Source organism: Stenotrophomonas sp. YJH_SMC_43 (assembly GCF_059372535.1).
The window spans coordinates 1-111,591 of record NZ_JCAFVQ010000004.1; the positions used below are offsets into that span (position 1 = coordinate 1).

Genomic DNA, 111,591 nt, shown 5'->3' on the forward strand with positions numbered 1-111,591 from the left:
AAACGTCTGCAAGATGGACAATCATCCTTCCTGCAGGCGCCTTCACAAGATACCTGCGCATACTTTCAAAGATCCGGGGAAGTGGCCTCAGCGCCGTTCCCGTGTGCTGCGAAGTTTCCTTCGTAGCGAGCCGCCCATTATGCCAGACTTTTTCAGTCCGTCAACACCTTCGTTCGATCATCTCGTTCGGCGGTGGTGGGCGCCCTGATGTCGCTGAAGCCCCTTGGTGGCGACCCCTGCGACGGGGGAGGAGAAGTATGTCCCTATTCCCATCATTTGTGAAGGGGGTGTGGCGATTTTTTTCAACGGATGTTGCATCCGTTCATGCATCGCGCTGCGGGAGGACCCCGTGAAGAGCAGCCGAGCGTGGCTATGCCGGGCGTCCTGCCCGGCCCCCTACGGGCCGTCGCAAGCGACGTTGGCAACGGCTCCTGCCGTTGCCTTCGGCTCTACAAGAGCATAAGGAAGGGCCGGCTGGCGCCGGCCCTTCCTTTGTCTCACGCGGCGACCAGGCGCACGCGGGCGAAGGTGCGCTTGCCGACCTGCAGCAGGCCTTCGAAGCCCGGCTGCAGCACCTGCTGGCCATCTTCCACCACTTCGCCGTCCACTTTCACCGCCCGCTCCTTGAGCTTGCGGTTGGCTTCGGAATTACTCGGGGTCAGCCCGGCCGCGGTCAGCAGTGCGGCGATACGCAGGCCTTCGGCCGGGATCGCCACGTCCTGCAGCGGCAGCTGGGTGATGTCGCCCTGCCCGGTCACCGCCGCTTCCCAGCCGGCAATGGCCTGCTCGGCCGCCGCAGCGTCGTGGAAGCGGGTCGCCAGCTCACGCGCCAGGCGCAGCTTGACCACGCGCGGGTTCAGGCCGCCAGTGGCCACCTGCTCGCGCAGCTGCACGGCTTCAGCCTGGCTGATGTCGAAGGACAACAGCTCGATCCAGCGCCACATCAGGGTGTCGTCCACCTTCATGGTCTTGGTGACGATGTCGATGGCCGGTTCGCTGATGCCAATGTAGTTGCCCAGCGACTTGGACATCTTGTTGACGCCGTCCAGGCCTTCCAGCAGCGGCATGGTCAGCACCACCTGCGGCTTCTGGCCGTGATGTTCCTGCAGGCCACGGCCCATCAGCAGGTTGAACTTCTGGTCGGTACCGCCCAGCTCGACGTCGGCCTCCAGGGCCACCGAGTCGTAGCCCTGCACCAGCGGGTACAGGAACTCGTGGATGGCGATGGACTGCTGGGCGGCGTAGCGCTTGGCGAAGTCATCGCGCTCGAGCATGCGCGCCACGGTGTGCTGGCCGGCCAGGCGGATCATGTCCGCCGCGCCCATCTTGCCGAACCACTCCGAGTTGAAGCGGACTTCGGTACGGCTGCGGTCCAGCACCTTGAACACCTGCTCCTCATAGGTACGGGCGTTGGCCAGCACATCCTCGCGGCTGAGCGGCTTGCGGGTCAGGCTCTTGCCGGACGGGTCGCCGATCATGCCGGTGAAGTCGCCGATCAGGAAAACGACCTGGTGGCCGAGGTCCTGGAACTGACGCATCTTGTTCAGCAGCACCGTATGGCCCAGGTGCAGGTCGGGCGCGGTGGGGTCGAAGCCGGCCTTGATCCGCAGCGGACGGCCTTCCTGCAGGCGCGCACGCAGATCCTCGAGCTTGAGGATCTCGTCGGCACCGCGGCCGATCAGGGCAAGGGCTTCTTCAATCGAGGACACGTGACTACTCCCGGCAACGCCGATTCTTGTGTGGGGTGTTAAAGCAAAGTTAACCCGATTGGCTTCACAAAAGCCAATGGGCACAAGGGTTTGACGCGGTTTTCTCAGGTGTCTATGGTAACCGGCGATCAGGCCCGCGCTCCCGGGCTGCCAGGAAAAAACCGCCGATGCACAATTCCGAACAAGGCCGCGCACGCAAGCAGCGCTTCCAGGAACGCCTCCACGTCCTGCACGACAACGCCCTGCATCGGAAGCTCAGGCAACATCTTCCCGCCGCCTTCAATGAGCGCTGGACCCGCCGCCATTGGATGCACGCCAGCCTGTTCGCGACCATCGGCGCCCTGGTGGCAACGATCGTCCCGGGCTTCTCGCACACCATCGACGCCCCCTTTGCCGACAGCCATACCAGCCTGGCATTGCCGTTGCCGCCGCTGACCATGGCCCGCCAGCAGCAGGTGCCCGGTGACAGCTGGCAGGTGCTGCGCGTGGAGCGCGGCCAGACCCTGAGCGATCTGTTCGACAAGGCGGGCATCCCGGCCACCACCCTGCACCGGGTGCTGGACCACCCCGGTGCACGCGAGGCGCTGACCAAGCTCCGCCCGGGCGCCGAGATCGCCTTCGACATGCCGCTGTCCGGTGACCTGCGCAGCATCCGTTTCGACCGCGATGCCGACAACCGGGTGGAACTGAGCCTGACCGGCGACGACATCAAGGAGAAGGTGACCCAGCGCGAGACCTCCACGCGCACCGTGGTCACCAGCGGCGAGATCACCAGTTCGCTGTATGCCGCGGCCCGACGCGCCGGGCTGTCGCCGTCGGCGATCGCGACGATGACCGACGACATCTTCAAGTACGACATCGACTTCTCGAAGGACCTGCAGCCGGGCGACCGCTTCAGCGTGGTGATGGATGAAACCTGGCGCGAAGGCGAGAAGGTGGACACCAGCAAGATCCTGGCGGCGACCTTCACCACCGGTGGCAAGACCTATTCCGGCTTCCGCTTCGACCGCAACGGCAAGTCCGAGTACTACGACATCAACGGCCGTTCGCTGAAGAAGAGCTTCATCCGCATGCCGATCCCCTTCGCACGCTTGAGCTCGACCTTTGGCGCGCGCAAGCACCCGGTGCTGGGCAAGATGCGCATGCACAAGGGCGTGGACTACGCTGCGCGCACCGGCACCCCGATCATGGCCGCCGGCGATGCCCGCGTGCAGTTCGCCGGCGTGCAGCGCGGCTACGGCAACGTGGTGATCCTCGACCACGGCCGCGGCCACACCACCCTGTACGGGCACATGTCGCGCTTTGCGAACATCAAGACCGGCCAGCGCGTGGCCCAGGGCACGGTGATCGGCTATGTCGGCTCGACCGGCCTGGCCACCGGCCCGCACCTGCACTACGAATTCCGCGTCAACGGCGAGCACCGCAACCCGCTGACCGTGACCATGCCGCCGCCGGAGCCGCTGAAGGGCGCCGAGCTGGTCGCCTTCCGCGCGCAGACCGCACCGGCGATGGCCCGCATCCAGGGCATGGAAAAGCTGATCTACGCCGATGCCAGCCCGGCACCGACCAGCCGCGACGAGGCCGCCCCCGAGGTGGCCAGCGCCAAGGACAAGCAGGCGACCGGCCGCAAGCGCGGCTGAACCCCTGCGTTGACGAAGAAGGACGCGGCAGCACAAGCTTGCCGCGTCCTTTTTTTATGCCCGCCATGAACACGACTGCCGACGCTGACGTCCCCCTGTACCTTGGCCTGATGTCGGGCACCAGCGCCGACGGCATCGATGCCGCGCTGGTGCAGTTCCCCGCTGGCGGAGGCTGCCGCTTCGTGCACGGGCTGACCGCCCGCTGGGAGCCTGTGCTGCGTGCGCGGCTGGTGGCGCTGGGCGAAGGCGGACCGCTGGACTCGCTGGAGGAGCTGGGCGAGCTGGACGCCCGGATCGCGATCAACTTCGCCGAAGCCGCCAATCAACTGCTGGCCGAGGCCGGCGTGGACCGCAGCCAGGTCCGCGCGATCGGCTCGCACGGCCAGACCGTGCGCCATCGCCCGCTGGCCAACCCCGCCTTCACCGTGCAGCTGGGCGATGGCAACCGCATCGCCGAGCTGACCGGGATCACCACGGTATCCGACTTCCGCCGCCGTGACGTGGCCGCCGGGGGCCATGGTGCGCCGCTGATGCCGGCCTTCCACCTGGGCATGCTGGGCGCCGCCGATGAGGACCGTGCGGTGCTGAACCTGGGCGGCATCGCCAACCTGACCCTGATCCCGCGCGAAGGCGCAGTGCGCGGCTTCGATACCGGCCCGGCCAACGCGCTGATGGATGCCTGGTGCCAGCGCCACACCGGCCGCACCTTCGATGCCGATGGTGCGTACGCTGCCAGTGGCGCGGTAGACGAGGGCCTGCTGGCCGGCTGGCGCTCGGACCCGTGGTTCGCGCTGCCACCGCCGAAGAGCACCGGCCGTGAGCAGTTCCACCTGGCCTGGGCCGAGGTGCACATGGGCGAAGGCCAATACGCTGCCGCCGATGTGCAGGCCACCCTGCTGGAGCTGACCGTGGCAACCGTGGCCGATGCGCTGCTGGCGCAGCAGCCGCAGACCCGGCGCCTGCTGGTCTGTGGTGGCGGCGTACGCAACCGGCAGCTGATGAAACGCCTGGCGGCGCGGCTGCCGGGGGTGCAGGTGGAATCCAGCGCAGTGCACGGGCTGGACCCGGAGTACGTGGAGGCCATGGGCTTTGCGTGGCTGGCGCAGCGGACGATGGACGGGCTGGCCGGCAACCTGCCGAGCGTGACCGGGGCCAAGGGGCCGCGGATCCTCGGGGCGATTCACCTGGCGTGAGGTGGCGTCATCCACGCATGGCGTGGATCTACCGGGCAGCCGAGCGTGGGCTCGGCTCTACAGCATTGCGGCGCGGCCGCTAATCGAAGCCCTGCCCTGCGGGCAAGGCCTGCAGGGCGGCGATGGCGTCGGAGAGCGCGTCCACTTCGGGATCACCGAAGCCGGAGCGGACCTCCAGTTCACTGCTGAACAGGCCCTGCTCCAGCAAAGCGGCGCAGGTCTGTTCGTGGGTCCAGCCGCGGGCGACCGCGACGCGTTTGATGCGTTCCAGCAGCAGCGGGTCCAGGTCCCGCAGCACAACGTCGGCCATGCTCGCTTCCCCGTTCGCAAGGCACCGCCCCCTCGGCGCGTCGGGGCGATGATCCCGCAGACCGGACGGGCAGGCAATCAGGTCGAGCTGGAGGCCTGGCGACGGCGCTGCTGCAGGATCAGCAGGGCGCAGAGGATCACCACCGGGATCGCCACCAGCGCGGTACCGACGAAGAACAGCGCGTAGCCTTCCAGCAGCGTCCGGCCCTGTGCGAGCGTCTGTACCGACCACCCCGAGAGCCCCTTGAGCGCCTTGCCGGGCATCGCGTAGAACGAACTCAGCAGCGCGTACTGGGTTGCGGTGTATCCGATGCTGGTCAGGCTGGACATATAGGCGATCAGCGCCGTACCGGCGAAACCGCTGGCGAAGTTGTCGATGGCCATGGCCACAGCAAAATGGGTCGTGTCTGGGCCCGAATAGGCCAGCCAGGCAAATGCCAGGTTGGAGGCCGGCCCCAGCACGGCACCCACCATCAGCGCCGCCAGCACCCCCCAGCGAACCGAGACCAGGCCCGCCGCAGCAATGCCGACGAAGGTCGCGACCAGGCCCACCGAGCCACGCACGGCGCCCACGGTGTCCTCGTCCAGGCCGAGATCGACATAGAAGGGGTTGGCCATCGGCCCCATGACGAAGTCGGCCATGCGATAGACGCTGATGGCCACCAGGATCAGGATCGCGCCGCTGCGATGCTCGCGGACGAAGGCGATGAACGGCCCCGCCACGGCGTCGAACAGGCCGCGCGGCGTCCACAGGGAGGTCGCCTGTGCCTGCACGGCAGCCACTTCCCGCGCGGGTTCACGGGCCATGACCACGGCTACCACGCCAAGCGCCATCAGCACGGCCATGATCTCGTAGGAGACCTGCCAGCCAACACGGGCCGCGATGATCAGGATCAGCGCATCGGTGACCAGCAAGGCAGTGCGGTAGCCCAATGCCGAGGATGAGGTCAGCAGGCCAAGCTGCTCGCTGTTGTCAGCACTTTCAATGCGCCAGGCATCGATGACGATGTCCTGGGTGGCCGAAGCAAACGCCACGATCACGGCCATTACGCCGAACACGACGATGTGCTGCCAGGCGATGCCCAGGAACTGGATCTGGCCGCCCTTGGGCTGGACCAGCGCCATGCCGACAAGGCCCACCACTACGACCAGCTGCGACAGCAGCATCCAGCCGCGGCGGCGGCCAAAACGACCGAACAGAGGCACGTCGGTCTTGTCGACGATCGGCGCCCACAGGAACTTCATGGTGTAGGCCAGCCCGACCCATGACAGGAAACCGATCGTGCTCAGCTCGATGCCTTCCTTGCGCATCCAGAAGCCGAGCGTGTTGCCCACCAGATAGATGGGCAGGCCCGAACTGAAACCGAGCAGCAGCATCGCCAGCACCTTGCGCTGGCTCAGGTTGGACAACACCTGCTGCCACGGTCGGCGCGGCTTGGCGGCCTCGGTCACAGGTCGTAGTCCACGGTGAACGGGGCGTGGTCGGAGAAGCGCTCGTCGCGGTAGATCGAACAGCTACGCAGTTTGTCGCGCAGGCCCGGAGTGATGAACTGGTAGTCGATACGCCAGCCGACGTTGTTCGCACGGGCGGCGCCGCGGTTGCTCCACCAGGTGTAATCCTCGCCGGTGGGGTTGAGCAGGCGGTAGGCATCGGCCCAGCCACGCCCGGCGGCGACATCGGTGGCCTGGCCGTGGTCGGCGCACAGGGCGTTGAGCCAGTCGCGCTCCTCCGGCAGGCAGCCGGAATTCTTCTGGTTGGACTTCCAGTTCTTGATGTCCAGCGCCGAACGCACGATGTTCCAGTCGCCGCACAGCACGTAGTCGCGGCCGCTGCGCGCCCACTCCTCCAGGATCGGCCGCAGCCATTCCATCACTTCGAACTTGAAGCCCTGGCGCAGGTCGCCCGAGCTGCCGGACGGGATGTAGAAGGAGACCACGCTGAGGTTGCCGTAGCGCGCCTCGATGTAGCGGCCTTCGTCGTCGAACGGCGCCCAGCCCAGCGAGGTGATGACCTGGTCCGGCTCGCGCTTGCTGTAGATCGCCACGCCGCTGTAGCCCTTCTTGGTGATGGCGTCGCGATAGAAGCAGTGGTGCCCGTCTGGACGGAACATCGGGTCGGTCAGCTGGTCTTCCTGGGCCTTGGTCTCCTGGATGCACAGGACGTCGGCGTCCTGGGCACGGAACCAGTCGAGGAAGCCCTTGGTCGCGGCGGAACGGATGCCATTGGCGTTGAAACTGATGATGCGCATGCAAGGGACCTACGACAGGAAACCGGGCAAGCATACCGGTTGCCCGCGGGGCTGCGCAGTCTGCCCGGCCAGGCCGCGACGCCCTTCACACGGGTCCGGACGAGCGCGAAACGCCCAGCTGGATTAGGATTTATGCTCCAAATGAAGATGAATCGAGTTTTGATGAGCGACCACCGCCACCGTTTCCTGCAGCTGGCCCTGACCGCCGACGCCCTGCGCTTCGGCCAGTTCACCCTCAAGTCCGGCCGGCTGAGCCCCTATTTCTTCAACGCCGGTCGTTTCGACTCCGGTTCGCTGCTGTCGCAGCTTGGCGCCTGCTACGCCGATGCCATCGATGCCACCGGAATCAAGTACGACGTGGTGTTCGGCCCGGCCTACAAGGGCATCCCGCTGGCCACCGCGATGGCCTGTGAGCTGGCCCAGCGTGGCCGCGACCTGCCGCTGTCGTTCAACCGCAAGGAAGCCAAGGACCATGGCGAAGGCGGCCAGCTGATCGGCGCCGACATGAATGGCAAGCGCGTGCTGATCGTCGACGACGTGATCACCGCCGGTACCGCGATCCGCGAAGCGCTGGGCATCATTCGCGCTGCCGGTGGCACCCCGGCCGGCATCGTGGTGGCGCTTGACCGCCAGGAGATCGCTTCGGAAACCGATCGCCGTTCGGCGGCGCAGTCGGTGGCCGAGGAGGCCGGCATTCCGGTGATCGCCGTGGCATCGCTGGCCGATCTGCTTGATTTCGCCTCCGGCAACCCGGAACTTGTGGGCTACCGGCAGCCGCTGGAAGCCTACCGGGCCCAGTACGGCGTCCGTTCGATCCGCTGACCGACCAGGGGAAAGGTCATGTCCCGAGTTCCTGCTGTTCTCTTTGCCGGCCTGCTGCTGGCCGTGCCGTTCACGCTGCCGGCGCAGTCGCGGGGTGGCGACAAGGTGGAGAAGAAGCTGTACTGCTGGAACGAGGGCAAGGAGCGGATCTGCAGTGATTCGCTGCCGGCCGATGCGGTCAACCATGCCCGCGAGGAATTCAATGCGAAAAGTGGCCTGCGCAATGCGCAGGTCCAGCGCGCGTTGACCGACGAAGAGCGTGCCGCCGCCAGCACGGTGGCCGCGCAGCAGCAGCTGGACCTGATGGCCGAGCAGACCCGCCAGCGCACCGAGCAGGCGATGCTGACCACCTATGGCAGCGAGGACGACCTGCGCCGGGTGTTCGCCGAGCGCCAGGAAGTGCTGGACAACAACCTGAAGACGGCCGAGTACAACGTCACCAGCCTGCGCGAGTCGCTGGTGGCCCTGCTGTCGGCCGCCGGTGATCGCGAACTGGCCGGCGCCAAGGTGGCCGACAAGCAGGCCGAGGCGATCCGCCAGCGGCACGTGCAGCTGCAGGCGCAGCAGCGCCTGCAGGCCGGGTTCCTGCAGCAGCAGCAGGCGTTGAAGGCCGAAATTGAAAGCACCCTGCAGCGCTATCGCGAGCTGAAGGGCGTGGCACCGGCTGCCCCGGCAGGCTGACGACGCTCCTGCCGCCGGGCATGGCCCGGCGCTACCCCTGGCCTGGTTACGGCCTGGCCCACGGAATTTATGCACTCTTTACGCGTCGGCCCGGTCCGGCGCGTAGTGCGTTTATGGGCGGCAGGACGACGATGACGACCTGAGGTGGAGGGGTTCCACCAGGACGCTATTGCAATGTCCCCCTGGCTGTCGTTGTTGTGTGGCGTGCTGGTGCTGGTCGCCGCCGCCTATCTTCTTTATGTCGTGCTGCGGCCCGAGTCGTTCTGAGCGGAGCCGGCCATGACTGAGATGCTTGTGATTATTGCCGCCAGCCTGCTGCTGGCGTGGCCGCTGGGCCTGTACCTGGCCCGCGTGATGCGGGGCACGCCGATGAAGGTCGACGTGCTGTTCCACTGGATCGAGAAGCCGCTGTACAGGGTGTTCGGCGTCGATCCATCGCGCTCGATGTCCTGGCGCGGCTACGTGCTGGCCTTCGTACTGAGCAACGTGGTGGTCGCGATACTGACCCAGGCGGTGTTCATGACCCAGGCCTGGCTGCCGCTGAATCCGGATCAGATCCCGAACATGCGCTGGGACACCGCGCTGCACACGATGATCTCGTTCCTGACCAACACCAACCAGCAGCACTATTCGGGCCAGGCGCAGCTGTCCTACCTCTCGCAGATGACCGGCATCACCGGCCTGCAGGTGGTGACGCCGATGATGGGCCTGGCGCTGGCGGTGGCGACACTGCGCGCGCTGTTCTCGCGTGCGCCGCAGGCTGCGGCCGCCACCGGTAGCGGCGATGACCGCCAGGTGGCGGTGGGCAACTACTACGTGGACGTGGTGCGCCTGTGCGTGCGCTTCCTGTTGCCGCTGTGCCTGGTGTGGACACTGGTGCTGACCAGCCAGGGCGTGCCGTCGACGATGGCCGGTGGGCCACAGGCCACGCCGATCGATGCCAGCGCCGGCATGGCCGGACAGAAGCTGCCGTTGGGCCCGGTGGCGGCAATGGTCGCGGCCAAGCAGCTGGGTGCCAACGGTGGCGGCTGGTACGGCCCGAACAGCAGCTTCCCGCTGGAGAACCCGACCCCGCTGTCGAACGCGCTGGAGATCGTCGGCATCCTGCTGGTGCCGATGGCGGTGATCTTCATGATCGGCGCGTTCACCGGCCGGCGCCGCTTCGGCGCCCTGGTGTTCAGTTGCATGCTGGGCATGTCGCTGCTGTCCACCGGCGCGATGATGTGGAGCGAAGGGCATAGCGCCAGCGCCGCCACGCCGTTGCTGATGGAAGGCAAAGAGGTGCGCTTCGGTGCCGACGGCACTGCGCTGTGGGCGGCGGTGACCACCCAGGTCTCGAACGGCTCGGTCAACGGCATGCACGATTCGCTGGCGCCGCTCAGTGGCGGCATCGCGATGGTCAACATGCTGGTCAGCGCGATCTGGGGCGGCATCGGTTGTGGCCTGCAGCAGTTCATCGTGTACCTGCTGCTGGGCGTGTTCCTGGCCGGGTTGATGACCGGGCGCACGCCGGAACTGTTCGGCCGCAAGCTGGAGACGCCACAGGTCCGCCTGTTGGCCCTGCTGGTGCTGCTGCAGCCGATCACCCTGCTGGTGTTCACCGCAATCACCCTGGCCGTACCCGGCCTGGCGGGCACGTCCAACCCTGGTTTCCATGGCATCAGCCAGGTCTTCTACGAATACGTCTCGGCCTATGCCAACAACGGTTCGGGCTTCGAAGGGCTGGGTGACGCCACGCTGTGGTGGAACCTGAGCTGCTCGCTGGTGCTGCTGCTGGGCCGCTTCCCACTGCTGATCATCCCGCTGGTGGTGGCCGCACAGCTGGCCGCCAAGCGCCAGGCGCCGGAGTCTGCCGGCAGCCTGCAGATCGAAACCCCGACCTTCGCCCTGACCCTGGTCTCGGTGATCGTCATCCTGACCGTGCTGCAGTTCATGCCGGCGCTGGTACTCGGCCCGATTGCCGACCACCTGAGCCTGGGACTGCACTAAGGACACCCCCATGAGTAGTCATGCAAGTTCAACCCGTAGTTCCCATGCGCCGCGCCCTGCCCTGCTCGATGGCGCCGGCCTGCGCCGTGCGCTGGTCGACGCAGTGCGCAAGCTGTCACCGATGCACCTGGTACGCAGCCCGGTGATGGCAGTGGTGATGGCCGGCACGATCGTCGCCGCCATCGTCACCCTGACCGGCAATGCGCCGCTGGGCTTCGGTCTGGCGGTGACCGCGATCCTGCTGGTGACCGTGTTGTTCGGCAACTTCGCCGAGGCGGTGGCCGAAGCGCGCGGCCGTGGCCAGGCCGCCTCGCTGCGCCGTGCCCGCCAGGATCTGGTGGCGCGCCGGCTGGCTGCGCCGCAGCCGGGCGCGGCCGAAACCCAGGTACCCGCCGCCGAACTGCGCCCGGGCGACCATGTGATCGTCAGTGCCGGTGAGCTGGTGCCGGCCGACGGCGAGATCGTGCAGGGCCTGGCCACCATCAACGAAGCGGCGGTGACCGGCGAATCGGCACCGGTGCTGCGCGAGGCTGGCACCGACCGTTCCGGTGTGATCGGCGGCACCAAGGTGCTGTCCGACCAGATCATCGTGCGGGTGACCGCCGAGCCGGGCCACAGCTTCCTGGACCGGATGATTGCCCTGGTGGAGGGTGCCAACCGCCAGAAGACCCCGAACGAGATCGCGCTGACCCTGCTGCTGGCGGCGATGACGCTGACCTTCCTGGTGGTGGTGGCGACGCTGCCTGCGATCGGCGCCTCCGTGGGCGTCAAGGTCGACCCGCTGTTGCTGATCGCGCTGCTGGTGTGCCTGATCCCGACCACCATCGGCGGGCTGCTGCCGGCCATCGGCATCGCCGGCATGAACCGTGCGCTGGCCGCCAATGTGCTGGCTAAGTCGGGCAAGGCGGTGGAGGTGGCCGGCGACGTCGACGTGCTGCTGCTGGACAAGACCGGCACCATCACCTACGGCGACCGCCAGGCCAGCCACTTCCATCCGTTGGCCGGTATCGATGCCAGCCAGCTGCGTGAAGCGGCGCTGCTGTCTTCGCTGGCCGACCCGACCCCGGAAGGCAAGTCGATCGTGCGCCTGGCGCGCGAACAGGGCTGCGCCACCGCCGAACCCGAGCATGCCGACTACCTGGCCTTCACTGCCCAGACCCGCATGTCCGGCGTGGACCTGGAACATGGGCGGCAGATCCGCAAGGGTGCCGCCGATGCGATCCGTGCCCACGTGCAGGTGCTGGGCGGCAACGTGCCGGCCGAGCTGGCCGGTCGTGTCGAGCAGGTCGCGCGCAACGGCGCCACCCCGCTGGTGGTGGCCGAGGGCCGCCACGTGCTGGGCGTGATCGAGCTGTCGGACGTGGTCAAGCACGGCATGCGCGAGAAGTTCGCGCAGCTGCGGGCGATGGGCATCCGCACGGTGATGATCACCGGTGACAACCCGCTGACCGCCGCCGCCATCGCTGCCGAGGCCGGTGTGGACGACTACATCGCCGAAGCGCGGCCGGAAGACAAGCTGGCGCGCATCCGCCAGGAGCAGGCCGGTGGCCGCCTGGTGGCGATGGTCGGCGACGGTACCAACGACGCCCCGGCGCTGGCCCAGGCCGACATCGGCCTGGCGATGAACTCCGGCACGCAGGCGGCGAAAGAGGCCGGCAACATGGTCGACCTGGATTCGGACCCGGCCAAGCTGCTGGCGGTAGTGGAAGTGGGCAAGCAGCAGCTGATCACCCGCGGCGCGCTGACCACCTTCTCGCTGGCCAACGACGTCTCCAAGTACTTCGCGATCCTGCCGGCACTGTTCGCCGCTGCCGTTCCGACCATGGCCGCACTGAACGTGATGCAGCTGTCGAGCCCGCGCAACGCCGTGCTGGCAGCGCTGATCTTCAACGCCCTGGTGATTCCCGCCCTGATTCCGCTCGCCCTGCGTGGCGTGCGCTTCCGCCCGGCCACCGCAACGGCGCTGCTGCGCCGGAACATGCTGGTGTACGGCCTCGGCGGCGTGCTGCTGCCGTTCGCGGCAATCAAGGCGATCGACCTCCTTCTTGTCCTGGTATTCGGCGCATGAACCGTACTGTTTCCACTTCGTCTTCCCTTCCCCGCGAACAGAAAGCCGAGGCCCGCGTGGCCAGCCTGCAGGATGGTGCAAGCTGGCGCCCGGCGATCGGCCTGGGCCTGGCCACGCTGCTGCTGGCCGGCGCGGTCTACGCCGGTATCGCCACCGGTTTCGCCGGCCTGGCCTACCCGACCCAGGCCGAGGGCAGCCTGCTGCGCGATGGCAACGGCCAGGTACGCGGCTCGGCATGGCTGTCGCAGCCGTTCACCGGTGACGGCTACTTCCAAGCGCGCCCGTCGGCCGCCAACTACGACCCGATGGCCGCGGCCGGTTCCAACATGGCGCGCAGCAACCCGGCACTGGCCGAGCGCGTGGCTGCCAGCACGGCTGCGGTAGCCGCACGCGAAGGTGTCGCGCCGGCGCAGGTGCCTGCGGATCTGGTCACCCAGTCCGCAGGCGGCCTGGATCCGCAGCTGTCGCCGGCAGCGGCGCAGCTGCAGGTGGCACGCGTAGCGCGTGCGCGAGGCCTGCCAGTGGAACGCGTACAAGCGCTGGTGCAGTCGCATACCGAAGGCCGCCAGTGGGGCCTGTTCGGCCAGCCGCGGGTGAACGTGGTGACGCTGAACTTCGCGCTGGACCACGCGGCCAAGGCGCCGTGATGCCGGCCTGCACCGGCTGCGCGCACAATGGCGGGCATGACAGCGGCACCCATGACTGATGCGCGTACCCGCCAGGCCGATGCCCTGGTCGAAGGCCTGCAACGCGAAGCCGGCGGCAAGCTGACCGTGTTCCTCGGCGCGGCGCCGGGCGTGGGCAAGACCTACACCATGCTGACCCGCGCGCAGGAACAGCTGCGCCGCGGCGTTGACCTGGTGGTCGGGCTGGTGGAAACCCACGGCCGCGCCGATACCCAGGCGCTGCTGGAGGGCCTGCCGCAGCTGTCGCTGAAAGCGGTGGCCTACCACGGCCACACCCTGCAGGAGATGGACCTGGATGCCGTGCTCGCGCGGCACCCAGCGCTGGTACTGGTGGATGAACTGGCCCATCGCAACGCGCCGGGCAGCCGCCATGAGCGCCGCTGGCAGGACGTGATGGAGCTGCTGGACGCCGGCATTGACGTCTGGACCACGGTCAACATCCAGCATCTGGAAAGCCTCAACGATGTGGTAATGCGCATCACCGGCGTACGCGTCAGCGAGACCGTGCCGGACGGTGTGCTCGACCGACTGCACGACATCGTGCTGGTGGACCTGCCGCCGCGCGAACTGATCGCGCGCCTGCAGCAGGGCAAGGTCTATGTGCCCGAACAGGCCGCACAGGCACTGCAGGCGTTCTTCTCACCGGCCAACCTGACCGCGCTGCGCGAACTGGCGATGCAGGAGGCCGCCGACCGCGTCGACAGCAGCCTGCGCGAAGCACGCGCCGCACGCGGCGAGAGCAACCTGCCGCTGCGTCGCGGCGTGCTGGTGGCCATTGATGGCGGCGGTCAGAGTGAATACCTGGTGCGCGTGGCGAGGCGCATCGCCGAGCGCCGCGACGCACCGTGGACGGTGGTGACCGTGCAGGGGCGACGCCAGGACGAGGCGACCCGGCGTGAGATCGATGCCGCCTTCGCGCTGGCACGGCGCCTGGGCGGCGACGCCGAACTGCTGCACGGATCGAGCATCGCCGATGCCCTGCTCGACCACGCCGCGCACAATGGCGTGTCGACCCTGGTGCTGGGCCGGACCCGCGAACGTCCACTGGCACGGATGTTCAACCGCACCCTGACCCAGCAGCTGATCCAGCGTGGCGCGCATTACGAGATCACCATCATCAGCACACCGCAGGCACGCGCACGCTCGCGCCGCGAGAGCCTGCTGCCGCCAATGCGCGGTATCAGTCATGAACCGGCACAAGCCCTGATCGCTACCGCGCTGGCCTGTGCGGTGGCGTGGCTGGCCGAACACTGGGTGGGCATGGCCGACCTGTCGATGGTGTTCATCGTCGCGGTGGTGCTGGTGGCGGCGCGCACCCGCGCCAGCGTGGCGGTGATGGCGGCGATCCTGTGCTTCCTGGCCTACAACTTCCTGTTCATCGCGCCACGCTTCACCTTCGCCATCGGCGCGCGCCAGGGCGTGATCACCGTGTTCCTGTTCCTGGCCGCCGCGCTGGTGGCCGGACGCCTGGCCTCGCGCCTGCGCATGCAGGTGATCGCGCTGCGTGCCGCCAACCGCCATGCGCGTGCGCGCCAGCAGTTGGGCCGCCAGCTGGCCAGTGCCGCCGGCAACGGAGAGGTGGCGCAGGCGGGTCGGCATGCACTGGAACAGGCCATGGACGTGCCGGCGTGGCTGCGGATCGGCGCCGATACCGCAACCGGTGGCCGCAGCCAGCCTGGCGATACCGATCTGGCCGCCGCCGACTGGGCGCTGCGCCACGGCCAGCCCAGCGGCCGCTTCACCGACACTCTGGCCGGCGCGCAATGGTGGTTCCTGCCGCTGCTGGATGGCGAAGACCGCGCGATCGGCGTGGCCGGCCTGTACCTGCCCGGCGCGCAGGCGCGCCTGCTGCCCGAGCAGCGGCAGCTGGCCGAAGCGATGGTGGATGACATCGCGCAGGCCGCGCTGCGCACGCGGCTGGTGGCCGAACTGGAACAGGCCCACGTCAGCAACGAGACCGAGCGATTGCGCTCGGCCCTGCTCTCTTCGGTATCGCACGATCTGCGCTCGCCGCTGGCGGCGATGATCGGTTCGGCCGACAGCCTGGCCAGCTACGGTACGGCGATGGATACAGCCGATCGCCGTGCCCTGCTGGACACCATCCTGGTCGAGGGCGAACGGCTGGACCGCTACATCCAGAACCTGCTGGACATGACCCGCCTCGGCCACGAAGGATTGAAGATCAACCGCGACTGGATCGGCGTGGACGAACTGATCGGCTCGGCGGCGCGGCGCCTGCAGCGCTACCAGCCCAAGGTACGGCTGGAGCTGGATATTCCCTCCACGCTGGCGCCGATCTGGGTGCACCCGGCGCTGGTCGAGCAGGCCGTGTTCAATGTGATGGAAAACGCGGCCAAGTTCTCGCCGCCCGATGCCGCCGTGCAGGTGCAGGCGCGCGAGCTGGACGGCCAGCTGCGCATCGACGTGATCGATGCCGGCCCCGGCATTCCCGATGACGAGCGTGCGCGCATCTTCGACATGTTCTACAGCGTCGAGCGCGGCGACCGCGGCCGCCACGGCACCGGCCTGGGCCTGACCATCTGCCAGGGCATGATCGGCGCGCATGGCGGCAGCGTGCAGGCGCTGCCCGGACGCGACGGTCGCGGTACCCTGATCCGCATCACCCTGCCCCTGCTCAAGCCAGCCTCCCACGATGAGCCCGACCCCGATTGATGCCAGCGTGCCGGCCGCGCGCGTGCTGGTGATCGATGATGAAACCCAGATCCGCCGGTTCCTGGATATCAGCCTGCGCGCGCAGGGCTACCAGGTACGGCAGGCCGCGACCGGCCAGGAAGGCCTGGAGATGGCCGCCAGCGAAGACATGGACCTGGTGATCCTGGACATCGGCCTGCCGGACATGGAAGGCCACGAGGTGCTGGAGCAGCTGCGGCAATGGAGCCAGGTGCCGGTGATCATGCTGACCGTTCGCGCCGGCGAAACCGAGAAGGTGCGGGCGCTGGACAACGGCGCCAACGACTACGTGACCAAACCCTTCGGTACCCAGGAGCTGATGGCGCGGGTACGGGCGCTGCTGCGCACGCGCAGCGTGCCCAGCGACGGCACCCCGCCGGTGTTCGACGATGGCCATCTGCATGTGGACCTGGTGCGCCGTGAAGTGGCACTCGATGGCGAGCCGGTGGCACTGACCCGCAAGGAATACGCGCTGCTGTCGCTGCTGCTGCGCAATGCCGGGCGCGTGGTGACCCAGCCGCAGATCCTGCAGGAGATCTGGGGGCCGACCCACCAGCACGACACCCATTACCTGCGCATCCTGGTCGGCAAGCTGCGGCACAAGCTGGGTGATTCGGCGCTGGATTCGCGCTACCTGTTCACCGAACCGGGCGTGGGGCTGCGGTTCAAGGGGTGAGGGTGTGTCGACCAAGGTCGACACCCACCAAAGCGAATTCGGTAGAACATCCACGCATGGCGTGGATCTACTGTGTCGACCAAGGTCGACACCTACCAACAGCTCCAGGACATTGTCAGGGGTGGGGCGGTGTCGGAGTGCGGGGTGTCAGCCGCATGGATGCGGCTGCCAAGCTTACAGGGACGTACTTGCTGCGTCCCCGCACTCCGACACCGCCCCGCCATCCCACGGATAGCCGGCCTTTGACGTTGACGTTGATTCGGCGGGTGCCGGGCGCAGCCCGGCCCCACCTCAGAACCCCAGTGGGGTCTCGCCCAGCACCGGTTGCAGCTGGCTGCGGAACAGCGCCTGGATGCGTTCCAGTGCCGCCTCGTCGTTGCCCTCGAAGCGCAGCACCAGCACCGGCGTCGTATTGGAGGCACGCACCAGGCCCCAGCCATCGGGGAAGTCCACACGCAGGCCGTCGATGGTCGACAGGCGGCCGCCCACATACGGGTTGTCCGGTGACTGCGCCGCCGCCACCAGCATCGCCACCAGCGCATGTGGCGTACCGTCGGCCACCGGCACCTTCAGTTCCGGCGTGGCCACCATCTCCGGCAGCTCTGCCAGTACCTCATCCGGGGTCTCCTCGCGCTGGGCCAGGATCTCCAGCAGGCGCGCCGCCGCATACAGGCCATCGTCGAAACCGAACCAGCGCTCCTTGAAGAAGAAGTGGCCGCTCATCTCGCCGGCCAGCTCGGCGTCGGTCTCGCGCATCTTCGCCTTCATCAGCGAATGCCCGGTCTTCCACATCAGCGGGCTGCCACCATTGCGCAGCACGTGGTCGGACAGCTTGCCGGTGCACTTCACGTCGTAGATCACCATCGCGCCGGGGTTGCGCATCAGCACATCGGCGGCAAACAGCATCAGCAGGCGGTCGGCATAGATGATCCTGCCTTCGCCGGTGACCACGCCCAGCCGGTCGCCATCGCCATCGAAGGCGACACCGAGGTCGGCGCCGAAGCGCTTGACCGTCTGCACCAGGTCTTCCAGGTTGGCCGGTTCGCTCGGGTCGGGATGATGGTTGGGGAAGGTACCGTCGACATCGCAGTACAGCGGAATGACTTCAGCACCGATCGCTTCCAGCAGCTGCGGTGCGAGCGCACCGGCGACGCCGTTGCCGGCATCGGCCACGACCTTCAACGGGCGGTCCAGCTGCACGTCGTCGGCGATGCGCTGGATGTAGTCGGCACTGACATCGCGCTGCTGGTAATCGCCCGGCTCGGCGGCCTGTACCAGGCGGCCTTCGATGATGCGCTGGTAGAGATCGGTGATGGCATCGCCGGACAGCGTCTCGCCGCCGATGACCACCTTGAAGCCGTTGTACTCGGGCGGGTTATGACTGCCGGTGACCGCCACGCAGGTGCCGGTGCGCAGATGGAAGGCGGCGTAGTACACGACCGGGGTCGGTGCCAGGCCGATGTCGATCACCGCGCAACCGGCGCGCCTCAGGCCCTCGGCCAACCCTGCGGCCAGTTCCGGGCCGGACAGGCGGCCGTCGCGGCCGATCACCACCTCGCGCAGGCCCTGCTCCAGTGCCACGGTACCGATGGCCTGGCCGATCAGCGCCGCCGTCTTCGGCGTCAGTTGGCTGCCCACCACGCCGCGGATGTCGTAGGCGCGGAAGATACCGGCCGCCAGTTCCTCGGCCGGAACCGGCGGCGGGGGCGGCGGTGCACTTTCAGTTGTGCTGGCCTCGGCCACCGGCGGCGGCGCCATCTGCAGGCTCTCGCTCAGGGTCGGGCCATGATCCGCTTCCGCCACGGCCGCGCGGCGCGGCAGCGGCAGCGTCTTGGGCAGGCGGCCGCGACCCACCACCAGCAGCACGGCGATGAACGCCAGCAGCAGCGCAACGATGGCGCTGGCCAGCGAACCCAGGCCCAGCGGACCGGGTTCGACATTGGGTACCGCGGCCACCAGCCGCAACGGCGTACCCGGAATTGGCCGCGCCAATGCTTCGGCACTTTCGGCCAGGCTGGCATCGCCCTGGGCGACGAGGTCATGCGCGCCCTGGCGCAGGCCAAGGAAACCGGCCGATGGCGCACTCACCTGGTCCAGCGGCGAGGTCAGTCGCAGCAACGGCTGGCGCACGTAGAGCACTGCCGGGCCCAGGCTGCCCAGCGGCACCGGTGCCGCCAGGCCAAGACGATTGCCACCCCCATCGCGGACCACGCGCAGGCTGGGGCCGGTCTCGGCCAATGCGGCTTCCAGCAGCGCCAACCGGGCATAGCCGAAGGTCGCCGGGTCGGCGTAGGCGTTGGCCAGATCGGCGGTCAGTACTTCGGCGTGCTCGACGCCGGTCCAGCTCTCGCGGACCGCGAGTGCCGCCGCAGCGGCATCGCCGGCCTGCAGCGCCTGCTGCACGCGCTCGTTCTTCAGCTGCTGCTGCAGCTGCTTCAGCTGGCCGGCAGCGGCCTCCTGCAGGCCTTGCACAGCCTGGTCACGCGCAGCTTCCAGCGCCTGGCCGTTGGCCTCCTGGCGCCATTGCTGCACCGCGCTCCATCCGAACCAGCCAGCCAGCAGGACCAGCAGCACCCCCAGTAGTGGCGCACTGCGTCCCAACGACCGTCCCCGCTGTCCTTCCCCGATGCCGCTCATCGATGTCCCCTGTCAACGCACCCCGGTATGGCCGAATCCACCCGTTCCCCGCACGCTGTCGGTGAAAGTATCCACCACCTGCAGGCTGACGCGGGCAATCGGCACGACCACCAGCTGCGCGATGCGATCGCCCGGCTCGATGGTGAAGGCCTCGCGGCCACGGTTCCAGACGCTGATCAGCAGCGGGCCCTGGTAATCGGCGTCGATCAGGCCGGTGCCGTTGCCGAGCACGATGCCGTGGCGGTGACCCAGCCCGGAACGCGGCAGGATCACCGCGCACAGGTGCGGATCGGCGATATGGATGGCCAGGCCGCTGGGCACCAGCGCGGTGTCGCCCGGCTGCAGGGTCAGCGCGGTATCCAGCGCCGCGCGCAGGTCCATGCCGGCGCTGGCTTCGGTGGCGTAGGCCGGCAGCGGCCAGCTGTCGCCGAAGCGCGGATCGAGCAGCTTGACCTGCAGCGGTTGGGAAGTGAAAGCCTGGGTCATGCCTGGAGTCTCCGCGCGATCAGCGCCAGCAGTTGTTCGGCCAGCTCGCGCTTGGAGGTGGCCGGGAATACCTGTTCACCGTCCTGCCAGAAGGCAGTGGCGGCGTTGTTGTCGCTCTCGAAACCGCCGCCGCTGATGCCGACCTGATTGGCGATCACCAGGTCCAGGCGCTTGTCGACCAGCTTGCCGCGTGCGTACTTCTCCACGTCGTGGGTTTCGGCGGCAAAGCCGACCACCAGCTTCAGCGACTGCGTCTGCGCGGCGACTTCGGCCAGGATGTCCGGCGTGCGCACCAGCTCGATCACCAGCGACTGGCTGTCGGCGGTCTTCTTCAGCTTCTGCGCAGCCACTTGGCGCGGAGTGTAGTCGGACACCGCGGCGGCACCGATATAGATGTCGGCCGGCAGCGACTTCAGCACGGCATCGCGCATCTGCGCGGCCGAGCGCACGTCCACGCGCTGCACGCCGGGCGGCGTCGGCAGCTGCACCGGGCCGCTGACCAGCACCACCTGGGCGCCCATCGTCGCGGCGGCCGCGGCCAGGGCAAAGCCCATCTTGCCGCTGCTGCGGTTGCCGACGTAGCGCACCGGATCGATGTCTTCATAGGTCGGGCCAGCGCTGATCAGCAGGCGCAGGCCCTGCAGCGCGCGGGTTTCCGGTGCGGCAGCCGCCGCCGTGGTACTGCCATTGGCGGCCAGCGCGGCGACGATGTCGCCGGGCTCGGCCAGACGACCGGGACCGGATTCGCCCTCGGCCAGCGGACCGTCGACCGGGCCGATCACCTGCGCGCCGCGCTGGCGCAGCAGGGCGATGTTCGCCTGGGTGGCCGGATGCAGCCACATGCGGTGGTTCATCGCCGGGCAGATCGTCAACGGCGCGGTGCTGGCCAGGCACAACGTGCTGACCAGGTCATCGGCATGGCCCTGCGCCAGCCGGGCCAGCAGATCGGCGGTCCCCGGGGCGACCACGATGCGGTCGGCCCAGCGGGCCAGTTCGATGTGACCCATGGCCTGTTCGGCGGCGCTGTCCCACAGCGTGGTGCGGGTCGGCTGCCCGGACAGGGCCTGGAAACTGAGCGGAGTGACGAACTGCTGGGCACCGGCGGTCATCGCCACCTGCACCTGGGCACCGGCGTCGCGCAGGCGCCGCACCAGTTCCAGCGCCTTGTACGCCGCGATCCCGCCTCCGACACACAACAGCAGTTTCTGACCTTCCAGCGCGCGCGCCGGCGCGGGGGAAGCGTTGGGGGAGTCAGCCACCTGGAATTCCTGTGCAAACGAGGGCGCTAGCTTACCCGATGGTCGGTAATGTCCCGGTGCAGGGCGCACATAGCGGGCGGCTATCAGCAGATGGAATCCGCCTGCGTTGACCCGGGATTCACCCGGTAACAGTTTCGGACCTTTCCTATACCCCTACGTCTCTGTGCTTTTGCAGAATCAGGCATTGGCTGCCGCCCGCCGTGGCCTGTTCGACCTTCGAGGAGCCTCGTGCATCCACGCATCATCATCGCCGACGACCATCCCGTGGTCCTGCATGGCATCCGTGTCGTGCTGCAGACCCACCTGATGGACATCGTCGGCAGTGCGCGTGACGGCGCCCAGCTGCTGGAGCTGGTGGACCAGCACGACTGCGATGCGGTGCTGACCGACCTCTCGATGCCGGGTGCCGGCCCGGACGGTCCGGAGCTGATCGACGCGCTGCGCATGCGCCGCCCTGGCCTGCCGGTGGTGGTGCTGACCGGCGCCCGTCATCCCGGCCTGCTGGACGGACTGCTGCGGGAGGGCATCAGTGGCCTGGTCGACAAGTGCGCCGATTTCGCCGAACTGCCCCAGGCGCTGAACGCCGCGATGGCGGGGCAGGTATTCGTCTCCCAGCAGCTGCGCCACCACCTGCAGGCACGCGACCTGCTGTTTCCGCGCGAGCCGGCGCCGCTGTCGGCACGCGAACAGGAAGTGCTGGAACTGCTGGCGGCCGGTCTCAATGTGAACCAGGTCGCCGAGCGCTGTGGGCGCAGCCCGAAGACCATCAGCCGGCAGAAGGCCGAAGCCAAGCGCAAGCTGGGCCTGCAGAACAACCAGGAACTGTTCGACTACCTGCAGACCCGGCGCGACTGAGGCATCGACCGACCCGGACCCGCGGCAAGCCCCGATGGGAGATGCCGCCGAAGCTGGCGATGATGCAGGCATGCCCATCCACGACTGGCCCGAACAGGAACGCCCCCGCGAGAAGCTGATCGCGCGCGGGCCCACGTCACTTTCCGACGCCGAACTGCTGGCCCTGTTTCTCGGCTCCGGGTTCGGTGGCCGCGATGCCGTGCAGACCGCGCGCGACCTGCTGCAGGCGCATGGCCCGTTACGGGTGCTGCTCGATCGCCCCGCGCGGGAGCTGGCGCGCCTGCCCGGTCTGGGTCCGGCGCGCAGCTGTACCCTGGTTGCTGGGCTGGAACTGGCCCACCGCTACCTGGCCGCCGAGCTGGAACACGGCGAAGCGGTCGGCAACAACCCGGCCGCGGTCGGACGCTATCTGCAGCACCGCCTGCGGGGGCAGGCACGGGAGATCTTCATGGCCCTGTTCCTGGACAATCGCCACCGCCTGATCGCCTGCGAGGAACTGTTCCACGGCACCATCAACGCCGCACCGGTCTACCCCCGCGAAGTGGTGCGGCGCGCCCTGCTGCACAACGCGGCGGCGGTGATCCTCAGCCACAACCACCCTTCCGGCGACCCGGAACCCTCCAGCGCCGATACCCGCATCACCGACGAACTGCAGCAGGCGCTGGCGATGGTGGACGTGCGCCTGCTGGACCACTTCGTGGTGGGCGAGGGCCGTCCCGTTTCATTTGCTGAACGGGGACTTCTGTCCACGCCCCAGCCGCGCCTGTTCGGCTGAGCACGGCCCCTTCAGGCGCCATCGGCCGCCCCCACAGGCATGTTCTGGTCAGCGTGGGCGCGGGTATCTGCGCTAAAATGGGCGATTCCGCCGCTCATTCTCACAGCAGGCCTCGTGAAAAATCTCCTCCGCGCCCTGATCAGCCAAGGCATCGAAGCCTTGCGCGCCAATGGCACCCTGCCCGCCGACTCCCTGCCGCCGGACTTCGTGGTCGAGCGCCCGAAGACCCGCGACCACGGCGACTTCGCCACCAACGCCGCGATGCTGCTGGCCAAGGCCGCGCGCAGCAATCCGCGCGCACTGGCACAGGCATTGGTCGAGGCGCTGCCGCGCAGCGAGGACGTCAGCAAGGTCGAGATCGCCGGCCCCGGCTTCATCAACTTCCACCTGGCCCCGGCCGCGTACCAGCGCGAAGCCGCCTCGGTCATCAAGGAAGCCCACGACTACGGCCGCAATCTGTCCGGCAATGGCCGCACGGTGGGCGTGGAGTACGTGTCGGCCAACCCGACCGGCCCGCTGCATGTCGGCCATGGCCGCGCGGCGGCGATCGGCGACTGCGTGGCACGTGTGCTCGACGCCAACGGCTGGAACGCCAAGCGTGAGTTCTACTACAACGACGCCGGCGTGCAGATCGAGAACCTGGCGCTGTCCACCCAGGCGCGGATCAAGGGCATCGCGCCGGACCAGGACGGCTGGCCGGAAGGTGGCTACCGCGGCGAATACATCGCCGACGTCGCCCGCGCCTACATGGCCGGCGCCAGCGTCGACCTGGAAGGCAGCACCGTGGTCGGCGCCAAGGACCCGGACGACATGCAGGCGATCCGCCGGTTTGCGGTGGCCTACCTGCGCAACGAGCAGAACCTGGACCTGGCCGCGTTCGGCGTCGACTTCGACATCTATTTCCTGGAAAGCTCGCTGTACGCCGACGGCAAGGTAGCCGAAGCGGTGGCCAAGCTGCAGGCGTCGGGCCATACCTATGAAGAAGGTGGCGCGCTGTGGCTGCGCAGCACCGACTTCGGTGACGACAAGGACCGCGTGATGCGCAAGTCCGACGGCACCTTCACCTACTTCGTGCCGGACGTGGCCTACCACCTGTCCAAGTGGCAGCGCGGCTACGAGCGCGCGATCACCGAACTGGGTGCCGACCACCACGGCTCGCTGGCGCGCGTGCGCGCCGGCCTGCAGGCGATGGAAGTAGGCATTCCGCAGGGCTGGCCGGAATACGTGCTGCACCAGATGGTCACCGTCATGCGCGGCGGCGAGGAAGTGAAGCTGTCCAAGCGTGCCGGCAGCTACTTCACCCTGCGCGACCTGATCGAGGAAGCCGGCCGTGATGCCACCCGCTGGTTCCTGATCGCGCGCAAGCCCGATTCGCAGCTGACCTTCGACATCGACCTGGCCCGCCAGCAGAGCAACGACAACCCGGTGTTCTACGTGCAGTACGCGCACGCCCGCGTCTGCAGCCTGCTGCGCCAGGCGCAGGAGAAGGGCCTGGTGTACGAACAGGGCAACGGCCTGGCCAACCTCGGCCGCCTGGCCGACGACGCTTCGCTGCTGCTGATGAACGAGATCTCGCGGTACCCGGAAGTGGTGGAGGCGGCCGGCGTGGCGCTGGAACCGCATCTGGTGGCGCAGTACCTGCGTGAATTGGCGCACGCGTTCCACACGTGGTATCACGGGACGCCGGTGCTGGTGGATGACGCCGCCGACCGCAACGCCAAGCTGACCCTGGCCTGCGCCGCGCGCCAGGTGCTGGCCAACGGCCTCGAACTCCTGGGCGTCAGCGCCCCGGAAAAAATGTAAGCATCAGGAGACGCAGTACACATGGCAGCACGACGCGGCAAAAACCAGGCACGACGCAACAGCAGCAGCCAGGGAACACCCGGATGGGTGTGGCTGGTCGCTGGCGTGGCGATTGCAGCCGTGGTGTTCCTGGCGGCGCCGAACCTGTTCAAGGGCGAAGGCGATGGCTTCCTTCGCGCCGGTCCGCAGCCGAACCCGAACGCGCAGCCGGCCCCGGTCGCGGATGCCGACAGCGATGTTGGCGCCCAGCCGGCCGCGCAGCCGGCCACGCCGAAGCCGGCCGAACCGGAGAAGCCGGCCGCCACCCAGTACGACTTCTACACCCTGCTGCCGGGCAAGGAAGTTGAAATGTCCGACGCCGAACTGGCCGCCAGCGCGCGTGCCGAAGACCAGCGCCGGGCCAAGGCCGAAGCGCAGCGCGCGCAGGCGGCTTTGGAAGGCAAGCCGGTTCCGGCCGCCGCCGCTGCACCGGCACCGACAGCAACCGCCAGCGTGGCCAGCACCGCACCGGTAACCGCCACCAGCCGTCCGCTGCCGGCACCGCTGAGCGAACGCCCGGCTGCGGCAACGCCTCCGGCCAGCACGCCGACGGCGTCGACCAGCGCCGCCGCCGCCACTCCGGCAGCGCGCGCGGAAACCCCGCCGACCGCGGCCAGTACCCCGGCCGCTGCTGCGCCGGCCGCCGCCGACAACGCCCGCTACATCCTGCAGGCGGGTGCGTTCGGTGCCTCCGGCGATGCCGAAGCGACCAAGGCCAAGCTGGCGATGATGGGCCTGGCGGCACGCGTGGAATCGGCGCAGATCAACGGCAAGACCGTGTACCGCGTGCGCATGGGGCCGTATGGCAGTGCCGGCGAGTTGTCCGAAGCCAAGCAGAAGCTGGACGGCACCGGCCTGCAGGCGATGGCGATCAAGGCGCAGTAAGCCTGCCGCTGTGAACGAAAAAGCCGGGCATTGCCCGGCTTTTTCGTTTCTGTAGAGCCGAGCCATGCTCGGCTGAATCCAGACGAAGCCGAGCATAGGCTCGGCTCTACAGGACCCGCGAAGCAGGTCAGCCTTCGCGGGCGACCTGGAAACCGGCGAAGGACTGGCTGACCGGCATCAGCTCCAGGCGATTGATGTTCAGGTGCGGCGGCAGGCTGGCCACCCAGAAGATCTGTTCGGCGATGTCTTCAGCGGTCATCGGGTTGGCGCCGGTATAGAGCTTGTCCGATGCCGCCTGGTCGCCATGGGTACGCACCACGGTGAACTCGGTTTCAGCCATACCCGGCTCGATCGTGGTCACGCGCACGCCGGTGCCGTGCAGGTCCGAACGCAGGCCCAGCGAGAACTGGCTGACGAACGCCTTGGTGCCACCGTAGGCGTTGCCACCCGGGTACGGGTAGACGCCGGCCACCGACGAGATGTTGATGACCGCGCCCTTGCGCTCCACCAGCTGCGGCAGCAGGCGATGGGTCAAGGTCACCAGCGCGGTGATGTTGGTGTCGATCATCGTGGTCCAGTCCGACAGCTTGGCGCTCTGTGCCGGCGCGGTGCCCTGTGCCAGGCCCGCGTTGTTGACCAGCAGATCGATCTGGCCGAACGCAGGCGGCAGTGCCAGCAGGGCCGCCTCCATCGCCACCGGATCGCGGATGTCGAAGGCAGCCGCGTGCACCACGTCCTTGCCGTAGCGCTCGACCAGCGGCTGCAGGCGTTCACCGCGGCGGCCGGTGGCGATCACCTTCCAGCCCGCCTGGGCGAAGCGGTGGACGGCGGCGGCGCCGAAGCCGGACGTGGCGCCGGTAATCAGGACAGTGCGGGTCATCAGGCAACTCCAGGGGGGGAAAACCGGACGCCCATTCTGGCACCGTCGGCCGGCCCCTGCGTTGCCGATGCCGGCTGACCACGCCCGAGGCGTGCGCGGCTCAGCGCACGCGGAATACCCGGGCCTTGGGCAGGTCTTCGTCGACCTGCAAGAACCAGCGCCCGGAAATTCCTGGAACAACGGCGATCTGCGGCGACTGCAGCACCTTGCGCAGCTTCATCTGCCCCTTCATCACCTGCCATTGCTGGCCGTTATCAAGGGTGAACAGCGTGCCGGGCTGCCAGCCTGCGACCTCTCCGACCACGCGTGCATTGACCGGTCCTTCTTCCAGGCCCAAGTGCATTGCTGCCGGTGCCGGCACATTGGCAGGCAGCGGCGCAGCGGCGGGGGCCACCGCTGCCGTCGGCCCGGTGGCCGCGCGCTCGGCCTCGCGCAGTACCCGGTTCAGTGCCTGCAACTGCGCCGGACTGAGCCCGACCTCGGCCAGTTGGGATGCACTGAGGCGCCGCTCGACGGGTACGAAGCGGTCCTGGGCGAAGGCAGCGAAGCTGCTGGCGAGCAGCAGTGCGGAAAACAGATACCGGCGCATGCAAGGGTCCCAGCGAACGAGTGCCCACGATGCTGCAGTTCGATGACAATCCGGTGACACGCCAGGGGCCGCTACAATTGGGCCATGATCAACAACGATGTCCTGCGCAGCGTGCGCTACTCCCTGGACCTGGGCGACCACCACGTGGTGACCCTGTGCCAGATGGCCGACCCGGCCTTCGCCGTGGATCCCGAGCAGGTCAAGGCCTGGCTGCGCCGCGAGGACGAAGCCGGTTTCGAGGCGATGAGCGACAGCGCGCTGGCGCACTTCCTCGATGGCCTGATCGTGCACCTGCGCGGTCGCGACGAGAGCCAGCCGCAGCGTGCGGTGGAAACCCGCATCGACAACAACCTGGTGCTGAAGAAGCTGCGCGTGGCGTTCCAGCTGCGCGACGTCGATCTGATGGAGATCTTCGCCAGCGCCGGTTTCAACGTGTCCAAGTCGGAAGTGGGCGCGCTGTTCCGCCAGCCCGGCCACACCAACTACCGGCGTTGCCTGGACCAGATGCTGCGCAATTTCCTCAAGGGCCTGAGCCTGCGCCTGCGCGGCTGAGCACGGCCTCGACGAACACCCGCGCCGCCGGTGTCGGCAGCCGCTGCCAGACCAGGTGCACGCGGCGGGTCGGGGTCGGCTGCAGCGGAATCCGCACCACGCCTTCAAAGCCTTCGGCAATCAACGTCGGCACGATGCCAACCGCCAGCCCATGGCGGACGAAGCGCTCGATCAGTTCCATCAGATTGACCTCGAAGCGCACCGCATGCGACAGGCCAGCGGCGGCGAAGGCATCGTCGGTCTGCCGCCGCGCACCAGTGCCGCGCGGGAAGTCGACCAGCGCCTCGTCCTGCAATTCGGTCAATGGCAGCCGCTTGCGCCGGGCCAAGCGGTGCGACGGCGCCAGCACCGCCACCAGGTCTTCTTCCTGCAGCATCTGGTGGCAGACCCCGTCCAGGCCGGCCGAGGGTGACAACCCGACCAGCGCCACATCCAGGTCGCGCGACTGCACCTGCGCGATCAGGTCCTCGCTCTTGTCCACCCGCAATTGGAATTCCACCTGCGGGTGCGCCTGCTGAAAAGCTGCCAGCATCGCCACTACATCGATATCGGTCAGCGAGGAGATCTGCCCGATCGCCAGCAGACCACGCACCTCACCACTGACCGCGGCCACGTCGGCGCGCAGGTGACGCAGGCTGACCAGCACCTGGCGTGCGTGCACCAACAGCGCCTCACCCGCTGCCGTCGCCCGCACCTGGCGCGGCAGGCGTTCAAACAGCGGCGTGCCCAGTTCCTGCTCCAGTGCGGCGATCTGGTGGCTGAGTGCGGACTGCACCACATGGCAGCGTTCGGCGGCGCGGGTGAAGTTGCCTTCCTCGGCCAGGGCGACGGCAAACTCGAGCTGCTTGAGGTTCACCCTGCTATCTCGTTTCCAGATGACAGGGATGATGATGATTCATTTCCATCATCGCTGCAGCAGGCGGACACTGTGCACCCCGCTTCTCTGGAACACCGCGTGAGTCCGTCCCTCCCCCCTCTGCACCGATGGCAGGTGCTGCTGATGTCGGTGGCCACCGGCGTGGCCGTGGCCAGCAACTACTATGCGCAGCCGCTGCTGCACACCATTGCCGATGCCTTCGGTGTGCCGTTCGGCCAGGTTGGCATGGTGGTTACTGCCGCACAGCTGAGCTATGCCGCCGGACTGATCCTGCTGGTGCCGCTGGGAGACCTGTTCGAACGCCGCCGCCTGATCGTGGTGATGAGCCTGCTGTCGGCGGGCGGGTTGGTGATCAGTGCCTGTGCGCCGTCGCTGACCTGGCTGCTGGTGGGCACCGCGATCACCGGCCTGTTCTCGGTGGTGGCCCAGGTGCTGGTGCCGTTCGCCGCTACGCTGGCCGCGCCGGAACATCGCGGTCGCGTGGTCGGCACGTTGATGAGCGGCCTGCTGCTGGGCATCCTGCTGGCACGCACCGTGGCGGGACTGCTGTCAAGCCTTGGCGACTGGCGGCTGGTGTACGCGATCGCCGCCGGCACCCTGGTGCTGACCGCACTGGCACTGCAGCGCGGCCTGCCGCGCTTCCACCACAGCGCCGGCCTTGGCTACTTCGCGTTGCTGCGCTCGATCGGCGTGCTGTTCGTACAGGAACCGGTGCTGCGCCAGCGCACGCTGCTGGGCGCCTGCAGCTTCGCCATGTTCGCGATCTTCTGGACGCCACTGGCGTTCCTGCTGGCACAACCGCCCTACGCCTACAGCGACGCCACCATCGGCCTGTTCGGACTGGTCGGCGCCGCCGGCACGCTGGCGGCTGGCCTGGCCGGCCGCATGTCCGACCGCGGGCAGACCGGCCGCGCCACCGCCATCGCACTGGTGCTGTTGCTGCTCTCGTGGCTGCCGCTGGGGCTGTCGGCACACTCGCTGCTGGCGCTGCTGATCGGCGTGGTGGTGCTGGACCTGGCCGCGCAGCTGCTGCACGTCAGTAACCAGAACCTGATCTATGCACTGCAACCGGCAGCGCGCAACCGCCTCAATGCAGGCTACATGACCGGCTACTTCATCGGCGGTTCGCTGGGTTCGCTGTTGTCGGCGCAGGTCTACCAGCGCTTCGGCTGGACCGGCGTCTGCGTGGCCGGTGCCACGGTGGCCGTGCTGGCCCTGCTGCTGTGGCTGCCCGGCGCGCTGCGTGCGCGCCAGGCGGTGTCGTCGAACTAGAAGCTGCCCTGCAGCGCCAGCTCCCAACGCCCCCCGGCATTGCCCGGGAACAGGCGCTTGGCCGCGCTGTCAGTGTCATGCACGGTGGCACGCAGCTCCCATGCCTGGGTCAGCGAGGCGATGGCACTGAGCTGGCCATGCAGGTAATCCGGACCCTGCGCGGTGGCCAGCCAATACTGGCCCACCGCCGCCTCCAGGCGGAACCGCTCGTGCAGCGGTACCCGCACGCCCAACTGGGCATAGGTGCCGCGATGGCCGCCGGCCAATGCATCGCTGGAATGGGCGACCTGCAACCAGGCGCGCTGCTTCCAGGTCACGGTGGTATTGAGTTCGGTCCAGTCCAGCGCGCGGCCGGTGCCCGGGTACATGTAGCGGGTCAGGTTGGCATCCAGTGTCCAGTCCGGGGCCAGCGCACCGGACCAGCCCGCCACCAGGTCGAACTCGCTGCGCGCGCCGTTGTCCGGCTTGAACGAAACGTTGGAGCCCCACACGCTGGCGTACCAACCCGATGGGATCGAAACCTTCGCGCCCGCCTGCACCGCCGGGTCGCCGTCGCTCTGCGAGCTGCCACGCCACACGTAGTCACTGGTCAACGCCGCACTGCCACTGACCTGTACCTGTGCCTGCGCGCTGCCGATTCCGAGCAGCCCTGCCAGGGCGGCCACCACCGCCGCCATCATCCCCTTGCTGTTCACTGCACTGTGTTCCTCGTCGAAGGCGGTCACGCCGCCGGGAACGCAGTGTCGAGGCGGTGGCCGTAACGGATCGAGGGTGCTGCCGGGCCCGTGGCGCAAATTCGGCGTAAATCCCGCGGATCGGGGCCACATGCCAGCAGCGCGGTATCATGGCGCCCTGTTTCCAGGAACCAACCGCGTGGACGCCATCCTGACCCCGGTATCGATCGGCGAGCTGATCGACAAGATCACCATTCTCCAGATCAAGGCCGAGCGCATCGACGATGCGGCCAAGCTGGCCAACGTGCGCACCGAACTGGACGGCCTGCTGCCCTTGTTGCAGCAGCAGCTGCAGGCACAGCCGGCCCTGGCCGCGCTGCAGCAGCAGCTGAAGGCGATCAACGAGCGCATGTGGGACATCCAGGACCAGCTGCGCGACAAGGAAGCGGCCCAGGTATTCGACGATGCCTTCATCCAGCTGGCACGCGGTGTCTATGGCACCAATGGTGAGCGCGTGCAGGTGAAGAACGAGATCAACCGCGTGGCCGGTTCGGCGCTGGTGGAAGAGAAACAGTACCAGGGCGAGTAAGTCCGCTCATCCGCATTCGAGCAGGTGCCGGATGCGGAACAGCTCACCATCGCTGTGGATGCCCAGCTTCTCGTAGGCGGTCCGCTTCTGCGTGCTGACCGTACTGGCCGTGCGCCCGAAGCGCCGCGCCACCTCCCCGGTGGTGCAGCCCTGCAGGACCAGCCGGAGCACCTCGCGCTCGCGTCGGCTCAAGGGCGTGAGCACCGGCGCCGGTGTGCGCCGCATGCGCGATCGGCTCAACTGCGTGCGCAACTCCGGGGGCACGAAGCGGCCGCCACGCGCCAGTACGTCAACTGCGCGCCGCAACATCTCCGGCGTGGTTCCCTTGGACAGAAAGCCGCGCGCGCCGGCCTGCATCGCCATGGTCACCGTGCTGGCATTGCAGTGCGCAGACAGCACCAGCACCGGCAGCAGCGGCCAGCGCCGCGACAACAGCCGCAACAGGGCCAGGCCCTGTTCGGGTCCGCACGGCGCCAGCAGGTCGATCAGCAACAGGTCGATGCCATCCGGCTGGCGCTGCAGCAGATCGAGCAGATCACCTTCGCGGGTGAAGCTGCCACAGACCTGCACGCCACCGTGCTGGCAAAGCACCACCTCCACCCCCAGGCGCAGCACGGGATGCGGCGCCAGCATTGCCAGGCGGCGGGGCCGATCGAGGGGCCGATCGAGGGGCAGAGCGGGAACGGCAGGCGGCATCACATGGATCCGACGGTACGAAGTGCCCACCGTAGGCCCGCGCCGGGAGCAGCGGAATCCAATTTATTGCAACGCAGCAGCGGCCCCGGAACATGCTCAGCTGCGGTTTCGGGTCGTCACAACGCAACAGGCCCGGCATGCGCCGGGCCTGTCGAGGCATCTTCAGCGCGCAGGCGCGCCGAGGAAGCTATTACCAGCTGAAACGCGGGCCGACGGTGTATTCCTTGTCGCCGTCGCGGTTCATCTTCAGCTCGCCATTGATGCCCCAGTTCTGGTTCAGCTTGACCTGGCCACCCAGGCGACCGTACCACTGGCCTTCCGGATTGATGCCGTGCTTCTTCGAGAAATCTTCGTAGCCGACCATGCCGTAGACTTCGGCGTGGGCACCGAAGGCGGTGCGGATACCCGCTTCAGCGCTGTAGCCGTTGAAGTCCAGGCCGTGCTTCTGGTCGCGCTTCTGGTAAGCAACGCGGGCAACGAAGTCGGTGGTCGGGGCGATTTCAACGTTGTAGCCGGCGCCGATCTTCCACTGGTCCAGCTTGATGTTGGTGTGGTCGATTTCCTGGCGGCTGTACTCACCGAAAGCGTGGAAGTTCGGCAGGAAGCCGTACGAACCCTTCACGCCCCAGCCGTCGGCCTTGAACGCGTCGATATCGGTCTTGGCGTAGTCGGCTTCGGCGTAGTTGTACGACAGGTTCTCAGCAGCCGAGGCGGTGAACGGCAGGGCAGCGGCCAGGGCCAGAGCAATCAGCGAATTCTTCATGGGGGTACACCTTTTACTTTCTTATGGTGTGCAGCAGCGCCAGGGCGCCATCGCATCGGGAATGTAAATTCTCCGTTATTCGCCACAACGCTCCCTGAAAACAGCGTTCTTCGCATTGCTGAATTTTTTGGCTTGATTCAGGCTGTCTCTGGCATACGCGCGCGGCGCGCGTGCATTTGTGGTTCGTCACCGACTGCAACAGGAGGTTGCCTTGCACGTTTCCGATCCGCTGCTGATGCCTGTTCGCGCCGCCCTCCTGGCCTGCGCTTCCCTGTTTCCGATCCATGCTGCGCACGCGCTGCAGGCGGCTGACTACCAGCGCGCCGAACGCGTGCATGACAGTCATCTGCGCGGTGCGCTGCGCAATGCATCGGTCCTGCCCCAGTGGCTGGCCGATGGGCGCTTCTGGTACGAACGCGAAGACACACAGGGCCGGCGCCAGGCGATACTGGTCGATCCAATCCAGGCTACGCGCCAGATCCTGTTCGAACCCGATGCGCTGGACGCCGCAGTTGCACCTCTGGGTGCCAGCGGGCCACGCCTGCGCTTGAACAACGTGCAGGTACTGGATGATGGCCTGCGCCTGCAGTTCAACGGCGAGGCGGAGATCAACTGCCAATGGCCACGCCTGCAGTGCACGGCCGCACAACAGGCGTTGCCGCCGGCTGATGCACTGCCGTCGCCCGGCGGTGATGCCTGGCTGCAGGTACGCGACCACAACCTGTGGCTGCAGCGCTCTGGAGCGGCGCCGCAGCGACTGACCCAGGGCGGTGAAGCTGGGCATGGCTATGGCGTACTGCCGGACTTCACCCTGCGCGGCATTCCACGCCGTCAGGGCCGGATGCCGGCACGACCGTTTGCGGTGAGCTGGTCACCCGATGGCCGTTACGCAGCCGGCATCCGCTACGACGAACGCGCGCTGCAGGACTATCCCTATCTGGAAAGCAGCCCGACCCACAGCGCGCGGCCGCGCGTGCATACCGTGAAGCTGGGGGTACTGGGCGATGCACAGCAGGTATGCGACAGCCTGTATGTGATCGATATCCCCAGCGGCAGGCAGCATGACATCGCGCTGCCCGAGGGCTGGAACACGCTCAGTGAGGCCGGCATCCTGGGTTGGGACGGCGATCGGTTGTATGCCGTGATCGCGCACTTCGGCACGCCGCGCAGGCTGCGCCTGGTGGAGATCGATGCCAACAGCGGTGCATTGCGCACGGTTGTGGAAGAAGCCAGCGACACTCGCCTCCAGCTCAACGTGTATTCCTACAACCGGCCAGCGGTGGCCATCCTGCCCGGGCAGGACACCGCCGTGTGGTTCTCGCAGCGCGATGGCTGGGGCCATCTGTACCGGGTGCGCCTGTCCGATGGCAAGGTGCTGCGCCAGCTCACCCGCGGCAAATGGGTGGTGCGTGACCTGCTGGGTGTGGACGCTGCGGGTGGCTGGGCGTACTTCAGCGCCGGTGGCGTCGACGGTGGCGACCCCTACGTGCGCGGCCTGTACCGGGTATCGCTGCAGGGCGGTCCGATCCAGCGCCTGGCCGCCGATGGCAACGACCACATGGCCGATGCCGGTACCGGCGCGCTGTTCGGGGGGCGCGCTCCCCAGGCGCTGTCGCCTGGCGGTGGGTATCTGGTGGATACCGTTTCCCGTCTCGACCAGCCACCACGCACCGTGCTGCGGGCCAGCGATGACGGACGTGAAGTGATGGTGCTGGAAACAGCCGATGACAGCGCGATCATTGCTGCCGGCTGGCGCGCACCACGGCGCGAACGGCTGCTGGCCGCCGATGGACGCACGCCGATCTTCGCCACCGTCTACCTGCCCCGCGACTATCGCGATGATGGCAGCTTCCCGGTGATCGACGCGATGTACGGTGGTTCCTTCATCAGCAATGCGCCGGTGACCTACGCCGAGGCGGTGTCTGCCCTGAATCCGGTATCCCGCGCCAGCCTGGCCGAACTCGGCTTCATGGTGGTCAGCATCGATGCGCGCGGCACCGGTGGCCGCGACAAGGCATTCCATGACAGCAGCTTCCTGCGCGCCGCCGATGTACAGCTGGATGACCATGTGGCTGCGCTGCGCCAGCTGGGCGAACGCTACCCGGGCATCGACCTGGAGCGGGTCGGCATCTACGGGCATTCGTTCGGCGGCTATAGTGCAGCGCGCGCCCTGCTGCGCTATCCCACGTTCTACAAGGTGGGCGTGGCCTCGGCTGGCAGCCACAATTTCCAGGGTATGTACGGCGGCGCCCTGCACGGCATGGACCGGCTGTTCGGTGGGGTGCTGCCGGCCACGCCCACTGCCGAAGGCGTGCCGGCGCCCTTTGCCGGGCTCGACAATGCGGCACTGGCCGGCAACCTGCGCGGGCATCTGCTGCTGGTCTATGGCGAACTGGACGAGAACGCGCCACCGGCGCTGACCCTGCAGCTGGCCGCCGCCCTGAACAAGGCCCAGCGCAGCTACGACCTGCTGTACCTGGCCCGGCAGGACCACGAACTGTTCCGCAACGACGCCACCTACACGCACCGCATGTGGGACTACTTCGTGCGCCACCTGGCCGGCCAGCAGCCACCGGATACGGTGCTGGCGCCGCTGCCCGGTGGCCCGGGCTGAACAGGCGCACACAGGATGTCGATCCACGACGCCCTGGTTCGTCGGGTACTTGAAGGCCGTGCATGCGGCACGGTCCATCCGGAGGCAGGCTATGAGCTACATCGATGGTTTCGTCCTGGCGGTGCCCACCGCCAACAAGGAGAAGTTCCTCGCCCACGCACGCACAGGAGATCCCGTTTTCATCGAATACGGCGCGCTGCGCGTGGTCGAGTGCTGGGGCGATGACGTGCCGCACGGCAAGACCACCGACTTCTTCGGCGCAGTGAAAGCCACGCCGGACGAGACGGTGGTGTTTTCCTGGATCGAATGGCCGGACAAGCCGACCCGCGACGCCGGCATGAAGAAGATGATGGAAGACCCGCGGTTTGATCCTGCGAAGAATCCGATGCCGTTCGACGGCGCGCGGATGATCTACGGCGGCTTCGTGCCGCTCTACGAGCTGACGCGCTGAACCGGGCGGACGTGCTCAGCGCGCGTCCGTTTCATCGCTGGCAGACGCATGGCCGGCGCCCAGAGCGGCGCCGGCGCCGAGGCCGACACCCCCCATGCCAGCGCCCATTCCGCCACCGCCACCTCCTCCACCCGCGCGACCGCCCTTGGCATCGCCCTCGTTGCGGCCCTTGCCGCCACCACTGGCGCCACCCGGCCGGGTCGGCCCCTGCGGCGGTATCTGCAGGTCGGCCGGAATCGGCGTCAGATCCAGCGCTTCGCGCACGAAGTCGCGCAGCGAGACCACCAGTTCGTGGGTATGTACCGGCCGCCCCTGTGCCAGTTCATTGGCGGCACGCGCGGCCAGCCGCACCTGTTCGTCGGTGCCCAGCAGCAGGATGTCCGACAACGCCGCTTCAACGGCATCACGGATGCGGCGCGCGCGATCCGAACGGGGCTCGGCGATGCCCTCGGCATCCTCGCGCTGGCGCAGGTCACGGCGATGGCTGGGATCCACACCCAGTTCGCCGGTGAACGAACCGCCCAGGGTCTTGTAGGCCGCCATCAGCGTGCGCAGCCGTTCGTTGATCTGCCGGTTCTCGCGCTCGCGGCGCTGTTGCAGGGTCTGCATCACCAGCAGGCGGATGCCCACGCCCAGCAGGGTGATCAGGACCAGGCCGGCCAAGGTGGACAGCACGCCCTGCCAGGAACTGAAGTCGATACCGCGCATGCCCGGGGCTCCGGCGGGAAGAACCTGCATCCTGCCCCAGACCGCGTCCCAGAAACGCGAAAGGCCCCACCACCCGGGGGGTGGCAGGGCCTTCGGTCACGGCGCGATTACTTGCGCTTGGCGACCTTGCGCACGGCCTTCTTGGCCGGAGCCTTCTTGGCGGCGACCTTCTTCAGCGGCGCAGCCTTCTTGGCGACCGTCTTGCGGGTGGCGGCAACCTTCTTGCCAACTGCCTTCTTGGCAACGGCGGTCTTCTTGCCGACAACCTTCTTGGCAGCGGCGGTCTTCTTGCCGACGGCCTTCTTGGCGACAGCAGCCTTCTTGCCCACAACCTTCTTGGCGGCAGCGGTCTTCCTGGTGGCGACCTTCTTGGTGGCGGCAACCTTCTTGCCGACAACCTTCTTCGCAGCCACGGCCTTCTTGCCAGCGACCTTCTTGGCGGCGACGGTCTTCTTGGCCACGGCCTTCTTGGCGGTAGCGACCTTCTTGCCGACAACCTTCTTGGCGGCCGCGGTCTTCTTGGCAACGTTCTTCTTCGCGACGGCAGCCTTCTTGGTGGCGGCCTTCTTCACGGTGGCGACCTTCTTGCCGGCAGCCTTGGTGGCGGCCTTGGTGGTCTTCTTGGCAGCAGCGGCCTTCTTGGTCACAGCCTTGCCTGCAGCTGCCTTCTTCTTGGCCACTTCCTTCTTCAGGGCAGCGGCTTCGGCCTTGGCGTTCTTCTTGGCGGCTTCCAGCTTCTTCTTGGCGTTGGCAACAGTCTTGCCGACCGACTTGGCAGCCTTGTCGGCCTTCTTGGCAACGGTCTTCTCGACCTTGGCCACGGCCTTCTTGGCCTTGGCAACGCGGGTACCGGCAGCCTTGGTGGCGCGCTTGACGGTCTTCTTGACCGACTTCACTGCGTCTTCGGCAGCGTGGGCGATGGTCTCGCCAACGTTGGTGGCGGTTTCTTTGACGTTCTCGACGGCGTCGGTCACGACCGACACACCATTACCGTTGCTCATGTTGCCCTCCTGGGGGCCTTAAGTATCAAAACGGGGCGATGCTATACCGACAATGACGATCGTGGAACGGGGCATGCACCAGCAATCGCATCTGCTGCGACGGCAATGGTGTAGCCGGGCACCCTCGCGAGCGCAGTGGGTTGACAGGAAACCCCTTTTTTTCAGTGCTGCGCCGCACGATCCGGGTAGCGGCAGGTGCTGCCTGCGTGCACCAGTCCGAATACAGCGAAAGGCGTGCGATATGGCGCATCGCGGCACCAGGATGCGCAGAACTGCGCAAGTATCGGCCTGTATCCACATGCGCTTCGGCAGACGTCGGCACGTTGAGAAGCACGCCCTATGCTGTCGGTACCGCCCCACAGATGGCGATGCCGACCCACGTTCCGGGCGCCGGTTTTCATGGCGCATTTATCCAGATCGCGACACACTCATTCAGCTTGTTTTACCGTAGGGCCGAACCGCCCCCACCCACGCCAGCGAACCGACTCCCATGCGACCGCTTCCCACCCTGCTCACGCTCGCAATCGCCGCCGCCTTCGGTGGCTTCGTTGCCACCGGCATCAATGCCCACCTGGACAACCGTGCCGATGCCGCGCCGCTGCCAGCGGTGCTGCCGACCACGGCGGCATTGCCCGCCTCGGTAGCCGGACAGGCGGTGCCGTCGCTGGCACCGATGCTGGAGAAGGCCATGCCGGCAGTGGTCAGCGTCAACACCAAGCAGGTGGTGCGCGTGCGCAACCCCTTCTTCAACGACCCGTTCTTCCGCCGCCTGTTCCCGGACATCCCGCAGGAACGCATCAACGAATCGCTGGGCTCGGGCGTGATCATCGACGCCAAGGAGGGCCTGGTACTGACCAACCACCATGTCATCGACAACGCCGATGACGTACAGGTGACACTGGCCGACGGGCGCACGGTCAAGGCCGAATTCCTCGGTTCGGACCGCGATACCGACATCGCGCTGATCCGCATTCCGGCGCAGAACCTGACCGACATCAAGCTCGGCAACAGCGACCAGCTGCGCGTGGGCGACTTCGTGGTGGCCATCGGCAATCCGTTCGGCTTCAGCCAGACGGTCACGTCGGGCATTGTCTCGGCGGTGGGCCGCAGCGGCATCCGCGGCCTGGGCTACCAGAACTTCATCCAGACCGATGCGTCGATCAACCCGGGCAACTCCGGTGGCGCACTGGTCGATCTGCAGGGCCAGTTGATCGGCATCAATACCGCCAGCTTCAACCCGCAGGGCAGCATGGCCGGCAACATCGGCCTGGGCCTGGCGATTCCCTCCAACCTGGCACGCAGCGTGGTCGACCAGCTGGTCAAGCACGGCGTGGTGGTGCGCGGCACGCTGGGCGTGGAAAGCCAGAACCTGACCGCCCAGATCGCGCAGGGCCTGGGCCTGGGCGAAACCCGCGGTGCGCTGATCACGCGCGTGCTGGCCGGTTCGGCCGCCGCCGCCGCCGGCTTGAAGCCGGGCGACGTGGTGGTCTCGGCCAACGGCCAACGTGTAGACAGCGCCGAAGCCCTGCACAACGTGGAAGGCCTGGCCGCGGTCGGCAGCGCATTGACGCTGGACGTGCGCCGCGAGGGCAAGCCGCTGCAGATCAAGGCAACGTTGAAGGAACAGGCGCGCGCGGTCACCGGCGAGAGCCTGGACCCGCGCCTGACCGGGGCCACCTTCGTCGACCTGCCCGAGTCATTGCGCCAGTCCGGTGTCGGCGGCGTGCTGGTCAGCGAGGTCAAGCGCGGCAGCCGCGCGGCCAGCAACGGCCTGCAGCAGGGCGACATCATCACCGATGCCACGGTGGGCGAATTCGCCGACCTGGCCAGCTGGCGCGCCAACTTCCAGCAGCGCCCGCCGACCCTGGTGATACGCGTGCTGCGCAACAATGGCCAACAGCAGGGCCAGCTTGTGATGCGCTGATCGCCCTGCCGTAACACCCCCTATACCCCGGCAATGCTATTGCTGTCAGTCCAGGTCGGCACCGCCGACACCCGTTCCCCCATCGCAACAGGAGTGATTCGATGAGCCCCACCAATACCGAGAACCTGAAGGAACACCTGGGTGAAGCCGGTTCCCACCTGAAGCAGGCCGCGTCGGCCGCCGGCGGTGCAATCAAGGGTGCAACCGGCGCAGCGACCGACGAGCTTCGCATCGGCAAGGCCAACGTCAAGGCTGAACTGTCCGACAGCGCACTGTCCGGCTTGGCCGCCGCCGAGTTCGGTGGTGCCGCCGCCAAGGAGCAGGTGGATGCGCTGATGGACAAGGGCAAGGACCTGATCGACAGCGCCGCGGAGCTGATCCGTGAACGTCCGCTGGCCTCGTTCGGTGTTGCCTTCGCTGCCGGCTGGATCATCGCCAAGCTGGCCCGCGGCAGCAGCGACAAGTAAGCCGCGGCGTGAGCGAAGACAACGCGCAAGCCCCTGATCCAGCGGCCACCCCGCCGCTGGATGAGAGCATCCGCCAGGTCGGTGCGGCCGGTCGTGCCGCTGCCGATTCGGCCAAGCACACGCTGCGCTCGCTGCGCCGGTTGGCCTCGGCCGACTTCGCGATGGCACGCAGTGCGTTCGGTCGTGCACTGGCCTGGGCCGGCGTGGCGATCGTGTTCGGTGCCTCGGCCTGGCTGCTGATGGCCGCCACCCTCATCGCCCTGCTGCAGAGCTGGGGCCTGAGCTGGCTGCAGGCCCTGCTGATCACCTCGCTGCTGAGCCTGGCCGTCACCGGTTATGCGATCTGGCGGGTGTCCTACTTCTTCCACCACACCGGCATGCACGCTACCCGGCGCCAGCTGTCACGCCTGGGCCTGTTCGACGAACCCAGCGAAGACGATCCCGATGCCGAGGTGCAGCTGCCCGAGGGCAAGCCATGAAGTTCGGCGCGCTGCAACGGCGGGTGAAACGCTGCGAACAGGTGGTGACCGTGCGTCTGGGCGAGACCCAGGACCACTGGTCCACGCTCAGCGACGTCTGGCGAAAAGGCTGGTCGCCGCTGCGCATCGTGGTGGTCGGCCTGGCCGGTGGCTTCATCGCCGGCAAGCTGGAAGTGCCGGGCAAGGTCAACGGTGCCCGCTGGCTGCAGATGGTGGGCTCGGTCTCGAACCTGTTCGCCAGTGCACAGGCGGCGTTCGCCACGGCGATGGCGGCGCAGGCCGCAGCCACCGCCGACGACGCGGCCGAAGAAGCCGACGAGGCCAGCGAACAGGCACAGGCGGCGGCCTCCGCTGCCGAAGCACGGCCGGCACCGGCACCACGCTCCGTGCCGGAGCCAAGACCGGAACCGGACCTGCGCGGACCGCGTCCGGCCGAAGCGGCCACCGAGCTGTCCGAACGTTGAACCATGGAATCCGCCGCGCCGATCGCGGCCGGCGGATAATGCGCTCCCCTTCCCGGTTGGTGCGTCGATGAGCGAGTCCCTCCTGTCCCCGTCACCGGCCGGCCCCGAACAGCCCGACGTTCCGCTGCCGCCCGCATCGCGCCCGCGCGGACCGATGTCGCTGGTGGTGCTGGCCACCCTGGCGGTGGGCTACACCCTGTGGGCGGCACAGGACATCATCCTGCCGGTGCTGCTGGCGATGTTCTTCGCGCTGGTCGGCAATCCGATCCTGCGCCTGCTGCAGAAGCTTTGGATTCCACGCGCACTCGGCGCACTGCTGATCCTCGGCGCCGGCCTGGGCGTGACCGGTTCGCTGGCGGTGCAGCTGATCGGCCCGGCCATGGAATGGGCGCAGGAAGCACCGCAGCAGCTGCGCAAGGTCGCCCGCCAGGTGCAGGACCTGACCAAACCGGTGCAGCAGGCCAACCAGGCGGCGGAAAACTTCGCCCGCGTGGCCGGTGGTGACAGCAACCACAAGGTGCAGGTGATCCGCACCCAGATGGACGACCCCTATCGCATGCTGACCCGCGCGCCGCGGCTGGCCGCCTCGGTGCTGGCGGTGGTGCTGCTCACGCTGTTCTTCATGATCTATGGACAGAGCCTGCAGCGCGCGGCCATCGCCCTGTTCCCGAACCGCCAGCAGCAGCGATTCACCAGTGACATCCTGCGCTCGATCGAGCGCGAGGTTTCGCGCTATGTGCTGACCATCAGCGTGATCAATACGCTGGTCGGATTGGTGTTCGCTGGCGTGCTGATGCTGCTCGGCATCGGCCTGCAGGAGGCGCTGCTGTGGGGCACGGTAGCGGCATTGCTGAATTTCGCCCCGTATGTCGGCCCCCTGATCGGCGTAGCACTGATGCTGCTGATGGGCTTCGTTGAATTCCGCGACCCGCTGCAGGCGCTGCTGCCAGCCGCCGCCTACCTGGCCCTGCATACCTTGGAAGGGCAGATGGTGACCCCGATCGTGCTGGGCCGGCGCATGAAGCTATCACCGCTGGTGCTGATCCTGGCATTGATGGTATTCGGCTGGGCCTGGGGCATGATCGGCCTGCTGCTGGCGGTGCCGCTGCTGGTCTGCATCAAGCTGGTGCTGGCACGGCTGGACGGCATGCAGGGCTGGGCACGCCTGCTGGAATAACGGCATCAGTAAATGATGGACGCAGATGGCGGAACCCGAAACTGGGACGAAGTGGCAGACTATGGCCCCCTTTTTTCGGATGGATCCGTTCGGATGATCGCTTTCGCTATGCGTTGCCTCGCCCTGGCCAGCCTTGCCGCTCCCGCGCTCGCCGCTGCACCCCCGACTGCCGACCAGGCACGCACCCAGCTTGCCGACGCGGTGACCTGCAAGCGGCACCTCACGCCCAAGCAGTTCGACGCCATGGCCCGGCTGCTGGCACCGGCCCCGGCGCGGGCGCAGAACGGCGAATCCAGCGGCGAGTTCCGGTTGACCACGCCGCTGATGGTGCTGGGCCAGCCGGTGAACCGTCTGCAGTCGTATGACGGCGACAGCGGCGAGGACGGCATCGACAGTTTCACCGCGTACTTCAGCTCGGCCAGCGTCGAACAGATCGCGGCACTGGCGAAGATGTCCGACCCGGTGGCGGGCACCTATACGAAGGAAGTGGGCCGGCACAACCTGGACGTGCAGCAGTTCGACGGCCAGACCACCATCGCCTGCTCGTACAACCTGCGCTGACCTGGCCCTGCCCCAGCGCCCCCCGCCCGCCGCGCCGCATGAAAGCCCGCGCGGGCAGGGGTAGAATGGCGGGGTGAATTTCCCCGTCCAAGCCATCACCCTCGACCTTGACGACACGCTGTGGCCGTTCGCTCCGATCGGCGCCCGCATCGACCTGGTCCTGCACGAGTGGATGCGTGAACACAGCCCCGCCACGGCCGAGATGTATCCGGTGGCGGCAATGCGCGAACTGCGCGAGCGCCTGTACCACGCCCATCCGCACCTTCATCACGACCTGAGCGCACTGCGCCGGCTGACCCTGCACGAAGCGCTGCACACCAGTGGCGCCAGCCTGGATCTGCTGGAGCCGGCGTATGAAGCGTTCTTCGCCGCGCGCAATCAGGTCGAGTGCTACCCCGATGCGATCGACGCGCTGGCGCGGATTGCCGCGCGGGTACCGGTCGCAGCGCTGAGCAACGGCAATGCCGATCTGGAGCGGATCGGCCTGGCCCATCATTTCGCCTTCCAGCTGGGCGCGCGCGAACACGGCGCGGCCAAGCCGGAGGCGAGCATCTTCCACGCCGCCTGCACCCGACTGGGTGTTGCGCCGGCACAGGTACTGCACGTCGGCGACCACGCCGAAATGGATGTGGCCGGGGCGATCGCCGCCGGCCTGCGCGGCTGCTGGATCAACCGCGACGCAGCCACCTGGACCCATCCGCAGCTGCAGCCGGACCTGCAGTTCGACACCCTCACCGGCCTGGCCGACTGGTTGGATGCCAACCTCGACGCTGCCGCACCCCGGAGTACCTGACGCATGAGCGAGATCACTGGTTTCACTGCCGACACCGCCGCAGCACTGCCGCTATATGTGCTGGACCGCGAGCAGTTCGCGGCCTGGAAGGACGGCCAGCCGGCTGCCACCCAGGCATGGCTGGCGTCGCAGGGCTTCACCGCCGGTGCCTTCACGACGGCGTTGCTGCCCGGCACCGATGGTCTGGCCGGAGCGGTGATCGGTGTCGGTGATCGTGCCGATGCCTACAGCTATTCGCATGCCCCGCATGCCCTGCCGGAAGGCAGCGTGTGGCAGCTGGCCAGCGAACTGCCGGCCGCCGAACTGGCGCTGCTGCAGCTGGGCTGGGGCCTGGGCAGCTACCGCTTCGACCGCTATCGCAAGCGCCACCGTGCGCCGGCGCGCCTGGTGGCCGAGCCGACCGGCGAAGTGGCTGACCTGATCGCCGCCAGCCTGCGCGTGCGTGACTGGGTCAACACGCCGACCGAAGACATGGGCCCGCAGCAGCTGGAAGACGCCGCGCGCGCGCTGGCCGATGCGCATGGCGCGCAGGTCGAGGCGATCACCGGCGATGACCTGCTGAAGCAGAACTTCCCGGCGATCCACGCCGTGGGCCGCGCATCGCATCGCGCGCCGCGCCTGGTGGTGCTGCGCTGGGGCAAGGACACCGATCCGGCACTGGTGCTGGTCGGCAAGGGCGTGTGCTTCGATACCGGCGGCCTGGACATCAAGCCGGCCGACGGCATGCGCAACATGAAGAAGGACATGGGCGGCGCCGCGCACGCACTGGCCCTGGCCGGCCTGGTGATGGCACGCGGGCTGCCGGTACGCCTGACCCTGCTGGTGCCGGCGGTGGAAAACGCGATCGGTCCGGACGCCTTCCGCCCGGGCGAAGTGATCGCCACCCGCAAGGGCCTGAGCGTGGAGATCGACAACACCGACGCCGAAGGCCGCGTGATCCTCTGCGATGCACTGACCTTCGCCAGCGAACAGAAACCCGACCTGGTGCTGGACTTTGCCACCCTCACCGGCGCCGCGCGCATCGCGCTGGGCCCGGATCTGCCGGCGCTCTTCAGCAATGACGACAACGTGGCGCAGCAGTGGCTGCAGGCCGGTGATGCGACCCGCGACCCGGTCTGGCGCATGCCGCTGTGGCGCCCCTACCTGCGTTACCTGACCAGCGGCATCGCCGATCTGGCCAACGCCGGCTCGCGCATGGCCGGCTCGGTCACCGCCGCGCTGTACCTGGAGCGTTTCCTGGAAGACGGCCAGCGCTGGGCACATCTGGATGTGTATGCCTGGAACGACGGTGAGCGCCCGGGCCGCCCGGCCGGTGGCGAAGCGCTGGCGCTGCGCTCGGCGTGGGCAATGCTGAAGGCGCGTTACAGCTGATCGGGTGGGTGCCGACCTTGGTCGGCACGCCGTCCCCGGCAAACTTGACGAAAATTTGAATACCGGGCCTGGAAAGGTTCTGCGAGGATGTGTGGGTCGACCACCCACACGCTCCGTGAAGGCAGGACTCCGACCATGTCGCTCTTCCGCTACACCCGCGCTGGCCAGACGCTGGGCGCACCACGCAAGCATTCCCCCCTGCCCTGGATCGCACTGATCGCACTCATTCTGGGTGCGGTCGCGCTGGCCTTCGCTTGGCTGGCCGGCTGGATCGGCAACCGCCTGACCGCGCAGCGCTTCACCGACACCATCGAGGCCACCGGCCCGGCCCATCCAGGCTTCCGACGCGCGCACAGCAAGGGCATCTGCGTGAGCGGCTGGTTCGAACCGAGCGCGCAGGCCCCTACCCTGTCCAGCGCCCGCGTGTTCTCGCAGCGCCGCGTACCGGTGATGGGCCGCCTGTCGATCGGCGGCGGCGACCCCTACGGCGCCGACAACACCGCACGCGTGCGCAGCCTGGCGGTGCAGATGGTCAGCGATGACGGCCAGGAATGGCGGATGGCGATGAACAGCTTCCCGTTCTTCGCCGTGCCCGATGCCGAGGCGTTCTACGCGCAGACACGCGCCTCCATTCCGGACCCCGCCACCGGCAAGCCCGACCCGCAGAAGATGGCTGCAGTGCTGGCGAAGTACCCCAGTGCACAGGCGTTCCAGCAGTGGGCCAAGACGGCACCGTGGACCAGCAGCTGGGCCGACACCACCTTCAACAGCGTCAACAGCTTCTGGTTCACCAACGCGCAGGGCCAGAAGCGTGCCGTGCGCTGGCGCTGGCAGCCACAGGCGCCGGTGGTGGAGATGGATGCGGAAACGCGCAAGCAGGCCAGTGTCGATTTCCTCAGCCAGGAACTGCAGCAGCGCCTGGCCAGCGGCCCGGTACGCTGGAACCTGGTCGTGACCACCGCCGAGCCCGGTGATGCCATTGATGATCCGTCGGTGCCGTGGCCCGAGTCGCGTGATCAGGTGGTGGCCGGCGTACTCAGCCTGGACCGCATGCAGTCGCAGGAACAAGGTGCGTGCGGCCAGATCAACTTCGATCCGCTGATCCTGCCCAGTGGCGTGCGCGGCAGTGATGATCCGATCCTGGCCGCCCGCTCGGCGGTGTATTCGCAGTCCTTCAACCGTCGCGAACGCGAGCGCGCCAGCGGCAATGTCGAGCAACCGAAGGAGGCCGCACGATGAACACCGGCAACGGCCACTTCAACCTGCTGGCGCGGGTGCTGCACTGGTCCATGGCGCTGATGATCATCGCCATGCTGTTCGTCGGCGTGACCATGGTCGCCTCGTTGCATCTGCGGCCGATGCTGATCGATCTGCACCGCCCACTGGGCATCGCCATCGGCGTACTGGTGCTGCTGCGCCTGTACAACCGCCTGCGCCACCGCCCGCCGCCGCTGCCTTCCGACCTGCCCGCCTGGCAGGTGCTGGCAGCAAAGGCCTCGCACTGGATGTTGTACGCGCTGATGCTGGCGATGCCGCTGATCGGCTGGGCGATGCTGTCGGCCGGCGGCTACCCGATCGTGCTGTGGGGTGGCCTGCACCTGCCGCCGATCGTGCCGCACACTCCGGCGCTGTATGCCGCGTTGCGCAATGCGCACAGCCTGCTGGCGTATGTGTTGTTCGCCACGGTGCTGATGCACGTGGGTGCGGCGCTGTTCCACCTGTGGGTGCGGCGCGATGGCGTGTTCCAGGCGATGGCGCGCGGGAAGGATTGATCGGGTTCGCCGGGCGTTCCCGGCGGATCGTTTCCGCGACTGCGGTGGGGTGTCACTTTTCTTTTCGCGCGAAAAGAAAAGTAACCAAAAGAAACGCGCCGCCAGAGCGCGAGCCGGTGCTGCGCACCGGTGCCCTGTGCTTCTCGGTGAATCAGGGGACGGCGCCGAACTCGCTACGCTCAAACACCGGCGCCTCTTCGCCCCTGATTCCCCTGCGATGCTCGGCTCGCTCAAGGCGGACCCAACATCAAGAGCGACAGCTGCACCCAGTAGATCCACGCCATGCGTGGATGCTGTTGCCGTTGATCTTGACCTTCCAGTCCGCCTTGAGCGAGCCGAGCACCGCAGGTCCGGCGAGGGCGAAGAGGCGCGGGTGTCTGAGCGCAGCGAGTTCCCGCGCCGTCCCTCGACGGACCGAGGAGCGCAGGGCACCGGCGTGCGAAGCACGCCGGCTCGCGGCCGGCGGAGCGTTTCTTTGGTTACTTTCTTTGCGCGCAAAGAAAGTGACACCCCTCCGCAGGCGCGGGAATGATCCGCCGGGCATCGCCCGACGCTACCAGTGTGTCGGCGCACGCCGCTACAACCACCCCTTCTGCCGCGCCAGCCGGTACGCCTCGATCCGGTTGGCCACGCCCAGCTTGCCGATGCACTCGGACAGGTAATTGCGCACCGTACCGTGCGACAACCCCAGCTGCTCGGCGATCTCGCTGGCCGTGCGGCCCTCGCCCGCCAGCCGCAGCACGCGGCGCTCGCGGTCGGTCAGCGGATCGGCCTGCGACCACGCATCCAGCGCCAGCTGCGGGTCGATCGCACGGATGCCCTGTTTCACCTTGCGCAGTGCATCGGCCAGGTTCTCGGCCGGTGCGTCCTTCAGCAGGTAGCCCAGCACGCCCGCCTCCAGCGCGCGGCGCAGGAAACCGGCGCGGGCGAAGGTGGTCACGATCACCACCTTGATCGGCAGCTCATGGCGGGCGATGCGCTGCGCCAGCTCGAGCCCGGACAGGCCCGGCATCTCGATGTCGGTGACCAGGATGTCAGGCTGCAGCTGCTGCAGCATGCGCCACGCGGTTTCGCCGTCGGCGGCGCTGCCCAGCACCTCGATATCCGGTTCCAGGCCCAGCAGCGCCGACAGTGCGCCGCGCACCATCGCCTGGTCCTCGGCCAGCAGGATGCGGATCATGCGGCACCGTCCTGCACCAGCGACGACGGCGTGCCTGGCGGCAACGGTGTGGTCGCGGCGGCCAGTGGCACGCGCACGGTCAGCAGCGTGCCCTCGCCCTTTGCGGACTGAACCTGAAGGTTGCCCCCCAGGGCGGCCACGCGTTCGCGCATGCCGCTCAGCCCGTTGCCCTCGGCCTGCACGCCGCCACGACCATCATCGCGGATCTGCATCGCCAGCATGCGTCCTTCCAGCATGAATTCCACCCGTGCCTGTGTCGCCTGTGCATGGCGCACGATGTTGGTCGCGGCCTCGCGCAGCACCAGCGCCAGACCGCGTTCGACATCCACCGGCATCGCCGGTGGTGGTGCGTATTGAAGGTGGACCTGCTGGCACTCCAGCAGCAGCCGCGCCGACGCCAGCTCACCGGCCAGGTCACTGGCGCGGATACCGGTGACCGCGCTGCGCACCTGCGCCAGCGCTTCGCGGGCAATGTCCTCGGCTTCGCCGATTTCCTGCCGCGCCCGCGCGTCGCCACGATCGTGCAGCTTGCGGGCCAGTTCCAGCTTCAACGTGATCAACGACAGGGTGTGGCCGAGCAGGTCGTGCAGGTCGCGGCCGATGCGTTCGCGCTCGGCGGTGGCTGCGAGCCGCCGCACCTCGTCCTGCGACAGCTGCAGTGCCGCATCCTTCTGCTGGTTGAGTGCCTCCACGTTCACGACCAGCCCGACGATATAGGACACGGCGGGGATCCAGACCAGGCTCTGCCACGGGTACTGGAACAGCAGTGCGAGGCCGCAGAACAGGAGGTTCAGGCCAGTGAGCTGCAGCAGGTACTGCCACCAGCCGCCGCGTCCGCTCACCCGCAGCAGCACGCAGCCGAACACGAAGTAGGTCAACCCGGACGGGTACCACGGCAGCAGCACCAGCGACATCCCGATCAGGCCCAGGGCATAGCGCGGCGCGTGATGGCGTGGCGCCACCATCACCTTGGCGTACAGCAGCAGGAACACCGGATAGCTGGCCAATGTAAGCAGCAGCCAGCGCAAGGTGAAGCCATGGCCGAGCAAGGGCGTCAGGAAGATCCACACCGACCACAGCAGGTGGATCGCCTCGCTCCAGGGTGATTTTCCCCGGCGCAGCGTCTCGGCCACCGCCGAGTCCGGCGCGGGGCGCAGCAGGGAGGCAAGCCAGGTGGACGGCACAGGCGGTTCCAGGCGGGGATGATCGCCGCCGATCATGCCAGTTCGGCTGGCTGCGCGCAGGCGCCACCGCCGGCAAGGTGGCACCGGCGCAACCCGCCGCAGATCACGGTACGCTTGGCGGTACCGCTGCAGCGGGCCAGCGATGGGGTGGTCGGATCCATGAGCGGTACCGGCAGCGGGGACGTTGCCATCCTGTGCCGCCGCGGTCACATTTCGCAGTTGCCGCCGTCAGTGTCATCGGGTGACAGCTGTCACTGCCGTCATCGCTGTGCCTGCCTTCATGCTGTGCCGCACGCTCCACCGCCGGAACCGCCGCCGTCTGCCCTTCCGGCCACACCCGCCCGAACGCCTGTGATGGAACGAATGAACGCTTCTGCCGAGCTGTTGAAGGAACTCCGTATCGACCGCAAGTCGCCGCCGCCCGCCTCCGGTGGTGGCAGCAACGGCGGTGGTCGCCGTTGGTTGTGGATCGCGACCATCGTGGTCGTGCTGCTGATCGCCGCTGCCGTGGCGTTCCTGTTCGGCCGTGCGCCGGCCGTGGAGGTGGAAACCGCGCCGGCCGTGGCCATCCAGCAGGGTAGCGCCAGCAGTTCGGTGCTCGACGCCAGTGGCTACGTGGTCGCCCGGCGCATGGCCACGGTCTCGGCCAAGATCACCGGCAAGGTGCGCGAGGTGATGATCGAAGAAGGCATGCGGGTCGAGGCCGGCCAGGTGATGGCCACGCTGGACCCGATCGATGCCGATGCGCAGCGCAGCCTATATGCCTCGCAGCTGCAGGCCGCACGCAGCCAGGTGGCCGGGCTGGAGGCGCAGCAGAAGCAGGCCGCCGCCGAAGCCAGCCGCCTGCAGGCACTGGTCGGCCAGCAGCTGGTGTCACGTTCGCAGTACGACCAGGCCGTGGCCCAGCGCGACAGCCTGCGTGCCCAGCTGGAAACGGCTCAGCGCAACGTCAAGGTCGCCCACGACCAGTTGGCGATTGCCGACCTGGGTGTGGACAACAACATCGTGCGCGCGCCCTTCTCCGGCGTGGTCACCGCCAAGGCCGCGCAGCCCGGTGAGATCGTCTCGCCGCTGTCGGCCGGTGGTGGCTTCACCCGTACCGGCATCGGCACCATCGTGGACATGGACTCGCTGGAGATCGAAGTCGAGGTCGGCGAGGCCTTCATCGGCCGCGTGCAGCCGAAAATGCCGGTGGAAGCCACGCTCAACGCCTACCCCGAATGGAAGATTCCCGGCGAGGTGATCGCCATCATCCCCACCGCCGACCGCGGCAAGGCCACGGTGAAGGTGCGCGTGGCGCTGAAGGTGAAGGACCCGCGCATCGTGCCGGAAATGGGCGTGCGGGTCAGCTTCCTGGAACAGGCACAGCCGCAGGCCACAACCAAACCGCAGGGCGTGCGCGTACCGGCTGGCGCCGTGGTCCAGCGCGAGGGCGCCCCGGTGGCCTTCGTACTGGGTGACGAGAACCGCGTGCAGCAGCGCACGGTCGAGGCCGGACAGGCGATGGGCAAGGACCGCCAGATCCTCAAGGGCGTGAGCGCAGGTGAATCGGTGGTGGTGAACCCGCCGGACACCCTGCGCGATGGCGCCAAGGTGCAACAGAAACAAGCGCAGTAACGGCCTGGCGCCCATGGGCGCCGCCGGCAGCACCGCTCGACGCACGCCTGCGGTCACCGCAGGTGCGCTTCCCCGTTTCCCGCCTTCCGTGGAGAACCCCCCATGTCGACCCTGGTTTCACTGCGCAACATCACCAAGACCTACCAGCGTGGCCCCGAGAAAGTGCAGGTGCTGCACGGCATCGACCTGGACATCGCCCGCGGCGATTTCGTCGCACTGATGGGCCCGTCCGGCTCGGGCAAGACCACCCTGCTCAACCTGATCGGTGGGCTGGACAACCCCAGTGGCGGCGAAATCAGCATCGAGGGCGAGCGCATCGACCAGATGAGTGGTGGCCAGCTGTCGACCTGGCGCAGCCACCACGTTGGCTTCGTGTTCCAGTTCTACAACCTGATGCCGATGCTGACGGCGCAGAAGAACGTGGAACTGCCGCTGCTGCTGACCCACCTCAATGCCGCGCAGCGCCGCCGCAATGCCGAGATCGCGCTGACCCTGGTCGGCCTGGCCGACCGCCGCAGCCATCGCCCCAATGAGCTGTCCGGCGGCCAGCAGCAGCGCGTGGCGATCGCGCGGGCGATCGTCTCCGACCCGACCTTCCTGATCTGCGACGAACCCACCGGCGACCTCGACCGCCAGTCCGCCGAGGAGATCCTGGGCCTGCTGCAACAGCTCAACCGCGAACACGGCAAGACCATCATCATGGTCACCCATGACCCGAAGGCCGCCGAGTACGCCACGCACACGGTGCACCTGGACAAGGGCGAGCTGGCCGACGCGCCGCTGGCCCACTGACGGAGGCCACGGCGATGAAATACTTCTCGTTGGTGTGGGCGCAGCTGTTCCGCAGCCGTACCCGCACCCTGCTGACCCTGCTCTCGGTGGTGGCCGCGTTCCTGCTGTTCGGCATGCTCGATTCGGTGCGGGTGGCGTTCTCGTCGGGTGGCAGCGTGGAAGGTGCCAACCGGCTGATCGTGGCCTCGCGGCTGTCGATCACCCAGTCGCTGCCGATCCGCCTGGAAACCCAGGTCCGCCAGGTGGCCGGCGTGCGCGACGTGGCCTACGGCATGTGGTTCGGCGGCATCTACCAGGACCCGAAGAACTTCTTCCCGAACTTCTCGGTGTCCCCCAACTACTTCGATGTCTACCGCGAGCTGCAGATCGACCCGGCACAGCTGGAGGACTGGAAGCAGACCCGTACCGGCGCCATCGTCGGCGAAACCCTGGCCAAGCAGTTCGGCTGGAAGATCGGCGACACCATCCCGCTGCAGGCCACGATCTTCCCGCGTGGCGGCAGCAACGACTGGCCGCTGGTGCTCAAGGGCATCTACCGTTCCAAGGACCGTGCGCTGGCCGCCAACGAAGAACGCCAGCTGATGATGAACTGGAAGTACTTCGATGAATCCAACGACTACATCAAGAACCAGGTGAGCTGGTACACGGTGACGCTGGACAACCCGGACCACTCTTCGCGGGTGGCGCAGGCGATCGACGCGATCTCGGCCAACTCCGACCACGAGACCAAGACCCAGACCGAATCGGCGTTCCAGCAGGCCTTCGTCAAGCAGTTCGCGGATATCGGCATGATCGTCACCTCGATCATGGGTGCGGTGTTCTTCACCCTGCTGCTGTTGACCGGCAACACCATGGCGCAGGCGGTGCGTGAGCGCGTGCCGGAGCTGGCCACGCTGAAGACACTCGGCTTCAAGGACGGCACCGTGCTGACCCTGGTGATGGTGGAGTCGGTGCTGCTGATCGGCCTCGGCGGGCTAATCGGCATGGGCCTGGCCGCGCTGATCCTGCCGGCGATCGGGCCGAAAAGCATGGGCATGCTGCCGCCGCACGTGCCGACGCCGACCTGGCTGATGGGGCTGGGCCTGATCGTGGTGATCGGCATCATCGTCGGCCTGTTGCCGGCGCTGCGTGCCAAGCGCCTGAAGATCGTCGACGCACTGGCCGGCCGCTGAGGAGAACACCGACATGTTCAAGAGCAAACTCAAGAAGTGGCTGGGCAACGGCGTGACGATGCTGCTGCTGGTGATCGGCCTGGTGCTGTGGATCAGCCTGCCGTGGATCGGCGTGCTGGCCGTGGCCGTGCTGGTGGCCCTGTGGCTTCTGCTGACCCGTGGCGGCCGGCTGGCACTGGCCGCCACCCGCATCGGCGTGGCCAGCCTGCCGCAGCGCTGGGGGGCGTCCTCGGTGATCGTGGTCGGCATCGCCGGCGTGGTCGGCGTGCTGGTGGCGATGCTGGCGATGGGCGAAGGCTTCCAGGCCACGCTCAACAACACCGGCGATGACACCACCGCCATCGTGCTGCGCGGTGGCTCGCAGGCCGAGACCAACTCGGTCATCACCCGCGAGCAGGTTCCCACGCTGTCCACCCTGCCCGGCATCACCCGCGATGCCGAAGGTCGGCCGCTGCTGTCACCAGAGCTGTCGCAGGTGGTCAACCTGGTGTCAAAGTCCGATGGCACCGACGTCAACGCGCAGTTCCGCGGCGTCGGCCCGCAGGCGTGGGCGGTGCACGACAAGGTCAAGATCGTCGAAGGCCGCACGTTCGCCACTGGCCTGCGCGAGATCGTGGTCGGCCAGGGCGCCAAGGGCCAGTTCCGCGATCTGGATGTGGGCAGGACGCTGACCCTGGGCAACCAGACCTGGACCGTGGTGGGCGTCTTCGCCACCGGCGATGCACATGATTCGGAACTGTGGACCGACGCCGATACGCTGGCCACCACCTACCAGCGCAGTGCGTGGCAGTCGATCAGCGTGCGCACCGATGGCAAGGCCGGCTTCGAGCAGTTCAAGGCCGCCGTCGCCGCTGATCCACGCCTGAAGCTGGACGTGGAAACCACCCGTGTCTACTACAGCAAGCAGGGCGGTGGGCTGACCAAGCTGATCGACATCCTCGGCAAGGTAATCGGCACGATCATGGCGGTCGGTGCGGTGTTCGGCGCGCTCAACACCATGTATGCGGCCGTGGCCACGCGTGCGCGCGAGATCGCCACCATGCGCGCGATCGGCTTCCGGGGCCTGCCGGTGGTGACCGCGGTGATGCTGGAGACGATGCTGCTGGCGCTGCTGGGTGGCCTGCTCGGCTGTGCGGTGGCATGGCTGCTGTTCAATGGCTACAGCGTGTCCACCATCGGCAGCAACTTCAGCGCGGTGGTGTTCAAGTTCCATGTGTCGCCGGAACTGCTGTGGACGGGTTTGAAATGGGCGCTGGGCATCGGCCTGGTCGGCGGCCTGTTCCCGGCGCTGCGCGCGGCCCGGTTGCCGATCACCACGGCGCTGCGCGAAACCTGAGCATTTCTCAGCGATAGATTGCGCATCCTGCAGAGGGACGGAGCCAAGGCTCCGTCCCTTTTTGTTTGCCCATCATCCACGCATGGCGCGGATGGGTGCCTGCGCACACGCGCTGCTACAGATCGGCGGAAATCCGCCGCTATCGATGCCTCTGCCCATCGCGCATGCAACGTGCGTGACGCTGCGCACGTCGCATCTGTGGATTGTTGGTTGCGATTCATCTTCGCGCACATTCAGCGGCAGGGCGACAAACAGTTACGAATGGAAACACTCTAGAATCCCGGCCCCCACGTTGGTTTGCAGCACCCCACGCGCCCACAGAACGGACGCTTGTTTTCCTGAAACACGAGATGTCACGGATGTCCCTGAAAACCACTCCGCTGCGCAACGCGATCGTCATCGCGCTGGCCGCCAGCTGCACCACCCCCGCCTTCGCACAGAGCGCCGGCGATACCCCGACCAACCTCGACCGCATCGAGATCACCGGCTCGCGCATCCGCCAGGCCAGCGTCGAGACCGCACAGCCGGTCGTCGCGCTCAGCCGCGCCGAGATCGAGAAGAAGGGCTACATCAACGTCGCCGACATCCTGCAGGACGTCACCGCCGCCGGTGCTCCGAGCCTGAGCCGCTCGTCGTCGCTGAGTTCTTCGCGCGACTTCGGCGGCACGTACGTCAGCCTGCGCAACCTCGGCCCGGAACGCAGCCTGGTGCTGATCGACGGCCGCCGCATGGGCGTCAGCGCTGGTGGCTACTCCGACCTGGCTTCGATTCCGTCCGCCATCGTCGAGCGCGTGGAAGTGCTGACCGACGGCGCATCCGCGCTGTACGGCTCGGACGCCATCGCCGGTGTGGTCAACATCATCACCCGCAAGAACTTCGACGGTGGCGAAGCCAGCGTCTACGTCGGCCAGTACGGTGAAGGCGACGGTCAGAAGCGCTCCTACAGCGCCACCTTCGGCAAGACCTTCGACCGCGGCTGGTTCAGCGTCGGCGCCGAGCGCACCAAGGAAGACGAGATCCTCGGCAGCGAGCGCGAGTTCAGCCGTTACCCGGGTGGCCCACGCCACGCCGATGACGTCGACGCGCTGAGCCCGACCACCCAGTGGGGCACCGTCACCGTCGGCGGCAAGCCGCTGACCGTGGGCCCGGGCGGTGATCCGAGCCAAGCTGGCAACTTCCACACCCCGGACCCGGCTGATGGTGCCAACGCCAAGACCAACATGAGCCTGCTGAGCGGTCTGGAGCGCACCTCGGTGTTCGCCAACGGTGGTTTCTCGATCACCGACAACCTGCGCATCGTGGCCGACGCGCTGTACAGCAAGCGCGAGTCGACCAAGCACCTGGCCGGCTACCCGTACTCGGTATCGGCCGCACAGGCCCGCAATGGCACCCGTGCTGCCCTGTCCAAGGACAGCACCTTCAACAAGTGGGGCCAGGACGTCCTGTTCTCGCACCGCACTGAAGAACTGCCGCGCGGCACCGAGAACAACCTGGACACCAAGCGCGCCAGCATCGGCCTTGAAGGCAGCTTCGAAACCGGTTCGCGTTACTGGGACTGGAACGTCAGCTACATGTACAACCGCAATGAAGGCGAGCGCATCGGTACCGGCAGCATGTACCAGCCGCACGTCGACCTGGCGGTCGGCCCGTCCTTCATGGATGGCACCGTGGCACGCTGCGGCACTCCGGGTGCGGTGATCGCCGGCTGCGTGCCGTGGAACCCGGCCGCGCCGATGGGCTATGCGGGCCCGGGCTCGCTGGGCAACCAGGACGTGCAGGACTACCTGTTCACCCGCTTCGTGGACAAGATGAAGAGCACCACCAAGGTGGCCAGCGCCAACATCTCCGGCTCGCTGTTCACTCTGCCGGCCGGTGACATCATGGGTGCGATGGGCTTCGAGCACCGCAGCGAAGAGGCCAGCTACACCCCGGACCTGATGGTGCAGAAGGGCCAGATCGCCGGCACCACCGGCCAGCCGACCCGTGGCGATTACTCGCTCAACGAGGTCTACCTGGAAATGCAGGTGCCGCTGCTGGCCGACATGCCGTTCGCGCGTGAACTGTCGCTGGACCTGGCCGGTCGTTACACCGACTACAACACCTTCGGTTCGACCACCAACAGCAAGTTCGGCCTGAAGTGGAAGCCGATCGACAGCCTGCTGGTGCGCGCGACCTACGGTACCGGCTTCCGTGCACCCACCGTGGACGATCTCTACGGCGGCGCCGTGTCCAGCCGCGACTCGTTCACCGATCCGTGCGATACGAAGTTCGGCATCGCCGCCAGCAGCCCGACGGTGGCAGCACGCTGCAAGGCGCTGAATGTGCCCGCCAACTTCCGTCAGCAGACCGGCGCGGACGGCAACCTTGCCAACCGCCCGGGCCAGCAGGCCACCTCCGATTTCAACTCGGGTTCCAACCCGGAACTGAAGCCGGAAACCGCCAAGACCTGGACCGTCGGCCTGGTCTACAGCCCGGAATTCGTGCAGGGCCTGGACGTCAGCCTGGACTGGTGGAAGATCCGCATCAACAACGCCATCGTCGGCGAGTCGGCCACCGACATCCTCAACCAGTGCTACGTGCAGGGCGTGGATTCGGCCTGCGGTCGCTTCACCCGTTCCACCGCTGCGGCCACCCGTGGCCAGGTCTCGGCGCTGGATCGTTCGCTGGTCAACGCTGGCTATCGCGAAACCGCCGGCTATGACATCGGCGTGCGTTACCGCCTGCCGGAAACCGCGTACGGCAAGTTCGCCATCAACTGGAACACCACCTACACCGACTACCTGGAGCAGCGCAACGACAGCGCCGCTACCACGCCGGTGGAGCAGAAGACCGGCTGGCAGGGCAACTTCCGCGTGCGTTCGACCTTCAACCTGGATTGGCAGTACGGCGATCTGGGCATCGGCTGGACCGCCCGCTACTACTCGGGCATGAAGGAAGCCTGCTCGTATGACCTGGCCGGTGGCCCGAACTGCAACATGGCCGGCTTCGTTTCGCCGTACACCGATGCGCAGCCGAGCCGCAAGGTGGGCTCCAACACCTTCCACGACCTGCAGGTGCGTTACAGCCTGCCGTGGGACGGCACCGTGTCGCTGGGCGTGAACAACGTCTTCGACCACCAGGGTCCGATCATGTACAGCCAGCCGAACAGCAGCTTCACCTACTACGGTGGCTTCGACATCGGTCGTTTCATGTACATGAAGTACCAGCAGCGCTTCTAAGCCTGCAACCGCGTTCCCGCCACCGCCATCTCTCTCTCCTGGCGGTGGATGGAAGCAGAGCGGCGCCCCTCGGGGCGCCGCTCTTTTTTGCGGAAAGCGGGGCCGGCTCCCGGCGCCGCTAACGCTTGCGCATCGTGCGGATGTTGTCGCCGACGAACAGCACCAGGCCGGCCCAGATCGCCGCGAAGCCGATCGCCTTGGCGGTATCGAACGCTTCGTGGAAGAAGAACACGCCCAGCAGCAGCTGCAGGCTCGGCGCGATGTACTGCAGGATGCCGACCAGCGACAGCGGAATGCGCTTCACGCCGTAAGCGAAGCCGATCAGCGGCACGGCCGTCACCGCACCGCCAAAGATCAGCAGCAGGTCGTTGTGCCAGCCCCAGCCATGGAAGAACGCGCCGCCATGGCCGTTCTCGGCCCAGATCGCGAACGCCAGCGCCGGCAGGAACAGGTACATGCTCTCCACGCCCAGCCCGGCCACCGGATCGACCGAAACCAGCTTGCGCAGCAGGCCGTACAGGCCGAACGAACAGGCCAGGCCCAACGCGATCCACGGTGGCGTGCCCGCATCGATGGTCAGCCAGGCCACACCCACCGCCGCCATCGCCACCGCCACCCACTGCAGGCGGCGCAGGCGCTCCTTCAGTACCAGCACGCCCAGCAGCACGTTCACCAGCGGGTTGATGAAGTAACCCAGGCTGGTTTCGATCACATGGCCGGCGTTGACCGCCCAGATGTACAGGCCCCAGTTGAACGCGATGGTCAGGCTCGACACCAGCAGGATCGGCAGCGCGCGCGGCTGTGCGGCGATCTTCTGCCACCAGCCCAGGCGCGAACTGAGCAGCAGCCAGCCCAGCACCAGCACGGTGCTCCAGATGATGCGGTGGGCGATGATCTGGAACGAGGGGACCTCGTTGAGCAGGTGCCAGTACACCGGCACCAACCCCCAGATCACGAAGGTGGACGCAGTGACCAGCAGGCCCCGGCGTTGTTCTTTCTCGTCCATGCTCATTTCTTTCGTGTCCTTGCCATTGTCAGCACCACCACACCCAGAAGAATCACCGCCATGGCGAGGAAGTCCCGCCATCCAAAGCGTTCACCATTCAATGCAGCGCCCAGCAGCACGGCAATCACCGGATTGACGTACGCATAGCTGCCCGCCAGCGCCGGGCGCACGTTCTGCAGCAGCCATACGTAGGCGGTGAACGCGACGATGGAACCGAACACGCACAGGTAGGCCATCGCCAGCAGGCCACCGATATCGGGCAGCGTGGTGGGGCGTTCGCCCACGGCCAGGCCGATCAGCACCAGCAGCACGCCGCCGCAGATCATCTGCCCGGCAGCGGTCATGAACGGGCCCGGCAGGTCCAGGCCACGTGACCACACCGAACCGAACGCCCAGCCAATCGGTGCAATCAGCAGCAGCACCAGCCCGGTTGGCGAGGCGGTCAGGCTGCTGCCGGCATTGAGCCAGACCACGCCGACAAAGCCGACCGCGATGCCCAGCCATTCACCCTTGCTGGCATGTTGGCCACGCAGCGCCGAGAACAGCGCCATCCACAGCGGCACCGAGGCCACTGCGGTGGCGGCCAGTCCCGAAGACACCTCACGCTCGGCCAGCACCACCATGCCGTTGCCCAGCACCAGCATGGTCACGCCCATCACCACCAGGTTGCGCCACTGCCGCAGGGTCGGGTTCGGCATCGTCCAGAACAGGCGCAAGGCCAGGAACATCAGGCCACCGGCAATGATGAACCGGCTGCCGGAGACCATCGTCAGCGGCAGCGCGCCGCCGTGCAGGGCCTTGGCGATGCCCAGATAGGTCGAGCCCCAGACCACGTAGACCAGCAGCAATGCCAGCGCGACAAGGCCACCCCGGGGGGCAGCCGCAGACGAAGAAGGGGGAGCCGACATGACACACCAGGGAGCCGGGGGAAGGCGGATTCTAGGACGTTTTGAGTATGGTCCGGCACCCCGGACGGTGGCACGCTGTCATCCATCCATGCACCCTGCTCTGGTCTGCTACCCCGTGTTGACGGCCGATGCAGTACCAAGAGGGCTGCCCGGCCGCGCCGCCCCAAGGCTGGGCGCCGTTTTCCCTGCGCACGGACGCGCCGCATCGAGGATTCCCACCCAGATGAGCACCACGTCCCAACCTGCCGTACCCGCAAACGACCGCGCTGCCCTGCGGCGGTCGATCTCCAACACCCTCAAAGGCTCCGCCGGCAACCTGGTGGAGTGGTATGACGTCTACGTGTACTCGGTGTTCGCCGTGTACTTCGAATCGCAGTTCTTCTCGCCGGACGACAAGAACTCCACCCTGTACGTGTGGGCGATCTTCGCCGCGACCTTCTTGATGCGCCCGATCGGTGCCTGGTTCTTCGGCCGCTTCGCCGACCGTCACGGCCGCCGCCTGGCGCTGACGGTCTCGGTCACGCTGATGGCGCTGTGCTCGTTCCTCATCGCCATCACCCCCACCGCCGCCAGCATCGGTATCTGGGCCGCGGTCATCCTGCTGTTCGCGCGCCTGCTGCAGGGCTTCGCCACCGGTGGCGAGTACGGCGCCAGCGCCACCTACATGTCCGAGGCGGCCATTCCCGGCCGACGCGGTTTCCTGTCCTCCTTCCACTACGTCACCCTGGTTGGCGGCCATGTGCTGGCCCAGCTGACCCTGCTGCTGATGCTGACCTTCTGGGGCAAGCCGGAGATCTCCGAGTGGGGCTGGCGCATCGCCTTCGGCATCGGTGGCATCGCCGCGGTGGTGGTGTTCTGGCTGCGGCGGGGCATGGACGAGTCGCTGTCGGAGTCGTCCATCGAAGCCGCGCGCGAAGGCAAGGCACAGAAGTCCGGTTCGATGTACGAGCTGTTCGTGCACCAGTGGCGGCCGCTGCTGCTGTGCTTCCTGATCACCGCCGGTGGCACCGTGGCCTTCTACACCTACTCGGTGAACGGCCCGAAGATGATCCAGAGCGCCTTCGCCGGCAACGACCCGATGACCGGCACCCTGATCAACCTGGGCGTGCTGGCGTTCCTGATGGTGCTGCAGCCGGTCGGCGGCTGGCTGTCGGACATCATCGGCCGCAAGACCCTGCTGGTGTTCTTCGGTGTGGGCGGTGTGCTGTACAGCTGGTACCTGATCACCCAGCTGCCGCACCAGCATGACGCCACCCTGGCCTTCCTGACCCTGGCCATGGCCTTCGTCATCCTCACCGGCTACACCTCGATCAACGCGGTGGTGAAGGCCGAGCTGTTCCCCACCCACGTGCGTGCACTGGGCGTGGGCCTGGGTTACGCGCTGGCCAACTCGCTGTTCGGTGGCACCGCCCCGCTGCTGTACCAGGGCGCGCTGAAGACCGGCCATGTCGACTGGTTCGCTATCTACGTAACCGCCACGATCGCGGTATCGTTGGTGGTCTATGTGTTCTTCCTTACCAACAAGGGCCCGAACTGGCTCGACGGCACCCGCAAGTAAGCGCGTTGCCGTAATTGCGGCCACCGGTGCACTGCCGGTGGCCGCTGCGTCTCCCGCCACGCCACTGATGTGGATCGCGGCGACGCTGGCCGCAGCCACGGCACTGGCCTGGCTGCTGCGCCGTCCCAACGCGCAGGCCGCGTGGCCACGCATCGGATTCGGGATCGCCCTGCTGGTGTTCTGCGGCGCGCTGGCGCTGCAGCTGGCGGTGGACCTGGGCAGCGGCCACAGCTCGCTGCAGCTGCGCCTGCATCGCGGCATCAATGCGGGGTCGCCGGTGGGCCTGCGTACGATGGTGGCGTGCTATCTGGCCGCGCTCGCTGCCAGTGGCTGGGGCGCATGGACGCTGTTGCGCCGGCGCTGACGAGCGCGCGATCGTGCCGGCCGCTGGCCGGCAACTCCACATTCTTTCCGAAGGTTCACGAGGTTGCCGGCCAGCGGCCGGCACTACCTCAGCGGCGGGCGGCTTCGCTCTTGTCGCGTGCGCCGCGGAACTCCGATTCCTTTTCCCACGTCGGCCAGCGGCGGCTGTTGGCCAGCTCGGCGCCCAGGTCATAGACCAGCAGGGTGTCGGCGGCATGGCCGCTCGGGTCCCAGCTCGGGGTCCAGGCATCGCAGGCCTGGTGGTAGCAGTCGGCGAAGTACTTCTCGCGCAGCGCGCGGCCCGCTTCTACGCCGCCGTCCAGCTTGTCCAGACCGGGGCCGATGGTGATCGCCGGCACGCCCAGGCGCGCAAAGGCGAAGTGGTCGGCGCGGTAGAAGAAGCCCGCTTCCAGGTTCGGGTCCGGGCTGTAGCTGCGGCCGCGGGCCTTGGCCACGCGTTCCAGATCGCCTTCCAGCGACACCCGGCCCTTGCCCCACGAAGCGATGTCACGGGTCGGGCCATCCGGGCTGAACATTTCGATGTTCAGCACTGCGGCGGTCTTGTCCAGCGGCGCCAGCGGATGCGTGGCGTAGTAGCTGGCGCCCAGCAGGCCCTTCTCTTCAGCGGTCAGTGCCACGAAGTACAGCGTGCGCTGCGGCTGCGGGCCGGCGGCGAACACGCGGCCCAGTTCCAGCACCGTGGCCACGCCAGTGGCGTTGTCGATCGCACCACGGCGGATGCGATCGCCCTTGGCATCGGCCTGGCCGATACCGAACGCATCCCAGTGCGCGGAGAAGATCACCGCCTCGTCGCCATGCTCGCCGCCGGGCAGCTTGGCCACCACGTTGCGGGTCACCACCTGCTCGCGCTTGAGTGCGAAGTCCACGCTCAGCTTCGCGTTATCCAGCGCCACCGGACGGAAGTCGGCGCGCATCGCCTTGCGCTTCTCGGCGTCGAAGTCCAGGCCCGCGTCGGCGAAGATCGCCTCAGCCAGCTCGCGCTGCATCCAGCCGCGCAGCGGTGTGTGCTGCGCCATGGCTTCAGCCTGGCTGCGCTCGATGTCGAACAGCGGCGAGGTGCCCGAGCTCTTCACCGTGGCCCAACCATAGGCAGCCGGCGCAGTCTCGTGCACGATCAGCACGCCCTCGGCGCCACGGCGTGCGGCTTCCTCGAACTTGTAGGTCCAGCGGCCGTAGTAGGTCACTGCCTTGCCGTCGAACGCGCCCGGCGCATCGGCTTCGAAATCCGCGTCATTGATCAGCATGACGGCGATCTTGCCGTGCAGGTCCACGTCCTTGTAGTCATTCCACTGGCGTTCCGGCGCGTCGATGCCGTAACCGACGAACACCAGCGGCGCGTTCTTGATCTGCACGCGCTTGCGCGGCTGCAGGCTCTGCAGGGTCACGTCCACGCCGTTGGCCAGCGCGCGCTTGCCCTGCTTCAGCGACAGGCTGGCCTTGGCCGGCCCATCAAGCTGCGCGCGCACCAGCGGCACCGGCTGCACCCAGCTGCCATCCACACCACCCGGCTGCAGGCCATAGCTGCGGAACTGCTCGATCAGGTACTGCACCGTGCGTTCTTCGCCTTCGGTCGCCGGCGCGCGGCCCTCGAATTCATCCGACGCCAGCACACGCACGTGGCGCGACAGTGCCTGCGGATCGATGCCGCCACCGGGAAGGTCATTGGCCGCATGGGCCAGGCCACCGACGAACAGGCAGGACGACAGCAGCAACACGCGCATCGGATTCACGGCAGTACCACGGCTAGCTTGGAAGTCACCAGAGTGTAACGTGGTCGTGACATCACGGCGCGGCTTGGGGCGGCGTCACCCGCGCATGGCGTGGATCTACCTGCTGATGCGATCCAGCCAGCAGGCCAGGCCCTGCGCATTGAGTTCGATGTCCATCGCCAGCACCGCAGTCACCGCCGCATCGTCCAGCGCACAGCCATGCAGCTGTGCACGTTCCAGGTACAGCGCCTGCAGTGCAGCCAGCAGGCAGCGGTGACGGTCCGGCCGGCCATCGCACTGGCGGCCGATGGCGGCCATCGCATCGATCTGCTCGAACAGGTCGTCGGCCAGTTTCTCCACCTGTTCCACACGACCGTAGTGGGTCAGGTACATCGCCTGCGGGCCGTAGCCCAGCATGCGCCGGATCGAGGCTTTCATCGCTTCCGGGTCGAACTGTACCGGCGACGACGTCGGGAAGATGAAGGCACCTTGCGTGCTGTCCAGCTCGCGGTAGGAGATGCCGAAGGTATCGCCGGTGAACCAGCTGCGGCTGCGCGCATCCCACACGCAGTAGTGGTGCAGCGCGTGGCCCGGCGTGTGCAGCAGTACCAGCTCGCGGCCAGCCAGGTCGATGCGGTGGCCATCTTCAGCGACCACTACGCGCTGGGCGGGAATCGGTTCGATGCGGCCATAGCTGCGGGCGATTTCCTCGGCGCCGTATACCGCCGTGGCACCCGCAATCAGCCGGGTCGGGTCGATCATGTGCGGCGCACCACGCGGGTGCAGCACCGCCTTTGCATTCGGCAGCTGCTGCATCAGCAGGCCCGCACCCCCAGCGTGGTCCAGGTGCACGTGCGTGAGCAGCAGCCAGTCCACCGCGTCCACGCCCAGGCCGGCGTCGGCCAGCGCCTGCAGCATGGCCGGCACGGAAAGGCCGGTGCCGCAGTCGACGAACGCGGCACGGCCGTTCTCAACGATCAGATAGGCCGCGTCGAAGTCGGGACGCTGGAAGCCGGTATCGATGGTGTGGATGCTGGGGTCGGCGGTCATCGGCACGCACCTGGCAGGATCGGGAACAGACACCATGGTAGGCGCGCAGGCGGCCCGGGTTCGATGCGGCTTTGGTCGGAGGGCGCTCTTCTGTAGAGCCGAGCCCACGCTCGGCTGCCATTCTGTCAGGCATCAGCCGAGCATAGGCTCGGCTCTACAGAGACACGCGAAGTCGAGCATGGCTCGACTCTACAAAAGCGGGGCTACCGGTCCAGCCATCGCGGCCGCAACATCAATGCCAGCACCAGCACCGCCAGGAACGCGCCGTAGGCATACAGCACCGCCAGCACCTGTGGCCAGATGGGTCCGGCGCCGGGCTGCACCACGCCGATGCGGTAGCCCCACAGCATCGACACGATGCTCAGGGCGAAGGCCAGCACCAGGGTGGTGCTGTCGAACAGGCGCCGCCGCGGGGTACGCGGCTGGCGCGGGAACAGCCAGTACAGGCTGCCCAGCAGCAGGAACCAGGGCAGGAACAGCAGCAGCGACAACCAGGCCATCGCAGACTCCATGTCATCGCGCCGGAGGCGCGCGGACATCATGCCACGGGCGCTGTGCCACGGTCGTGCCGGCGGAGTGCTTCCCTGTAGAGCCGAGCCCATGCTCGGCTGCTTTGCAGCCCAGCCGAGCATGGGCTCGGCTCTACAGAGGCGGAGCAAAGTCGAGCATGGCTCGACTCTACAAAGGGCAGGCAGGCCCGGCGATCAGGTCCCTTCGCGCAGCACGGCCAGCGCGGCCAGCACGGCGTCCACTTCGGCTTCCAGCTTGAACAGTTCGCTCTGCAGCTGGTCGCCCTGCTCGGCCTGCTTGATCACCGCGATCAGCTGGCCGGCATCACGCGGCGAATCGAAGCCTTCGCTCTGGATCAGCAGCGTGCCGTCACCGGCGGTCAGCTTGAAGTAGAAGCGGCCGTCCTTCTCGCGGTACTGCTTGAACAGCGGCGGTGCCACGCGGGCCACGCCGGCATCCTCGCTGGCGATGTCGCCGGCGCTGGACAGGTCACGCAGACCCACGGCATGGCGCAGCTCTTCCAGCAGCGGTGCCGCCAGCCGCTCGCGCAGCTGCTGGCCACGGCGCTTGAGCAACGCTTCGATTTTCTCCGGCTCGGCCATCAGCGCGTTGTAGCGCTCGCGCAGCGGCGACAGCTCGCTGTCGATGCGCTCGAACAGCTGCTGCTTGGCATCACCCCAGCTGATGCCGGCAGCGAACGCCTTGGCGAATTCGGCGGTCTGTTCCGGGGTGGCGAAGGCCTGGTACATCTGGAACAGTGCCGAGCCTTCGGTGTCCTTCGGCTCGCCCGGTGCGCGCGAATCGGTCAGGATCGAGAACACCAGCTTCTTCAGCTCCTCGCGCGGCACGAACAGCGGAATGGTGTTGTGGTAGCTCTTGCTCATCTTGCGGCCATCCAGGCCGGCCAGCGTCGCCACCTGCTCGTCGATCACCACGTCCGGCAGCGGGAAATACTCCTTGCCGTACACGTGGTTGAAGCGCTGGGCGAAATCGCGCGCCATCTCGATGTGCTGGATCTGGTCACGGCCCACCGGTACCTGGTTGGCCTTGAAGATCAGGATGTCGGCGGCCATCAGCACCGGATACATGAACAGGCCGGCACTGACGCCTGCATCCTCGTCCACGCCTTCCTCGCGGTTCTTGTCCACCGCCGCCTTGTAGGCGTGCGCGCGGTTGAGGATGCCCTTGCTGGCGATGGCGGTCAGGAACCACATCAGCTCGGTGGTCTCGCGGATGTCACTCTGGCGGTAGAACCACACGTGTTCCGGGTCCAGGCCGCAGGCCAGCCAGCTGGCCGCGATCTCCAGGGTCGCGCGCTGGGTGCGCTGCGGGTCCTGCGACTTGATCAGGCTGTGCAGGTCGGCCAGGAAGAAGAAGCTCTCGATCCCCGGCGCGCGGCTGGCCGCGATGGCCGGACGGATCGCGCCAACGTAGTTGCCCAGGTGGGGCGTGCCGGAGGGGGTGATGCCGGTAAGGACTCGGGTCGTCATGACTGCGTGGGGAAACCTTCGATGAACGGGGCCAGTTTACCGTGCCGACGGCCAACCCCGTCAGGGCCCGTGGCGCGTTCATTCACGCAACCCCGCTGGAGACGCCCGATGAAACGCCTGCTGCCCCTGCTGCTGATCCTGCCCCTGGCCGGCTTCCGCCCGGCCCCGCCACCGCCGCCGGTATACGAGGGCGGCCCCGTGCGCATGGCCCTGGTCGACCGCGACCGCGGCACCGAACTGCGCAGCTACCCCGCCGAGGGCCAGCGCTGGGTGGCCGGCGAGCGCGGCCACCGCTACGCCGTGCGCCTGTACAACGACAGCCCGCGCCGGGTGCTGGTGGTGCTGTCGGTGGACGGCGTCAACGCCATCTCCGGCGAGGATGCCGATCCCTCGCAGACCGGCTACGTGCTCAACCCCGGCCAGCGCGCCGACATCACCGGCTGGCGCAAGAGCCAGGACGAAGTGGCGCAGTTCGTGTTCAGCAGCCCCAGCGGCAGCTATGCCAGCCGCACCGGCCGCCCGGACAACATTGGCGTGGTGGGCGTGGCCGTGTTCGAGGAAGCGCGCCGCTGGCGTCCGGATCCGATCCTGCGCCGTAGCCTGCCAGCACCGGCTCCGACGGCCGAAGCGGCGGCCGACGCCAGCGCCAGCCGCATCGAGGGCTATGCCAGCAAGTCGCAGGCCCCTGCGCTGGGCACCGGCCACGGCGCACGCGAACAGTCGTCGGTACGCGATACCGACTTCGAACGCGCCAGCCGCAGGCCGGCGCAGGTCCTGCAGCTGCGCTACGACAGCGCCCGCAACCTGCGCGCACGCGGCATCCTGGTGGATTCGCCCTCGCGCCTGCCGCGCGAGCCGCAGGCGTTCCCGAACCGCTACGTGCCCGACCCGCCCGCGCGCTGAGCGCAGACAACACAACGCCCGCAACCTCTCGGTGCGGACGTTGTGCTGTGGGGGAAACTGTCGCGCTTGGTCGCGCTTACTTGTAGTCCGGGTAGTCCTTGCTCACCGCATCTTGGAAGTCACGGACTTCCTTCTCGGCGCGGTCCTTGGCCCAGCCATATCGTTCCTGCAGGCGACCGGCCAGATACTCGGCATTGCCCTCGGCCACATCGAAATCGTCGTTGGTCAGATCGCCCCACTTGGCCTGGGCCTTGCCCTTCAGCTGCGACCACTTGCCGGAAATGATGTCTTTGTTCATTGCTGGGAATCCTTGGCTGCAACGGCGTTCTTACCGTGGCTCCAGCTTCGCGCAGCGGCTGTTGGGTGCCGGTCAACCGACCATGAAAACAATGCTCACCTGCTTGAATGGTTCACTACGCTTCGACAGCATGTAGTGAAAAGCACGCACAAAAAAAGGCCGGGGATGTCCCCGGCCCTTTCTCTTTCCGTTCCGCGCCGGGCTTACTTGCCCTTGGCGGCGTCCTCAACCTTTTCACCGGCCTTCTGCACGTCCTTGCCAGCACCGGCCACGGTGTTGCAACCGGCCAGCAGGGCCACCGAGAACATCGACAACAGCATCAGGGCAACTACGCGCTTCATGGGCTTCTCCTTGGGTTCGCCGCTATACCGCTTCATTCGCGGATGGGATTCTTTCGCTCGGCGGGAGGGCACCAATGCCCACTGCCGCCGCGTGAAGTGCAATCTGGCGGCAGGGGCGTGGAGCGGGCGTGAACGGTTCGGCAATCCGTTCAGCAGGGGCGGTCAGTCGCGCATCAGGGTGGACTTGCCGAACAGGCTTTCCACCAGGTCCACGGCCAGTTCAGCGGTGGCATTCTGCTTGTCCAGCAAGGGGTTGAGCTCAACGATGTCCAGCGACCCCATGCGCCCGGTGTCGGCGATCATTTCCATCACCAGCTGCGCCTCACGGTAGTTCACCCCGCCCGGCACGGTGGTGCCCACGCCCGGTGCGATGCTGGGGTCGAGGAAGTCCACATCGAAGCTGACATGCAGGTGGGTGTTCTCGTCGATACCGGCCAGCGCCGCTTCCACCGCGCGCTTCATGCCGTTCTCGTCGATGTAGCGCATGTCGTACACATCGACCTTGTGGGTCTTGATCAGGCGCTTCTCGTCCGGGTCCACCGAGCGGATACCGATCTGGTGCATCTGCGACGGGGTGATCGCCGGTGCGCTGCCGCCGAGGTGGGTCAGCGCCTTCGGGCCGAGGCCGCACAGGCAGGCCACCGGCATGCCGTGGATGTTGCCCGACGGGGTGACATCGCTGGTGTTGAAATCGGAATGCGCATCCAGCCACAGCACGCGCAGGGTCTTGCCCTGCTCGCGGCACCAGCGCGCCACCGCAGTGATCGAACCGATGCCCAGGCAATGGTCGCCGCCGAGCATGATCGGCATGCGCCCGGCCTGCAGTTCGGCGTAGCTGGCTTCCATCAGTGCGTGGTTCCATGCCACCACTTCGTCCAGGTGGCGGTAGCCTTCCACCGGCGTGGTCCACGGGTTGCGCGGGCCATCCAGATTGCCCAGGTCGCGCACGTCCACGCCGCGCGCTTCCAGCGCCTCCGGCAGGCCCGCCACGCGCAGCGCTTCCGGCCCCAGCCGGGCACCGCGATGGCCCGCACCGACATCGGTGGGAACGCCAATCAGGGATACGGAGATGGGATGGGCCATGGGTGCCTCCTGCGGGGGAAAAAGAAGCACAGTCTAGCCAGAGCTGTGTGACACCACTCGCGGCGGTGCAGCAGGGCATTGGCATGGCATGATGCCGCGCGGACCCGACCGTCCTTCATGGAAGATTGCGATGTCGCCCTTCATCAATACCGCATGGCCACGCTTCTTCATGGGCGCGCTGCCCATTGCCGCTTTTGCGGTTCTGTTGAGCAGCTCGATCGATGCGTCGCCGAACCGCTGGCTGATGCAGGCGACGCTACTGCTGGTGCCGTTCTCGACCCTGGTATTCCTCGGGTTGGGTTGGCAGCGTCTGCGCAAAGCACACGCCGAACACCCGATTCTGAAAAGCGAGCTGCCCCGTGTGGCGACGGCGTTGATCGGCAACGTGAAGGTGGCGGCGCTATGGTTCGGCCTGACCTTCGTTGGTATGTTCGCCCTGATGCTGGCGTGGGTGTTGCTGTATAGGTCCTGCGGCTGAAGCCTGCCCCAGCCCGCTGCGCGCTCAGCTTCCGCGGTGGCGAACAGGCGTCACGCTCTGCACCTGGCCGTTGTTGCGCATCATGCACAGGAAGCGGCCATCGGGATAATCGATGATCAACTCCTGATAATCGCTGCCCACCGGTAGCTGAGTCACCAGCGTGCCTTGCGCACCCTTGCGCATATTGCAGGAACCCAGCGCGGTATCCCCCGCCGGCGCGCTGTTGGCCGCCTTGGACACGTTGCGGAAGACCGCACGGCAGCCACCATTCACCCACACCGAATGCCGCGACAGGCCCCAGTTCTTGCCTTCTTCACAGCGGGTGTGGCTGAGCTGGCGCACGATTTCCACGTTGCCGCGGGTATCCATGTCGCACGACACCTGCTGCTGGCCGGTGGATTCGCAGGTGACTTCGCGCGGCAGCGCCGCGTCGTTGTCGTCATCGTGGCGACGGTGGTCGCGATGTTCAGACGGTGCGGGCGTTCCACTGGCACTGACCTGGCAGATGCCATTGGCGCCGCCTCGGCCGGTATAGCTGATCTGCGGCGTGCCGTCCTCGTTGCTGCTGATCGACAGCGTGATGCCGCTGTTGGCATCGCGCGCTTCGGAATAGCGGTCGTTGAAGCGTTTCACCGTGGCCTCGGGGCCCTGCACGTAGACCGGACCGCCTTCGTCGGCGTGCACGTCGATGCCGCCTGGGCAGCTGGCGTTGAAGAACGGTACCGCAGCCATGGCCGGGGCCACGAAGGTGGTGGACAAAAGTGCGACGGTGAGCAACAGGGCATGGCGACGCATGTGCGGATCCCGAAGGGGCCCAGGATGGGCGTGTGGCGGCAGTATGCGGTTCAGCGCTGCGGGCCGTCCGTGAGGAATATCAATTTCCGGGTAGCGCGCGTGGGGATTCATGTCTGGTAGGGTGTTCTGGAAGCCCTGCCGGGGAAGTTAAGCCAGCTTTACTTCCTGGGCCATGAAAGGCCGTGCGACAGCAATGACGCACCAGGATTCATCGTTGGTTGCAGCCCCGCGCGAAATGTCGCTTCTGGCATTACGATGCTCGAAACGGGCCAAACGCGATAATTCATTTTTCCTTTCAGATCACCCGATGCCATCGAAACAAACGACTGGCAGGCGGTGATTTCACGTGCGCATGATGAATCGCCACCTGCAAGGGTGGCCGGGACTTCCAAGCCCGTTTAATCGAAGCTGTATACGCTTGCCAGCCGGCGCCGTCTTCCCATAGCGGCGCCGGCTGGCAATCCGTTCACCGATCGACGGCGGGCGGTGCGTGGGGGCCCCGTGCCCACCGGCTCATCGATTTCCGGTCTTGGAAGCCACGCATCGCCCGCCACCCTCTTCGGGTGGCACCTCTGTTCCCGACGAGGATGCCCGCATACCCAAGGCCCATCACCCGTACCTGACCGCGACCCTGGGCGAGGCTGCCCTGCGCCTGCCGCCCGAACTGGCGCAGCCATTGGAGGCCGCTTTCGCTGCCGCCAACGAGGCCCCTGCGCCGATCAACCTGCCCGGCTGCCTGCAGCGCATCCAGGCCGGTGACGGCGCCGATGGACAACCATGGCAGGGGCCGGCAGGCACACCTGGCGACGCCGTGGCCGCCGCACGTAGGGATCGCGCTGCGGTTGGCCTGGTGTCGCTGCTGGAGCTGTATCACGCCGCTGAGCGTGTGCGCGTAGACGGGGAAGAGAAAGACGATATCGGCGATGGCACGCGCGAAGGGCTGATGCTGGCCTGCCGGGGCTGGCGGAGTATGTGGCGTTGCAGGTGGGTAGGGTTCAATAATGCAGAACATTGAGATCCCCGTTGCACAGGTTCAAAACGTCACTGCCGTGGCTATCGAATCGAGCAGGCCCGCTTCTGGAATGAGCACACCTTATCCAAACCTGAAACCTGTTCTCGTTGAGCTGCGGCTGGACGAAGTGGATTCGCGTGGCCGCGCTGTTGCCGAGATGATCGCGTCCACCGCACGCCCCATGGCGCGTTCCATGAGTCCTGAACTCATGTGGTATAGCTTCGTCTTGAATGACAGAGCCATCACCCGAATCCATCCCGGCACGCGGACAATCTGCACGATCTCATTCATCAACTACGACGGTGCGAAGGAGGCGTTCCCCTGTGGCACATTGGCCGCCTTCGGAGACGGATCGTCGACAAGAGGGTTGATCCGCATCATCCGGTTTGATTGAACCTGTTCGCGCCAGACTACCGGGAGTTCGAAGGACGGGATTGCGTCAACCACCCGCCGCCGCACGTATGCATGGAGATGTAGTAAACAACGGGAGATGTGGCTGCACCTTGAGCACCCGCACCTTTGGGAGAAGCGATGAAAGGAGTCGTACTCGCCGCATTCACCGCCTCCATCCTGGCAGGCTGCGCCACAACAATTGGATTGCCACAAGCCATCCCTCCGGATGGCTACACCGAGCTGGTGTCCACGCCTCTCGGTCCATTCCGCTACTTCCGGTCCCTGTCCATTGTTCCAGGGCGCAGAAGCTTGCCTCCCCTGGAATCGATTCAGTGCACGCACACTCAGCACGAGATCGTGCTCATGATGACTGCGGGATCACAGGTTGACGTTGCAGATACCTGCAAGCGCATTGATGCAGCAGCGAAATTCTCCGAATCATGGATAGAAGCAAAGGCGAACAGATACCGGATCCTTCTCGCGCCAACGAATACCGCGGCGACGATACAGTCGCGTACTTTGGGATCGTTTTCGGGCGGGAAGACATTGGCACTTGCGGCTTCGATACATGACGATCGTGGACGGACGGTTGCGAACCTTGTCGATCTGGTCGCACACGAGACATTTCATGCGCTAGGTCATGCCACAAGACACCCTCAGGCGCTTGATGAACGCATCGCCTACTACGCCGGCATCTGCGCACAGCTTCAGGTAAATGGCGTTGTTCGAGAAGATTCGCTGCCTGGAGCCGCCATCGGCACAGACGACGATGCAGTGCAGCTGTCTTCACAAGCGGCCTATCGCGTTCGTCTCGAGACCTATCCCCTTCTCGCTGATGGCAGCATTCAACTCAAGGAGCAATCCGGCGAACGTCTGCTCCAACGTTGTAGTCAACTCAAAAGCAGTCTCGCGACATCACGTTGAACGCGCCTGCAGGCTGCCGTTCTGTCCAGAACAGCAGCGCACAAAAAAACCCGCCATTGCAGCGGGTTGATTGTTCTCCATGGACATGCGCGAATGCCACGAGATCGAAGATGGTGCCGCTTATCCGAATCGAACGGATGACCTACTGTTTACAAGACAGTTGCTCTACCAACTGAGCTAAAGCGGCTTGGGTGGTTCACCCGCGGCAGCGCCGCGGTCCGATGATTCTAGCGCAACCTTGCGCATTCCAGCGACCGGCTCTGTGCCGCGCCGCTGCGCTGCTGGGCCTGGGCCGGCTGCGTACCCGCGGCCAGCTGCCCTTCCAGCCACCATTGGCCGGCGTCGCCGCTGGCCACCAGGCGCGGCTGGAAGCCGGCGGCCTGCACGGCGGCCATGCGTCGCTCGGCGCCTTCGCGGTTGCGGTACTGGCCCAGCGCCACGGCGTTGATGTCCTCGCCCTGGCTGATGATGTAGTAGTCGCTCAGGCCGGCGGCGACGATGCGCTTCACCGTGGCCTGGGCTTCTTCGCGGTTGGCGGCGGCCGGCAGCATCACCCGGAAACGGGCGCTGCCACTGGCAGCGGGCTGTTCGCGCAGGCGTACCTGACTCATGACGCTGCCGGCCTTGCCCTGTGCACTGGTCGCGGCCGCGCGGTCGGCGAACGGGCCCAACGCCACGCAGCGCGCCGGTTCGGCAGCCACGGGCCGGGTTGCGGGTTTTTCCGGTGCCGGTACGGGTGCAGGCGGTGTTACGGGCTTGGCAGCGGCAGCAACCGGCGTAGCCTCAGCCACCTGCGGCTTGGCAATCTCCGGCCTGGCCGGGGCGGCGGGCGCCGGCGTGGGAGCCACAGCCGTCTTCTCGGCCGGTTCGCGATCCATCAGCGGCGCAGCAGGTGCGGCAGCAGTGGCATCGGCGGCCTCAGCCGCATCAACACCACCCGGCACCCAGCGCAACTCGGCCACGCCAGCCGGTTGCGGCACAGGCGCGGGCTTCTGCGGCGCATCGCGCAGCAGCCACCAGCAGGCGACGCCAAGATTGAGGATGGCCAGTACAACGATCAGGGCACGGGTCAGCATGCGCGGATACTAGCCTGCGGGCTGGTGCACCGCCCAGCGGGCGAGGCCATCCAGCACCAGCGAGAGGTGGTAATCGGCGCCGGGCAGCAATGGCATCAGCGCCGGTGCGCCGCCACCATGCACCAGCAGCGAGGGCGCAACACCCAGCAGTGCATGCGCCTGCTGTGCGCTGCGTTCGATCAGTGCCACCGCCGCACCATCGCAACCGGAAGCCAGCGCATCGGCGGTGTCGTTGGCGAACTCGCTGTAGTCACCACCGGTAGCCGGCAGCTGTACGGCACGGGCGTGCAGTGCTTCGCGCATGGTGGTGGGCGATGCGGAAATGCGGCCACCGTGGTGCTGGCCATTGGCGTCGAGCAGATCAATCGTCAGTGCGGTGCCCACACCGACCACCAGCACGGGGCGCTGCGCCTTGGCCGCGGCCAGCAGGGCCAGGAAGCGGTCGACGCCGAACTTCTCCGGCTTGGCATAGGCAATGCGCACACCGGCGCATTCGGCGCTGGTGCGCACCACGTGCACGTGCTCGAAGCGACGCTGCAGCTGGTCCAGCATGGCGCTGGTCAGCGATGGTGCGGCCACGCTGGCCACGAACGCGGTGCGGCCGCTGGGCAGACTGTGCGGCGGCTGCCCGGCCATGCCTTCGGCGCCATGCGCCCAGGCCTGCACGTCGCCGGCACGGTCACCCTGCAACGGCGCGAACTTGAAGCGCGAGTTGCCGAGGTCGAACAACCAATCGCTCATGCCGCCCTCACGCTGACTTCGCCGGCGTGCAGCAGGCGCTCCTGGCCATCGATGCGCACGCGCAGTGCGCCGTCATCGGCCAGGCCGAGCGCGGTGCCATGCTGCCACTGCCCTTCCAGTTCCACCCGTACTTCGCGGCCGGCCAGCATGTCGAACGCGGCGTAGCGCGGCAGGAACGGAGCGAGACCTTCGCGATCGAACTCTTCCAGCGCCGGCAGCAGGCGCGTCAACACGGCCGCAACGACCCCATTGCGGTCCACCGGCTTGCCAGCCAGCGTGTCCAGATCCACCCACGGCTGGGTGATCTGCTCGGCGAACGACGGCGGCATGTGCGTGTTGATGCCGATGCCGATCACCGCGCGCGCCGGGCCGGCGTATTCGCCACCGCCTTCTGCGAGCAGGCCGACCAGCTTGCGCTTGCCATCAACGATCAGGTCATTCGGCCACTTCAGCTGCGCCTGGGTGTAGCCCAGGTCGTGCAGCGCTTCGGCCACGGCGATGCCGGCCACCAGGCTCAGCCCGGCCAGGCGGCCGAGGCCGCCGGAGAACAGGCGCAGCACCGACAGGTAGATATGCGCGGCCAGCGGCGACGCCCACGTACGGCCGCGACGGCCGCGGCCGCCGGTCTGGCGTTCGGCCAGCAGGACGCTCACCCCGCGCAGGGGCGCGCTGCAACGCAGCAATTCTGCGTTGGTGGAGTCCACTGTCCAGGCCACCTGCAGGTCGTGCAGCAGGGCCTGGACGTCGGCGGGCAGGCCGGCGCGGATCGCCGCCGGGTCCAGCAGGTCGACCGGGCGGGTCAGGCCATAGCCCTCGCCAGCGCGGCCCTCGATGTCCACACCGGCGGCCCTAAGTCCTTGAATACGCTTCCAAATGGCCGCCCGGGTCTGACCCAGCTCACGGGCCAGGGCGTCGCCGGACAGGCGACCGGCAGCGAGTTTGGCCAGCAATTGGCGATCGTCCACGGCAGCTTCCACGAAGTCAGAAAGGAATTATGCGGGAAAGCCGCCAGCGACGCCCGCCACCGGTGGGCCGCAGGGGCTTCCAACCGGGTGCCGGGTTCGGGCTAGAATCGGGAACTCACCCTCCCTTAACGTGGATGTCGTCAATGCGCCGTTATGCCCATTGCCTGATCCTGCTGACGATGCCCTTCGCGGCGTCTGCGACAGCAGCGCTGGACGACAGCCGTGGGGCATGCGTGTCCTCCAATGGCGATGCCGCCTCGCAGCGCGCGCCCACCGCCAGCGCATCGGCTGCCAGCACCAAGGCGGCACCGGTACGCCCGGCTGCCAGCACCACCACCGGCGGCGGTGGCAGCGACGACGACATGCTGCCGCGCATCCGCGCGCCGAAGTGGCACAGCTACCTGCCGGGAATGTTCCGCTGATCAAGTCGTTGCTGCAGTGGCTGCGGCCTGCACCGCGGCCGATTGACGATGCACTTTGGGAAGACGCCTGCCAACGCGCGGCGTGGCTGCACGGCCTGGATGACGGGCGTCGTGGGCGACTGCGCCTGCTGGCCACGCGCTTCCTGCACGAGAAGACCATCACCCCGATCGGCGATCTGCAGCTGCAGGCCGGCGATGGCGTGCTGCTGGCCGCGCTGTGCTGCCTGCCGCTGCTGGAGTTCGGCGAAGTGGGACTGGAAGGCTGGTCGCAGCTGATCGTCTACCCCGACGCGTTCCGCGTGCACCGCAGCCACATGGATGCGGCCGGCGTACTGCACGAGTGGGATGACGAACTGATCGGCGAATCGTGGGACAGCGGTCCGTTGATCCTGTCCTGGGCCGATGTGCAGGCCGACCTGTCGGCGCCGCACGAGGGCTACTGCGTGGCGGTGCACGAGATGGTGCACAAGCTGGATGCGCTGGATGGCGCGATGGACGGCACGCCGCCGCTGCCGCGGCAATGGCAGCGCGAGTGGGCGGCTACGTTCCAGCAGGCTTACGATGCTTTCTGTGCGCAGGTGGACGCGGGCGTGGAAACGCTGATCGATCCGTACGCGGCCGAAGCGCCGGAAGAGTTCTTCGCGGTAGCGAGCGAGTATCACTTCTCGGCGCCGGATCTGCTGCAGCAGGCATTGCCGGAGGTGGCCGCGCAGCTGCGGCGGTTCTATGGCGAGCCGCCGACGATGGTCGGCTGATTCACTACCGCAGCTTATGTAGAGCCGAGCCATGCTCGGCTGCATTTTGCGGAGCAGTCGAGCATGGCTCGACTCTCCACAAGGCTACGGCCCCGGCGGCAGGCGCACTTCGAAACGAGCGCCGCCCAGTTCCTCGGAGCGGCCCACAGTCAGTTCGCCGCGGTAATCCTTGATCAGGTCCTGCACGATCGACAGGCCGATGCCGTGGCCCTGCACGCGCTCGTCGCCACGCACGCCACGCTGCAGCACCTTGCCGATGTCGTCCGGGGCAATACCCGGGCCATCGTCGTCCACCGCCAACAGCAGGCCGGCGCGACGCGCGTTCGGTGCCGGCAGCGGCTGCGCGGTCAGCAACACGCGGCGGTTGGCCCACTTGAAGGCGTTTTCCAGCAGGTTGCCGAGCAGTTCCTGCAGGTCGCCCGGTTCGCCGTGGAAGCGCGCGGCCGGGTCGATGTCGAATTCGCACAGCACGCCCTTGGAGGCATAGACCTTTTCCAGGCCACGCACGATCTCCTCGGCGTTGGATTCAATCGGCAGCGGCGCGGAGAACAGCTTGTGGCCCGACGACGCAGCACGTGCCAGCTGGTACGAGACCAGGTTGTTCATGCGCTGCAGCTGCACGTCCAGCTCCTCGCGCAGGGCGCCGTCCCCGGCGCCGCTGTCCATCTGCGTGCGCAGCACGGCGATGGGCGTCTTCAGGCTGTGCGCCAGGTCGGCCAGGGTGTTGCGCTGGCGCTCCAGGTTCTCGCGCTCGCTTTCAATGAAGGCGTTGATGCTGTCGGTCAGCGGTTCCAGCTCACGTGGGTGGCGCTCGCTCATGCGCTCGGTCTCGCCGCGCTGCACCTTGGTCAGCTCGGTGATCACGCGGCGCAGTGGGCGCAGGCTCCACTGCAGGATAACGGTCTGCAGCAGCAGCAGGATCAGGCCGATGCCGCCCAGGTAGAACCAGACCCGGCTGCGGAACACGCGCAGCTGCGCACCCAGCGCGCGCGAGTCTTCCATCACGTAGATGGTGTACGGAAACTCGGTGGCAGGGTCGGCGTCGGCGTCCCACACCAGGCCCAGGCCATAGCGGTACACCGAGCCCTGGCTGCCGTCGATCTGGATCATCGGCAGTGGGCCTTCGAACACTTCCTGGCGCGGCGCGAGCAGGCCACCGCCCGCGGTGGGCAGCATCGGACCTTCGGCGGACATCGAATTGCCCTTGCCGTGCGGCATCACCACCTGCAGGTACAGGCCACTGCCCGGCACGTCGAAGCGCGAATCCGGCGGCTGCTCGCGGATGTACAGCGAGCGGTCGCGGGTGAAGTCGATGCCGGCCGCGTAGGCGGTGGCGTAGTTCTTCAGGCGCTCACGCAGGTTCGCCTTCGCCGTATCGGCGAAGGCGGCGTCGAGCGCGTAACCGGCCAGCGCCAGGAACGCGACCAGGCCCACGGACGCGGCGAACATCTGGCGCGCCTGCAGGGAGCGCGGCCGCCAGCGTCGGAAGAACCACAGACGGCCGGACATCGTGCTATCGCCAGGGTGAGCCGGCTCAGCCCTCGTTGCGCGGGATCGCGAAACGGTAACCGCGGCCGCGCACGGTCTCGATCGGCTTCAGTTCGCCATCCGGGTCCAGCTTCTTGCGCAGGCGGCCGATGAAGACCTCCAGCACGTTCGAGTCGCGGTCGAAGTCCTGCTGGTAGATGTGCTCGGTGAGGTCGGCCTTGGAGACCAGTTCACCGGCGTGCATCATCAGGTACTCCAGCACCTTGTACTCGTAGCTGGTGAGGTCGACATTGCTGCCGGCCACGCTGACGGTCTGCGCAGCCAGGTCCAGGGCAACCGGGCCGCATTCCAGCGTCGGCTTGCTCCAGCCAGCGGCGCGGCGCAGCAGCGCGTTGACGCGGGCCAGCAGCTCTTCGACGTGGAACGGCTTGACCAGGTAGTCGTCGGCGCCCTGCTTCAGGCCCTCGACCTTGTCCTGCCAGCTCGAACGCGCGGTCAGGATGAGCACCGGGAATTTCTTGCCTTCGTCACGCAGGGCCTTGATCAGCTCCATGCCCGACATCTTGGGCAGGCCAAGGTCGATGATGCCGACATCGAACGGAACTTCGCGCCCCATGTAGAGGCCTTCCTCGCCGTCCTGCGCAGCATCGACGGCAAAGCCTTCGCGCTTGAGCCGGGCTGCCAGGGTCTCACGCAGCGGGGCTTCGTCTTCGACCAGAAGGATACGCATGAACTCTCCCTAGTGTCCTGGGTGTGGCCCGGAGGCCTGTGGGGTACGGGTTGATAGCGACAACTATCCCTGTTCAGGGGTTATCGCCGCGTAGTGATGACATATCCGACCGCGGCGTGCGCGGCTGTGAACGCGACGGGGCGGGGTCGTCCATGTAGCGGACCCGGCCCCGATCGTCCATGTACTTCACCCGGTTGATATCACGACCATCGAACGGCACGCGCTCGGCGCCGAGGATGTGGCCGCCGGTGGTGCGCTGCACGCGGCGCACGGCATCGGACAGCGACCGCTCGTCGCCACGGTTGCCACGCTCGCCCCGCTCCATCATCTCCGCCCGCGCCTGCTCGCCACGCGGCGGCTGTTGCGCCAGCGCCGAAGACAGCGGCACAGCCGACAGCACCACGCAGGTGGCCAGGGCAATGCGGCGATGGAAGGGAGCGGAAGACATCGATGCGATCCTAGCCGAGCACGGCGATTCGTTCAAAAGTCGTAAATCCGGCGCCGGGTTCGAAACCCAGCGTTTTACAAATCTTTTGCAAATTCTTGGTTTACAGCGGTGAATCCGGTCTGAACTTTTCCGGCCCTGCGCCCGCGTTGTTCAGCTAAGTGAACATTCGGGACGAATCGACGTCCCTTGTCAAGCCAGGAATGTGACTGCGGTCACGCTGCGGCCCGATCAGCTTCGCGTTCGGTGACCGCCAGGGCCTGTTCGATCAGGCTCCAGCCGGCGCCCGGGCGATGTGCGCCCTCGCTCAGCACCTGGCGGAATGCGCGACCACCGGGCTGGCCGTGGAACAGGCCGAGCAGGTGGCGAGTAATGTGCTTCAGCGCCAGGCCTTCGCCCAGCCGCGCCTCGATGTAGGGGCGTATCGCGCGCAGCAGGTCACCACGGGCCTGCAGCGGGGCGCCGGTGTGCAGCGCCTCCAGCTGATGCAGCAGGTAGGGGTCGTGGTAGGCCGCGCGGCCCAGCATCACGCCATCGACGTGCGCGGCCTGCGCCTGTACCGCCTCGATGCTGGCCAGGCCACCGTTGATCACCACCGGCAGTGCCGGGCGCTCCAGCTTCAGGCGGTAGGCCCAGTCGTACTTCAGCGGCGGAACCTCGCGGTTCTCCTTCGGCGACAGGCCCTTCAGCCACGCGTTGCGCGCATGCACCACCACCATCGCCGCACCGGCGGCAACCTGGCGGTCGACGAAGCTGGCAAACACGTCGTAGTCGTTGTCCTCATCCACGCCCAGGCGGCACTTCACCGTCACCGGGATGTCGACCGCATCGACCATGGCCGCCACACACTCGGCCACCAGCACCGGCTCGCGCATCAGGCAGGCACCAAAACGCCCGGCCTGCACGCGGTCGGACGGGCAACCGCAGTTGAGGTTGACCTCGTCATAGCCCCACTCGGCAGCGATGCGTACGGCCTGCGCCAGCAGGGCCGGATCACTGCCACCCAGCTGCAGCGCCAGCGGCTGTTCGCTGCGATCGAAGCCGAGCAGGCGCTCGCGATCGCCGTGGATGACCGCGTTGGCGTGCACCATTTCCGTGTACAGGCGCGCACCCGGCGCCAGCACGCGATGGAACACGCGGCAATGGCGGTCCGTCCAGTCCATCATCGGGGCAACGGACAGGCGCAGGGAATCGGCGTAACGGGCGGTGGCGGACGTCATCGGGGCGTTGATCGTGGAGACTGGCATTGCCAGTGAGATCAATAGTTTACACCGCCCAGCTGAATGCGCCCGGTCAGTCGCGCGGCAAGCGCCGGCTGGGCCCGCTTCCGGCTGGCGGCCGGGGTGGGCTGGGCGGTGGCAGCGGACGCTTCCTGCCCTCGGGGAGCTTGGGGTTTGCGTTCTCCATGGATACGACCAGCGGGTCCAGCGCAGTACGCCACGCATTGACGCAGATGCCAATTGAACGGTGTATCCTTTTGGATACGATTTGTGGATGGCGACCCTCCAGGCAACAGAGACGTTCACGCGCTGGCTGTGCGGGCTCAATGACAGCGGCGCCCGAGCAGTGATCGTGGAACGCCTGCAGCGGGTCTCCCGCAGTCTCGAGGGAGATGTTCGATCAGTGGGTCATGGCGTGAGCGAACTGCGAATCAACCATGGGCCGGGATATCGCGTGTATTTCACACGTCGCGGAAGATCCATCGTCGTACTCCTGCACGGTGGCGACAAGTCGAGCCAGCGTCGCGATATCGAAAAAGCGGTCAGGCTCGCGGATCTGCTGTAGCCACCATTTGATTCCATGCCGTTGCCAGGACTCTCCCCATGAGCAAGCTGAAGACGATTCCCTTCGATCCCGCAGACTATCTGGATGATGACGTCGCAATCGCCACCTATCTGAGCGAGGCCTTGGCAGCAGGTGATGCGGGCCACTTCCAGGAGGCGCTCGGAACTGTTGCGCGCGCCCGCGGCATGGGCGGCGTTGCCGAGGTCTCTGGTCTTGGACGCGAGAGCCTGTACAAGGCGCTGCGTCCCGGAGCACACCCACGCTTCGATACCGTGCAGCGGGTACTGTCAGCGCTCGGGGTGCATCTCATCGTGCAAGCCGACAAGCAACCCGCTGGCACCGCCTGATCGCTGCCGCTGCGCCCGCCGGGCATGGCCCGGCGCTACCAGCATGCCCTACGCGATCAATGCCCCCCGCGCGCGCCCCCGACCTGCTCGATCAGCGTCTGGCTGGCCGCATTGAGCCCCACCACCGTCACCTCCGCACCGTGCGCGGCCAGCTTTTCCTGCGCCCGCTCCAGCGCGGCCACAGCAGTCAGATCCCACAGGTGGGCATCGCGCAGGTCAATCTGCACCTTCGGCGCCACGTACTGGTAATCAAACGCCGCGCCCAGCTGGCCGGCTGAAGCAAAGAACACCTGCCCACGCACCCGGTAGACCTGCGTATCACCAGCATCGTCGCGCTGCACATCCAACATGCGGCCCACCTTGCGCGCAAAGAACAGCGCCGACAGCAGCACGCCACTGAGCACGCCCTTGGCCAGATCGTGGGTAGCCACGGTGACCACCACGGTCAGCAGCATCACCGCAGACGAGCTGCGCGGATGCGTGCGCAGGTCGCGCAGCGAGCGCCAGCTGAAGGTGCCGATGCTGACCATGATCATCACCGCCACCAGCGCAGCCATCGGGATCTGCCCCACCAGGTCGCCGCCGTACACCACCAATGCCAGCAGCAGCACGCCCGCCACCAGGCAGGACAGGCGGCCACGGCCACCGGAGGTCACGTTGATGATCGACTGGCCGATCATCGCGCAGCCAGCCATGCCGCCGAGGAAGCCGGTGACCGTGTTCGCCACGCCCTGGCCGACGCATTCGCGGTTGCGTTCGCTAGGCGTCTCGGTGATGTCCTCGACAATCTGCAGGGTCATCATCGATTCGAGCAGGCCGACCACGGCCAGCGTGGCCGACACCGGCAACAGGATGCGCAGCGTTTCCCAGGTGAGCGGCACATCGGGAATGAGGAAGTGTGGAAGGCTGTCTGGCAGCTGGCCCATGTCGCCGACGCTGCGCACGTCGATGCCGAAGCCGATCACCACGGCGGTGAGCACCACGATCGCGACCAGCGGCGAGGGTACGGCGCGGGTGATACGCGGCAGCAGGTAGATGATCGCCAGCGCGGCGGCGCACAGCACGTAGACCGTAGGGCCGCGGCCAATCAGTTCCGGCATCTGCGCGAGGAAGATCAGGATCGCCAGCGCGTTGACGAAGCCGGTGATGACCGAGCGCGAGACGAAGCGCATCAGCGAGCCGAGCTTGAACACGCCGGCCAGCACCTGCAGCAACCCGGCCAGGATGCTGGCGGCGAACAGGTACTGCAGGCCGTGATCCTTGACCAGGTCGACCATCACCAGCGCCATTGCACCGGTAGCGGCGGAAATCATGCCGGGGCGGCCACCCGCGATGGCGGTGATGACGGCAATCGAGAACGCGGCATACAGGCCGACCTTGGGGTCGACGCCGGCGATGAGCGAGAAGGCGATGGCCTCGGGAATCAGGGCCAGGGCGACGACGATGCCGGACAGCAGGTCGCCACGGAGGTTGCCGAGCCATTGCTGGCGCAGGGGATAGGACGTTTGCATGGGAAAACTCCGCGCGCATGGGCATGGGGCCACGTGGCGCTGCAGTGGAAAGACACGGGTTCCTGAGCCGGGCGGGCCGGCTGCCGATGGGCAGCAAGGGTCAGGGTGGCGTGATCACTGCAGGCGGGCGTCGGTGCGTCGGGAGGGGCGCAGTCTACGGGAAGCGGCCGCACGAAGGTAGCGCGACCGGCCGCGAAAGGCCGCGGGGCATGGCGCCGCTCTACAATCGGGGCATGGCTACTGATCGCCCGCAGTTCTTCGACCCCGCCACCGAACAAGGCGTGCTGCGCCTGTCGATCGCCGCCTCGCTGCTGCTGGCCGCCGCCGCAGTGGTGTTCGGCCTGCTGGCCAATTCCTCGCTGATCATCTTCGACGGCATCTACGGCCTGATCGACGTGGTGATGACCTGGCTGTCGCTGCTGGTGGCACGGCTGATCGCGCTGTCCACCCAGACCGACGCGCTGCAATCGCGGCTCAACCAGCGCTTCACCATGGGCTTCTGGCACCTGGAGCCGATCGTGCTGGGGGTCAGCGGCACGCTGATGATCGGTGCGGCACTGTATGCCTTGGTCAATGCGGTGGATGCACTGATGTCCGGGGGCCGCCACATTGCGCTTGGCCCGGCCATCGCCTTCGCCGGGCTGTCGATCGTGGGCGAAGGCGCGTTGGCGTGGTTCATCCTGCGCGCCAACCGCCGCATCGGCTCGGAGTTCATCGCGCTGGATGCAAAGAACTGGGTGATCGCAGCCAGCATGTCGGCCTGCTATCTGCTGGCCTTCCTCGGCGGTGTGCTGGTGCAGGGCACCTCGCTGGCCTGGGTCGGCCCATACATCGACCCCGCCATCCTCGCCTTCGTCTGCGTGCTGGTGATGATCGCCCCGCTCGGTACCGTGCGCCGCGCGCTGGCCGGCATCCTGCTGGTCACCCCGCCGGAGCTGCAGGCGCACGTGGATGCGGCGGCGCGCGACATCGTCGCCAAGCATGGCTTCGTCGAGCACCGCAGCTATGTGGCGCAGGTGGGGCGTGGCGAGCAGATCGAGCTGTTCTTCGTGGTGCGCGAGGACGACCCGCCGCGGCCGCTGGTGGAATGGGACCAGCTGCGTGATGAGATCGGCGATGCGCTGGGCGAGGCTTCGCCGGACCGCTGGCTGACCATCATGTTCACCACCGATCGCGAATGGACGATCTAGGCCCACAGGACGATCAATCAAGTTTTTCGTACGCATTGCAACCCAACGTACGCGAAAACCGGGCAAAGTAGGCTCCAACGCAACACCCACCCACTGACCAGGAGCATCCCGATGTCCATCGAAAAGGTTCTGTACACCGCCCAGGCCACCTCCACCGGCGGCCGTGAAGGTCGTTCCGTCTCTTCCGACAACGTGCTGGACATCCAGCTGTCGACCCCGCGCGAGCTGGGCGGCGCGGGTGGCCCGGGTACCAACCCGGAGCAGCTGTTCGCGGCCGGTTACTCCGCCTGCTTCCTGGGCGCACTGAAGTTCGTGGCCGGCCAGGCCAAGGTCGCGCTGCCGGCCGACACCACCGTGACCGGCAAGGTCGGCATCGGCCAGATCCCGACCGGCTTCGGCATCGAGGCCGAGCTGACCATCAACGTGCCGGGCGTGCCGCGCGAGCAGGTGGAAGAGCTGGTGCAGAAGGCGCACATCGTGTGCCCGTACTCGAATGCCACCCGCGGCAACATCGACGTGACGCTGGTCGTCGCCTGATGCGGTGCTGCCGGCCAGCGGCCGGCAGCACCAACGTGAAAGGCAAAAAAAATGGGCGGATGCCGGTCGAAACCGGGCATCCGCCCATCCCACCTCGGGTGGGCCCCGGCACGCGGCCGGGGACGCATTCGCTACGGCGCGCATCCATCCTTCTGGAGGAGAGCCCCCTTGTTGTTCAAGGGGGTGCGCCAACGGCGCGGGGATAAGGTGGAATGCGCGGACCAGCGACCGGTTACCGGTCGCTGGTGATGAGCTGCACGACGCTGGAGAAATCCAGCTTGCCGCGGCCGGCCTGGTGGTTCATCGAGTACAGGTTGCGGGCCACTTCGCCCAGCGGGATCGAGGCGCCGACACTCATCGCCGCTTCCACCGCCAGGCCCATGTCCTTCAGCATCAGGTCGCTGCCGAAGCCGCCGCTGTAACCGCGCGAGGCCGGCGCATTCTCCAGCACGCCCGGCCACGGGTTGCACACTTCGGTGGCCCAGCTGCGGCCGGTGCTGACTGCCATCATCTGCGACAGCACCTTCGGGTCCAGCCCGTGCGCCACGCCCAGGGCGATGGCTTCACCGGTCACCGCCATGATCACGCCCAGCGCCATGTTGTTGCACAGCTTGGCCACCTGGCCGGCACCGCTGGCGCCCACGTGGAAGATGTTCTTGCCCATCGCCTGCAGCACCGGACGGGCGCGTTCCAGCGCGTCCTCTTCGCCACCGACGATGAAGGTCAGGGTGCCGGCCTGGGCACCGGCGGTACCGCCGGACACCGGTGCGTCGAGCATCTGCAGGCCACGCGCGGCGGCGGCTTCAGAAACCTTGCGGGCGCTGGCCGGTGCGATCGTGCTGCAGTCGATGACCAGTGCACCGGCGGGAATCGCGGCGAGGATGCCGTCGTCGCCCAGGTACACGCCTTCGACGTGGCGGCTGGCCGGCAGCATCGAGATCACCACCTCAGCATCGGCCAGGGTGTCGCGCGCCGATGCCGCCGCGCTGGCGCCGGCATCGACGGCGGCCTGCACCGCGGCCGGGACCAGATCGAACACGCGCACGGTGTGGCCGTTCTTGACCAGATTGGCGGCCATCGGGCCACCCATGTTGCCCAACCCGATGAATGCAATGCGGCTCATGCAAGGCTCCTTTCAACAAGGGGAGTGCCCAGGTCGGCCAGCGGATGCGCGGCATCGGCCCAGGGGGAAGCGAAGAAGGTGTCGGCCCACGCGCCGCTGGCCTCGGCCAGCGTGGCCGGGTTCCACTGCGGGTTGCGGTCCTTGTCGATCAGCAGCGCGCGGATGCCTTCGGCGAAATCGCCGTGGGCGGCGCAGTGCAGCGCGGTGATGTACTCCAGACGATAGACACTGGCCAGATCCTGGCCAGCGCTGCGGCGCTGCAGTTCAAAGGCCAGCCGCGCCGAACCCGGCGCACCAGCAGCGAGGGTCTTCTGTGCCGCCTGCAGCCACGCATCGTCGGTCTGCAGCATGCTGATGCGGTTGATGATCGCGGGCAGGTCATCGCCCTCGCACAGCACATCGACCTGCGCAGCATGGGCCAGCAGCGGGCCGGTGGCGGCGTCACTGGCGTGCGACTGCAGCAGATGGGTCAGGCGTTCGTGATTGTGTGCGGCATCGCCCGACCAGGCCACCTGCAGCAGCGCATCGAACACCGCGCTGCGGCGTTCTTCGGCAACGTGCACGTCAGCCAGGCCGGCGTAGATGGCATCGCCCGGGTTCAGCAGCGCGCCGGTCAGGGCCAGGAACAGGCCGCCCTTGCCCGGCACGCGCGGCAGCAGCCAGCTGCCGCCCACATCTGGGAACAGGCCGACGGTGATTTCCGGGAAGGCCAGCTTGGAGCGCTCGCTGACCACGCGGTGGCTGGCGCCGGACATCAGGCCGATGCCGCCGCCCATCACGATGCCGTGGCCCCAGCACAGGATCGGCTTGGCGTAGGTATGGATGAGGTAATCAACGCGGTATTCGACGTCGAAGAACTCAGCGGCGTAGTCATTTTCGCGGATGTCGCCGTGGCCGGCGTTGCGGAAGGCGACCATGGCCTTGTACAGGCTGTGCAGGTCGCCGCCGGCGCAGAACGCCTTCTCACCGGCACCCTGCAGCACCACCATGGCGATGCCATCGTCATCGGCCCAGGCATTCAGCTGCTTCAGCAACAGGTGCGCCATCGGCAGCGAGAAACCATTGAGCGTGCGCGGCGCGTTGAGCGTGGCGATGCCGATGCGGGTGCCGTTGCCGGCCACGCGCTCTTCGAACAGCACCGGTGCGTCGTCGGCAGCGGTGTCGGTGCTCATGCGTTCTTCCACTGCGCGGTGCGCTTTTCCAGGAAGGCAGTCACGCCCTCGACCTGGTCGGCGGTATCGAACAGATCGACGAAGGCTTCGCGCTCGGCCACCAGCGCCGAGGCGTGGGTGCCGGTGCGGGTGGACTGCACCAGGGTCTTGCAGGCGGTGATGCTGGTCGGGCTCTGCTTGCCGGCCTTCTTCGCCCATTCCAGCGCCAGTGCCTTGGCTTCGCCCTTGCCAACCTTTTCTTCGGCAAGGCCGATGCGCAGTGCGGTCTCGGCAGTGATGCGCTCACCCAGCAGGATCATGCGCTTGGCCCAGCCCTCGCCCACCAGGCGCGGCAGGTTCTGGGTGCCGCCGGCGCACGGCAGCAGGCCGACGGTGGCCTCCGGCAGCGCGACCTGGGCATGGTCTTCGATGATGCGCAGGTCGCAGGCCAGCGCACATTCCAGGCCACCGCCCATGGCGTAGCCGTTGATCGCGGCGATCGACACGCCACGGAACCCGGACAGCGCTTCGAAGGCTTCGCCGAAGCGGCGCGCGGCCTCGCGTGCGGCGGCCTTGTCGCCTGAAGCGAACTGGTTGAGGTCGGCACCGGCGGAGAAGAACTTCTCGCCGTCACCGGTGATCACCAGTGCGTAGACGTCACGGTCTGCGTTGAGCGCGCCGACCAGGTCGCGCAGCGCAGACAGGCTGTGCACGGTCCAGGTGTGCGCCGGCGGGTTGTTCAGGGTGACCACGGCGGTGTGGCCGTCGGCCTCGACCTTCAGGCCCACGTGCTCCTGGGTACGCCAATCCTTCATCGCAGTTCCTCTTCGGTGTTGAGCAGGTGACGGGCAACGATCACCCGCATGATCTCGTTGGTGCCTTCCAGGATCTGGTGCACGCGGCAGTCACGCAGCAGGCGCTCGATCGGGTATTCGCGGATGTAGCCGTAGCCACCGTGGATCTGCAGTGCTTCATTGCAGACGTTGAAACCCGCATCGGTGGCAAAACGCTTGGCCATCGCGCACCAGACATTGGCATCGCTGGCACCGGCATCGAGCTTGCGCGCGGCGGTGTGCACCATCTGCCGCGCGGCCACCAGCTGCGTGACCATGTCGGCCAGCTTGAACTGCAGTGCCTGGAACTCGGCCAGCGCCTTGCCGAACTGGCGGCGCTCGCCCATGTAGCGGCGCGCGGCATCCAATGCGCCCTGCGCAGCACCCAGCGAGCAGGCGGCGATGTTGATGCGGCCACCATCCAGCCCCTTCATCGCCAGCTTGAAGCCACCGCCTTCCTCTCCCAGAAGGTGGCTGACCGGCACGCGGACGTTTTCGAAGGTGATGCCACGGGTGGGCTGGCTGTTCCAGCCCATCTTCTCTTCCTTGCGGCCGAAGCTGATGCCCGGCAGGTCCGACGGCACGGCAATGGCGCTGACGCCACCTGCACCGGCACCGCCGGTACGCGCCATCACCACCAGCAGTTCGGTGGCACCGGCGCCGGAGATGAAGGCCTTGGCGCCGTTCAGCACGTAGAAGTCGCCATCGCGCACGGCGGTGGTCTTCAGCGAGGCCGCATCGGAACCGGCGCCCGGCTCGGTCAGGCAGTACGAGGCCAGCTTGTTGCCCGAAGACAGGTTGGTGCCCCACGCATCGCGGAGTGCCGGCTGGCCCCACGTGGACACCATCCACGAGGCCATGTTGTGGATGCTGATGTAGGCCGCGGTCGACGGATCGACGTTGGCGAGCTCCTCGATGACGACGGCGGCGTCCAGTCGGCTCAGGCCGCTGCCGCCCACTTCCGGGTCCATGTACAGACCGCAGAAGCCCAGTTCACCGGCCTTGGCGATCGCCTCGCGCGGAAAGATGCCCTCCGCATCCCATCGCGCGGCGTGTGGCGCCAGTTCGGCCTGTGCGAAGTCGCGCGCAGCCTCGCGGTACGCCTGCTGCGCTTCTTCCAGTTCCGTCGTCATCGAGTGGCTCATGGCTGCTCCTGCCGTTACTTCAGGCTGATCGTGGTGTTGACGCCGTGGCTCAGCGTTTCGTCATCGAACCAGCGCGCGGTGACCGTCTTGGTCTGGGTGTAGAACAGCACCACCTGCTTGCCGTACGGGCCCAGGTCGCCCAGCTTGGACGCGCGCGAACCGGTGAACGAGAACAACGGCACCGGCACCGGGATCGGCACGTTGATGCCGACCTGGCCGACGTCGATGTCTTCCTGGAACTTGCGCGCGGCGGCGCCGGACTGGGTGAACAGTGCGGTGCCGTTGCCGTTGGGGTTGCTGTTGACCATCGCGATGGCGTCTTCCAGCGTTTCCGCTTCGAGGATGACCAGCACCGGCCCGAAGATTTCTTCCTGGTAGATGCGCATGTCGGGGGTGACACCGGCAAAGATGGTCGGGCCGACGAAGTTGCCCTTCTCGAAGCCATCCACCTGCGGCTTGCGGCCATCGAGCACCAGCTTGGCGCCCTGCTCCACGCCCGAGGCGATCAGGCCTTCCACGCGCTCGCGGGCGCTGCAGGAAATGACCGGGCCGACATCGGTGCCGGCCACCGTGCCGCCGCTGACCTTCAGGGTCTTGGCCTTGGTCACCAGATCCTGCACCCAGTTGCGTGCTTCACCGACCAGCACCAGGGTGGAGGCGGCCATGCAGCGCTGGCCAGCGGCGCCGAAGGCAGCACCGACCATCGCATTGAGGGTCTGTTCCTTGTTGGCGTCCGGCAGCACCACAGCGTGGTTCTTGGCGCCCATCATGCACTGCACGCGCTTGCCGGCCAGCGAGGCGCGGTTGTAGACGTGGGTGCCGACGCGGGTGGAACCCACGAACGAAACAGCCTTGATGTCCGGGTGGTCGCAGATCGCGTTGACCACTTCCTCGCCACCGTGGACGACGTTCAGCACACCCTTCGGAATGCCGGCTTCCAGCGCCAGTTCGACCAGGCGCATGGTGACCATCGGGTCCTGCTCGGACGGCTTGAGAATGAAGGTGTTGCCGGTGGCGATGGCCATCGGGAACATCCACAGCGGGATCATCGCCGGGAAGTTGAACGGGGTGATGCCGGCGCACACGCCCAGCGGCTGCATGATCGTGTAGGTATCCACGCCATTGGCCACGTTGTTGGCCAGCTCGCCCAGCTGCAGGTTGCCGATGGCGGCGGCGTGCTCGACCACTTCCAGGCCGCGGAACACATCGCCTTCGGCGTCCGGCAGGGTCTTGCCCTGTTCGGCGGTGAGGATGTGGGCCAGCTCGCTCATGTGCTCGCGGATCAGCTGCTGGTACTTCAGGAAGATGCGTGCACGGGTGCCGATCGGGGTCTTGCGCCAGGTCTTGAAGGCTTCCTTGGCGGCGGCGACGGCGGCGTCCACTTCGCCGGTGGTGGCGAACGGCACCTTGGCCAGCACGTCCTGGGTGGCCGGATTGATCACGTCCTGCCAGTGGGAGGTGGCCGATTCGATGAACTGGCCATCGATCAGCATGCGGATACGGGGCGCTGCAACAGTCATGATGACAATCCCACGGGCTCGAAAGATGCTTGGCATTATTCACAGCACCCACCTCGATTTCCGGGCTGAATCCGCTTAATCTGGCCAACACGCCAGACGATTCATGTTAATTCTGTGAATTATTCAGCCACCCAGCGACAACTTGGCCTGCGCCTGCTGCGGCTGCGCGAGCAGCGTGGTTACAGCCAGGCCGACCTGGCACGTGCGCTGGGGCTGTCGGCCAGCTACCTGAACCAGATCGAGCGTAACAAGCGCCCGTTGACGCCGGCGGTGCAGAAGAAGCTGGGTGAGGTGTTGGGCGACGTTTCCTCGCTGTTCGACGAAGATGAGCCCGCCGCACTGCAGGAGGCACTGGGCGAGACCCTGCGCGACCTGGGCCTGGCGGAGGTGAGCGCGACCGAGCTGCGCGCCTTGGCCGGCAACCTGCCGCAGGTCAGCCGCGCCCTGCTGGACCTGCATCGGCGCCACCTGGCGCTGCGCGAACATGCCGCCGCCCTGGAATTCCAGCTGGGCGAGCCGGGTGCCGGCAGCACCCTGCCCGCCGGTGACCAGGTGCGCGAGTTCTTCAACCGCATGCACAACCACATCCCCGAGCTGGACGAACTGGCCGAGCGCCTGTTCGCCGAGTGGGGGCTGTCGCCCGGGCATGTGGCACCACGCCTGCGCCAGCTGCTGGCCGACCGCCATGGCGTGCTGGTGGAAGTGGCGGCGCTGCAGGCCGGGCGCGAGAAGCGCCAGTTCGATGCCGGTGCACGGCGGCTGTGGCTGCCCGATTACCTGGAACCGGGCCAGCAGGCGTTCCAGATGGCCGCCGAACTGGCCCTGCACGGCTACCTGCCGCAGATCGATGCGGTGGTGGCGCGTGCCGGCTTCACCGATGAGGCACGCATCGCGCAGGCGCGCATCGGCCTGTCGAACTATTTCGCCGGCGCGCTGGTCATGCCGTACATGCGCTTCCTGCGTGCGGCCGAGGCCAGCAGCTACGACATCGAACTGCTGGCGCATCAGTTCGGCGTCGGCTTCGAGGCGGTGTGCCATCGGCTGAGCACACTGGCACGGCGCAGTGCGCCGGGGCTGCCGTTCTTCTTCATCCGCGTGGACCGTGCGGGCAATGTGTCCAAGCGCCATTCGGCCACCGATTTCCATTTCTCGCAGGTGGGTGGGTCGTGCCCGCTGTGGATCGTCTACGAGGCGTTCAACCAGCCCGGGCGCATCCTGACCCAGACCGCGCGCATGCCCGACGGGCGCCGCCATTTCTGGCTGGCACGGCAGGTCAGCAGCGGGCCGGTGGGGCATGGCCAGCCGCGCAAGACCTTCGCGGTGGCGCTGGGCTGCGACCTGCAGCATGCCGAGCGGCTGGTGTATTCGCTGGGGCTGGATGTGCAGAGCCCGGGCAATTCGGTGTCGATTGGCCCGGGCTGCCGGGTGTGCCCGCGCGAGGACTGCATGCAGCGCGCGTTCGCGCAATTGCCGGGGCGGTAGGGTTGGTTCGGCAGGGCTGCGCCCTGCACCTGCCGAAGCCGAAGCCGAAGCAACAGCAACAGCAAAAGCTGGCATTCCGTGGGATGGCGGGGCGGTGTCGGATTGCGGGGACGCCGTGAACCCGTCCCTGGGGGCTTGGCCGCGGCATCCATGCCGCGGACACCCCGCAATCCGACACCACCCCGCCTTCGACGGTTTCCTTCCATCTGTCGGAACGACGTATTGCTCTGGTAGGTGTCGACCTTGGTCGACACGCTTGATCCACGCCATGCGTGGATGTTCTTCGATGAACGTTCGAAATATTCGATTTCGATGGGGTTCCATCCACGCAAGGCGTGGATCTACTACCGGGTCAGTAGATCGGCGTCACCTTCATCTGCGGCAACGGGCGCGGTGCGCCGTCGGTGAGGTCGGGGCCGAGGTCCTCCCAGCTGCGACCCTGTTCGACCATCAACCCCCACAGCTGCTGCGAGGCCAGCCGCTTGTCTTCCGAACCCAGCTTGTATGACGGTGGCGTCGGCTGGCCAGTGGCAACCATCGCGTACGCCGCGCGGTAGGCCAGCACCTGCTGCGCCGGGTCATCGGTGCGCGCCACTTCCAGCGTGTAGCGCTGGTAGGCCGAGGCCAGGTTGCGCCAGCGGATCCAGTAGTGGTTCTCGAACGAGAATGAGCAGAAGCGCGCGCCCGCCAGGCTGCCCTTGTCGGCGATGCGGGTCAGCACCTCCTGCGGCATGTCCAGGTTCATGCCGCCTTCGTCGCCCTGCAGGCTGACGTGCACGATGCGGTCGCGGTAACCCGGCGCGCGCGCCTGCAGCAGATCGCGCCAGTTCTGCATGGTCGCCACCACCGCGAACAGGAAACGCCCCAGTTCCGCGGCCGCCAGCGGCGTGGCGATCGACTGATAGGTCCGCTGCCAGCCATGACGGTTTTCCGTGGGCAGGAACACCGCGTGTTCCAGCGACTGGCGGCCGCTGCTGCCATGGCTCACGTCTTCGGCGTGCTGCGGGTAGACCAGGTTGATGGCGAAGGTCGGCCAGCGCGGCAAGGCGGCATCGAACAGATGGATCGGGAAGTTGCTGCTGATGCCGCCATCGGAGAACCAGCAGATGCGGAAGGCGGTGATCACCGGGCCACAGGTCTGCCCGGCACTGGTCAGCCCTTCCATGCTGTCGGCCACGTTGTGCTCCTGGTCGGCCGCAGGCGCAGTGGGTTCGCAGCGACGCTCGCGGCGCGAGGGCTCATGCAGCGGCACCGCGCTGATCAGCAACGGGAAGCTCAGGCTCATGCGCGTGGCCACCAGCACCGGCAGCTTCGGGCCCTGCGGCAGGTGGTAGTACCGTCGCCCCTCCACCTCCAACGGCGGGCTAGCTTGATCCACCAGCCACTGCACCACGCTGGCCGGGAACAGCTGCTCGAACTCCTCGCGCAGGAACCAGAACTGCGCGCCACCCAGCGGCAGCGTACGCGGCTCGTTGTGCGACACACAGGTGGTGATCATCTGCAGGCTGATCGCATGCGGGCTGTCCGGCTCGCCGGCATAGCGCGGCGCATCGTGCAGGTCGGCGAAGGTAAGCGGTGCATCCAGCGGCTTGCCGGACAACTGCTGCAGGCACTCGTGCAGCCACTCGGTCAACGCCGGCGTGCGTGCATCACGGCCGAGGCCGCTGCACAGGCCCAGCAGATTGCGACGCGCCACCCGCGCCACCCGCAGCGCGGCACCGGCCACGCCGGCACCGTAAGCGCACAGCAGCGACGGCAGCAGCGTGGCGGCCACGCCGCTCCAGCCACCACCCCACCAGCCCAGCCCGAGCAGCAACGCCAGCGACACCAGCACTTCCAGCGGTGCGATCTCGAACACGGCAATGGCCAGGCACAGCAGCTTACGCGGCAGGCTGGCATTGCCGGTCAGCGTCACCAGCAGCCGATAGGCCGCGTGCGCGCCACGCGCCGGCTGGAACAGGCTGTAGATGAAGCCGCGCCGCGACAGCTGCGCCGACACCGCCGACAACCCGCCATAGCCGGCATCGCCAGGCAGGTGCTCGCCAGCCTGCTGGCGGCGATCACCGCAGGCCGCCGCGGCCGCCACCGCCGCAGCAATAGCGCCGGCCGAGGTGCCGCCGATGCTCTTGAAGCGATACTCGCGCGCCAGCGCCAGTACCGCATTGGGGTACACGATGCCGCTGGTGATGCCGCCTTTCATGACCAGATCGCAGTACTTCGCCGCCACGAGCCACCTCCCGTCTGTCGATGCACAGTATGGCAAGAGGGGCTCTCACAGCCTGAGAAACGAGCCATCGCCCTGCGCTTTGATTGGCCCTTGACCATTGGCCTCGACGCGTCCACCGTGGGCACGCCGAAGGTATCCCGGCCGTGGCATTGATGGCGGCCGGGATTTAAACGGGAATCCGGTGAAGGCGCCTCGCGCGCCCATTCCGGAGCTGCCCCGCAGCGGTGAATGGAAACGAATCCTGCCAACAGCACTGGGCTCGCGCCTGGGAAGCGGCAGGTAGTAGGTGGGCTGCGACCCGTGTCCATCAGCCCGAATACCGGCCCCGGCCGGGGGACACGACCGTCCCCTGATTCGACCTGGAATCTCCGCGGGGAGGTTGCCGGGGCCGTCGTTGTCCTGCGCGTGCAGGCGATGCGGCCGCGCGCGTCCTTTTCACGGTATCCGGCCAGACCTGTTCACCCACGCGCTGATGCATGGGCCACCGCCGTTGCCGGCGGTCCATGCGGTACCTGACGATGACCGAGCTCCAACGTCCCACCCTGACCCTGCCCGCCGACGGCAAGCGCCTGCTGCTGCATTCATGCTGCGCGCCCTGCTCCGGCGAAGTGATGGAGGCGATCACCGCCTCCGGGATCGACTACGCGATCTTCTTCTACAACCCCAACATCCACCCGGTGAGGGAATACGAGCTGCGCAAGCAGGAGAACATCCGCTTCGCCGAGCAGCACGACATCCCGTTCATCGACTGCGACTACGACACCGACAACTGGTTCAGCCGTGCGCGCGGCATGGAGAACGAGCCCGAACGCGGCATCCGCTGCACGATGTGCTTCGACATGCGTTTCGAGCGCACTGCGCTGTACGCGCACGAACACGGCTATGACACCATCAGTTCTTCGCTGGGCATATCGCGCTGGAAGAACATGGCGCAGATCAACGACTGCGGCATCCGCGCCGCGTCGCGCTACGAGGGCCTGCAGTACTGGGACTACAACTGGCGCAAGGGCGGCGGTGCCAGCCGCATGATCGAGATCAGCAAGCGCGAGCAGTTCTACCAGCAGGAGTACTGCGGCTGCGTGTACTCGCTGCGCGATGCCAACCGCCATCGCCGCGAGAATGGCCGCGAGCGGATCAAGATCGGCCTGCTGTACTACGGGCAGGACGCTGGGACGCCGCAGGGCGATTGACCTGTGCCGCCTGGGCGGCCACGCTGGTCGCCCCTTCACGTTGTAGTGGACCTGCCATGACCGCCCTGCCCGCCGATGTCGCCCTGCTGGTGATCGACCTGCAGCCAGACTTCATGCCCGGCGGTACGCTGGCCTGCGACCAGGGCGATGCGCTGGTGGTACCGATTGCCGGTCTGCTGGCGCAGCGCCGCTACCGCACCGTGGTGGCGACACAGGACTGGCACCCGGCCGACCATGCCTCGTTCGCCAGCCAGCACCCCGGCCAACGCCCCTTCGAGACCATCCTGCTGCACGCGCAGCCGCAGACCCTGTGGCCGGACCACTGCGTGCAGGGCAGCGCCGGTGCCGCCCTGCACCCGGGCGTGGACTGGACCGTGGCCGACCTGATCCTGCGCAAGGGCACGCGCCAACAGGTGGATTCGTACAGCGCCTTCCGCGAGAACCACGGTCCCGATGGCGAGCGCCCGGCCACCGGCCTGGCCGGCTGGCTGCACGAGCGCCGCATCCGCGAAGTGCACGTGTGCGGCCTGGCCCGCGATTACTGCGTGCTGTGGAGCGCGCAGGACGCAGTGAAGTCCGGCTTCCGGGTGAAGTTCCTGTGGGAGCTGACCAAGCCGGTGACCGAAGCCAACGACGTGATGGTGCGCGAGGCGCTGGGCAAGGCGGGGATTGCGCTCGCCTGACGCGCGACCGCCGGGCATGGCCCGGCGCTACCGGATCGCGCCCATGGGTAGCGCCGGGCCATGCCCGGCGGACGCGGGATGGGCGATTACCGGAACACCACCGTGCGATGCCCGTTGAGCAGGATGCGGTGTTCCACATGGCGGCGCACCGCACGCGCCAGCACCAGCGATTCGGTATCACTGCCCAGCCGCACCAGTTCGCGCGGCGCCATCGCATGGTCAACGCGGGCCACGTCCTGTTCGATGATCGGGCCTTCGTCCAGGTCCTCGGTGACGTAGTGCGCGGTGGCACCGATGATCTTGACCCCGCGCGCGTGCGCCTGGTGGTACGGCTGCGCGCCCTTGAAGCTGGGCAGGAAGCTGTGGTGGATGTTGATCGCACGGCCGGCCAGCGCGCGGCACAGCGTGGGTGACAGGATCTGCATGTAGCGCGCCAGCACCACCAGGTCGATGCGCTCACGCTCGACCAGGTCGATGATCTGCTGCTCCTGCACCGCGCGCGTATCGGCGGTCACCGGCAGGTGGTGGAACGGCACCTGGTAGGACGCGGCCAATGGCGCGAAATCGGCGTGGTTGGACGCCACTGCCGCGATGTCGACTTTCAACTGGCCGCTGTGGGCACGGAACAGCAGATCGTTGAGGCAGTGCCCCTGCTTGCTGACCAGCACCAGCAGGCGTGCGCGGCGGCGGCCATCATGCAGCTGCCAGTCCATGCCGAAGCCTTCGGCAAGCGCGGCCATGGCGGCGTACACGGTCTCCAGCGGCAGGCTGGCATCGCGGTCGAAATGCACGCGCAGGAAGAAGCGGCCGCTCTCCTCGTCGCCGAACTGCTGGGCGTCGAGGATGTTGCAGCCGTGGTCGAACAGCAGGCCGGACACGCGGTAGACGATGCCGGTACGGTCGGGGCAGGACAGGGTGAGGATGGAATCGGGGCGCATGGCTCGAGTGTAGGGCAGCGACCTGCCTGCCGGATCGATGGTCACCGATGCAACCGACCTGCTTGGTTCAGTCCCAAGCGATACTTGGGTTTCTCCATGGCAAGCTGGTCGGTCATGAACCTGTTGCAACTGATCCGCAGCTTCACCCGCACCGCAGAGACCGGCAGCATTGCCGCCGCGGCCCGCATCCTTGGCATCAGCGCCACCGCAGTCGGCCAGAACATCAACCGGCTGGAGGCGCATCTGGGGGTACGGTTGCTGAACCGAAGTACGCGCCAGCTGGCCCTCAGCGAGGCCGGCGCGCTGTACCTGGCGCAGGTGCGCCACATCGAAGCCGACCTGGCGCGCGCGCAGGCGATGGTCACTGCCGGTGACATCGAGCCGGCCGGGCCGCTGCGCATCGCCAGCAGCAGCGCCTTCGGTCGCCATGTGCTTGCCCCCTTGCTGCCTTCACTGCAGCAGCGTTACCCACAACTGCAGCTGGAGCTGCGCCTGACCGACCGCGCCGTGCAGCATGGCCCGGAAGCGGTGGATGCCAGCATCCGCATCGGTGCGCAGCTGGAAGATGGCGTGGTCGCACGGCAGCTGGCACGCGTGCCCTTCGTGTTCTGTGCCTCGCCGGCCTATCTGAAAGCGCACGGCACCCCGCAGCAGCCCTCCGAGCTGAGCGGTCATCGCGGGCTGCTGCACCGCTTCCCCACCGATGGCCGGCCGCTGCGCTGGGGCCTGCTGAAGGATGGCCAGCGCGTGGACGCCGCACTGCCGCCGAGCATGGTCTGCGATGACATCGATGCACTGGCAACGCTTGCCGCGACCGGTGCCGGCATCACCCGGCTGGCCGCATTCGTGGCCGAGCCCTACCTGCGCGATGGCCGCCTGCAGGCGGTGTTCGGCGCCGACACGGCGTGGCGCCCGGAGCCGATGGAGGTCTATTTCTGCGTCAGCGACCGCCGCGACTTCACCGCCAAGATCCGCGCGCTGTTCGAGCACCTGCAGGCCGGCATGGCGCCGGCCTGGCGGGTGTGAGCCTCAGCGCGCCTTGAACACGCCGCGCGCGTCGCGCGGCTCGCAGCGCAGGTACTGCGGGGCCGGTTCCACGCTGTCGCGCAGCGCGGCGGCGGCATGCCACGGCCAGCGCGGGTCGTAGAGGATGCCGCGCGCCAGGGCCACGGCATCGGCGTGGCGATGGCGCAGGATCGATTCGGCCTGCTCGGGCTCGGTGATCATGCCCACAGCGATGACCGGCATGCGCACCTTGGCCTTGATCGCCGCCGCGAACGGCACCTGGTAGCCCGGGCCGACGGTGATCTTCTGGCGCTCGTCCAGGCCGCCGCTGGAGACATGCAGGAAATTGCAGCCGCGCGCGTCCAGCACCTGGGCCAGTGCTTCGCTCTGCACCAGATCCCAACCACCGTCGACCCAGTCGCTGGCGGAAATGCGTACACCCACGGCGACCTTGTCGGACACTACCGCACGCACCGCGTCGAACACTTCCACCAGCAGGCGCAGGCGGTTCGGCAGCGAGCCACCATAGCCATCGGTGCGGCGGTTGCTCAGCGGCGACAGGAACTGGTGCAGCAGATAGCCGTGCGCGGCATGCAGCTCGATCAGCTCGAAGCCCAGGCGCTCGGCGCGCACCGCACTGGCGGCGAAGGCGGCGATGACCTCGGCGATGCCGGCCTCGTCCAGTTCCTGCGGTGCCGGATCGCCGGCATGGAACGGCAGCGGCGACGGCGCCACGGTGGACCAGCCACGCGCATCATCGGCTGGCAACTGGCCGCCGCCGTCCCACGGGCGCTTCACCGAGGCCTTGCGGCCGGCGTGGCCGAGCTGGATGCCCAGTGGCATCGGCGACCAGCGGCGGACGCTGGCCAGCACCTGTGCCAACGCGGCTTCGGTACCGTCGTCCCACAGGCCCAGATCGGCCCAGCTGATGCGGCCGCGCGGCTCGACCGCGGTGGCTTCCAGGATCAGCAGGCCAGCGCCCGACTGCGCCAGGTTGCCCAGGTGCATGGCGTGCCAGTCGCTGGCGCGACCGTCTTCGGCGGAGTACTGGCACATCGGCGCGATGACGATGCGGTTGGACAGGGTCAGGGGGCCGAACGAAATCGGCGAGAACAGCTGGCTCAAGACGGTGATGAACGACGTAGGGGGTGCGTATTGCACCGCCGCACGGCCGGCGAATCAACCGTCTGGATGGATCGCTGTTTCGCGGGGACGCATGATGGGTAGCGCCGGGCCATGCCCGGCGAACGTGCGGCGCGGCACCCCGTTTCCGCCGGGCATGGCCCGGCGCTACCCGGTAACGAGCCCTGCAAGCGCCTCAGCGCAGTCCCGCTCATCCTTGAACTGCAGCAGGTCGTCGGCACGGGTGCGGCCGCGGTTCAGCGCCGCCACCGGCAGCCCTGCCCTGGCCGCCGCCTGCACGAAGCGGAAACCGGAATAGACCATCAGCGAAGAACCCACCACCAGCACGGCGTCTGCCCGCTGCAGGTGCTCATGCACCGCTGCCACGCGTTCACGGGGCACGTTTTCGCCGAAGAACACCACGTCCGGCTTCAGCAGGCCGCCGCAGGACGGGCAATCGGGCACCACGAAGCTGGAGAAATCGGTCTCCAGATCGGCGTCGCCATCCGGGGCGATACCGGCCTCCAGCGCGTCCCAGCCCGGATTGGCGTCCAGCAGGCGCTGCTGGAAGTCCTCGCGGCCGCGGCGGCGTTCGCAGCCCATGCAGCGCACCCGATCCAGTCGGCCATGCAGGTCGATCACGTTGCGGCTGCCGGCCCGCTGGTGCAGGCCGTCCACGTTCTGGGTCAGCAGCACCTGCAGCTTGCCGCGGCTTTCCAGGGCAGCCAGGGCCTGGTGGGTGCCGTTGGGCCGGGCCAGGCCGAAGCGCGGCCAGCCCAGCAGGCTGCGCGCCCAGTAGCGCTGGCGGGTGGCCGCCTCGCCCATGAAGGCCTGGTAGGTCACCGGCGGCGTGCGTTTCCACTGGCCGTCGGTATCGCGGTAATCGGGAATGCCCGAGGCGGTGCTGCAGCCAGCGCCGGTCAGCACGAACAGGCGCTGGGCGCGGTCGATGAAGTCGGTCAGTGGCGGGGTCATGGTTGCCAGATGGGGGCGCGGCGGCGCCCCCGCAAGCGCCGGTCCGTTGGCCGGGTCAGGCCGCCGGCAGCGGTGGCACCGCGATCGGGTGGCCTTCCTCGTCCAGCGCGATCATCACGAAGTGGCCGCGGGTACACAATTTGCGCTCGCCGCTGTGCAGGTCCTCGGCGACCAGTTCCACCTCGACCTTCATCGAGCTGCGGCCGACTTCGACGATGCGGCCGATGGTCTCGACCATCTGGCCGATGCGGATCGGCAGCTTGAAGTCGACCTGGTCGCTGCGCGCGGTCACCACGGTGCGGCGCGAGTAGCGGGCGGCGGCCAGGAAGGCGGCCTTGTCCATCCACGCCAGCGCCTGGCCACCGAACAGGGTGCCGAGGTGGTTGGTGTGGTTGGGGAAGACGATTTCGGCCATGCGCACTTCGGTGGGCGGCACGGTCTCGGGGATCGGGGTCATGGGGGTGCTTCGGTGTGTGGGGTCCGGTAATTTTATGCGACCGGCGTGACGGCCATCGGAACGCATGTGCAATGGCCACCTGGCAGCGGTGCCTGCGCAGGCCCCGCCCATGGCAGGCGCTACACTGCGCCACGCCCACCGCCAGGACCACCCATGCCCGCCACTTCCGACCTTCTGGCCTTTGCACTGCTCTCGCTGGCCATGGTGATCACGCCCGGGCCGAACATGATCTACGTCATCTCGCGCTCGATCTGCCAGGGGCCGATGGCGGGACTGATCTCGCTGGGCGGGGTGGCGCTGGGCTTCGTGTTCTACATGCTGTGCGCAGCGCTGGGCATCACCGCCCTGCTGATGACGGTACCGTTCGCCTACGACGCGCTGCGCATTGGCGGCGCGCTGTACCTGCTGTACCTGGCCTGGCAGGCGCTCAAGCCGGGTGGCCGTTCGCCGTTTGCAGTGCGCGACCTGCCGCAGGACAGCCCGCGCAAGTTGTTCACGATGGGCTTCCTGACCAATCTGCTGAACCCCAAAGTGGCGGTGATGTACCTGTCGCTGCTGCCGCAGTTCCTGCACCCGGACAGCGAAGGCAGCGTGCTGATGCAGTCGATCGTGCTGGGCTCCACCCAGATCCTGGTCAGTGTCAGCGTGAATGGCATGATCGCGCTGACCGCTGGCAGCATCGCCGGCTTCCTGGCCGCGCACCCCACCTGGCAGATGGTGCAGCGTTGGGTGATGGGCACGGTACTGGCCGGGCTGGCGGTGCGCATGACGGTGGAAGGGCGGCGATAGCCGCTCTTTGTAGAGTCGGGCCATGCTCGACTGATCTTCGCGGACAGCAGTCGAGCATGGCTCGACTCTGCAAAAGCCAGGCGCGCAACAAAAAACCCCGGCGATCGCCGGGGTTTTTTGTTGCGACAGGCTTGACCGGTTCGATCAGAAGTTCATGTCGAAGGCCACTTCGCCCTGCACGCCGACCTGGTAAGCCGAGACGCGGCGTTCGAAGAAGTTGGTCAGTTCCTGCACGTCCTGCAGTTCCATGAACGGCAGCGGGTTGCGCACGTTGTACTTCTTTTCCATGCCCAGCTTGGCGAAATGCTGGTCGGCGCAGTGCTGCAGGTACTGGCGCATGTCGCGGGTGGAAATGCCGGCCACGCCGCCGGACAGCACGTCCTCGGCGAACTGCACTTCGCACTCGATCGCCTCGGCCAGCATGTCGTAGACCTGCTGCTTCATCTCTTCGTCGAACAGGTCCGGTTCTTCCTCACGCACCACACGCACCGACTCAAACGCGAACTCCATGTGCGCGCTCTCGTCGCGGAACACCCAGTTGGTGCCCGAGGCCAGGCCCGGCAGCAGGCCACGCGAACGGAAGTAGTACACGTAGGCGAAGGCAGCGAAGAAGAACAGGCCTTCGATGCAAGCGGCGAAGCAGATCTGGTTGAGCAGGAACTGGCGGCGCTGTTCGCGGGTCTCGATGCGGGTCAGGCTCTGGATCGAGTCGATCCACTTGAAGCAGAAGTCGGCCTTCTTCTTGATCGAGTCGATGTTCTCCACCGCCGAGAACGCCTTGGCGCGCTCTTCCGGATCCGGCAGGTAATTGTCGAGCAGGGTCAGGTAGAACTGCACGTGAAGCGCTTCTTCATACAGCTGGCGCGACAGGTACATGCGCGCTTCCGGCGCATTGAGGTGCTGGTACAGGTTCAGCACCAGGTTGTTGGACACGATCGAGTCGCCGGTGGCGAAGAACGCGACCAGCCGGTGGATCAGGTGGCGCTCACCCGGCGACATCTTGCTGTGCAGGTCGGTGATGTCGATCTGGAAGTTGATCTCTTCCACCGTCCAGGTGTTCTTGATCGCATTCCGGTACATGTCATAGAACTGCGGGTAGCGCATCGGGCGCAGGGTCAGTTCAAAACCGGGATCGAGCAGCATCTGCTTGGGCTTGTCGGCCATGGGTGTCAGTTTTCCTCAATTTCAAAATGCAGAAAGCTGGGGAGAGAATACTCTCCCCAGCTGTAGATCACTTGTATTCGCGCCGCACACCCTTGAAAGGATCCTTGCTGCTAGTCTTCACATCCATGATTCGCCCATCGGGTCCACGCTTTGCGTGATGGCCGGAAGGCGTCAGGAACTGCGAGCGGTCGCGAACCGCACCAATACGAGCGTTGTTTTTCGGCGGATTAGTAGCCATCGTTAATTTACCTAAACAAAAAAGGCATCCGGACTACAACTTGACCCGCCAGCAGAACGAGATCTGGATTGCTATACTCGCTCCACTTCTTAGAGGAAGTGGCAGATCTAGACCCTCATCCGGATACGGAGTTTGGGTTTTGTGAAGCATCAGAAGGGCCCCAAGTTACCGCTTGGGGCCCTTCTTTTTTGCTTACTGGCAGGCCTCGCAGGCTTCCGGGTTTTCCAGCGAGCAGGCGATGGCTTCGTCCGGGCTGAACACCTTGGCCGGGGCCGCGCTGCTCACCGTGGTCTTGGCGATCTTGGTGGCCGGGCGCGAACGCAGGTAGTAGGTGGTCTTGATGCCCTGCTTCCAGGCGTACATGTACATGGAGGACATCGCGCCGATGTTCGGGCTTTCCATGAACAGGTTGAGCGAGGCCGACTGGTCGATGAAGGCGCCACGCTCGGCGGCCATGTCGATCAGCGAGCGCATCGGCAGTTCCCACGCGGTGCGGTAGACCTCGCGCAGCGTTTCCGGAATCTGCGCCACGCCGGCGATGGAACCTTCGGCCAGCTTGATGGCATCGCGCATGTCGGCGGTCCACAGGCCCAGCTTCTTCAGCTCGTTCACCAGGTAGCGGTTGACCTGCAGGAAGTCACCGGACAGGGTCTCGCGCTTGAACAGGTTGGACACCTGCGGCTCGACGCACTCGTAGCAGCCGGCGATCGAGGCGATGGTTGCGGTCGGGGCGATCGCGATCATCAGCGAATTGCGCAGGCCGTGTTCCTTGATGCGCTCACGCAGGGCATCCCAGCGTGCGGTGTCTTCCGGCACCACGTTCCAGGCGTCGAACTGCAGTTCGCCGCTGGCGGCACGGGTGTCGTTGAACGACGGGTGCTTGCCGCGTTCCTGGGCCAGCTCGCAGGAGGTTTCCAGCGCGTGGAAGTAGATCGCTTCGGCAATCTTCTTCGACAGGGCGCGGGCTTCGGCGCTGTCGAACGGCAGGCGCTTGCGGAAGAACACGTCCTGCAGGCCCATGCAGCCCAGGCCGACCGGACGCCAGCGCAGGTTGGCGCGGCGGGCGGTTTCGATCGGGTAGAAGTTCAGGTCGATGACGCGGTCGAGCTGGCGCACGGCCAGGCGCACGGTCTCGGCCAGCTTCTCGAAGTCGAACTCGTTGTGCTCGTCGAAGTGGTTGCCCAGGTTGATCGAACCCAGGTTGCACACCGCGGTTTCATCGTTGGAGGTGACTTCCAGGATTTCGGTGCACAGGTTGGACAGGTGGATCACGTTGCCCGGACGCAGGGTCTGGTTGCTGGCGCGGTTGCACTTGTCCTTGAAGGTCATCCAGCCGTTGCCGGTCTCGGCCAGCGTACGCATCATGCGGGCGTACAGCTTGCGCGCGGAGATGGTGCGGTTGGCCTTGCCCTGGGCTTCGGCCTGCAGGTAGGCCTGCTCGAAGGCTTCGCCGAACAGGTCGGTGAACTCCGGCACGACGCGCGGATCGAACAGCGACCATTCCTGGTCGGCCTCGACGCGCTTCATGAACAGGTCCGGCACCCAGTTGGCCAGGTTCAGGTTGTGCGCACGACGGGCTTCGTCACCGGTGTTGTCACGCAGCTCGAGGAAGTCCTCGATGTCGGCGTGCCAGGTTTCCAGGTACACGCAGGCCGCGCCCTTGCGCTTGCCGCCCTGGTTCACTGCGGCCACGGACGAATCCATGGTCTTCAGCCACGGCACGATGCCGTTGGAGTGGCCGTTGGTCGACTTGATCAGCGAACCACGCGAACGCACACGGGTGTAGCTGACGCCGATGCCGCCGGAGAACTTGGAAAGCTGGGCGATGTCGCCGTACTTGGAATAGATCGACTCCAGCGAGTCCTGCGGCGAGTCCAGCAGGAAGCACGAGGACAGCTGCTCGTGGGTGGTGCCGGAGTTGAACAGGGTCGGGCTGGACGGCAGGTAGTCCAGGTTGCCCATGCGCTTGTACAGCGCCAGGGTCTCGGACACGTCCTCGCTCAGCGCGCTGGCGATGCGCAGGAAGAACTGCTGCGGGGTCTCGATCACCTTGCGGGTGTGCGGGTGGCGCAGCAGGTAACGGTCGTACAGGGTGCGCAGGCCGAAGTAATCGAAGTTCAGGTCCAGCGAGATGTCGATGGCATCGTTGAGCTTGCGTGCGTTGGTCTGCACGAAGTTCAGCAGGCGGTCGTTGATCAGGCCGACTTCATGGCCACGGCTGACCGACTGCGAGAATGCGTAGATTTCCTGGCCGGAGACTTCCTTGGCGATGTAGTTGGCCAGCAGGCGCGCAGCCAGGCGGCCGTATTCGGGCTCTTCACCGATCAGCAGGGCGGCGGTGCGGATGGACAGTTCGTCCAGCTCGCGGGTGGTGGCGCCGTTGTACAGGCCGGAAATGGTGCGGGTGGCCACGCGCATCGGATCGACGGCGTGCAGGCCTTCGGAGGAACGCTGCACCGCGCGCACGATCTTGTTCAGGTCCACCAGTTCGGTCGTGCCATTGCGCTTGGTCACACTCATCGCGTTGGCCGTCGGCGGCGACGTCAACAGGAATTCGCTTTCCTTCTCGATGGTGGCGCTGGATTCGGTGGTCACGGCGTGTGTCCTCTTGGCGTGATTGGTGGGTGCTCGATGCATCGGGTGACGCAGCCCGGGACATGACAGCCCAGGATGGCAGGACGGCGTCGCAGGGGATGAGACCCTGCGCCTGCCACTGCCGTTGGCGATCGCGGATGGGTACCCCGGGCATCCCCTGGAATTGGGGTTGCTGCGACCGACGGCCACAAGATAGTGGGGGTAGTGGGGTCCGTCAACGCCAAATGTAGTGAAATTCGGCAATCCCTTGCGCCGCAAGGATCGTGCCATCGGCGCCCGGATCAGACGCTTCAGACCTGCCGGAACGGGCTGCGCAGTCAAGCCCGAAAGGCGTCATTGCGGTGGTACAACGCACCGCGAAAACGGAACAATGACAGCTTCACATGACAGTGATGAAACTGGCTAGGGACAACCCTGTGGATAGATGGTGGGCAGCCGGTGGGAATCCGGTGGACGGGTGACTTCCGGCCGGTGACGCCCGCGCGCTGACGGCGGATGCTGGCCGCTCGCTCCCGGAAAAGGATGCTCCGATGCACCTTCGGTTGCCCGCGCTGGCCCTGCTGCCCGCCCTGTTCATCGCCCCGGCGCTGGCCGCCGAGGGGCTGGACCTGCGTTCGGACCAGTGCGGCATCCATACCGACTATGACGTGCTGGTGGACAGCGGCGGCATCTGGCTGCGGCATGGCCCGCAGGCGCCGCATGAAGTGGTGTTCCACGACGGCGAGCTGAGCCTGGACGGCAGGATGGTCACGGTCAGCGCCGCCGACGCCGCCCGCCTGCGGCAGATGGAGGCCGGTGCCCGCCAGTTGATGCCGGCGGCCACCGCACTGGCCCACGAAGTCTCCGGGGTCACCTTCGATGCGCTGGACGCTGCCTTCGAGGCCATCACCGGCAAGTCCCGCAACCGCCAGATGCGGGCGATGCGCGGCGAGATGCAGGACTGGATCGACGCCAGCCTGGGCCGCGGCTACTGGGAACAGGAAGCCTTCGGCGACGGCTTCGACGCGCACATCGAGCAGATGGCCGAGACGATGGCCGGGTCGATGACCCGCAGCGTGCTGTGGCAGGTGTTCACCGGCCGCGCCGGGGCCATGGAGCGCCGCGCCGATCGCCTCGATGCCGAAGTCGACCGCCGCATGGAAGCGCGCAGCCAGCAGCTGGAAGCCAAGGCAATGGCCCTTTGCCCGATGGTGCGTTCACTGGCAGAGGCCCACGATGCGCTGGAAGTGCGCTACCAGGGACAGCCACTGCGGCTGCTGGAGCGCGGCGAGAGCGTTCGGGTGGAGCACGGCAGCGGCTCGGGGCTGCATGTGTCGGCCGGGCCGGATGAGCGGCCGTTGGGGAGCGCGGTTGCGCCCACCCGATAGCCGCGCCGTGCTGTCGTAGAGCCGAGCCCACGCTCGGCTGCTTTTCGGCACATCATGCAAAGGCAGCCGAGCGTGGGCTCGGCTCTACAAACGGCACTACCCTCACGCCCGGTGCGGGGTGCCCAGGTATTCGGCGCTCTGCATTTCGATCAGGCGCGAAGCAGTGCGCTCGAACGCGCCCTGCAGGCGCTGGCCGGTGTACAGCTCGATCGGCGAGGTGCTGGCGGTGCAGACCAGGTTGACGTGGCGGTCGTACAGCTCGTCGATCAGGTTGACGAAGCGGCGCGCGGCATCTTCGTTCAGGCGATCGAATGCCGGAATGCCGCCCAGCAGCATCGTGTTGAACTCGTGCGCGATCTCGATGTAGTCCGAGGGCCCCCGCGGGCCCTCGCACAGAGCGGCGAAATCGAACCAGGCGATGCTCTTGCCGCGGCCACGGACCGGAATCTTGCGACCCTCGATCTCGATGTTGCCGGCCTTGGCCGGCTGGCCGCCACTCAGCTCGTTCCAGCGCGTAGCCAGCCACTCATCGCTGTCGGCCGCCAGCGGTGCGCGGTACACCGGCGAGCGGGTCAGCGCGCGCATGCGGTAATCCTCAGTGCCTTCGGCGTACAGCTCGACGCAGAAGCGCTGCAGCAGGCCGATGGCCGGCAGGAAGCTCTCGCGCTGCAGGCCATTGAGGTACAGGTTCTCCACCGCCGTGTTGGAGGTGGTGACCAGGGTCACGCCTTCGGCAAACAGGCGCTCCAGCAGCCGCGCCAGCAGCATCGCATCGCCGATGTCGGTGACGAAGAACTCGTCCAGCACCAGCACGCGCAGGTTGCTGCGCCATTCCTGGGCGATCTTCGCCAGCGGGTCGCTCTGGCCCTGGTGCTCGCGCAGGCGCTCGTGGACGCTGCGCATGAAGCGATGGAAGTGGGTGCGGTACTTCTGCTTGATCGGCAGCCCGTCGTAGAACAGGTCGACCAGGAAGGTCTTGCCGCGGCCGACGCCGCCCCAGAAGTACAGGCCCTTCACCGGCTCGGGCTTTTTCCAGAACGAGGACAGGCGGTCCAGCCAGCCGTCCTCGGCACTGTCCAGCAGGCCCAGGTGGATGCGGTCCAGCTCGGCCAGCGCCGCATGCTGGGCCGGGTCGTTCTGCCAGTCGCCACGGGCGACCCCTTCCGCGTACCGCTGCGACGGGGTCAACTCGGTTGCACTCATGCCGCTGCGCCCAGCCAATGTTTCACGCCGTGGGTCAGCGCGCCGCGCAGGTCGATCAGCTTGCGGTGGAAGAAGTGGCTGGTCTCGGGCATGCGCACCAGCTCATGCGGGAAGTCCAGCGTGTCCAGCCACTGGTAGACGGCCTGCGGGTCGACGATCTCGTCCTGCTCGCCCTGGATCACCAACCAGCGCGCCGGCGGTGCGATGCCATCGAAATCCCAGCGACCGGCAGGCGGCGCGATCGAGATCAGCGCTTCCGGCTGCAGCGCGGCAGCGGCCTTCAGCGACACGAACGAGCCGAAGCTGAAACCGGCCAGCCACAGGCGGTCGTCCGGACGCTGGCTGCGCACCCAGGCGGCGACGGCCTTCAGGTCATCCTGCTCGCCCACGCCGTGGTCGAACTCACCGGCCGACGCGCCAACACTGCGGAAGTTGAAGCGCACCGTGGCGATGCCCAACTCGCGCAGGGTGGTGGCGGTCATGGTGACCACCTTGTTGTGCAGGGTGCCGCCCTCGGTGGACAGCGGATGGCAGACGATGGCCACGATCGGCTGCACCGGCGCGTCGGCCTTGGGCAGGTCGACGACCACTTCCAGCGGGCCGGCCGGGCCGTCCAGTTCGAGGCAGGCGGTTTCGCCAGGGGCGACGGGGAACGAAGGCTTGTGCATGGCACCATGATACCGTCCCCTGCCCCCGCCCTGTGCCCGCCCCATGCTCTACCTGTCCTTGGCCGTGATCTGCAGCGTGCTGGTTTCGGTGGTGTTGAAGGTGGCCGGACGCCGCCAGCTGGATGTCGCGCAGATGGTCACCTGGAACTATCTGGTGGCTGCAACGCTCACCGCCGCGGTGCTGCAGCCGCCGCTGGACGCGCTGCGCGCGCCGCATGCGCCGTGGCTGTCATTGCTGGCGCTGGCGGTGGTGCTGCCGTCGATCTTCCTGGTGCTGGGCCGCGCGGTGGCGGTGGCCGGCATCGTCCGCAGCGACGTGGCGCAGCGGCTGTCGCTGCTGCTGTCATTGGCCGCCGCGTTCCTGTTCTTCGGCCAGACCGCCACGCCGTGGAAGTTGGTCGGCCTGGCGCTGGGCCTGGTCGCCATGGTGGCGATCAGCCTGCGCCCGCGCGGACCGGCGGTGGCGTCCTCACCCGGTGGCTGGGGCTGGCTGCTGGGCGTCTGGGCCGGGTTCGCGGTGGTGGACGTGCTGCTCAAGCAGGTGGCGCTGTCCGGCACCCCGTCGATGGCGGCGGTGCTGGCCAGCTTCAGCGTGGCGTTCGTGCTGATGCTGGCGCTGCAGTTGTGGCGGCATGTCAGTGGCCGCAGCCGGCTGGCCTGGCGCAACCTCGGCGCGGGTGCGCTGCTGGGCCTGCTCAACGGCGGCAACATCCTGTTCTATGTGCATGCGCACCAGTCGATGCCGGACAGCCCGGCCACCGTGTTCGCCGGCATGAACATCGGCGTGGTGGTGCTGGGTGCACTGGTGGGCGTGTTCGCGTTCGGCGAGGCGACCACGAAGTGGAACCGCGCGGGCCTGGCACTGGCGGTGCTGGCGATCGGGTTGATCGCCTGGGGGTGAGCGTTGGTTGCGGCGGGCCATTTCCGCGCCCGCGGTGGGATGTCACTTTTCTTTTCGCGCGAAAAGAAAAGTAACCAAAAGAAACGCGCCGCCAGCCGCGAGCCGGTGCTGTGCACCGGTATCCTGCGCTTCTCGGTGAACCAGGGGACGGCGCCGAACTCGCTGCGCTCAGACATCGGCGCCTCTTCGCCCCTGATTCACCTGCGATGCTCGGCTCGCTTGAAGGCGGACTGGTAGATCAAAAGCAACGGCAGCATCCGTGCCGATCAAGGTCCCTCCCAGAGCAGATCCCCGGCGAACCTTATCTGTCGAAGCCCAGCAGCAGCGGGTCGTGGTCGGAGCTGCGCCACGGGCCCTGCACGTTGCGGCCCTGGTAGCCGCTGGCGTCCTGCTCGTCGGCGTTGCTGTGCCATTCGGTGGCGCCGCGCAGGCGCTTGGCCATGCCCGGGCTCAGCAATGCATGGTCGAGGCGGCCGGTGTAGCCGTTGTAGACGTAGCTGTAGGGATGCTCGACCTTGGCCACCTTGAACGCGTCCTGCCAGCCCAGGTCATGCAGGGTGCGGATCGGGTCTTCCATCGCGTAGGCGTTGAAATCGCCCAGCAGTACCGCGTCCTTTGCACCGGTACCGGTCGGGTCGGTCTGCAGCCAGGCGTGCAGCTGCTGCGCGGAGGTCACGCGGGTGGCGTTCCAGCAGCCCTGGTTGTCGTTGCGGTCGGCGTCGGCACCGGCGGCGTCGCGGCAGCCCTTCGACTTGAAGTGGTTGGCCACCACCACGAACGGTGCGCCCTGCTTGCCCTGGAAGGCCTGCGCCAGCGGCACGCGACTGTGCTCGACGAATGGACCACCGGTCAGCGTGGCCGGCTTGCCGACCGGCTGCAGGCGCGCGCTGCGGTAGATGATGCCGACCCGGATCGGGTTGTCGCCGGGGCCGTTGCCCGCGTCGACGAAGCGCCAGTCGCCCTGCGCGCCGCGGTCCCGGTTGAGCGCATCGACCAGTTCGGCGATGGCCGACTGCGGACCGTAGCCGTCGTTCTCCAGCTCCATCAGCGCGGCGACATCGGCGCCCAGCGCGTTGACCGTGGTGACCAGCTTGGCCACCTGCGCCTTGTGCTCGTCCAGCGTGCGCGCGCCGCGCAGGGTCGGGAAGCCACCGCCCTGGCCATCACCGTTGAAGAAGTTCTCCAGGTTGAAGGCCGCCACGTGTAGGCCGCCCGGCACGGTCGGCACCGCCGGACGCTTCAGCTCCGGCAGTTTCAGCACACCTTCGACCTGCAGGCGCGGCCGCCCCTGCGCGTCCATGTGCACGACACCTTCCACATTGCGCAGCTGCATGCCGGTACGCAGCACCGGGTTGGCCGGCAGGTAGGCCACGCTGGCCGGGTCGCGGGCATCGCTGCCGTCGTCCAGCACCAGGCGGCGGCGCTGGTTGTCGGCCATCACCTGCTCGTAGCCGGCAGTACCCGGCGCGGCCACTTCGGTCGGCTGCCAGAGGCGGCCATCGAAGGCCACGGTGAGCTGGCCGAAGCGCTCCAGGCCGTCAGTACCGGCCAGGGTCAGCGGTGCGGCGATGCGCACGCGCTGGCCATCCAGCACACGCCAGTCGGCCGGCGCGGCGGTCAGCACCACGGTGGCGCTGCTGCGCGAAGTGGAGGGCGACGCGACCGGTGCGGCCTGCGGCTGGGCCTGGGCAAAGGCGCCGGCCGGCAGCAGCAGGGACAGGGCAAAGGCGAGGGAACGGCGGCGCATCGACGGGCGACTCCATGGAAGAGGCGCACAGACTAACCCTGAAATGAGAAACCCCGCCTGCGCAGCGGGGGCATATGAGCGATCAGGCCTCGGTGGGCAAAGCCTGGGAATCGTAGAGCCGCGCCCATGCTCGGCTGCACCTGGCCACACCGCGCGGAGAGCAGCCGAGCGTGGGCTCGGCTCTACAGGAAGCAGCGCGTTGGGGCGTCTACTTCAGGTTGCCCAGCATCCAGTCCACGGTGGCGTGGATCTGTTCCTCGGTCAGCGCCGGGTTGCCGCCCTTGGGCGGCATGATGCCGCCGTCCGGGCCGGTGTAGCCCTCGATGGCGTGCTTGTAGAGGGTGTCCTTGCCCTGTGCGATGCGCTTGTCCCAGTGCGAATGGTCCAGCGTCGGCGCCATGCCCACACCGGTGGTGTGGCAGGCGGTGCACAGGTTGTCGAAGATGACCTTGCCGTCCTTGGTGCCGCCGTAGGCCACCTGCGACGCGGCCTTGGCCAGCGCGGCGGCCTTGGCGGCGGCCTGCGCGGCAGCGCCGGTGCTGCCGGCATAGACCGCGCCGGTGGGCGAGATGCGCTGTTCGGTGCGCTTGGCCGCGGCCGGCGACACCTCGGGCGGAATCCGGGTGTGGATGTAGGCGGCAAGGAGGATGAGGCCGAGGGTGATGGTCGCCAGCAGCGCGATCACCATGGAGAAGCGTTTCAGGAACTCCAGATCGTAATTCCGCACTCTTCGTTACCCCTGGCTGATAGTCGTTGGACCACGGCTGAGCGACTGCGTGATGGACCGAGTATAGAACGCGCTTTGCGTGCGACAACAGGCGTCACTGCTGGTGCGGCGCAACATGCGGCCGTGGCCGCATGCGGGTAGCGCCGGGCCGTGCCCGGCGAGCGCGAAGCGCGGCAACAACGGTCGAGGATGGCAACAGCCGCCGGGCATGGCCCGGCGCTACCGTTTTGCGGGGGCGCCGATCGCACGCAGGCAGAAGCTGCAGATCGCATCCACCAGTGCGTCTTCGTCGCGGTGTGCTTCGCGGCTGGGCGCGGTCGGGCCGACCATGGCTTCGGTGAAGGCGCCGACCAGGCAGGCGGCGGCCACATGCGCGTCCTGCGCCGGCAGCTCACCGGCCGCCACGCCCTCCTCCACCAGCCGCAGGAACACGTCACCGAACGCGCGGCGACCGCGCATGCGCTCGGCTTCCACGTCCGGGTCGACCGGTTCAACGATGAAGGCGTGCGCCAGCCCCGGCCCGGCCAGGGCGCGACGGACGAAGGCGGTGATCGCCAGCCGCAGGCGCTCGCTGGCCACCTCCGGGCCGCTGGCGATGCGTTCCATGATCGCAACCTCGTGGGCCACGGCGGCGTTGAGCACCTCCACGAACAACTCGGCCTTGGACGGGAAGTGCCGGTAGATCAGGCCGGTGGACACCCCCGCCTGGGTCGCCACGGCGGTTACCGGAGCATTGCGCCAGCCGCCGGTGGCGACCAGCTCGCGGGTGGCCAACAGGATCCGTTCACGGGCCCCGGCCAGCCGTTCTTCCATCAGTGCAGAGCGTTTGTAGGCCATGTTTTGATTCTATTTTCAATTTTTGAATTTGTATTCACTTCTTAC

At 67.2% G+C, this 111,591-nt stretch carries 105 protein-coding genes, 1 tRNA gene, 1 pseudogene and 1 riboswitch; of the genes and pseudogenes, 54 read left to right on the forward strand and 53 right to left on the reverse strand.

All coding sequences use genetic code 11. The annotated features are described in order from the left end of the window. Nucleotides 1-497 precede the first annotated feature (497 nt). Nucleotides 498-1,709, reverse strand: a complete 1,212-nt coding sequence (tyrS, locus tag AC5QAH_RS17010; RefSeq protein WP_010486864.1) for a tyrosine--tRNA ligase — start codon at nt 1,707-1,709, stop codon at nt 498-500. A gap of 167 nt (nt 1,710-1,876) precedes the next feature. Here tyrS and AC5QAH_RS17015 point away from each other — a divergent pair, with 167 nt between their 5' ends. Together AC5QAH_RS17015 and AC5QAH_RS17020 are read left to right on the forward strand one after the other, a co-directional pair. Next, nucleotides 1,877-3,349 (forward strand): M23 family metallopeptidase, encoded by a 1,473-nt coding sequence (locus AC5QAH_RS17015; protein ID WP_010486866.1) that lies wholly within the window; start codon nt 1,877-1,879, stop codon nt 3,347-3,349. A gap of 65 nt (nt 3,350-3,414) precedes the next feature. Beyond that, nucleotides 3,415-4,542 (forward strand): anhydro-N-acetylmuramic acid kinase, encoded by a 1,128-nt coding sequence (locus tag AC5QAH_RS17020; RefSeq protein ID WP_100051429.1) that lies wholly within the window; start codon nt 3,415-3,417, stop codon nt 4,540-4,542. A 79-nt stretch (nt 4,543-4,621) separates the two neighbouring features. Here AC5QAH_RS17020 and AC5QAH_RS17025 read toward each other — a convergent pair whose 3' ends face one another. The 3 genes from AC5QAH_RS17025 to AC5QAH_RS17035 form a co-directional block, all read right to left on the reverse strand. Then, the gene (locus AC5QAH_RS17025; RefSeq protein ID WP_005407775.1) at nt 4,622-4,852 is read right to left on the reverse strand and encodes a hypothetical protein; all 231 of its coding nucleotides are present in this window, start codon (nt 4,850-4,852) and stop codon (nt 4,622-4,624) included. 77 nt (nt 4,853-4,929) lie between these two features. After that, nucleotides 4,930-6,303 carry a muropeptide MFS transporter gene (locus AC5QAH_RS17030; RefSeq protein ID WP_049455489.1) on the reverse strand — a complete coding sequence of 458 codons (1,374 nt, stop codon included), beginning with the start codon at nt 6,301-6,303 and terminating at the stop codon, nt 4,930-4,932. Further along, a complete protein-coding gene (locus AC5QAH_RS17035; protein ID WP_005420469.1) occupies nt 6,300-7,100 on the reverse strand; it encodes an exodeoxyribonuclease III in 801 nt (266 codons plus the stop codon). The genes AC5QAH_RS17030 and AC5QAH_RS17035 overlap by 4 nt, the downstream gene beginning before the upstream one ends. Nucleotides 7,101-7,262: 162 nt before the next feature. Here AC5QAH_RS17035 and pyrE point away from each other — a divergent pair, with 162 nt between their 5' ends. From pyrE to AC5QAH_RS17075, 8 genes are all read left to right on the forward strand, one after another. After that, nucleotides 7,263-7,922 (forward strand): orotate phosphoribosyltransferase, encoded by a 660-nt coding sequence (gene pyrE / locus AC5QAH_RS17040; protein WP_010486876.1) that lies wholly within the window; start codon nt 7,263-7,265, stop codon nt 7,920-7,922. Nucleotides 7,923-7,940: 18 nt separating this feature from the next. Then, on the forward strand, nt 7,941-8,603 hold the full coding sequence (locus AC5QAH_RS17045) for a hypothetical protein (RefSeq protein WP_049480354.1): 663 nt from the start codon (nt 7,941-7,943) through the stop codon (nt 8,601-8,603). A gap of 174 nt (nt 8,604-8,777) precedes the next feature. Further along, nucleotides 8,778-8,870 carry a potassium-transporting ATPase subunit F gene (locus tag AC5QAH_RS17050; protein WP_005407770.1) on the forward strand — a complete coding sequence of 31 codons (93 nt, stop codon included), beginning with the start codon at nt 8,778-8,780 and terminating at the stop codon, nt 8,868-8,870. 12 nt (nt 8,871-8,882) lie between these two features. Then, the gene (kdpA, locus tag AC5QAH_RS17055; RefSeq protein ID WP_197601604.1) at nt 8,883-10,592 is read left to right on the forward strand and encodes a potassium-transporting ATPase subunit KdpA; all 1,710 of its coding nucleotides are present in this window, start codon (nt 8,883-8,885) and stop codon (nt 10,590-10,592) included. A gap of 10 nt (nt 10,593-10,602) precedes the next feature. Further along, nucleotides 10,603-12,660: a potassium-transporting ATPase subunit KdpB gene (gene kdpB, locus AC5QAH_RS17060; RefSeq protein WP_495232463.1), complete on the forward strand. Its 2,058-nt coding sequence runs from the start codon at nt 10,603-10,605 to the stop codon at nt 12,658-12,660. Next, on the forward strand, nt 12,657-13,307 hold the full coding sequence (kdpC, locus tag AC5QAH_RS17065) for a potassium-transporting ATPase subunit KdpC (RefSeq protein ID WP_049455491.1): 651 nt from the start codon (nt 12,657-12,659) through the stop codon (nt 13,305-13,307). The genes kdpB and kdpC overlap by 4 nt, the downstream gene beginning before the upstream one ends. Before the next feature lie 51 nt (nt 13,308-13,358). After that, complete coding sequence (locus AC5QAH_RS17070) at nt 13,359-16,019, forward strand: ATP-binding protein (RefSeq protein WP_143994445.1); 2,661 nt, start codon at nt 13,359-13,361, stop codon at nt 16,017-16,019. Then, nucleotides 16,000-16,713 carry a response regulator transcription factor gene (locus AC5QAH_RS17075; protein ID WP_019338804.1) on the forward strand — a complete coding sequence of 238 codons (714 nt, stop codon included), beginning with the start codon at nt 16,000-16,002 and terminating at the stop codon, nt 16,711-16,713. The genes AC5QAH_RS17070 and AC5QAH_RS17075 overlap by 20 nt, the downstream gene beginning before the upstream one ends. A 291-nt stretch (nt 16,714-17,004) precedes the next feature. On the opposite strand, the gene AC5QAH_RS17080 is transcribed toward AC5QAH_RS17075, so the two are convergent. The 3 genes from AC5QAH_RS17080 to coaBC are packed head-to-tail and all read right to left on the reverse strand — an operon-like array spanning nt 17,005 to nt 21,095. Beyond that, entirely contained in the window at nt 17,005-19,350 is a 2,346-nt protein-coding gene (locus AC5QAH_RS17080) for a phosphomannomutase/phosphoglucomutase (RefSeq protein WP_049412124.1), read from the reverse strand. Between the two features lie 12 nt (nt 19,351-19,362). After that, entirely contained in the window at nt 19,363-19,836 is a 474-nt protein-coding gene (dut, locus tag AC5QAH_RS17085) for a dUTP diphosphatase (RefSeq protein WP_005411999.1), read from the reverse strand. After that, entirely contained in the window at nt 19,833-21,095 is a 1,263-nt protein-coding gene (coaBC, locus tag AC5QAH_RS17090; protein WP_010486895.1) for a bifunctional phosphopantothenoylcysteine decarboxylase/phosphopantothenate--cysteine ligase CoaBC, read from the reverse strand. Before coaBC ends, dut begins: the two co-directional genes overlap by 4 nt. Nucleotides 21,096-21,323: 228 nt before the next feature. Here coaBC and AC5QAH_RS17095 point away from each other — a divergent pair, with 228 nt between their 5' ends. The 4 genes from AC5QAH_RS17095 (at nt 21,324) to AC5QAH_RS17110 (ending at nt 25,452) form a co-directional block, all read left to right on the forward strand. Beyond that, nucleotides 21,324-21,950 (forward strand): response regulator, encoded by a 627-nt coding sequence (locus tag AC5QAH_RS17095; protein ID WP_019338987.1) that lies wholly within the window; start codon nt 21,324-21,326, stop codon nt 21,948-21,950. A 70-nt stretch (nt 21,951-22,020) separates the two neighbouring features. Continuing rightward, a complete protein-coding gene (gene radC / locus AC5QAH_RS17100) occupies nt 22,021-22,725 on the forward strand; it encodes a RadC family protein (RefSeq protein ID WP_053443781.1) in 705 nt (234 codons plus the stop codon). Between the two features lie 114 nt (nt 22,726-22,839). Beyond that, complete coding sequence (gene argS / locus AC5QAH_RS17105; RefSeq protein WP_010486900.1) at nt 22,840-24,528, forward strand: arginine--tRNA ligase; 1,689 nt, start codon at nt 22,840-22,842, stop codon at nt 24,526-24,528. A 21-nt stretch (nt 24,529-24,549) separates the two neighbouring features. Further along, nucleotides 24,550-25,452 (forward strand): SPOR domain-containing protein, encoded by a 903-nt coding sequence (locus tag AC5QAH_RS17110; protein ID WP_010486901.1) that lies wholly within the window; start codon nt 24,550-24,552, stop codon nt 25,450-25,452. 127 nt (nt 25,453-25,579) lie between these two features. On the opposite strand, the gene AC5QAH_RS17115 is transcribed toward AC5QAH_RS17110, so the two are convergent. Together AC5QAH_RS17115 and AC5QAH_RS17120 are read right to left on the reverse strand one after the other, a co-directional pair. Next, nucleotides 25,580-26,332 carry an SDR family NAD(P)-dependent oxidoreductase gene (locus AC5QAH_RS17115; RefSeq protein WP_053442396.1) on the reverse strand — a complete coding sequence of 251 codons (753 nt, stop codon included), beginning with the start codon at nt 26,330-26,332 and terminating at the stop codon, nt 25,580-25,582. A gap of 100 nt (nt 26,333-26,432) precedes the next feature. Then, nucleotides 26,433-26,921 (reverse strand): hypothetical protein, encoded by a 489-nt coding sequence (locus AC5QAH_RS17120; RefSeq protein ID WP_019337644.1) that lies wholly within the window; start codon nt 26,919-26,921, stop codon nt 26,433-26,435. 84 nt (nt 26,922-27,005) lie between these two features. Between AC5QAH_RS17120 and AC5QAH_RS17125 the strand changes: the two genes are divergently transcribed. After that, complete coding sequence (locus AC5QAH_RS17125) at nt 27,006-27,473, forward strand: YehS family protein (RefSeq protein WP_005411992.1); 468 nt, start codon at nt 27,006-27,008, stop codon at nt 27,471-27,473. Here the strand turns inward: AC5QAH_RS17125 and AC5QAH_RS17130 are convergent. Further along, a complete protein-coding gene (locus AC5QAH_RS17130) occupies nt 27,442-28,329 on the reverse strand; it encodes a LysR family transcriptional regulator (protein WP_053442395.1) in 888 nt (295 codons plus the stop codon). The two genes, AC5QAH_RS17125 and AC5QAH_RS17130, sit on opposite strands and share 32 nt — an antisense overlap. A 144-nt stretch (nt 28,330-28,473) precedes the next feature. Here AC5QAH_RS17130 and AC5QAH_RS17135 point away from each other — a divergent pair, with 144 nt between their 5' ends. Continuing rightward, nucleotides 28,474-29,622: an MFS transporter gene (locus tag AC5QAH_RS17135; RefSeq protein ID WP_265330720.1), complete on the forward strand. Its 1,149-nt coding sequence runs from the start codon at nt 28,474-28,476 to the stop codon at nt 29,620-29,622. Here the strand turns inward: AC5QAH_RS17135 and AC5QAH_RS17140 are convergent. Beyond that, nucleotides 29,619-30,317, reverse strand: a complete 699-nt coding sequence (locus AC5QAH_RS17140) for a TorF family putative porin (protein WP_053443780.1) — start codon at nt 30,315-30,317, stop codon at nt 29,619-29,621. The two genes, AC5QAH_RS17135 and AC5QAH_RS17140, sit on opposite strands and share 4 nt — an antisense overlap. A gap of 130 nt (nt 30,318-30,447) precedes the next feature. Between AC5QAH_RS17140 and AC5QAH_RS17145 the strand changes: the two genes are divergently transcribed. Further along, nucleotides 30,448-30,885 carry a DUF6165 family protein gene (locus tag AC5QAH_RS17145; protein ID WP_049403467.1) on the forward strand — a complete coding sequence of 146 codons (438 nt, stop codon included), beginning with the start codon at nt 30,448-30,450 and terminating at the stop codon, nt 30,883-30,885. A 6-nt stretch (nt 30,886-30,891) separates the two neighbouring features. Here AC5QAH_RS17145 and AC5QAH_RS17150 read toward each other — a convergent pair whose 3' ends face one another. After that, a complete protein-coding gene (locus tag AC5QAH_RS17150; protein ID WP_019337639.1) occupies nt 30,892-31,581 on the reverse strand; it encodes a response regulator transcription factor in 690 nt (229 codons plus the stop codon). A 190-nt stretch (nt 31,582-31,771) separates the two neighbouring features. Next, on the reverse strand, nt 31,772-32,344 hold the full coding sequence (locus tag AC5QAH_RS17155) for an OmpO family porin (RefSeq protein ID WP_010486919.1): 573 nt from the start codon (nt 32,342-32,344) through the stop codon (nt 31,772-31,774). A gap of 211 nt (nt 32,345-32,555) precedes the next feature. On the opposite strand from AC5QAH_RS17155, the gene AC5QAH_RS17160 reads away from it, so the two are divergent. Further along, a complete protein-coding gene (locus AC5QAH_RS17160; RefSeq protein ID WP_100447413.1) occupies nt 32,556-34,958 on the forward strand; it encodes a S9 family peptidase in 2,403 nt (800 codons plus the stop codon). A 91-nt stretch (nt 34,959-35,049) separates the two neighbouring features. Then, nucleotides 35,050-35,409 (forward strand): DUF1428 domain-containing protein, encoded by a 360-nt coding sequence (locus AC5QAH_RS17165; protein ID WP_049455507.1) that lies wholly within the window; start codon nt 35,050-35,052, stop codon nt 35,407-35,409. A gap of 15 nt (nt 35,410-35,424) precedes the next feature. Here the strand turns inward: AC5QAH_RS17165 and AC5QAH_RS17170 are convergent, their stop codons facing one another. Both AC5QAH_RS17170 and AC5QAH_RS17175 read right to left on the reverse strand, forming a co-directional pair. Continuing rightward, a complete protein-coding gene (locus AC5QAH_RS17170) occupies nt 35,425-36,117 on the reverse strand; it encodes a hypothetical protein (protein ID WP_495232464.1) in 693 nt (230 codons plus the stop codon). A 107-nt stretch (nt 36,118-36,224) separates the two neighbouring features. Beyond that, entirely contained in the window at nt 36,225-37,118 is an 894-nt protein-coding gene (locus AC5QAH_RS17175; RefSeq protein WP_049455508.1) for a hypothetical protein, read from the reverse strand. A gap of 490 nt (nt 37,119-37,608) precedes the next feature. On the opposite strand from AC5QAH_RS17175, the gene AC5QAH_RS17180 reads away from it, so the two are divergent. From AC5QAH_RS17180 to AC5QAH_RS17225, 10 genes are all read left to right on the forward strand, one after another. Continuing rightward, a complete protein-coding gene (locus AC5QAH_RS17180; protein ID WP_049455509.1) occupies nt 37,609-39,042 on the forward strand; it encodes a Do family serine endopeptidase in 1,434 nt (477 codons plus the stop codon). 101 nt (nt 39,043-39,143) lie between these two features. After that, entirely contained in the window at nt 39,144-39,509 is a 366-nt protein-coding gene (locus AC5QAH_RS17185; RefSeq protein WP_010486932.1) for a hypothetical protein, read from the forward strand. An 8-nt stretch (nt 39,510-39,517) separates the two neighbouring features. Beyond that, a complete protein-coding gene (locus AC5QAH_RS17190) occupies nt 39,518-39,988 on the forward strand; it encodes a phage holin family protein (protein WP_010486934.1) in 471 nt (156 codons plus the stop codon). Next, entirely contained in the window at nt 39,985-40,452 is a 468-nt protein-coding gene (locus tag AC5QAH_RS17195; RefSeq protein WP_164193155.1) for a protein sip-5, read from the forward strand. The genes AC5QAH_RS17190 and AC5QAH_RS17195 overlap by 4 nt, the downstream gene beginning before the upstream one ends. A 67-nt stretch (nt 40,453-40,519) precedes the next feature. Then, nucleotides 40,520-41,629: an AI-2E family transporter gene (locus AC5QAH_RS17200; protein ID WP_019337635.1), complete on the forward strand. Its 1,110-nt coding sequence runs from the start codon at nt 40,520-40,522 to the stop codon at nt 41,627-41,629. Between the two features lie 93 nt (nt 41,630-41,722). Then, a complete protein-coding gene (locus tag AC5QAH_RS17205; protein ID WP_164193157.1) occupies nt 41,723-42,190 on the forward strand; it encodes a hypothetical protein in 468 nt (155 codons plus the stop codon). A 73-nt stretch (nt 42,191-42,263) separates the two neighbouring features. Beyond that, a complete protein-coding gene (locus AC5QAH_RS17210; RefSeq protein ID WP_241874422.1) occupies nt 42,264-42,983 on the forward strand; it encodes an HAD family hydrolase in 720 nt (239 codons plus the stop codon). Between the two features lie 3 nt (nt 42,984-42,986). Next, the gene (locus AC5QAH_RS17215; RefSeq protein ID WP_071306303.1) at nt 42,987-44,354 is read left to right on the forward strand and encodes a leucyl aminopeptidase family protein; all 1,368 of its coding nucleotides are present in this window, start codon (nt 42,987-42,989) and stop codon (nt 44,352-44,354) included. 135 nt (nt 44,355-44,489) lie between these two features. Beyond that, on the forward strand, nt 44,490-45,593 hold the full coding sequence (locus AC5QAH_RS17220) for a catalase family peroxidase (RefSeq protein ID WP_043401776.1): 1,104 nt from the start codon (nt 44,490-44,492) through the stop codon (nt 45,591-45,593). Continuing rightward, nucleotides 45,590-46,126, forward strand: a complete 537-nt coding sequence (locus AC5QAH_RS17225) for a cytochrome b (RefSeq protein WP_043401779.1) — start codon at nt 45,590-45,592, stop codon at nt 46,124-46,126. Before AC5QAH_RS17220 ends, AC5QAH_RS17225 begins: the two co-directional genes overlap by 4 nt. Before the next feature lie 577 nt (nt 46,127-46,703). Here the strand turns inward: AC5QAH_RS17225 and AC5QAH_RS17230 are convergent. Together AC5QAH_RS17230 and AC5QAH_RS17235 are read right to left on the reverse strand one after the other, a co-directional pair. Further along, nucleotides 46,704-47,306 carry a response regulator transcription factor gene (locus AC5QAH_RS17230; protein WP_014645643.1) on the reverse strand — a complete coding sequence of 201 codons (603 nt, stop codon included), beginning with the start codon at nt 47,304-47,306 and terminating at the stop codon, nt 46,704-46,706. Further along, on the reverse strand, nt 47,303-48,526 hold the full coding sequence (locus AC5QAH_RS17235; protein ID WP_049454358.1) for a sensor histidine kinase: 1,224 nt from the start codon (nt 48,524-48,526) through the stop codon (nt 47,303-47,305). Before AC5QAH_RS17235 ends, AC5QAH_RS17230 begins: the two co-directional genes overlap by 4 nt. A gap of 327 nt (nt 48,527-48,853) precedes the next feature. Here AC5QAH_RS17235 and AC5QAH_RS17240 point away from each other — a divergent pair, with 327 nt between their 5' ends. The 5 genes from AC5QAH_RS17240 (at nt 48,854) to AC5QAH_RS17260 (ending at nt 56,625) form a co-directional block, all read left to right on the forward strand. Further along, nucleotides 48,854-50,107: an efflux RND transporter periplasmic adaptor subunit gene (locus AC5QAH_RS17240; RefSeq protein ID WP_019661816.1), complete on the forward strand. Its 1,254-nt coding sequence runs from the start codon at nt 48,854-48,856 to the stop codon at nt 50,105-50,107. Between the two features lie 102 nt (nt 50,108-50,209). Then, complete coding sequence (locus AC5QAH_RS17245; RefSeq protein ID WP_019661817.1) at nt 50,210-50,899, forward strand: ABC transporter ATP-binding protein; 690 nt, start codon at nt 50,210-50,212, stop codon at nt 50,897-50,899. 14 nt (nt 50,900-50,913) lie between these two features. After that, nucleotides 50,914-52,071, forward strand: a complete 1,158-nt coding sequence (locus AC5QAH_RS17250; RefSeq protein ID WP_021203846.1) for an ABC transporter permease — start codon at nt 50,914-50,916, stop codon at nt 52,069-52,071. 13 nt (nt 52,072-52,084) lie between these two features. Beyond that, nucleotides 52,085-53,407 (forward strand): ABC transporter permease, encoded by a 1,323-nt coding sequence (locus AC5QAH_RS17255; RefSeq protein ID WP_049454355.1) that lies wholly within the window; start codon nt 52,085-52,087, stop codon nt 53,405-53,407. A 359-nt stretch (nt 53,408-53,766) separates the two neighbouring features. Continuing rightward, complete coding sequence (locus tag AC5QAH_RS17260; protein WP_241874416.1) at nt 53,767-56,625, forward strand: TonB-dependent receptor plug domain-containing protein; 2,859 nt, start codon at nt 53,767-53,769, stop codon at nt 56,623-56,625. A 118-nt stretch (nt 56,626-56,743) separates the two neighbouring features. Here the strand turns inward: AC5QAH_RS17260 and rarD are convergent, their stop codons facing one another. Both rarD and yedA read right to left on the reverse strand, forming a co-directional pair. Beyond that, the gene (rarD, locus tag AC5QAH_RS17265; protein ID WP_010486962.1) at nt 56,744-57,637 is read right to left on the reverse strand and encodes an EamA family transporter RarD; all 894 of its coding nucleotides are present in this window, start codon (nt 57,635-57,637) and stop codon (nt 56,744-56,746) included. After that, the gene (gene yedA / locus AC5QAH_RS17270; protein WP_049454352.1) at nt 57,634-58,539 is read right to left on the reverse strand and encodes a drug/metabolite exporter YedA; all 906 of its coding nucleotides are present in this window, start codon (nt 58,537-58,539) and stop codon (nt 57,634-57,636) included. Before yedA ends, rarD begins: the two co-directional genes overlap by 4 nt. 223 nt (nt 58,540-58,762) lie before the next feature. Between yedA and AC5QAH_RS17275 the strand changes: the two genes are divergently transcribed. Together AC5QAH_RS17275 and AC5QAH_RS17280 are read left to right on the forward strand one after the other, a co-directional pair. Continuing rightward, complete coding sequence (locus AC5QAH_RS17275; protein ID WP_049454350.1) at nt 58,763-60,097, forward strand: MFS transporter; 1,335 nt, start codon at nt 58,763-58,765, stop codon at nt 60,095-60,097. 67 nt (nt 60,098-60,164) lie between these two features. Continuing rightward, nucleotides 60,165-60,461, forward strand: coding sequence for a hypothetical protein (locus AC5QAH_RS17280; protein WP_010486965.1), 297 nt, complete (start codon nt 60,165-60,167; stop codon nt 60,459-60,461). A gap of 88 nt (nt 60,462-60,549) precedes the next feature. On the opposite strand, the gene AC5QAH_RS17285 is transcribed toward AC5QAH_RS17280, so the two are convergent. The 4 genes from AC5QAH_RS17285 to AC5QAH_RS17300 form a co-directional block, all read right to left on the reverse strand. Then, a complete protein-coding gene (locus AC5QAH_RS17285; RefSeq protein WP_049454347.1) occupies nt 60,550-62,202 on the reverse strand; it encodes a M28 family metallopeptidase in 1,653 nt (550 codons plus the stop codon). Between the two features lie 105 nt (nt 62,203-62,307). Continuing rightward, the gene (locus AC5QAH_RS17290; RefSeq protein WP_049454345.1) at nt 62,308-63,240 is read right to left on the reverse strand and encodes an MBL fold metallo-hydrolase; all 933 of its coding nucleotides are present in this window, start codon (nt 63,238-63,240) and stop codon (nt 62,308-62,310) included. Nucleotides 63,241-63,443: 203 nt separating this feature from the next. Further along, nucleotides 63,444-63,740, reverse strand: coding sequence for a hypothetical protein (locus tag AC5QAH_RS17295; protein ID WP_049409948.1), 297 nt, complete (start codon nt 63,738-63,740; stop codon nt 63,444-63,446). Between the two features lie 204 nt (nt 63,741-63,944). After that, nucleotides 63,945-65,240, reverse strand: coding sequence for a tryptophan--tRNA ligase (locus tag AC5QAH_RS17300; protein WP_049454344.1), 1,296 nt, complete (start codon nt 65,238-65,240; stop codon nt 63,945-63,947). A 108-nt stretch (nt 65,241-65,348) separates the two neighbouring features. On the opposite strand from AC5QAH_RS17300, the gene AC5QAH_RS17305 reads away from it, so the two are divergent. Then, complete coding sequence (locus AC5QAH_RS17305) at nt 65,349-66,143, forward strand: hypothetical protein (protein ID WP_010486971.1); 795 nt, start codon at nt 65,349-65,351, stop codon at nt 66,141-66,143. A 76-nt stretch (nt 66,144-66,219) separates the two neighbouring features. Here AC5QAH_RS17305 and AC5QAH_RS17310 read toward each other — a convergent pair whose 3' ends face one another. The 3 genes from AC5QAH_RS17310 to rocF form a co-directional block, all read right to left on the reverse strand. Beyond that, nucleotides 66,220-66,441: a CsbD family protein gene (locus tag AC5QAH_RS17310; RefSeq protein ID WP_010486972.1), complete on the reverse strand. Its 222-nt coding sequence runs from the start codon at nt 66,439-66,441 to the stop codon at nt 66,220-66,222. A 203-nt stretch (nt 66,442-66,644) separates the two neighbouring features. Continuing rightward, nucleotides 66,645-66,782, reverse strand: coding sequence for an entericidin A/B family lipoprotein (locus AC5QAH_RS17315; RefSeq protein ID WP_014035659.1), 138 nt, complete (start codon nt 66,780-66,782; stop codon nt 66,645-66,647). Between the two features lie 162 nt (nt 66,783-66,944). Then, complete coding sequence (rocF, locus tag AC5QAH_RS17320) at nt 66,945-67,865, reverse strand: arginase (protein ID WP_010486976.1); 921 nt, start codon at nt 67,863-67,865, stop codon at nt 66,945-66,947. Between the two features lie 130 nt (nt 67,866-67,995). Here rocF and AC5QAH_RS17325 point away from each other — a divergent pair, with 130 nt between their 5' ends. After that, nucleotides 67,996-68,343, forward strand: a complete 348-nt coding sequence (locus AC5QAH_RS17325) for a hypothetical protein (protein ID WP_010486978.1) — start codon at nt 67,996-67,998, stop codon at nt 68,341-68,343. Between the two features lie 24 nt (nt 68,344-68,367). Here AC5QAH_RS17325 and AC5QAH_RS17330 read toward each other — a convergent pair whose 3' ends face one another. Next, nucleotides 68,368-69,138, reverse strand: coding sequence for a DUF3011 domain-containing protein (locus tag AC5QAH_RS17330; protein WP_495232465.1), 771 nt, complete (start codon nt 69,136-69,138; stop codon nt 68,368-68,370). Between the two features lie 595 nt (nt 69,139-69,733). Between AC5QAH_RS17330 and AC5QAH_RS17335 the strand changes: the two are divergent. From AC5QAH_RS17335 to AC5QAH_RS17345, 3 genes and pseudogenes are all read left to right on the forward strand, one after another. After that, nucleotides 69,734-70,140: pseudogene (locus AC5QAH_RS17335) on the forward strand (hypothetical protein). After that, nucleotides 70,140-70,544: a hypothetical protein gene (locus tag AC5QAH_RS17340; protein WP_239682761.1), complete on the forward strand. Its 405-nt coding sequence runs from the start codon at nt 70,140-70,142 to the stop codon at nt 70,542-70,544. Before AC5QAH_RS17335 ends, AC5QAH_RS17340 begins: the two are co-directional and overlap by 1 nt. Nucleotides 70,545-70,681: 137 nt before the next feature. Further along, nucleotides 70,682-71,467: a hypothetical protein gene (locus AC5QAH_RS17345; RefSeq protein WP_152906415.1), complete on the forward strand. Its 786-nt coding sequence runs from the start codon at nt 70,682-70,684 to the stop codon at nt 71,465-71,467. Between the two features lie 111 nt (nt 71,468-71,578). Here AC5QAH_RS17345 and AC5QAH_RS17350 read toward each other — a convergent pair. The 4 genes from AC5QAH_RS17350 to birA all read right to left on the reverse strand — a co-directional run bounded on the left by AC5QAH_RS17350 (nt 71,579) and on the right by birA (nt 74,249). After that, nucleotides 71,579-71,654 (reverse strand) — tRNA-Thr (locus AC5QAH_RS17350). Between the two features lie 40 nt (nt 71,655-71,694). Continuing rightward, complete coding sequence (locus tag AC5QAH_RS17355) at nt 71,695-72,543, reverse strand: SPOR domain-containing protein (RefSeq protein WP_049454340.1); 849 nt, start codon at nt 72,541-72,543, stop codon at nt 71,695-71,697. 9 nt (nt 72,544-72,552) lie between these two features. Next, nucleotides 72,553-73,284 (reverse strand): type III pantothenate kinase, encoded by a 732-nt coding sequence (locus AC5QAH_RS17360; RefSeq protein ID WP_495232466.1) that lies wholly within the window; start codon nt 73,282-73,284, stop codon nt 72,553-72,555. Further along, nucleotides 73,281-74,249: a bifunctional biotin--[acetyl-CoA-carboxylase] ligase/biotin operon repressor BirA gene (gene birA / locus AC5QAH_RS17365; RefSeq protein ID WP_049454336.1), complete on the reverse strand. Its 969-nt coding sequence runs from the start codon at nt 74,247-74,249 to the stop codon at nt 73,281-73,283. Before birA ends, AC5QAH_RS17360 begins: the two co-directional genes overlap by 4 nt. A gap of 143 nt (nt 74,250-74,392) precedes the next feature. Here birA and AC5QAH_RS17370 point away from each other — a divergent pair, with 143 nt between their 5' ends. Beyond that, nucleotides 74,393-74,671 (forward strand): hypothetical protein, encoded by a 279-nt coding sequence (locus tag AC5QAH_RS17370; protein ID WP_010486993.1) that lies wholly within the window; start codon nt 74,393-74,395, stop codon nt 74,669-74,671. After that, nucleotides 74,638-75,426, forward strand: coding sequence for a M90 family metallopeptidase (locus AC5QAH_RS17375; RefSeq protein ID WP_029380115.1), 789 nt, complete (start codon nt 74,638-74,640; stop codon nt 75,424-75,426). Before AC5QAH_RS17370 ends, AC5QAH_RS17375 begins: the two co-directional genes overlap by 34 nt. 84 nt (nt 75,427-75,510) lie before the next feature. Here AC5QAH_RS17375 and AC5QAH_RS17380 read toward each other — a convergent pair whose 3' ends face one another. The 4 genes from AC5QAH_RS17380 to dusA form a co-directional block, all read right to left on the reverse strand. Continuing rightward, on the reverse strand, nt 75,511-76,935 hold the full coding sequence (locus tag AC5QAH_RS17380; RefSeq protein ID WP_010486997.1) for an ATP-binding protein: 1,425 nt from the start codon (nt 76,933-76,935) through the stop codon (nt 75,511-75,513). Nucleotides 76,936-76,960: 25 nt separating this feature from the next. Continuing rightward, nucleotides 76,961-77,644 carry a response regulator transcription factor gene (locus AC5QAH_RS17385; protein WP_004136763.1) on the reverse strand — a complete coding sequence of 228 codons (684 nt, stop codon included), beginning with the start codon at nt 77,642-77,644 and terminating at the stop codon, nt 76,961-76,963. Between the two features lie 73 nt (nt 77,645-77,717). Beyond that, entirely contained in the window at nt 77,718-78,092 is a 375-nt protein-coding gene (locus AC5QAH_RS17390; RefSeq protein ID WP_010487000.1) for a hypothetical protein, read from the reverse strand. 212 nt (nt 78,093-78,304) lie between these two features. Next, a complete protein-coding gene (gene dusA / locus AC5QAH_RS17395) occupies nt 78,305-79,336 on the reverse strand; it encodes a tRNA dihydrouridine(20/20a) synthase DusA (protein ID WP_262088580.1) in 1,032 nt (343 codons plus the stop codon). A 247-nt stretch (nt 79,337-79,583) separates the two neighbouring features. Here dusA and AC5QAH_RS17400 point away from each other — a divergent pair, with 247 nt between their 5' ends. Together AC5QAH_RS17400 and AC5QAH_RS17405 are read left to right on the forward strand one after the other, a co-directional pair. After that, nucleotides 79,584-79,874 carry a type II toxin-antitoxin system RelE/ParE family toxin gene (locus AC5QAH_RS17400; RefSeq protein ID WP_495232467.1) on the forward strand — a complete coding sequence of 97 codons (291 nt, stop codon included), beginning with the start codon at nt 79,584-79,586 and terminating at the stop codon, nt 79,872-79,874. Between the two features lie 38 nt (nt 79,875-79,912). Beyond that, nucleotides 79,913-80,221 (forward strand): addiction module antidote protein, encoded by a 309-nt coding sequence (locus AC5QAH_RS17405; protein ID WP_004136660.1) that lies wholly within the window; start codon nt 79,913-79,915, stop codon nt 80,219-80,221. A 56-nt stretch (nt 80,222-80,277) separates the two neighbouring features. On the opposite strand, the gene AC5QAH_RS17410 is transcribed toward AC5QAH_RS17405, so the two are convergent. Continuing rightward, complete coding sequence (locus tag AC5QAH_RS17410) at nt 80,278-81,732, reverse strand: SulP family inorganic anion transporter (protein WP_241874413.1); 1,455 nt, start codon at nt 81,730-81,732, stop codon at nt 80,278-80,280. Between the two features lie 209 nt (nt 81,733-81,941). Here AC5QAH_RS17410 and AC5QAH_RS17415 point away from each other — a divergent pair, with 209 nt between their 5' ends. Further along, nucleotides 81,942-82,922 carry a cation diffusion facilitator family transporter gene (locus AC5QAH_RS17415; RefSeq protein ID WP_495232468.1) on the forward strand — a complete coding sequence of 327 codons (981 nt, stop codon included), beginning with the start codon at nt 81,942-81,944 and terminating at the stop codon, nt 82,920-82,922. 111 nt (nt 82,923-83,033) lie between these two features. Then, nucleotides 83,034-83,459 (forward strand): organic hydroperoxide resistance protein, encoded by a 426-nt coding sequence (locus tag AC5QAH_RS17420; protein ID WP_005411948.1) that lies wholly within the window; start codon nt 83,034-83,036, stop codon nt 83,457-83,459. Nucleotides 83,460-83,691: 232 nt separating this feature from the next. Here AC5QAH_RS17420 and mmsB read toward each other — a convergent pair whose 3' ends face one another. Genes mmsB through AC5QAH_RS17445 form a run of 5 tightly spaced genes read right to left on the reverse strand, consistent with a single transcriptional unit; the run spans nt 83,692 to nt 89,231 of the window. Continuing rightward, nucleotides 83,692-84,582, reverse strand: coding sequence for a 3-hydroxyisobutyrate dehydrogenase (gene mmsB, locus AC5QAH_RS17425; RefSeq protein ID WP_019337792.1), 891 nt, complete (start codon nt 84,580-84,582; stop codon nt 83,692-83,694). After that, nucleotides 84,579-85,754 (reverse strand): enoyl-CoA hydratase/isomerase family protein, encoded by a 1,176-nt coding sequence (locus AC5QAH_RS17430; RefSeq protein WP_071306314.1) that lies wholly within the window; start codon nt 85,752-85,754, stop codon nt 84,579-84,581. Before AC5QAH_RS17430 ends, mmsB begins: the two co-directional genes overlap by 4 nt. Next, the gene (locus tag AC5QAH_RS17435; protein WP_241877825.1) at nt 85,751-86,548 is read right to left on the reverse strand and encodes an enoyl-CoA hydratase; all 798 of its coding nucleotides are present in this window, start codon (nt 86,546-86,548) and stop codon (nt 85,751-85,753) included. Before AC5QAH_RS17435 ends, AC5QAH_RS17430 begins: the two co-directional genes overlap by 4 nt. Beyond that, complete coding sequence (locus AC5QAH_RS17440) at nt 86,545-87,711, reverse strand: acyl-CoA dehydrogenase family protein (protein WP_019337790.1); 1,167 nt, start codon at nt 87,709-87,711, stop codon at nt 86,545-86,547. Before AC5QAH_RS17440 ends, AC5QAH_RS17435 begins: the two co-directional genes overlap by 4 nt. A 14-nt stretch (nt 87,712-87,725) precedes the next feature. Further along, nucleotides 87,726-89,231, reverse strand: a complete 1,506-nt coding sequence (locus AC5QAH_RS17445; protein ID WP_010487017.1) for a CoA-acylating methylmalonate-semialdehyde dehydrogenase — start codon at nt 89,229-89,231, stop codon at nt 87,726-87,728. Between the two features lie 114 nt (nt 89,232-89,345). Here AC5QAH_RS17445 and AC5QAH_RS17450 point away from each other — a divergent pair, with 114 nt between their 5' ends. Further along, nucleotides 89,346-90,713, forward strand: a complete 1,368-nt coding sequence (locus AC5QAH_RS17450) for a helix-turn-helix domain-containing protein (protein WP_010487019.1) — start codon at nt 89,346-89,348, stop codon at nt 90,711-90,713. A gap of 352 nt (nt 90,714-91,065) precedes the next feature. On the opposite strand, the gene AC5QAH_RS17455 is transcribed toward AC5QAH_RS17450, so the two are convergent. Beyond that, complete coding sequence (locus AC5QAH_RS17455) at nt 91,066-92,913, reverse strand: RpoH suppressor (RefSeq protein WP_495232469.1); 1,848 nt, start codon at nt 92,911-92,913, stop codon at nt 91,066-91,068. A 154-nt stretch (nt 92,914-93,067) separates the two neighbouring features. Then, nucleotides 93,068-93,282, forward strand: a riboswitch (cobalamin riboswitch). A 161-nt stretch (nt 93,283-93,443) separates the two neighbouring features. On the opposite strand from AC5QAH_RS17455, the gene AC5QAH_RS17460 reads away from it, so the two are divergent. Both AC5QAH_RS17460 and pncA read left to right on the forward strand, forming a co-directional pair. Then, nucleotides 93,444-94,130, forward strand: coding sequence for an epoxyqueuosine reductase QueH (locus tag AC5QAH_RS17460; protein WP_010487022.1), 687 nt, complete (start codon nt 93,444-93,446; stop codon nt 94,128-94,130). A gap of 56 nt (nt 94,131-94,186) precedes the next feature. Continuing rightward, the gene (gene pncA / locus AC5QAH_RS17465; protein WP_049454322.1) at nt 94,187-94,813 is read left to right on the forward strand and encodes a bifunctional nicotinamidase/pyrazinamidase; all 627 of its coding nucleotides are present in this window, start codon (nt 94,187-94,189) and stop codon (nt 94,811-94,813) included. 86 nt (nt 94,814-94,899) lie between these two features. On the opposite strand, the gene purU is transcribed toward pncA, so the two are convergent. After that, on the reverse strand, nt 94,900-95,751 hold the full coding sequence (gene purU / locus AC5QAH_RS17470; RefSeq protein ID WP_043400598.1) for a formyltetrahydrofolate deformylase: 852 nt from the start codon (nt 95,749-95,751) through the stop codon (nt 94,900-94,902). A 114-nt stretch (nt 95,752-95,865) separates the two neighbouring features. On the opposite strand from purU, the gene AC5QAH_RS17475 reads away from it, so the two are divergent. Then, the gene (locus AC5QAH_RS17475) at nt 95,866-96,777 is read left to right on the forward strand and encodes a LysR family transcriptional regulator (RefSeq protein WP_010487028.1); all 912 of its coding nucleotides are present in this window, start codon (nt 95,866-95,868) and stop codon (nt 96,775-96,777) included. 3 nt (nt 96,778-96,780) lie between these two features. On the opposite strand, the gene AC5QAH_RS17480 is transcribed toward AC5QAH_RS17475, so the two are convergent. The 3 genes from AC5QAH_RS17480 to AC5QAH_RS17490 all read right to left on the reverse strand — a co-directional run bounded on the left by AC5QAH_RS17480 (nt 96,781) and on the right by AC5QAH_RS17490 (nt 99,310). Beyond that, nucleotides 96,781-97,881 carry an NADH:flavin oxidoreductase/NADH oxidase gene (locus AC5QAH_RS17480; protein WP_010487030.1) on the reverse strand — a complete coding sequence of 367 codons (1,101 nt, stop codon included), beginning with the start codon at nt 97,879-97,881 and terminating at the stop codon, nt 96,781-96,783. 165 nt (nt 97,882-98,046) lie between these two features. Next, the gene (locus AC5QAH_RS17485; protein WP_010487032.1) at nt 98,047-98,853 is read right to left on the reverse strand and encodes an NAD-dependent protein deacetylase; all 807 of its coding nucleotides are present in this window, start codon (nt 98,851-98,853) and stop codon (nt 98,047-98,049) included. 55 nt (nt 98,854-98,908) lie between these two features. Further along, nucleotides 98,909-99,310, reverse strand: coding sequence for an acyl-CoA thioesterase (locus tag AC5QAH_RS17490; protein WP_004153688.1), 402 nt, complete (start codon nt 99,308-99,310; stop codon nt 98,909-98,911). Between the two features lie 153 nt (nt 99,311-99,463). Here AC5QAH_RS17490 and AC5QAH_RS17495 point away from each other — a divergent pair, with 153 nt between their 5' ends. Beyond that, a complete protein-coding gene (locus tag AC5QAH_RS17495; RefSeq protein ID WP_049454320.1) occupies nt 99,464-100,099 on the forward strand; it encodes a LysE family translocator in 636 nt (211 codons plus the stop codon). Nucleotides 100,100-100,243: 144 nt separating this feature from the next. Here the strand turns inward: AC5QAH_RS17495 and AC5QAH_RS17500 are convergent, their stop codons facing one another. Next, a complete protein-coding gene (locus tag AC5QAH_RS17500; protein WP_005407669.1) occupies nt 100,244-101,263 on the reverse strand; it encodes a ribonucleotide-diphosphate reductase subunit beta in 1,020 nt (339 codons plus the stop codon). A gap of 430 nt (nt 101,264-101,693) precedes the next feature. After that, a complete protein-coding gene (locus tag AC5QAH_RS17505; RefSeq protein ID WP_049409985.1) occupies nt 101,694-104,096 on the reverse strand; it encodes a ribonucleoside-diphosphate reductase subunit alpha in 2,403 nt (800 codons plus the stop codon). Nucleotides 104,097-104,626: 530 nt separating this feature from the next. On the opposite strand from AC5QAH_RS17505, the gene AC5QAH_RS17510 reads away from it, so the two are divergent. Continuing rightward, a complete protein-coding gene (locus tag AC5QAH_RS17510) occupies nt 104,627-105,463 on the forward strand; it encodes a DUF2884 family protein (RefSeq protein ID WP_010487042.1) in 837 nt (278 codons plus the stop codon). A gap of 102 nt (nt 105,464-105,565) precedes the next feature. Here the strand turns inward: AC5QAH_RS17510 and zapE are convergent, their stop codons facing one another. Together zapE and AC5QAH_RS17520 are read right to left on the reverse strand one after the other, a co-directional pair. Continuing rightward, a complete protein-coding gene (gene zapE, locus AC5QAH_RS17515; protein ID WP_049454318.1) occupies nt 105,566-106,666 on the reverse strand; it encodes a cell division protein ZapE in 1,101 nt (366 codons plus the stop codon). Continuing rightward, the gene (locus AC5QAH_RS17520) at nt 106,663-107,334 is read right to left on the reverse strand and encodes an alpha/beta hydrolase (RefSeq protein WP_049454316.1); all 672 of its coding nucleotides are present in this window, start codon (nt 107,332-107,334) and stop codon (nt 106,663-106,665) included. The genes zapE and AC5QAH_RS17520 overlap by 4 nt, the downstream gene beginning before the upstream one ends. A 43-nt stretch (nt 107,335-107,377) precedes the next feature. On the opposite strand from AC5QAH_RS17520, the gene AC5QAH_RS17525 reads away from it, so the two are divergent. Further along, a complete protein-coding gene (locus AC5QAH_RS17525; RefSeq protein WP_049454314.1) occupies nt 107,378-108,235 on the forward strand; it encodes an EamA family transporter in 858 nt (285 codons plus the stop codon). A 301-nt stretch (nt 108,236-108,536) separates the two neighbouring features. Here the strand turns inward: AC5QAH_RS17525 and AC5QAH_RS17530 are convergent, their stop codons facing one another. From AC5QAH_RS17530 to AC5QAH_RS17540, 3 genes are all read right to left on the reverse strand, one after another. Further along, nucleotides 108,537-109,982, reverse strand: a complete 1,446-nt coding sequence (locus AC5QAH_RS17530; protein WP_495232470.1) for an ExeM/NucH family extracellular endonuclease — start codon at nt 109,980-109,982, stop codon at nt 108,537-108,539. Between the two features lie 208 nt (nt 109,983-110,190). After that, nucleotides 110,191-110,709 carry a c-type cytochrome gene (locus AC5QAH_RS17535; protein WP_043400625.1) on the reverse strand — a complete coding sequence of 173 codons (519 nt, stop codon included), beginning with the start codon at nt 110,707-110,709 and terminating at the stop codon, nt 110,191-110,193. 219 nt (nt 110,710-110,928) lie between these two features. Beyond that, a complete protein-coding gene (locus tag AC5QAH_RS17540; protein WP_019337660.1) occupies nt 110,929-111,546 on the reverse strand; it encodes a TetR/AcrR family transcriptional regulator in 618 nt (205 codons plus the stop codon). Between the last annotated feature and the right edge of the window lie 45 nt (nt 111,547-111,591).

What these genes read in the sequence shown, in the direction of transcription:
- AC5QAH_RS17250 (WP_021203846.1), top strand. Translation starts at nt 50,914, where the DNA reads ATGAAATACTTCTCGTTGGTGTGGGCGCAGCTGTTCCGCAGCCGTACC.
- AC5QAH_RS17020 (WP_100051429.1), top strand. Translation starts at nt 3,415, where the DNA reads ATGAACACGACTGCCGACGCTGACGTCCCCCTGTACCTTGGCCTGATG.
- AC5QAH_RS17135 (WP_265330720.1), top strand. Translation starts at nt 28,474, where the DNA reads ATGTCGGTGGCCACCGGCGTGGCCGTGGCCAGCAACTACTATGCGCAG.
- dut (WP_005411999.1), bottom strand. Translation starts at nt 19,836, where the DNA reads ATGACCCAGGCTTTCACTTCCCAACCGCTGCAGGTCAAGCTGCTCGAT.
- AC5QAH_RS17530 (WP_495232470.1), bottom strand. Translation starts at nt 109,982, where the DNA reads ATGCGCCGCCGTTCCCTCGCCTTTGCCCTGTCCCTGCTGCTGCCGGCC.
- AC5QAH_RS17405 (WP_004136660.1), top strand. Translation starts at nt 79,913, where the DNA reads ATGAGCAAGCTGAAGACGATTCCCTTCGATCCCGCAGACTATCTGGAT.
- AC5QAH_RS17345 (WP_152906415.1), top strand. Translation starts at nt 70,682, where the DNA reads ATGAAAGGAGTCGTACTCGCCGCATTCACCGCCTCCATCCTGGCAGGC.
- AC5QAH_RS17070 (WP_143994445.1), top strand. Translation starts at nt 13,359, where the DNA reads ATGACTGATGCGCGTACCCGCCAGGCCGATGCCCTGGTCGAAGGCCTG.
- zapE (WP_049454318.1), bottom strand. Translation starts at nt 106,666, where the DNA reads ATGAGTGCAACCGAGTTGACCCCGTCGCAGCGGTACGCGGAAGGGGTC.
- AC5QAH_RS17500 (WP_005407669.1), bottom strand. Translation starts at nt 101,263, where the DNA reads ATGGCCGACAAGCCCAAGCAGATGCTGCTCGATCCCGGTTTTGAACTG.
- AC5QAH_RS17355 (WP_049454340.1), bottom strand. Translation starts at nt 72,543, where the DNA reads ATGCTGACCCGTGCCCTGATCGTTGTACTGGCCATCCTCAATCTTGGC.
- AC5QAH_RS17385 (WP_004136763.1), bottom strand. Translation starts at nt 77,644, where the DNA reads ATGCGTATCCTTCTGGTCGAAGACGAAGCCCCGCTGCGTGAGACCCTG.
- AC5QAH_RS17115 (WP_053442396.1), bottom strand. Translation starts at nt 26,332, where the DNA reads ATGACCCGCACTGTCCTGATTACCGGCGCCACGTCCGGCTTCGGCGCC.
- AC5QAH_RS17050 (WP_005407770.1), top strand. Translation starts at nt 8,778, where the DNA reads ATGTCCCCCTGGCTGTCGTTGTTGTGTGGCGTGCTGGTGCTGGTCGCC.
- AC5QAH_RS17485 (WP_010487032.1), bottom strand. Translation starts at nt 98,853, where the DNA reads ATGACCCCGCCACTGACCGACTTCATCGACCGCGCCCAGCGCCTGTTC.
- AC5QAH_RS17025 (WP_005407775.1), bottom strand. Translation starts at nt 4,852, where the DNA reads ATGGCCGACGTTGTGCTGCGGGACCTGGACCCGCTGCTGCTGGAACGC.
- AC5QAH_RS17035 (WP_005420469.1), bottom strand. Translation starts at nt 7,100, where the DNA reads ATGCGCATCATCAGTTTCAACGCCAATGGCATCCGTTCCGCCGCGACC.
- AC5QAH_RS17225 (WP_043401779.1), top strand. Translation starts at nt 45,590, where the DNA reads ATGAACACCGGCAACGGCCACTTCAACCTGCTGGCGCGGGTGCTGCAC.
- AC5QAH_RS17510 (WP_010487042.1), top strand. Translation starts at nt 104,627, where the DNA reads ATGCACCTTCGGTTGCCCGCGCTGGCCCTGCTGCCCGCCCTGTTCATC.
- mmsB (WP_019337792.1), bottom strand. Translation starts at nt 84,582, where the DNA reads ATGAGCCGCATTGCATTCATCGGGTTGGGCAACATGGGTGGCCCGATG.
- AC5QAH_RS17220 (WP_043401776.1), top strand. Translation starts at nt 44,490, where the DNA reads ATGTCGCTCTTCCGCTACACCCGCGCTGGCCAGACGCTGGGCGCACCA.
- AC5QAH_RS17370 (WP_010486993.1), top strand. Translation starts at nt 74,393, where the DNA reads ATGCGCCGTTATGCCCATTGCCTGATCCTGCTGACGATGCCCTTCGCG.
- AC5QAH_RS17390 (WP_010487000.1), bottom strand. Translation starts at nt 78,092, where the DNA reads ATGTCTTCCGCTCCCTTCCATCGCCGCATTGCCCTGGCCACCTGCGTG.
- AC5QAH_RS17315 (WP_014035659.1), bottom strand. Translation starts at nt 66,782, where the DNA reads ATGAAGCGCGTAGTTGCCCTGATGCTGTTGTCGATGTTCTCGGTGGCC.
- AC5QAH_RS17015 (WP_010486866.1), top strand. Translation starts at nt 1,877, where the DNA reads ATGCACAATTCCGAACAAGGCCGCGCACGCAAGCAGCGCTTCCAGGAA.
- dusA (WP_262088580.1), bottom strand. Translation starts at nt 79,336, where the DNA reads ATGCCAGTCTCCACGATCAACGCCCCGATGACGTCCGCCACCGCCCGT.
- AC5QAH_RS17240 (WP_019661816.1), top strand. Translation starts at nt 48,854, where the DNA reads ATGAACGCTTCTGCCGAGCTGTTGAAGGAACTCCGTATCGACCGCAAG.
- AC5QAH_RS17300 (WP_049454344.1), bottom strand. Translation starts at nt 65,240, where the DNA reads ATGACGACCCGAGTCCTTACCGGCATCACCCCCTCCGGCACGCCCCAC.
- AC5QAH_RS17310 (WP_010486972.1), bottom strand. Translation starts at nt 66,441, where the DNA reads ATGAACAAAGACATCATTTCCGGCAAGTGGTCGCAGCTGAAGGGCAAG.
- AC5QAH_RS17330 (WP_495232465.1), bottom strand. Translation starts at nt 69,138, where the DNA reads ATGCGTCGCCATGCCCTGTTGCTCACCGTCGCACTTTTGTCCACCACC.
- AC5QAH_RS17215 (WP_071306303.1), top strand. Translation starts at nt 42,987, where the DNA reads ATGAGCGAGATCACTGGTTTCACTGCCGACACCGCCGCAGCACTGCCG.
- AC5QAH_RS17490 (WP_004153688.1), bottom strand. Translation starts at nt 99,310, where the DNA reads ATGACCCCGATCCCCGAGACCGTGCCGCCCACCGAAGTGCGCATGGCC.
- AC5QAH_RS17295 (WP_049409948.1), bottom strand. Translation starts at nt 63,740, where the DNA reads ATGGCCTGGTTGTCGCTGCTGCTGTTCCTGCCCTGGTTCCTGCTGCTG.
- rarD (WP_010486962.1), bottom strand. Translation starts at nt 57,637, where the DNA reads ATGAGCATGGACGAGAAAGAACAACGCCGGGGCCTGCTGGTCACTGCG.
- yedA (WP_049454352.1), bottom strand. Translation starts at nt 58,539, where the DNA reads ATGTCGGCTCCCCCTTCTTCGTCTGCGGCTGCCCCCCGGGGTGGCCTT.
- AC5QAH_RS17235 (WP_049454358.1), bottom strand. Translation starts at nt 48,526, where the DNA reads ATGATCGGCGGCGATCATCCCCGCCTGGAACCGCCTGTGCCGTCCACC.
- AC5QAH_RS17260 (WP_241874416.1), top strand. Translation starts at nt 53,767, where the DNA reads ATGTCCCTGAAAACCACTCCGCTGCGCAACGCGATCGTCATCGCGCTG.
- AC5QAH_RS17145 (WP_049403467.1), top strand. Translation starts at nt 30,448, where the DNA reads ATGCCAGCAGCGCGGTATCATGGCGCCCTGTTTCCAGGAACCAACCGC.
- AC5QAH_RS17525 (WP_049454314.1), top strand. Translation starts at nt 107,378, where the DNA reads ATGCTCTACCTGTCCTTGGCCGTGATCTGCAGCGTGCTGGTTTCGGTG.
- AC5QAH_RS17305 (WP_010486971.1), top strand. Translation starts at nt 65,349, where the DNA reads ATGAAACGCCTGCTGCCCCTGCTGCTGATCCTGCCCCTGGCCGGCTTC.
- AC5QAH_RS17495 (WP_049454320.1), top strand. Translation starts at nt 99,464, where the DNA reads ATGCCCGCCACTTCCGACCTTCTGGCCTTTGCACTGCTCTCGCTGGCC.
- AC5QAH_RS17045 (WP_049480354.1), top strand. Translation starts at nt 7,941, where the DNA reads ATGTCCCGAGTTCCTGCTGTTCTCTTTGCCGGCCTGCTGCTGGCCGTG.
- AC5QAH_RS17540 (WP_019337660.1), bottom strand. Translation starts at nt 111,546, where the DNA reads ATGGCCTACAAACGCTCTGCACTGATGGAAGAACGGCTGGCCGGGGCC.
- AC5QAH_RS17245 (WP_019661817.1), top strand. Translation starts at nt 50,210, where the DNA reads ATGTCGACCCTGGTTTCACTGCGCAACATCACCAAGACCTACCAGCGT.
- AC5QAH_RS17205 (WP_164193157.1), top strand. Translation starts at nt 41,723, where the DNA reads ATGATCGCTTTCGCTATGCGTTGCCTCGCCCTGGCCAGCCTTGCCGCT.
- kdpB (WP_495232463.1), top strand. Translation starts at nt 10,603, where the DNA reads ATGAGTAGTCATGCAAGTTCAACCCGTAGTTCCCATGCGCCGCGCCCT.
- AC5QAH_RS17340 (WP_239682761.1), top strand. Translation starts at nt 70,140, where the DNA reads ATGCAGAACATTGAGATCCCCGTTGCACAGGTTCAAAACGTCACTGCC.
- AC5QAH_RS17080 (WP_049412124.1), bottom strand. Translation starts at nt 19,350, where the DNA reads ATGAGCGGCATCGGGGAAGGACAGCGGGGACGGTCGTTGGGACGCAGT.
- purU (WP_043400598.1), bottom strand. Translation starts at nt 95,751, where the DNA reads ATGCGCCCCGATTCCATCCTCACCCTGTCCTGCCCCGACCGTACCGGC.
- kdpA (WP_197601604.1), top strand. Translation starts at nt 8,883, where the DNA reads ATGACTGAGATGCTTGTGATTATTGCCGCCAGCCTGCTGCTGGCGTGG.
- AC5QAH_RS17415 (WP_495232468.1), top strand. Translation starts at nt 81,942, where the DNA reads ATGGCGCCGCTCTACAATCGGGGCATGGCTACTGATCGCCCGCAGTTC.
- AC5QAH_RS17185 (WP_010486932.1), top strand. Translation starts at nt 39,144, where the DNA reads ATGAGCCCCACCAATACCGAGAACCTGAAGGAACACCTGGGTGAAGCC.
- AC5QAH_RS17360 (WP_495232466.1), bottom strand. Translation starts at nt 73,284, where the DNA reads ATGAGCGATTGGTTGTTCGACCTCGGCAACTCGCGCTTCAAGTTCGCG.
- AC5QAH_RS17410 (WP_241874413.1), bottom strand. Translation starts at nt 81,732, where the DNA reads ATGCAAACGTCCTATCCCCTGCGCCAGCAATGGCTCGGCAACCTCCGT.
- AC5QAH_RS17445 (WP_010487017.1), bottom strand. Translation starts at nt 89,231, where the DNA reads ATGACTGTTGCAGCGCCCCGTATCCGCATGCTGATCGATGGCCAGTTC.
- AC5QAH_RS17285 (WP_049454347.1), bottom strand. Translation starts at nt 62,202, where the DNA reads ATGCGCGTGTTGCTGCTGTCGTCCTGCCTGTTCGTCGGTGGCCTGGCC.
- AC5QAH_RS17475 (WP_010487028.1), top strand. Translation starts at nt 95,866, where the DNA reads ATGAACCTGTTGCAACTGATCCGCAGCTTCACCCGCACCGCAGAGACC.
- AC5QAH_RS17255 (WP_049454355.1), top strand. Translation starts at nt 52,085, where the DNA reads ATGTTCAAGAGCAAACTCAAGAAGTGGCTGGGCAACGGCGTGACGATG.
- AC5QAH_RS17110 (WP_010486901.1), top strand. Translation starts at nt 24,550, where the DNA reads ATGGCAGCACGACGCGGCAAAAACCAGGCACGACGCAACAGCAGCAGC.
- AC5QAH_RS17400 (WP_495232467.1), top strand. Translation starts at nt 79,584, where the DNA reads ATGGCGACCCTCCAGGCAACAGAGACGTTCACGCGCTGGCTGTGCGGG.
- AC5QAH_RS17195 (WP_164193155.1), top strand. Translation starts at nt 39,985, where the DNA reads ATGAAGTTCGGCGCGCTGCAACGGCGGGTGAAACGCTGCGAACAGGTG.
- AC5QAH_RS17275 (WP_049454350.1), top strand. Translation starts at nt 58,763, where the DNA reads ATGAGCACCACGTCCCAACCTGCCGTACCCGCAAACGACCGCGCTGCC.
- AC5QAH_RS17460 (WP_010487022.1), top strand. Translation starts at nt 93,444, where the DNA reads ATGCGGTACCTGACGATGACCGAGCTCCAACGTCCCACCCTGACCCTG.
- AC5QAH_RS17520 (WP_049454316.1), bottom strand. Translation starts at nt 107,334, where the DNA reads ATGCACAAGCCTTCGTTCCCCGTCGCCCCTGGCGAAACCGCCTGCCTC.
- AC5QAH_RS17200 (WP_019337635.1), top strand. Translation starts at nt 40,520, where the DNA reads ATGAGCGAGTCCCTCCTGTCCCCGTCACCGGCCGGCCCCGAACAGCCC.
- AC5QAH_RS17075 (WP_019338804.1), top strand. Translation starts at nt 16,000, where the DNA reads ATGAGCCCGACCCCGATTGATGCCAGCGTGCCGGCCGCGCGCGTGCTG.
- AC5QAH_RS17380 (WP_010486997.1), bottom strand. Translation starts at nt 76,935, where the DNA reads ATGTCCGGCCGTCTGTGGTTCTTCCGACGCTGGCGGCCGCGCTCCCTG.
- AC5QAH_RS17455 (WP_495232469.1), bottom strand. Translation starts at nt 92,913, where the DNA reads ATGAAAGGCGGCATCACCAGCGGCATCGTGTACCCCAATGCGGTACTG.
- rocF (WP_010486976.1), bottom strand. Translation starts at nt 67,865, where the DNA reads ATGGCCCATCCCATCTCCGTATCCCTGATTGGCGTTCCCACCGATGTC.
- AC5QAH_RS17440 (WP_019337790.1), bottom strand. Translation starts at nt 87,711, where the DNA reads ATGAGCCACTCGATGACGACGGAACTGGAAGAAGCGCAGCAGGCGTAC.
- pncA (WP_049454322.1), top strand. Translation starts at nt 94,187, where the DNA reads ATGACCGCCCTGCCCGCCGATGTCGCCCTGCTGGTGATCGACCTGCAG.
- AC5QAH_RS17290 (WP_049454345.1), bottom strand. Translation starts at nt 63,240, where the DNA reads ATGACCGCCGACCCCAGCATCCACACCATCGATACCGGCTTCCAGCGT.
- AC5QAH_RS17180 (WP_049455509.1), top strand. Translation starts at nt 37,609, where the DNA reads ATGCGACCGCTTCCCACCCTGCTCACGCTCGCAATCGCCGCCGCCTTC.
- AC5QAH_RS17325 (WP_010486978.1), top strand. Translation starts at nt 67,996, where the DNA reads ATGTCGCCCTTCATCAATACCGCATGGCCACGCTTCTTCATGGGCGCG.
- AC5QAH_RS17155 (WP_010486919.1), bottom strand. Translation starts at nt 32,344, where the DNA reads ATGAAGAATTCGCTGATTGCTCTGGCCCTGGCCGCTGCCCTGCCGTTC.
- AC5QAH_RS17230 (WP_014645643.1), bottom strand. Translation starts at nt 47,306, where the DNA reads ATGATCCGCATCCTGCTGGCCGAGGACCAGGCGATGGTGCGCGGCGCA.
- pyrE (WP_010486876.1), top strand. Translation starts at nt 7,263, where the DNA reads ATGAGCGACCACCGCCACCGTTTCCTGCAGCTGGCCCTGACCGCCGAC.
- AC5QAH_RS17175 (WP_049455508.1), bottom strand. Translation starts at nt 37,118, where the DNA reads ATGAGCAACGGTAATGGTGTGTCGGTCGTGACCGACGCCGTCGAGAAC.
- AC5QAH_RS17150 (WP_019337639.1), bottom strand. Translation starts at nt 31,581, where the DNA reads ATGCCGCCTGCCGTTCCCGCTCTGCCCCTCGATCGGCCCCTCGATCGG.
- AC5QAH_RS17435 (WP_241877825.1), bottom strand. Translation starts at nt 86,548, where the DNA reads ATGAAGGATTGGCGTACCCAGGAGCACGTGGGCCTGAAGGTCGAGGCC.
- AC5QAH_RS17430 (WP_071306314.1), bottom strand. Translation starts at nt 85,754, where the DNA reads ATGAGCACCGACACCGCTGCCGACGACGCACCGGTGCTGTTCGAAGAG.
- AC5QAH_RS17170 (WP_495232464.1), bottom strand. Translation starts at nt 36,117, where the DNA reads ATGCGCGGTATCGACTTCAGTTCCTGGCAGGGCGTGCTGTCCACCTTG.
- AC5QAH_RS17125 (WP_005411992.1), top strand. Translation starts at nt 27,006, where the DNA reads ATGATCAACAACGATGTCCTGCGCAGCGTGCGCTACTCCCTGGACCTG.
- radC (WP_053443781.1), top strand. Translation starts at nt 22,021, where the DNA reads ATGCCCATCCACGACTGGCCCGAACAGGAACGCCCCCGCGAGAAGCTG.
- AC5QAH_RS17120 (WP_019337644.1), bottom strand. Translation starts at nt 26,921, where the DNA reads ATGCGCCGGTATCTGTTTTCCGCACTGCTGCTCGCCAGCAGCTTCGCT.
- AC5QAH_RS17420 (WP_005411948.1), top strand. Translation starts at nt 83,034, where the DNA reads ATGTCCATCGAAAAGGTTCTGTACACCGCCCAGGCCACCTCCACCGGC.
- AC5QAH_RS17165 (WP_049455507.1), top strand. Translation starts at nt 35,050, where the DNA reads ATGAGCTACATCGATGGTTTCGTCCTGGCGGTGCCCACCGCCAACAAG.
- AC5QAH_RS17280 (WP_010486965.1), top strand. Translation starts at nt 60,165, where the DNA reads ATGTGGATCGCGGCGACGCTGGCCGCAGCCACGGCACTGGCCTGGCTG.
- kdpC (WP_049455491.1), top strand. Translation starts at nt 12,657, where the DNA reads ATGAACCGTACTGTTTCCACTTCGTCTTCCCTTCCCCGCGAACAGAAA.